This is a genomic window from Acetitomaculum ruminis DSM 5522, from assembly GCF_900112085.1.
GTDB classification, from domain to species: domain Bacteria; phylum Bacillota; class Clostridia; order Lachnospirales; family Lachnospiraceae; genus Acetitomaculum; species Acetitomaculum ruminis.
The window spans coordinates 57672-173014 of sequence record NZ_FOJY01000003.1 but is presented as its reverse complement, the minus strand read 5'-3'; the positions used below and the strand labels follow the sequence as shown (position 1 = coordinate 173014).

Sequence of the window (115343 nt, the reverse complement as noted above, 5' to 3'; positions counted from 1 at the left end):
ATTTGTCCTTTACCTCATCGGAAAGTTGAATCTGTTTTCCGTTTGCATCAATATAACCTTTGTTAATCGCACTGTAGACATAGGCGGTATTTTTGAAACGAATGTTATATTGCTGGTCATTTTTTGTAATGAGTATTCCCTTACATGTATATCTTATTCCCTCGGATACCTTGGAAAAATCATCGTTTTCCGAAGGAAGATTATTAGGAGAAACTGTTTTTTTGGCTTGCTTATCAGTCGATTTAAATAAATTTTGTAAACTATTTGTAAATCCCGAAATTTTCATTAAAAAAATCTCCTTAATATATTGAATATAAACACGTACGATTCCATTATCGGCAGATACCTTTTAAAAATTAAGACTAGTGTGATGTAAAAGTATATTAAATTTAAATTATATGGATGAAAAAATAGATTTTATTATAGATAAATAACCAAAGTTTAGTTAATTGATAATAATAAAGTAAAGCGGACATTCTTAAATCCGCTTCGCTACTTCCTCATGAACGCAGTGGCACAAAGTGCCACTGCGTTCAAATAGCTAAAATCCCTAATTTTGCAGGACAAAAAAGCGGATTAAAAGCATCCGCTTATAAAAAAGAAATAAATTTTAAATCAGACCGATTTTTTCGGCCATTTCTCTAATAGACTTACTGGATACCAACTTTCCGTGATAATCAATAAGATCTTCCGTGCGTCCTGTAAAAATATCTCCTGGAGCAAATTTTTGAAGAACAATCTTATCACCGTCAACATAGATGGAAACAGAGTCTTTTTCGTTAAGACTTAACTTGCTTCTTAATTCCTTGGGTATTGTAACCCTGCCAAGTTCATCCAGCTTTCTGACAATTCCGATATCTTTCATATTTTTTTCCTGCCTGTGAATAGTTTTTTTAATTATAGCATTATGCACAATAAAAAACAATGTAAACAAATGGGGAAAATAGTAGTTTTGGTAGAAAAGTTTCTTACAAAGTGATGAATATTTAGGTAAAATGCCCTTTTATAATAAAAAAAGTTGCAAATTATACTCTTTTTATAAGTATAAAAAATAAAAAAAGCATTTATTTTTAATCCATATTTTTTAAAATATAACTGAAAAAAGTTACTTAAAACGATAGATAAAATGTTTACTTTTTGTTGACTTACAAAGAAAAAGGGACTACTATTAGTATAGGTAATTAGGATAGGTTCATTGTACAGAAAGGAGAAAAAGTGAAAAAACTAAGGAATGATGTTAAAAGGATAGTGGCAATGGTGCTCTGTCTTATTATGTTGGCAGAATATTTTCCAATAATGGAGGGTAGCATTGTTCACGCAGAAGCATGGGACGGTAAAACAATTGTCTCAAGTATGACAAATCTTAAATTTTATAATGATGAGGTACCGGGAGAACGCTTTTATATCAATGCGGCCATCAGGTACATGTTTGAAAAAAATCCTGAAGCCGGAACGGGAAGTATCGATGGTGAATGGAGAACCATGGATATTTTAAGGGCTTTATACACCGCAGATGATTTTATTAATTATATTCCGGAAAAGTATTTTGAGGATTATAAAGAAGCTGTTAAAGAATTTGTTACCTCTAAAGACGGTTTTCTGGATAAAAACAAGTCTACCGAATACTCAAGACTTATAGTTGCTTTGGCATCCCTGGGACAGGATTTTACGGATGTATATGGCTATGATTTTATAGATATGTTATCCCAATCATTTACATATTCCTGTAGACAGGGTATAAACGGACCGATTTGGGAGCTTATTGCGCTTTATGCCAGTGGAAACGAATTAAAAGAGCCATCAGTTTCAGTTGATAAGTCGAAATTTTCGGCAAGTAAGCCGGATTATTCAAATAATGAAGGTCGTATGTTGGGATATATTCTTGCAAGAACCAAGAACAAAGGCGGTTGGTCCTTAGCAACGGGAAATGAGACAGAACCGGATGTTGATATTACGGCAATGTGTATTACAGCTTTGGCACCTTATTATAAAGATAAAAATAAATTTGAAGCAATTAAGAAAAAATATGGAGTTTATTGGGAAACATCAAAGACAGGAAGAACGGATTATACTTATGAAAATCTTTGCTATGAAGTTGAAAGAGGTATATTATCTCTTAAAAATAAGGAAAGAGCCACAGGAAGCTTTTCAGCTTTTGGCTCATCCAATGGAAATTCAGAATCAACTGCATGGACTATAGTCGCTCTAACAGCTCTTGGACTTAATCCTAAAGCAAAAGAAATAAAACTTACAAGACTTAATAAAACCATTTCCTTTGTGACAAATGGTGCTGAAGAGGACGGAGTCTTTACCAATAACCCTGTAGATGCACTTATTTCTTTCTGGGCTTACGGAAGCGGTTCTTCAGAAGCAGTAGGAGGATTTAAGCATGTTTGCTCTGGTGATGACGGAGGAAGTGGCTCCGGATATACAGCAAATACCATGGCTACAGAGCAGTCAACCTATGCTCTTATTGCTTATGACAGACTTATTAATAAAGAAAATTCTTTGTTTGATATGTCCGATATGACCTCGGGAAGTGTTAAAGATTATGTTACACAGGATTATTCCATCACCTTTGATGCCAATGGAGTAATGGATGCCACAAAGGCAGCGGGACTTGGAAACAGTTATGCGGCTTTTGCGGAGGTTACTATTCCAAAGGGGGATTGTATTGTTGATAAAAGTGTCTTTGCAGGTTGGAATACCAAAGCGGACGGTAGTGGAAAAACCTACTATCCGGGGGATGTATTATCAATGCCTGAAAAGGATATCACTCTTTATGCAATCAAGGCAGATACTACAGAGTACAAGATAACATTTGTTACTGATGGAGGAGAATTTGCAAAAGACCTTGAGCTTCCTACAGTATACACACCTGCTTCAGATGAGATAATTCTTCCTACGGCAGATGTTATTTCAAAAGCAGGATGCAGCTTTGGCGGATGGTATCTTGAAGGAGACACCAGAAAGAATATTGTAACAAGCATACCGTCAGGCAGCTACGGTGACAGAACCTATGTTGCAAAGTGGAATATTGACTGGACTGAACTTAACCAGTTCTATTTGCTCATAAACCCTAAGAAAGTTGCAGCTCAGACAACAGATGAGGAAATGTTGGTTTACAGAGAGGATATAGAACAGGCAAGAGTGATTTATGACAGCCTGGCTGATATTCAAAAAGAACAGATTGTAAAAATTATCAAAAACAAATTTATAAATCTTGAGAAGAAATTAAAAGAAGTTTTGAAAAATGCTACACCTGTTAAGATTGTAACAGCCCTGATAAACAATATTGGAGATGTTACCTTAAGCAGACAAAAAGCTATAGAAAAAGCAAGGACGGCATATGATGCTCTTAGTGAAGCAGAACAAAAAGAAGTTGAAAATTATTCAACTCTGGTTTTGGCAGAGGAAAAATATAATACTCTTAAAGTAAACCAGGAAGCTGTTGATGAAGTTAAAAATCTGATTGATGGAATCAGAAAAATTGAAAATACACCGGAGTATCAAGAAAAGATAAAAGCAGCCAGAGAAGCTTACACAAACTTAACTCAGGAGCAGCAGGCATTACTTGATGATGATTACTTAAAGATTCTTACTGATGCAGAAGAAAAAATGGTAAAACTTATTGAAAGTGATGCAAGGGTAAGTGAAACTGTAGAGGCTATAAAGAATATTCCGGCAGTTTCAGCAATTACAGTAACAGAAGAAAATGTTGAAAAAATAAACAAGGCCATAAGTCTTTACTATGTATTAAGCGATGATGAAAAAGCAAAAGCTGATGCTCAAATCGGAAAAGAGACTACAGCTGCTAAAAAGAAGATAGATAATGCTCTGGCAAAACTTAATGACCTGGCAAAAAAAGATATGCCTGCAGAAGATTATGATAAAGTTTCAGAGTTTGAAATGGCTATTGTAGGAATCGGAGAAATAACTCTTGAGTCAGAAGAAAAACTTAATGAGCTGGAAAAAACCTATAATGGCTTTACTCTTTTACAAAAGGCTTCTCTTTCAAATTACTACTATTTAGTAATGAAAAAAGCAGAACTTGCCACATTAAAAACTGATATTGAGGTAGCTGCTAATGTAACAAATCTTATTTCTCAAATAGGAGAAGTAACAGTTTCTGATGAAGTTCATGAGAGAATAACCACAGCCAGAAAGGCTTATAACCGTCTGAATGCAAATCAAAGAAAAATGGTTACAAACCTTTCAGTATTGGCATTGGCAGAGACGAATTATGCTAATTTGAAATTCAACAGCGACAAGGCTGATGATGTAAGGGTATTTATAGAGGCAATAAGAGAAGTTGACCTTGACAGCTACGATGCCATTACCCTGGCAGAAAGTAAGTATGAAGCTTTAACTGATGAACAAAAAGCCTTTATTACAGATGAAGAAAGACAGATTATTATTGATGCAAGAAAGACCTATGAAGCTCTTTATGCACTGGTAATAAAAGAGGTTAAGTTATCACAATCTGTTATGGAATTAAGCGTAGGAGGAAGTAAGAAGCTTGTACTTTCAACTGAACCTGAAGAAACCTCCAGTGAATACACCATCAGCTGGAAATCTACAAACAGTGCTGCAGTTACAGTTGAGGCGGGAGAAAACAATGAAGCTATTGTAACAGCTAAAGCCCTAGGAGGTTCAGTAATTGTAGCCAGCGTAGAATTTATGGTTGGAAGCCAGAAAAGATGTATGGAGGTTGAGTGTTCTGTAAATGTAACTTCACATATGACAGGCATCAGCATAAGCAAGACCTCCCTTACCATGGTTCCGGGAACATTAGACCAGTTACAGATAGGATATCTTCCGGAGGATACAACTGATGATAAAACAGTTACCTGGACTTCATCAAATAAAAAGGTAGTTGTGGTTCAAAACGGTCTTGTAAAAGCTCTTAAGGCAGGAAGTGCAACTATTACCGCAAAGGTAGGCAAATTTAAAAAGACCTGTAAGGTTACGGTTAAGCCATATTCAATAACCTATTATATGGGAGGAGGAAAGAACAATTCCAAAAATCCGGATAGTTATGACTCTAACACTACCGTAAAACTTAAGAGTCCTAGTCTGGCAAATTATACTTTTGCAGGATGGTATACGGATTCTAAATTAAAACATAAAATTACAGTTATTAAAAAGGGTAGCAAAAAGAATTATGTTCTTTATGCAAAATGGATTAAGGTTAAAAAACCATCCAAACCTGTTATAAAAGAGGCGAAAAAAGCCAAAAAACAGGTAATAGCTGTCAATTTAAAAAATAAAGTAACAAATGCAAAGGCTTATGAGATAGAAGTATCGGCTAATAAGAACTTTAAAAAGATTATTAAAAAAATAGACACAAAGACCATAAAAACAAAAATTTCAAAGATTAAAGAAAAACAGGTATATGTAAGGGTTAGAGCCTATACAAAAGATTCTACCGGTAAAAAAATCTACTCAGCTTACAGCCTTGTAAAGAAAATAAAACTAAAATAAAAACAAAAGCTCTTTTGGCAGGGAGGCTTCTTTGCCAAAAGAGCCCTTAAACACAAAGAATATACATTTGGGGATGATATTAATGTATTGGAAGAATTTAATAAAAAAACATAAAAAGCTTTGGTCTGCCTTATTGTCTTTTGTGGCGTGTGTCTTGTGCGTGACGATTCTTGCCGGAGCAGTATTAAACTCCAGTATTGCTGTGCCTGATAATCCAATAGCAAGTATCGATGATTCTCATCTAGTCAAGCTTTCAGGAAAGACAGAGGTCATGACGGAAAATAATGAAGATTCCGTAAATTCTGACGACGAAAAGGAAGATGACAAGAAGGATGACCAGGATAAAGGGGCAGACGACAGCAAAGATAGTGAACAAACCACAGCAGCAGGAAATGGAAAAAGCAACAATAAGACTGCAGGGGAAGGAAAAGATGATAACGAATATTTTACGACAAGTATAGAAGATAAAACTATTGTTTATGAGGATGAATATGAGTTTACGGTTACACAGTTAAGGGAAGATGTGAAACTAAACAGTGTAATGGTAGTCTTAAATGGTGGAAAGAAAAGCGCATTTACGGGAAAAGTTACCTTGAAAAAAGGTGAAAATACCATACAGGTGATATGTAACTATACCGGAAGTGACCCAAAACCCTTTAATGTAAAAAGTAAGGTTTATACAGTAAACTATGAAAAACCGGAACATTATTTTAAAACGGATATAAACGATGGAGGCAATATATATAATCCTAAATTTGACTTCACAATAACACAGTTATATCCAAAAGTATTTAAGCTTAAAAAAATTACTGTAACCACTAATGATGGCGAAGGCAAAAAGTGGGAAGCTAAAGATAGGTCTAGTGGAAGTGTTGATTTAAAAAAAGGGGATAATACTATAAAGGTAGTCTGCGAATATGAAGATAAGCACGGGAAAACCTTTGAAGATTCTCAAGAGTATCATCAAGAATATGATGATACTAATAGTGGTGGTGATGACCCTGAAAATAATGGTATAAAAATATGGGGATTAGATAGTGGAGATTCTTATAAAAAGGATTTTGAATTTACAATACATGCCACAAAAGATAAAAAACCCATTAAAGCAAAAGCTTATGTAGTGGAAGGTAAATCAAAAAAGTTATTAGAAGGAAGCGGAAATAAGGTTGATGGGTATACTTATAAGATAAAGTTGGGCAATGCTAACGATACTACGAATATACTATTAATAGCCGGAGGGGAAACTAAAAACTGTGAGATAACATATAAACTACGACAAATCAACTGGAACACTGAAAATACAGAAGATAAAACTGTAACCGAATCAACGTATTCTTTTAAAGCAAGTGCTAACTGGAATGATCAAGCAGTGTCTTCCTTTACAGTGACTTTAAAAAAAGCAGATGGAAGCACTGTTGAGCTGGATAAAAATCAAAAAACCAGTAGCTATGTAGCTGAACTTGCTATGGGAGAGAATACAATAACCTGCACAGCTACTTTGGAAAAAAACGATGACTATGATTCAGTTACGGAAACTAAGGAGTTTAAAATTACTCGTGTGGAAGGCAATAACGATGTGCCAGAAGAAGGGGCGCCGACACTTAACTGTAACTTAAGTGATAGGCCAGTAGAAAATGGTGCAATTCAGGCCCAGCAGGAGAATCTGTCATTTATCGTTACTGCTAAGGATAGTAAGGAAGAATGGATAACAAATGCTGTTACCATACAGTCATCCTGCAATTATCAAAGAAAGTGGTTAAATGTAGATCAGGCGAGTTATGATTTGTACCTAAATGAAGGATATAATACAGTTACTATAACAGTAACGGATTCTTTAAATAGGTCAAGTTCTCTTTCATATAGCATAAACTACACCCCTTCAGATGCGGAAAAACCTCTTGGAAAAGCCACCATAAAAGCTGAGGCTACAACTATAGGCTTGGGATTAATTTTTTCCGAGAATGTAGAATATTATAAAGAGGATACGGTAGCTTCCAAGGTACATGAATTATTGCAGGAAAACGGCTATTCACCGATTGCCAATAATGCCGGTGGAGCGAATTATTATTTAAAGGGAATAAGCGGTACAAACGGGGCACCTCTTGGAACTCCGAATATTCCTAAAGATTTGGAAGCGAAAATGCTTGAATTAAATGAGTCGGACCCATCTATTTATCATCCGGATCCAAGTCCTGTATATTCACTTTCTGAATTTGATTTTTCTTCTGGTTCAGGATGGATGTATGAGATAAGTTATGATGGTGGAAAATCCTACTTTTACCCAAATTATTCCATGGGTGCGGCAGAACTTCAAAACGGATGCATAGTAAGGTTGAGATTTACCTTGTATTACGGATGTGATATTGGAGGAGCAGCAAGCCCTGCTAACGGAGGCAATCAAAAAGGCGGACTGACAAACTGGGAAAAGGAATGGTAAAAGCAGATGCAAATAATAAATAAAAAAATGAAGAGATTTATGGCACTTGTTTTATTTCTTGCAGTACTTTCTTCAAATATTTCTTCCTTAAGTGTTTATGGGGCAGAAAATGAGAAAAATCACAAGGAATATAGCAGTGAAGATGTTTTATCCGCTGCTAAAAAAGCTTTGGAGTACGAAAAAACAAGTATTGGTGATAAAAATAAATTAATTGATGATGATATTGTTATGTCTGTGACAGATTCCTTAACTGACTGGCTGTGTTTTGGAGCAGGAAGGTTTGGATATGAAACAGATAATTATGAAAAATACATTGATACCTTAAAGACCTATGTAAGTGGAAAATATAAAAAAGATGGAACTTTATCCGATAGCGAGGCTACTGCCTGGCATACAATTTCCCTTACAGCCTTGTCTTTAGGGTCAGATCCTACATCCTTTGGAGTAGATGAAAAGGGTGATGCTATTAATTTAATAGCTGACGGAGTATATAACAGGTCTAAGACAGTTTCCCTGGGAAACCAGGGAACCAATGCCTATAGCTGGGGACTTATTACTTTAGATTCCATGTGCTTTAAAGTGCCTGAGGATGCTTCCGATACCAGAGAAAGTATTATAACAAGTATCCTTTCAAGACAGGTTTTAAGTGATGGAGGCTTTGGGCTTTCTTCCATCAATGATTCATCAGATATTGATATTACTGCCATGGTTTGTCAGGCATTGGCACCTTATTATAATAGCGAAGAAGAATACAGCTATAAAAATTATAACGATCAAAAAGAATATAAAAAAAGCGTACGACAGGTTGTAGATGAGGCTTTGGAGTTTCTTTCAAAAAAACAGTTTGAAGACGGAGGATACGGATATGGTGACAGTGAGTCCTCAGAAAGTGCCGCTCAGGTTATAGTGGCTCTCACAAGCCTTGGTATTGATTTAAACAGTGATGAAAGATTCATTAAAAATGAATGTACGGTTTTAGATGCATTAATGAAATACCAACAAAAAGACGGTGGATTTGCCCATGCAAACAAGGAAGAAGACCAGTCTGGAAGTGGGGGAGAATCCAACTATCTTGCTACGGGACAGGCGGTTTATGCCTTAAACAGCTATTATCGTTTTTGTAATGGTTACAGAAGACTTTACGATTTCAGACAGGAAGAAAGCGAAGATTTAAAGGAAAAGATAAAAGAAGAAATAAGTCTTATAGATGGATTAGAGGATGATTCCTCAAAAGAAGATATTAAAAATGCTTTTGATAAGTATAAGGAAATAGAAGAATCAGAGCGTTCCTATGTGAATAATTATAAAAAGTTGGCAGATTTAATGGAAAAAAATGGAGTGAAAAATGACTCTGAATATTTATCCAAAGCTTATGAAATAAACCATAAGGCAGAGGGATATATTCCTGATTCTTATATTAAAGGCACGAATACACAATTTATAATAATTATTCTTGGAATTTTAATACTTCTTGCTATAGCAGCTTTCGTGGCAGTAAGAATAAGAAGTAAAAGAATTAGCGATTTAAACGCAGTGTAAGCAATCCCCAGCTTCAAAAGCGTAAGCTTTAAGCGGGGGTATAAGCTTACTAGTGTCAGAAGGGGTTAAAGCCCCTTCTGACAGGTGGCACAAAGTGCCACTGCGTTCATGAGGAAGTAGCGAAGCGGATTTAAGAATGTCCGCTTTACTAAAGAAGCTTAAAAAACAGGGTGATTTAAGATTTATTACATTGGTTTTACTAAGAAAGGATAGAAAGAAAAATGCAAAAGACGGATGAACTTATTAATGAGATAAAAAAAGTAGTCATTGGTAAAGAGCAGGTTATAAAAAAAGTTATTATGGCAATGCTTGCCGGAGGACATGTGTTATTAGAGGATATACCGGGAGTGGGAAAGACAACTATGGCTCTTTCTATAAGCCGTTGTCTAGGATTGGATTATAAGAGAATTCAGTTTACACCGGATGTAATACCTTCTGATGTGGTTGGTTTTACGGTATTAGATAGAAAAAGTGGTGAGTTTGTTTATAAACCGGGAGTTGTAATGACTAACTTGTTGTTGGCAGACGAGATTAACCGTACCTCTTCAAAAACTCAGGCGGCTCTTTTGGAGGTAATGGAGGAAGGCCATGTAACTGTAGACGGTCATACTTATGAAGTACCAAAACCATTTACAGTTATTTCCACCCAAAACCCATTTGGTTCTGCCGGAACACAAATGCTTCCACAGTCCCAGATGGACAGATTTATGGTAAGACTGGAAATGGGATATCCGGATTTTGAAAGCCAGATAAGCATTTTAAGGGACAGACAGACTGAAAAACCTCTGGAACTGGTAAAACAGGTTGTTGATAAAAATGAGCTGGAGGTAATGCAAAATGAAGTAAGATTCGTTACCGTAAAGGACGGAATCCTGGAATATATCACAAAATTAGTAGAAAACACCAGGGTGAATGAATATGTAAAACTGGGAGTAAGCCCAAGAGGTGCCTATGCTTTAAATAATATGGCAAAAGCCTGTGCTTATGTGGAAGGAAGAGATTATGTGACACCAGAGGATGTAATGGAGGTATTTCCTTATGTTACCAGTCACAGAGTTATTCTTCATCCAAAGGCCAAGGTGGCGGAATTAAGTGCAATTGAAATTATGAGTGATATTGTTAAAAATACAGAAGTTCCGGCAATTGTGTAAAAGGTGAAGCTATGTTAAAAAACAGGATAAGTTACGGTATCTATCTTGTGGTACTGATATTGATATATATATTTTCAGACTATTCATTGGCATTTTATCTTTTGTTGGTGTCGGTGTTAGTTGGAATTTTGGGTATAGTACAAGCATATCTTGTAAGAAAAAGCCTTAGCGCAGCCTTTGAATTTAAAGGAAATGTAAAGAAAAATACAAAAAGCAAGGGAAAAATTACTTTTAAAAATTCTTCCATACTTCCTGTATGCAAGGCTTGGATTAAGTTAGATTTTAAGAATGCCCTTACTTCTCAAAAAAGCAGCAAGGTTTTAATGGTCAGTATTAATTCTAAATCAAATACAGAAGTGGTACTGGATTTTAGCAGTATTTATTGCGGAAACATTGAATTATCCATAGATTATATAAAGACATTGGATATTTTGGGGCTTGTGGCATTTAAAAATACCTGTCAGATGAAAAAAAGAGTCAGTGTTATTCCAAACCTGGTGGAGGGAAGAGCTGATTTATTTGACAGAGGAACCTATGATGTTGAAAGTGTTGATTATTCCCCTTATCAAAAGGGTGATGACCCAGGAGAAGTTTTTGATATAAGAGAGTATGCTGAGGGTGATCCCATTAAAAATATTCATTGGAAGCTTACCGGTAAATATGATGAACTGTTTGTAAAAGAACTTAGTTTCCCGGTAGAAAACTCTTTGCTTTTGTTTTATGAAACCTCACTTTTAAATGGTCATAAAATAAAGGCGGAAGTTTTGGATAATATGATGGAGACACTGGTTGCCACTTCCTTGCAGCTAAGTGAAGAAGGAGTTGTCCATTTTATCGGATGGTATGACCAGGAAAGTTTTTCCTACAGACAGGAAAGAGTAGCTGACTCAGACTCTTTGGCAGAGTCATTAAACGCTCTTTTAAGCATATCACAACGAGATAATGATGAAAGTGGACTTGCATATTATCTTGAAAACTTTGGGGAGCATCCTTTTGCTAATGTACTTTACGTTACATCAGATCAAGAAGGAGATGTGGATTTTGGTGATGAAGAATTATGTAATATATCACCTATAATATGTAAAGGGGCATAACTGTGAAAAGTAAAAATATAACAAATAGCGATTCAATCGCTATCAATATAGATGATGAAATATTAAACAAAGATTATTTTGGGAATTTAATAATTGGAAGTTTGCTAATAGCAGGTTTTTTTATCAGTTTTTTTAATGTATTTGAAACAGGCCTAAACAACTTGGAAAATGCAACAATAATTGTTCTTTCAATACTTGTTTTTGGGATTACAACTTACGAAAATCGACTTTTTAAGTATGTTTCCTACGGGATTTTTGGAGTGTTTATCCTGCTTTTGGCGGGCTTGTTATTAAAAATGGATTTTATATATCAGGGATTTTTAATGACTTTAAATGATGTGTCAGATAAAATCGATGTAACTTTTTTAAAGAATCTAAACAGGTTAAAAGTTACGGCTTCTGATGTGTATTTAATGATTTTTATGGTGCTTTTTTCCATTGTTTGCGGATTTGCAGTCAGGGCAATGCTTAAAAAAGGACGCATTTTAATCCTGCTAATTGTAAATGTTTTTTTTGCCGGTCTTTTTTTGGACACAAGAATCATAGTGCCAAAGGATAGTGCTTTGACAGATTTTAACGGTAGCATCGCAACCTTTATTGGAATTACATTAATGGTATCGGCAGTTTTAATGTCAATCATTAAGCACAATATGGAAAAAGAAAACACAGGAAGTACAAATAAGGTGCTTTTTACTGTGGCAGCTACAGTATTTGGTATAAGTTTTCTGGGATTTCTGGCTTTTTATTACCTTTTTGGAAGTCAGGCAGATTTAGACAGTCCTGTAGCTAATCTCAAAGAGAGTATTTTGAATTATATTGATGATGCAAGATATGGAGGCGGTGTAACCGATTCCATGCCACAAGGAAATTTTATTGGACTTTCAAAGTTGGAACTATCTGAGGATATGGCTCTTAAGGTGACAATGAGCCAACCGGAATCCCTTTATCTTAAAGGATTTACGGGAAGTGTTTATACAGGAACCGGCTGGAAGGATCTTGACAGTAGTGTTTATTTTAAAAATCAGGATTTGTTTTACTGGCTTGCTAAAGATGGTTTTAGTTCAAAAACCCAGTTGGGAAGTCTTAATTCAAAATTGTTGCCTTTTATTGCTAAAGATGAGGAAATTTCTGATGATACAAAATCTGTTTTAAATGCGGCAGCATCAGAGCCTATATCAGTGGAGGTAGAAAATGTAAATGCCTATTCAGGATGCCTTTATCTGCCTTACGAATTAAACAGCGAAGTTTCAGACATAAGCGGAGCAAATAATTTTTCGGATGCACTTACATTGTCAAAGGGCATTACAGGCTGTAAAAAATACAGCTTTGCAACTTCAAAATATCTTATAAGCTCTTATCCATTTATTGCAGGGTCATATTATAAGGCATCAGAAAAAAAAGAGCTTAAGAAATATAAAAAAGACGAGGAAAACTACAATAAATTCGTATATGAAAATTATCTGGATGTTCCTAAAGAGGCAGATAAAGCTATAGAAAAAGTCTTAGGGGTTAAAAAGATAGATACTTCCAAGGGAAAACATTATCTTTACGAGGATGCAAGCGCCCTTATAACGGATTTCTTAAATAATTACATAACCTATAGCAGAAGAATTAATACCTATAAAGGTTCTACTGACTTTTTAGAAGATTTTCTTTTAAGCTCAGCCAAGGGATATTCTGTGCATTATGCGACAGCAGCTGCTTTAATGTACAGACATCTGGGAATACCATCCAGATATGTGGAGGGATATTTGATTACACCGGGTATGGAAAGAGATGCCACCCCGGGAGTAGCCTTTAAGGTTAAAGGTGCTTCAGCTCATGCCTGGGTTGAAATATATCAGGATGGAATAGGTTGGATTCCTATGGAATTTACTCCGCCTTATGTAAATATAATGGAGAGACCTTCAGCTACCATGACTTCAGGAAAAGGTGGAAAGGGTGAAGGTGCAGGCGAGGCCGAGGAAGAAGAAGTTACCCAGGAAGAAGAAGAAAAGGATCCGGAGAAAGAAAAACAGGAAAAACAAGAGCTGGCAGTTAAATGGACAGCTATAATCGGTGGAAGTGTTTTAGGTCTTTTGATTCTTTCTTATGTTGTTTTCTTCTGTCTTAAGAGAAGAGAGCTTAAAAAACGCCTTAATAGTTTTAAGGATGTAAATGTAAGTGTTGCCATTGGGCATATTTATGCATATATATTGGATTTGCTTAAGTACAATAAGATTATAGTTAAGGGAGGTAGTCATTTACTTATAAAAGACCAGCTTGAAGATACAACAGATTTTGATGAGGTATTTAAAATCGTAAATGAAGCTGTTTACTCTAATCACTCCCTGGAGGAAAACGCCAGAGAAAAACTGTTAGGATATCTGGATAAAACAAGAAAATATACTTTGAAAAAACAAAACATCTTTAAGAAATTTAAAATGAGGTTTGTAGACTTCATAATTTAGAATATTACCTGCAAAGGTAATTAATAAAAAGATGCAAAGATTTCGTAAAATGCCGGAGTATAAGAGATTATACATGGGGTAACCGGCATTTTGCGAAAAATAAAAAAAGGAGGTAAAAAATACGCATCGAAAAATCCCCATGTTGGAGTGACGATTGATATTGCAGGCGGTAGATACAGTAATCTGTATAAATATTTACCGTATAGCAGGGAGGTAAAGATGTTAAGGAAAAAGAATTTAAAAAAATTTGTTGCATTTTTGTTTATGGTAATCTTAATGGCTTCACAGATATTGTATACACATTCAATGGATGTGTTTGCAGATTCTGGCGATACGATTACAACAAATATTACGAGTGGTTTTATCCAAAAAGCCTATAGAAAGACCGTTGATGTTTGGGCAAGAAATGCAGCAGGAGAAAAAATTGAATCAAATGCATTTTTAGATGGAAATGAAGTAGATTATAACTGGAACGACTACGTAAAAACCAGCTACACATTTGATTTTTCTGATTGTGAAGATGGATTACATACTATCACAATTACCGCAGGAAGTGCTGTTGTTAATTATGAATTTACTTTACAAAAAGCAGCGGATGGGGAATTTATCGGTTATGCTACATTTTCATTAGAAGCATTTACTATTTGTAACGGATATTTGGTAAAACCAAAACTGGTTCCGATTTATCAAGGGGAAAATTCAGCCCAGGTTCTTCTTAGATACCTTGAAGAAGAAGGATTTGGTTATGGTTACACGGGGCAGGTTACAAATGGTTTTTATTTAGCTGAAATATTTGGAACAGAGTATTCAAGAGCTTCAAGATTAAATCCGGCTCCAAGAAGAAAAATTGGCTTAAACGATGTAAGGCTTGAAGAAAATGTGGAGAATGGATATGGTGACTATATTAACTTCGATGAAACAGACTGCGAAGATGGACGACTGGGAGAATTCGATTTTTGCTCAGGAAGTGGATGGATGTATTCTGTAAACAATAATTTTCCGAATGTAGGATTTGCAGATTATTATTTATCTCCTGATGATGTGGTTAGAATTCAGTTTACAGTTTGTATCGGTGTTGAACTTGGAGAGGTAGGATATAGTCCGGAAGAACCGGCTTATACAACGGCAGATAAAGGAGAGCTTACTGCATTAATGGCAAGTGTAAATTCATCAGAACAGCGAGAAGCACTTATAGAAAATGATGACGTGTTGGAGGCAATGAACAAAGCAGAAGCTGATTGTCAGAATCTTGCTTGTTCCCAGGAGGTTATTAATGCAGATGTAGCATCACTAAGAGATGCTTTAAATAGTATTAATTAATGGCACAACAAATAAGGAACACTTTGTAAGCATTCCCCCGCTTTAAAAGTGCAGTTTTAAAGTGGGGGATGTAATATGACAAAGGGTTCAAAAGCAAGTAGTAGAGGAAATTTTGGAAAAAAACTTTACTACTATGAGGAGAATAAGATGTTTAGGAATAAAAACATAAGAAATATTATTGCATTTTTTATGGCTATATTTATGGCTGTGCAGATTTTATACACGCCATACTTAGAAGTTCATGCACAGGATGTGTCTGGTTCTGCTTATGAAGGAGATACAATTACCACAAATGTACGAGATGGATTTGTACAAAAAGCCTTTAGGAGAACCATTGATGTATGGGCAAGAAATGCAGATGATGAAAAGATAGATTCTAAAGCATATTTAGATGACGATGAAGTGGCTTATAATTGGAATGATAATGTAAAAACCAGCTATACATTTGATTTTTCAAATTACGAAGATGGACAACATACTATTAGAATCGTAGCAGGAAATGCCAGTGTGACATATAAATTTACCTTGCAAAAGGCTAAAGAAGGTGAGTTTATTGGATATGCTGTGTTTTCACTGGAAGCATTTACAATAAGTAAGGGCTATCTGGTTGAGCCAAAACTAATTCCGATTTATCAGGGAGAAACTTCTGCTCAGGTTCTTCTTAGATATCTGGATGATGAAGGTTATGCATATGATTATACAGGAGATCCAACCAGCGGTTTTTACCTGGCTCAGATTTACGGTTCAAATCATAAAAATGCATCAAAATATAATCCGGCACCAAAAACAGTTTTGGATTTGACAGGTGCAAAGCTTGAGGAAAATGTTGAGAGTGGTTATGGAGAAAGCTGCGGATTTGATGAAGACGATTATGAAAATGGAAAACTGGGAGAATTTGATTTTTGCTCATTTAGTGGCTGGATGTACTCAGTAGATAACGATTTTCCAAATGTAGGATTTGCAGATTATTATCTCTCACCGGGAGAGGTAGTAAGAATTCAGTTTACGGTAAATCTCGGAGTGGAACTGGGTGAAAAGGGTTATAACGAGGATGAGCCGGCTTATGTTACTGCCGATAAGGGAGAACTTACAGCCCTTATGGCAAGTGTAAATTCCTCAGATTGCAAGGAAGCGCTTCTTAATGATGGTGACATAGCTACCGCAATGAAAAAAGCTGAGGCAAATTGTCAAAATATGGCTTGTTCTCAAAATGAGGTTGATAATACCTCTAAAGAATTAAAATCGGCTATAGAAAAGAAAGAAGCTGAAATAACAGGAATTACTTTGGATAAAGAGGAAGCTGTAGCTCAGGTGGGTAGCACATTTAAGCTTTCTGCAAGCACAATGCCTGCTGGTTCAGCTTATTCAGGAAAAATGACCTTTAACAGCTCAAACACAGATATTGCCACTGTAGACAAGGATGGAAATGTAACAGCTTTAGCATTAGGTTCTTGTGAAATCATTGCTACCTTTGGAAAATTTGAAAAAAGATGTAGCCTGGAAGTAACAGAAAAGAAGGTTGAATTACAATTAAATATAACTCCACAGGATGCTATCGTAAATATTACAGATAGCGCAGGAGAACCTGTTGAAGACATTACAAAAGGAACATATGAATTATTAAGTGATACGGATTATAGTTTAAAAGTTTCAAAATATGGCTATAAAACTTACACGGAAAAAATAAATTTAAACAAAAATGAATCAAAGAACATAAATCTTGAAAAAGCTGCTGATGATGAATTGGAGAAACTTTCCTCTGACTGGAGTGACTTAAGAAACAGTAGCTCCAATAATGGAATGATTCCCGGACAAACTGCTATCACAGCAAGTCAAAGCCTTGAAAAATGGAGCAAAAAACTTGATAAATCCACTCTTTCGGAAGCTATTATAGTTGCTGATGACGTAGTTCTTACTTCAGGAAATACTATTTATAAAATTAATAAAAATACAGGAGAAGTTTCAAAAACAGCAGCACTTTTAGGAACAGCGGTTTCTGATATTTCTCCGGTTTATGCCCAGGGAATGATATTTGTAGGTTTATCCGGTGGAAAAGTTGAGGCTTTAAATGCCAAAACTTTACAATCCTTGTGGATTTACAGCAGTGATTTATCAGGAGATACCACAAGTCTTAAATATAATGAAGGATATTTATATTTTGGAATCAAAGGAGAAAAATATCATAAAAAATTTGTATGTCTTTCAACTACTGATGAAGATGTTAATAAAACAGATGAAGTAAAGGCATCAAGTTGGGAACATAATCTTTGGGGATACAATATTACCGGTGCTTATGTAAATGAAAAAGGAGTTTATTTCCTGGTGGACGGTCAGGAAAAAGCCGGCCTTTATGCTATTGATAAGCAGGGCGTGGTTATGGATTTTCAGGATGAATATTTTAAAGGAAAAATTTCCTCAGATTTATCCTACGATAAAGACAGTAACAGGATTATTTTTGCAACGAAGGAGGGTTATATTTATTCTGTTAAATTAACAGATGACCCGGACTATGATTTTCAAAGTATTAAGTCATATCAAATAAGAGGCTACTCAAGCTCAATTCCATTGGTACATAATGGAAGGGTATATGTTGGAAGTAATAATGGAAATAATAAAGAAATAGTTGTATTAAATATATCTAAAGATGGAGAATTTACAGAAAGTTACAGATATTCAACAGATTTCACGATTTTGGCTTCAGGATTATTAACTACTGCTTATGAAGATACATATGTTTACTTTACAGAAAATAAGACATCAGGAGGAATTATTTGCTTAAAGGATAATGTCGGACAGACAGAAGCTGACGTTAGTGAGATTTATCTGCCAACAGAAAATACCGCAGGCAGTTCTAAGAGTCTTATAGCTGATAAAAATGGAAATATCTATTATATAAATGATGCCGGAACAGTTACGGCAGTTGAAAAAAATACAGCATTTTTAAATGGAATAGATGTTACGGGAATATCAGCAATAATAGATAGTGGAAAGGAATTTGACTCTTCAAAAAAAGAACACACCATAGCTGTAGATGAAGGGACAACGCAGTTTACATTAAGCCTTAATCTCCCTGAAAACGCCTTAGCTACCATAAATGGACAGGCAGGTAAAGAAGCAAAAATAAGTGTATCAGGTCAAAAGACAATTACGGTAGTAGTAACAAAAGATGGAAAAGAAAGAACCTATATATTAAATATAGTTGATAAATCTCATGATGCTACTTTGGCACAGTTAGAAATCAGCAATGCGGTTTCTCGTACTACATCAAGATTTACACTTTCACCGGAATTTAAAGCAGATGTTACAGATTATACAGCTACCATTGATAAGAAAGTTACTTCAGCTATTAATATATGGCCCCTTTTAAATGATTCAAAGGCCAGCCTTAAAGTATATCCTGTATCGGAAATTGGAAGTAACACTGTGATTTTAGATGATGGCAGCATAAAATTAAGCGGTGAAGTAAACAAAAGAGAAAAATATTCTGTGTTCCTGGCAGATAATTCTGATACTGCCAAAGTCAGAGTGGAAGTAACTGCTGAAGATGGAATAACTAAAGAAAGTTATAGCGTAATCCTAAAACAGCAGGAAACATATCCGCCTATAATTAAAAATTTAAATTGTTCGGATAAAGACAGAACACTAACAGGAACAAAAATAAGCTTTGAGTCCAATGAAGATGGAAAATTATATTATGTGGTAAAAGCTAAAGGAAGCGAAGCACCGGATAGTGTTGAAATAATAGAGACTCTGGGAAAAACAGTTGTATACGGAGCAAACGAAATAACTATTGACGAACTTCCTGATGAAGGCTGTGAAATTTATTTTGTAGTAAATGACGGCACAAATACATCATCGATACAACATGTAAGCGTGGCAGCAAATGAAAACTATGAAAATAAGGTGGCTGCTGATGCTGTAGTAGAAAAAATAAATGAGATTACAAAGATTGAAGTAACAGATGAATGCAAGGCTTTAATAGAGGAAGCAAGAAATGCCTATGACAGCCTTAGGGAAGGTGCAAAAAAATTTGTACCAGACGATTCTTTAAAGAAACTTACAGATGCAGAAAAAGAATATAAAGAGCTTACAACTGTTTCAGATATAAGCTTAAAATCCACAAGTGCAACTTTATATGTAGGTGGAAAAGTAACCATAGTATCTGAGATTTCACCAGCTACAGCATTAAACAAAGAAGTTACTTATAAAAGCTCAAATTCAAAAGTGGCAACAGTAAACGTTAAAGGCATTGTTACAGCTAAAAAAGCAGGAACTGCCACAATTACGGTAACAACAAAGGATCAGGAAAAGACTGCAAAATATGTTGTAAAAGTAATAAATAATACTATTACCTTAAACAGCAAAAAAGTAGTTCTTTATACAAAAACAAAAACTTCAGCTACATTAAAAGCAACTGTAAGAGGACTTAAAAATACTGTTACCTGGAAAAGTTCAAATCCAAAAGTAGCAACAGTAAATGCTAAAGGCCTTGTAAAGGCGAAAAAAGCCGGAAATACTACAATTACAGCCACTGCAAATGGGGTAAGTGTAACTTGTAGTGTTAAAGTTGCAAAAGCTACTTTGACCATTAAAAAATCACATATCTCAATAAAAAAAGGAAAGACAGCTTACATAGGGGCAAAAGCCACACCAAAGGCAAAAATTACTTATAAATCATCAAACAAAAAAATAGCCTCAGTAGACTCTAAGGGATATGTAAAGGGCAAAAAAACAGGTCGTGTGAAAATAACTATAACAGCAAACGGGATAACAAAGAAAGTCGAAGTTTTTGTTTCTTGATGACTAAAAAAAGAGGGAGTGGCCATGCATATTGGGAAAGAAAAAAGAATTATTTCGCTCTTACTTATATTGCTGATGCTTATAGGAAGTGTAGATTTTTCTACACTTCCGGTATCGGCAGAAGGTGTAGAAGCAAATGATAACAAAGAAAAGAATAATAATATAGATACAAACTGGACTGATTTTAGGGGAAGTGATAATAACATGGGAATCACTTCTGCTAAAACTCCCCTGGATTCAGATGAAACCTGTATAAAGTGGGGGATTAATTCCCAAAGAGGAAAAATGTGTGCTCCTCTTATAGTGGGAGATTATATTGTAACTTGCGATGCAGCAGATGATAGAGATGTAATATTATGTAAAATAGACAGAAAAACCGGTGAAGTTGTTGTAAAAAGAAAATTAAAGGAAGAGTATGTAAACCCTAATTACCAGCTGATATATGCTGAAGGCATGTATATCAGTATCGGATATAATGGATGGGTAAGAGCCTATGATGAAAACACTTTGGAAACATTATGGTATTGGTGTGACGTAGATTTTACCTACAGAAAGACAATACAGTATTCTACAATTAAATACAAAGACGGTTATCTGTACGTAATAATATCCTGCGGTTATAACGGAGGAGATTATTTAATCTGTATGGAAGCAAAAGATGAAGATCCCACAACTTATCAAAAGAAAAAACTACTATGGTCCAAACTCATAATGCTTGATAGTCGTGGTTCGGGAGCCTATATAAATGACAAAGTGGTAATTATAGGAGACAGGGGACGGAAAAAAACAGGTAAATCTTCCTTATTTTCATTGTCAAAAACTACTGGTGAAGAAGTTGACAGTATCAGTGAGGAGCTCACAGGTGCTATATGCAGCTATATAGTATATAACGAAAGTGATGGAAGGGTATATTTCACCAGTGAAAGTGGATATTTGTATTCGGTAAAGTTAAATGATGATGGGACTTTTGATAAGGAATCCCTAAAAAGCCTTAAGGTGGGTGAAATGACCACATCAACCCCGGTTATTTATAAAAATAGATGCTATCTGGGACTTGGAGTAGTTGATATAGCTAAAGATGGCAAGCTGAGTATTGCATATACCTATGATACCGACAGATTTTCAAAATCTTCTGGTTTACTAACTACCGGATATGAAGAAGAAAGCGGTTACGTTTATGTTTACTTTTGCGATAAGGAACTTCCTGGAGGTCTTTATTGTATAAAAGATAAAGTCGGGCAGACAAAAGCAGACATCAGGACAATATATGAACCAAAAGGGGATTATTCCGGTGAAAGCATATGTTCACCAATAGCAGATGCCGAGGGAAATATTTATTACAGAAATGATTCCGGATATTTAATGGCATTGGAGACTAATCCGGCATTTATATCGGATATAAAAATCGAAGGAGGAGAACTAAACAGGGGAAAGGGATTTAATCCTGAAAAACGAGACAATCTTGTTATATATAAAAAAGATACAAAAAATGTTAAGCTTGTGGTTACTCCCCAGGAAGGAACCAAAATAACCATAGATGGAAAAGAAACAACGTCTATGGATATTACTCCGGATAAGGAAAAAACACAGATTGTAAATGTTAAGGCAAGCAAAGGAGGATATGAAAAAACATATAAATTTGAAATAAGATGTCTATCTGATGATGCCAGATTGGCAAATCTGTATGCTGCATACGGCACCAGCATAACAGAACGACCGTGTACTGTGGTAAAAGGTACTTCGGAGGATATATATGATTTTAAAGCGTTTGGGAATAGGAAGAGTGACATTTGTTTGTGGCCTGTGGCGTCTGATTCCAACGCAAAAATAGAAGTATTTCCACTAGATAATGTAGATAAACAGGTAATTGATAAAGACGGAAAAATAATAGAAAAGTGGCAATACGATGAGGGCTGCTATGATATCTATCAGGCAAAGGATTCGGATACGGCTTTTGTTAAAGTTGTGATTACGGCAGAAGATGGCATTACAAGTAATGAATACAAAGTATTGTTGTGTAATGAAAACTTTTATGCACCAAAAATAATAGACGTAACCACATCAAATGATGATAGAACCGATAATTCTACAGTTATCAGATTTAACAGTAATGAAGAAGGAACTTTGCACTATCTTGTAGTTAAACAGGGTGAAAGTGTAAGCAAAGAAAAAGTTTCAGATTCAGAATATACAAAAAGGGTGCTTTATGGAGATAATGCCATTGAAATAAATGATATTTCAGATGAAGCAGTTGATATATATTTTGTGGTTTCAGACGGAAAATATGAATGCGATTTAAAAAAAGTTGAAGTAAGCAAAGCCCAATATTATAAAGAGGCTTATGAAGAAGTAACTAAAAAAATTAATGCAATAGGAGAAGTTAAGCTTACAGATGAATGCAAAGCTTTAATAGATGAGGCAAGGAAGGCTTATGATGCCCTTACAGCTCCTGCAAAGAATGGATTTAGTGCAGATACGCTTAAGGTTCTTACTGATGCGGAAGCAGAATATACAAGGTTAAAAGAAGAAAAAGAGGCAATGGAAAGAAAGATTGCCCAGGATAAAGAGGAAGCGTTAAAGGTAGATGAAAAAATCCAGGCAATAGGGACAGTAAGTCTTGATAAGGAAAGCCTAGAACTAATAGAGGAAGCGCGAAAAGCCTATGAAAGCTTGACAGAAGATCAAAAAACCTATGTAACAAAAGCAAAAATCTTAGAAGAAGCAAAAGCAGAATATGTAAGGCTAAAAGAAGAAAAAGAGGCATTGGAAAGAAAAATTGCCCAGGATAAAGAGGAAGCGTTAAAGGTAGATGAAAAAATCCAGGCAATAGGGACAGTAAGTCTTGATAATGAAAGCTTAGAATTAATAGAGGAAGCGCGAAAAGCCTATGAAAGCCTGACAGAAGATCAAAAAGCCTATGTAACAAAAGCAAAAATCTTAGAAGAAGCAAAAGCAGAATATGCAAGGCTAAAAGAAGAAAAAGAGGCATTGGAAAGAAAAATTGCCCAGGATAAAGAGGAAGCGTTAAAGGTAGATGAAAAAATCCAGGCAATAGGGACAGTAAGCCTTGATAAGGAAAGCCTAGAACTAATAGAGGAAGCGCGAAAAGCCTATGAAAGCTTGACAAATGAGCAAAAAGAATATGTAACAGAACTGAAAGTTTTAGAGGAAGCCGAAGCTGAATATGGTAAATTATTAGAGGATAAAGAATACTGGGAAAAGACAGTTTCAGATATAAGCTTAAAATTCACAAGTGCAACATTATATATAGGTGGAAAAGTAACCATAGTACCTGTGATTTTACCTGATACAGCATTAAATAAAGAAGTTACTTATAAAAGCTCAAATTCAAAAGTGGCAACAGTAAATGCTAAAGGACTTGTAACAGCTAAAAAAGCAGGAACTGCCACAATTACGGTAACAACAAAGGATCAGGAAAAGACTGCAAAATATGTTGTAAAAGTAATAAATAATACTATTACCTTAAACAGCAAAAAAGTAGTTCTTTATACAAAAACAAAAACTTCAGCTACATTAAAAGCAACTGTAAGAGGACTTAAAAATACTGTTACCTGGAAAAGTTCAAATCCAAAAGTAGCAACAGTAAATGCTAAAGGCCTTGTAAAGGCGAAAAAAGCCGGAAATACTACAATTACAGCCACTGCAAATGGGGTAAGTGTAACTTGTAGTGTTAAAGTTGCAAAAGCTACTTTGACCATTAAAAAATCACATATCTCAATAAAAAAAGGAAAGACAGCTAACATAGGGGCAAAAGCCACACCAAAGGCAAAAATTACATATAAATCATCAAACAAAAAAATAGCCTCAGTAGACTCTAAGGGATATGTAAAGGGCAAAAAAACAGGCCGTGTGAAAATAACTATAACAGCAAACGGGATTACAAAGAAAGTCGAAGTTTTTGTTTCTTGATGACTTAAAAAATAAAAGAATTATTTCGCTCTTACCAAGCTTGCTGATACCTACGGAAAGTGTAGATATTTCTACGCTTTCTGGTATCGGCACAAGGTGAGTTAGCGATTGATAATAAAGAAGGGAAAGGAGAGTGAGAATAGCTGTAACAAAATTAAAAGTAAAAAAGTTAAGGTAACTAAATTCAAATTATTTTTGAAAGGACGGAATAATGTTAATTAAGAAAAACTTTAAAAAACTGGGAGCATTGTTTTTAGCAGCAACCATGTTTGTGGGAAGTGTGAATTTATCTACACTTTCGGCATTGGCACAAGACGATGGCTCAAATGGAAACGGGTTAAAAATTTTAAGTTCAGAATGGCCTGATTTTAGAGGAAATGCCAACAATATGGGTATTACTTCTACAAAGACACCTATAGATGCTGGTGCTGCTTCTCTTAAATGGGCTCGCAGAGTAGGCCAGGGAGTTTCATCTTCAGCAGTGAGCTCACCAATTATAGTAGATGGGAAAATGGTGGCTTATGCAGGAACGAATTTATACAAATTTGATTTAGAGACAGGCGAAATACTTGCCTGCCAGGAGATGGCTGCTGCAAGTTCATTTGCTATTAACCCACCGGCATATGCTGATGGCATGATATTTGTTGGTTTATCCAGTGGAAGAGTACAGGCTTTTAATGCAGAAACATTAGAACCATTATGGCTTTTCCAGGATGACAAAAAAGGCCAGCCAAACTCAACCATAAAGTATAACAATGGTTATATTTATACAGGATTTTGGAATTCAGAAAGAAAAGAAGCAAACTTTTCCTGTGTTGATGTAAGAGATGAAGATCCTACAAACAAATATGAAACAAAAAAAGCTGTTTGGTCACATGCTGCACAGGGTGGCTATTACTGGGCAGGTGCTTATGTAAATGACAAAGTGGCAGTTGTAGGAACTGATGATGGAGAATCAGGATGGACCAGTACAACTTCATCACTTTTATCCCTTGATAAGAAAACCGGTGAAGTAGTAGACAGCTTAACAGGAGAATTTACAGGGGATATTCGTTGTGACATGGCTTATAACGAAAGTGATGGTAGAATATATTTCACCAGCAAGGGGGGATATCTCTATTCCATAAAACTTTTAGCTGATGGAAAATTTGAACATGATTCATTAAAAAGCTTAAAAATCGGAGGAATGTCCACCTCAACACCGATTGTTTACAATAACAGAGTTTATGTGGGAATCGGAAGTGAAGATGGAAACTTTGCAAAAACAGGACATTATCTTGGAGTAGTAAATGTAGCAGAAGATGGAAGTTTAAGTTTTGCTTATAAATATGAAACTAACGGATATCCTCAAACTTCAGGTCTTTTAACTACCGGATATGAAGCTGAAACAGGTTATGTATATGTATATTTCTGCTACAATAATCTTCCTGGCGGAGTTTATTGCATAAAAGATAAGGCAGGTCAGACAACTCCTGATGTTTATCCAATATTCGAGCCAACCGGGGATAAGCAGCAATATGCTATATGTTCACCAATAGCTGATTCAAATGGAGTATTATATTACAAAAATGATTCAGCCTACATGATGGCGATTGAGACAAATGCTGCAGAAATCGCTGATGTGAAAGTTGAAGGTGGAGTTTTAAACAAGGGAAATGGATTCATTCCTGAACAAAGAGATAATGATATTGTTTTGGAAGAAAATGCCCAAAATGTTAAAATTTCAGTCACTCCAAAAGATGGAACAGAGGTTACTATAGATGGCCAGAATACAAATACTTTAGATGTGGCTGTAGTTGATAATAGTGTAAAAACTATAGAAGTAGTAGCCAAAAAGGGTGAATACACAAAGACTTATACATTTAATATAAGAGGAAAGTCAAGTAATACTGCTTTAAAAAACCTAAGTGCCTATACAGGTGCAATAACAGATAACTTAGCACTTACTTTAAGTCCGGCACTTTCAGACGATGTTAGTGAGTATAAATTAGCAACAAGCAGCGAATTTGTTAAAAGTATTATCTTAAATGTTAATCTTTCAGATTCCAATGCAAGCCTTGCTTTATATCCTGTAAGTGGAGTTAATACAAGCTCTACATCAATGAACAAAACAACAGGTGAAATTAAAGCCGCAGCAAATACAAGTTATAAATATACAATTAAGACAGTATCTGGCGCTGATGAAGCTGTAGTTAAGGCTGTTGTTACAGCAGAAGACGGTAAAACAAGCAAGGAATATAATATAACATTAAAGCAAAAGGAAGAACTTCCAAAAACTATTGTAACAGTAAATGTTGCAGGTCAGATGGCAAATGCTTACCTGATGGCACCGGCAGACTTAGAGGTTTATTCCGGTTTGGCAAAAGAGTATGGATTTAGCTATGCTGAAAATGTTAAGGCAGATGAAGTTACTACTTTAGATGTATTGGTTGCATATCATGCAGCTGTGTTTGGAGATGCATTTACAAAAGAAAATGCAGATGAATATCTCAAGGTTTCTTCATCAGGCTTTATAACAAAAGCATTTGGAGAAGATAACATTCCATTTAGCTTTACAGTAAATGGATATATGCCAAATGACGGAAAATACGAGGGTCAGTATGGCGCTACAGGTTATAACATTAATCAGGCTGTAGTTAAAGAGTCAGATAAAGTTGAGTTTTTAGTTTATTCAGATACCACGGGATGGTCTGATAATTATACATACTTTACAAAGGACGGTAAGAGAACAGATGAAATTACTGTACCTGTAAATGAAGATGTAACATTAAACTTAAAAGGATTTAGTTTGGCATACTATGGAACCTGTGAACCTGAAAGTGAAAAACAGCATATTACAGACATTGAAGATGCTCAAATAGCTATAGTAAAAGATGGGGTTGCTAGTGCTGTTGAAGGTGCAATCACAAATGAAAAGGGAAATGCAAAAGTAAAATTTGATACTGTGGGAAGCGTAAATGTTACAGCGCTTAGCACAAAGGACATGACAGCTCCAATATTTATGCCAAGCCTTACAGTAAATGTAGTAAGCACAGCCGAGTATTATAAAGCTGCTTATGAAGAAGTAACCCAAAAAATTAATGCAATTGGAGAAGTTGAACTTTCAAAAGAGAGCAAGGCTCTTATAGATGATGCAAGAAAAGCTTATGATGCTCTTAGTGATTTAGCAAAGAAAGAATTTAGTGCAGATACACTTAAAGTTCTTACTGATGCAGAAGCAAAATATAACGAATTAAAAGAAGCCAAAGAAAAAGAGGATAAAGATGCAGCTAATAAGGTTGTAAAACTTATTGAAGAAATTGGCAATGTAGATGCAAGTGATGAATGCAAAGAAAGAATTAATAATGCAAGAAAAGCTTATGAAACTCTTACAGATGAGCAAAAAGCTTTAGTTACAAATCTTGAAACTCTTGAACAAAATGAGGCTACATTTAAAGAAGTCAGAGTCCAGGCAAAAGCCGTAACATTAAATGCAAAAGTACAAAAAGGATATGAATATTTAAGAGCGGATGCTTCTTACAAGGTAATTCCTGGTCTTGCTAAAAAATATGGATTTAGCTATGACAAAATGGTTACAGAAGATGATGTAACAGCTCTTGATGTATTAGTAGCATTACATGAAGCAGTTTATGGCGATGCATTTACAAAGGAAACTGTAGGAGATTACCTCATGGTATCTTCCTCCGGAGTAATCCAGAAAATGTTTAAGGAAAAAACCACTGCAGTGGGATTTGCCGTTAATGGTGAAATGCCAAATGACGGAAAATATGAAGGAACCTATGGTGCAATGGGTTACCTGATAAATCAGGCTATTGTTAAAGCCAATGATAAGGTTGAATTCTTCTTCTATCAGGATACTGATATGTGGATGGATAAATATACATATTTCACAAAAGATGGACAGATGACTGACAGTTTAACAGCTGTTGCAAATGAAGAAATCACCTTAAATCTTGTAGGTTACTATTATGCATTTTGTGGAACCTATAAACCGGGAAGCCCACAGCAGGGAGTAGATGTTATTGAAAATGCTCAGATTGTTATTGTGGACAAAGATGGTAAGGTTACCAAAGTTGATAATGCAATTACAGATAAAAATGGAAATGCAAAACTTACATTAAAAGAGGCAGGAGAGTACAATATTTCTGCAATTGGAGCAACAAGTACTGCAGATAAAATTATAATGCCTACTCTTAAACTTAATGTTCTTTCAGTTAAAGAGTACTATAAAGATGTAATCGATAATGTAAATAATAAGATTAATGCTATTGGAACAGTAGCTCTTACAGATGAGAGCAAGGCTCTTATTGACGATGCAAGAAAGGCTTATGATGCTCTTACAGATAACCAGAAAACAGCAATTAGTGCAGATACACTTAAAGTTCTTACAGATGCAGAGGCAGAATATACCAAATTAAAAGAAGCAAAAGAAGCTGAAGAAGCAAAGATTGCAAAAGACAAAGAGGAAGCAGCCAAAGCAGATGATGCAATCAAAGCAATCGGAAATGTAAGTCTTACAGATGAAAGCAAGGCACTTATAGATGCTGCAAGAAAAGCATATGACGCCTTAACTACAGACCAGAAGGCATATGTAAAAGAATTAAAGACCTTAGAGACAGCAGAGGCAGAATATGTCAAATTAAAAGAAGCAAAAGAAGCTGAAGAAGCAAAGATTGCAAAAGACAAAGAGGAAGCAGCCAAAGCAGATGATGCAATTAAGGCAATCGGTGAGGTAGCCGCTACAAAAGAAAGTGGAAATCTTATTGAAACAGCAAGAAGAGCATATAATAACCTTACAGAAGACCAGAAAGCTTATGTAACACAGCTTCCTGCTTTAGAGGCAGCAGAAAAAGCTTACATAGAACTTACAACTGTTTCAGGAATTTCTCTTGCAGCAAAATCAGCAACACTTTATGTTGGTCAGAATGTAAGCCTTAAACCGGTTGTAACACCTTCAACTGCTTTTAATAAGACAGTAGAATTTATAAGCTCTAATGAAAAAGTAGTAACTGTTACAAAACAGGGGCTTGTAAAGGCAGTAGCTGCTGGAAAAGCAGTAATTACTGTTAAGACTGTAGACCAGGGATTAACAGCTAAATTTAGCGTAACAGTAAAAGCCAATACAATTACCTTAAATAAAACAAAAGCAACTCTTTACACAAGAGGTGCCAAAAAACTTACATTAAAGGCAACTGTAAGAGGTTTAAAGAGTACAGTTAAATGGACATCTTCCAATACCAAGATAGCAACTGTTAAAAACGGTGTAGTAACAGCTATCAAAACAGGAAGAGTAACCATTACTGCAAAAGCTAACGGAAAGGTTGCTAAATGCACAATTACTGTACTTGCTCCAACTCTTAAAGTTAACAAACAAAAAGTAACCTTAAAAGTAAATGGCAAAGTTAAACTTACTGTAACAGCAACACCTGCTACAAAGATTACCTACAAATCTTCAAATAAGAATGTGGTAAAAGTAGATGCAAAAGGTAATATTACCGCAGTTAAAAAAGGAACTGCAACAATTACAGTAAAAGCAAACGGACTTACAAAGACTGTTAGAGTAACTGTAAAATAAAAATCTAAAAAAGATAAAAAACTTAGGGACAAGGGCCGGGTTTTCCGGAACCTGTCCCTTTTTTTGGGAAATTATGTGGATAAAAATAATTTCCACAGGAATAAATGTGGATTATTTGGCATTTTTACTGTTAATTTGTATATTGTGCAAAAAGGAATTTCTATATATAATGTAATAAATGTATATTTAATTATGCATTTATCTATAGTTATTTGTGGAAAAATAACATATTTCGGTCAAAAATTAAAATCTAATCACAATTGTCAAAAGAAAGGAAATTAATTATGGGGATTAATAAATATCCGCACTTATTCCAGCCTATAGTACTGGGAAACAGGATTTTTAGAAACAGAATTTTCGCTTCTCCTACAGGTTATCAAAATATCAATGGGGATGGTTTTTTGAATGAAGGAGCAGCAGCATATTACGGAAGAAAAGCCATGGGTGGTGTTGCAAGTGTAGCTACCTTTGAAGGTGTTGTAGATGGAGAATTCGGAAAAGGTGGTTCCGGACATATATGTCTTGATACTCCCCGTATCGAAATGAATCTTGGAAGAGTATCCTATGGAATCAGCCAATATGGAGCAGTTGCAACATTAGAACTTCAGCATTGTGGAATGTTTGCCAACAGAGATCTGGCAATGTTTGGAGGAGCTGGAAAAGGGATTGCTTATGGCCCGGTAGAATGTGAATATGGTGGAAGACATATTCAGGGAATGACAGAAGAAATCATTGAAAGAACCATAAACAAGTTTATTGATGCAGCAGTTTTAGCAAAGCGTTTAGGCTTTGGAATGGTTTTAATTCATGCAGGTCACGGCTGGGGCTTACACCAGTTTTTATCACCGATTACCAACACCCGTACGGACAAGTGGGGTGGAAAAGACATAGAAAACCGTTGTCGTATGCTTATTGCCATCATAGACGGAATCCATAAAAAATGCGGAAAGGGATTTCCTGTTGAGGTAAGAATCAGCGCTTCAGAATGTTATGAAGGCGGTTATGGAATAGAAAACGGAATTGCCATAGCATGTCAGCTTGAGGGACATGCAGACCTTATCCATGTTTCAGCAGGAAATCATGAAGTAGACGAGGTATTTACAATTACTCATCCAAGCATGTTCCAAAAGGATGGTTGTAATGTATATCTGGCAGAAGAAATTAAAAAACATGTAAAAACTCCGGTAGCAACCATTGGAGCTTTAAGCGACCCGGAACTAATGGAAGAAATTATCGCTACAGGAAAAGCAGATGTAGTTGAACTGGGAAGAGAGCTTATGGCAGATCCGGATTTTGTTAATAAAATCAGAACTGGAAATGAAGATAGTGTTAAAACCTGTATGAGATGTCTTTCCTGTTTCTCCAGCGAACTTACTCATGGTGAGCCATATTGTGCATTAAATCCGGAATCCGGTCGTGAACTGGAAGTAAAATATGCTATTCCGGCTCCAAATGTTAAGAAAAAAGTTCTTATTATCGGAGGAGGCTGTGCCGGTATGGAAGCTGCCATAACCTCCGTAAAGAGAGGCCATGAAGTAATATTATGCGAAAAATCAAGTCGTCTTGGAGGAGTTCTTCGTTGCGAAGAAAATGTTGATTTCAAGAAAAAACTTGAGAAATACTTAAATCAGCAGGAAACAATTATCGGAAAAATGGCAATAGATGTCAGATTAAATACAGAAGTTACCCCTTCCTATGCAAAAGAGGTGGGAGCAGATGTAATAATCGCAGCCTTAGGGGCAAAACAGCTTGTTCCAAACATTAAGGGAATTGATAATAAAAATGTCTACGGTGCAATAGATGCCTACAAAAAAACCGGTGAATTAGGAGAAAGTGTGGTTATTTTAGGAGCCGGACTTGTAGGAGTAGAACTGGGACTTCATTTAAGAGCCCTTGGCAAGAAAGTAACCATAGTAGAAATGACCGACCACATGAATGACGGTGGTAACTTCCTTCATATGTCCGGAGTTCGTGTGGAAGTGAAAAAACGCGGTCTTGAAATAAAATTTGAGACAATGGCAAAAGAAATCACAGAAAACGAAGTTATTTGCCAGCATGATGGTAATGAGGTTAAATTTGCAGCTGACAGCGTAATTTATGCAGTGGGAATGGTACCTCTTACAGATGAATTAATGAAACTTTATGATTGTGCAAATGAATTTTATCCAATAGGAGATTGCGTACTTCCTTCAAATATCACAAATGCCACTACAACAGCCTACATGACAGGTATGAATCTTGGCAGATGTTAGGATAAAGAAAAAACGACATAAAAAAATTTAGAGGCCTTAGTATTATACTAAAGCCTCTTTTATAATTAAAACATCTATATTAAGCTGCATCTTTCATCTTGTTTTCTTCTGGAGAAAATTCGTAATCATTTCCCGGAAGAATTGCATTTAAGATGATACCTGCAATAGCTGCAATGGCTAAGCTTGTAAGAGTAACTGTAGTCTGACCGATTGTGAAGGTGATTCCTGATGAAAAACCTAATCCGCAAACTAAAATTACGGCAGAGATAATAAGATTTCTGGATTTTGTAAGGTCTACATTATTTTCTACAACATTTCTGACACCAATGGATGAAATCATTCCATAAAGAATAAAGCTGACTCCACCTACGATAGAAGCAGGAATAGAACCGATAATTACTGAAACCTTAGGAATAAAACTTAAAACTATTGCAAAGCAGGCTGCAATACGGATAACTCTTGGGTCGTAAACACGGCTTAACTCTAAAACTCCGGTATTTTCACCATAGGTTGTGTTTGCAGGGCCGCCAAATAAAGCAGAGAAAGAAGTTGCAAGACCGTCACCTATAAGGGTTCTGTGAAGTCCCGGTTCAGCTAAAAAGTTCTTTCCAACAGTAGCTGAAATAGCAGACATATCACCGATATGCTCCATCATTGTTGCAATGGCAATAGGTGCCATAACTAAAATTGCGCTAATATCAAATTTGCAGATTTGAAAATCCGGTAAACCGATAATACTTGCACTTGCAACATTTGAAAAATCAAGAATTGCAGAGCCGTCTGGATTTGTCATACCTGCCTGATGCATTATAAAGGCTACCAAATATGAAACCAGAACTCCCAAAAGAATAGGGATTATTTTAAACATTCCTTTTCCCCAGATATTTAAAACAACTATAACAGCAAGAGCGATAAGAGCAATAAGCCAGTTTGTTGATGCGTTTAAAATAGCTGAAGGTGCAAGGGTAAGTCCTATACAAATAATAATAGGTCCGGTAACTACAGGGGGAAGAAAACGCATTACTTTTTTAATTCCCACTAATTTAACGATAAGAGCAAGCACCAGGTATAAAAGACCTGCCACCACGATACCGCCACAGGCATAAGGTAATTTCTCACCCATGGTCATATCCGCAAAAATGCCGGTATCTAATTGGGAAACTGTAAGAAATCCACCTAAAAAAGCAAATGAGGAACCAAGAAATGCTGGAACCTGAAGCTTTGAACATAAGTGGAAAAACAATGTTCCGATACCGGCAAAAAATAACGTAACCTGTATTGAAAGGCCTTCTCCGTTAAAATAACTGTTAACTGTAATAGGGACTAATATTGTTGCGCCAAACATGGCAAACATATGCTGTAATCCCAGTAGAAGCATCTTGGGAGTGCCAAGAGTGCGAGCATCAGTGATGCCCAATTTCTCCATATTTTCTTTCATTTTGAACTCCTTTTTGCATTTGATAGAAATTCCCAAAAGGGAACTGGACAAAAAAACACCTGTAATATATTAAGAAAGAAAAGATGAATTGTCAACAAAAATAATTATAAAAAATATAAGTATTCGGTATTAATACCATGAACACTCTTGAATACTAAGGCTAAAGAAGTTATAATTTAATGATGTGAGTTTAATCTCAGGTCGGATGTTTAAAATATTTTCTTATTTTAGACAAATTCATATCAGGAGGCGAAAAGATGTACAAAATATATAAAACTGATAATAGTATACTTGTAGAAAGACCGGATTTCGAGGATGAAATCTGGATAAACATGATAGCGCCCGATATGGATGAGTCCAGATTGATTGCTCAACATTACAATGTTGATTTACGGGATATCAGAGCTGCACTTGACGAAGAAGAAAGTTCCCGTGTGGAGTTAGAAGAAGAATATACTCTTATGCTGATGGATATTCCCTCAGAAGAGATTAGAAATAATCGTAATGCCTACACCACAATTCCCCTTGGTATTTTAATAGTAAAAAATGCCATAATTACAGTTTGCAATGAGGACAGTATTGTTCTTGCACCTTTCCTTAACAACAGCTTTAAAGGGGGATTTAGCACAAAAAAGAGGATGCGATTTATCTATCAGATATTATATAGAACTGCTGTGGTTTATCAGCTTTATCTTAGAGGCATTGATAAAAGAAGAACAGAAATAGAAGACCGTGCCAGCAGAAATGAAACAGAAGAAAGTGATCTTTTTGATTTACATGAACTGGAATCAAACCTGGTATATTTCGCTACCTCACTTAGTGCAAATAAAGTGGTATTAGAAAGAATGACCCGCTATGAACGCATAAAACAATACCCTGAAGATAAGGAATTACTGGGAGATGTTATAGTGGAAAACGGACAGGCTATGGAAATGACCAATATTTACAGGGATATTGTTCATGGTACCAGAGAGCTTATTTCCACCATTATAAATAACAAACTAAATGACATAATGAAAATCCTTACCTCGGTAACCCTAGTAATGGCTATACCTACGGTTATTTCAGGCCTTTACGGAATGAATGTAAACAGTGTGGGAATGCCTTTTGCAAATGAAGAAAGCGGTTTTGCCATTATCTCGGTTATTACCATTGTTATATGTATAATTACTTTGATATTACTTAGAAAAAAGAGAATGTTATAATTGAATTGACAGGATAATACAGAAAGGAGTCCGACTTGGAAAAGAAAAAAGTTGTAGTAGGCATGTCCGGAGGTGTGGATTCCTCAGTTGCAGCCTATTTGTTAAAAGAAGAAGGCTATGATGTAGTTGGAGTAACCATGCAAATCTGGCAGGACGAAGACGAATGTACCCTGGAAAAACAGGGGGGCTGTTGCGGACTTTCAGCAGTGGAGGATGCCAGAAGAGTTGCAAGGGTTATTGGAATTCCCTACTATGTCATGAATTTCAAAAAAGAATTTAAGGAAAATGTTATAGATTATTTTATAGATGAATATAAAAGAGGCAGGACACCAAATCCTTGTATAGCTTGTAATAGATATGTCAAGTGGGAAGCTTTATTGCAAAGGGCTTTGGAAATAGGTGCCGATTATATTGCCACCGGTCATTATGCAAAAATATGCAAAAGTGACAGTGGAAGGCTTACTGTTAAGACTTCCGTAACCTCAAAAAAAGACCAGTCCTATGCCCTTTATAATCTCACCCAGTTCCAGTTAGAACACACTTTAATGCCTGTGGGGGATTATTCAAAAGATGAAATCAGAGAAATTGCCCAAAAAGTCGGGATTCCTGTGGCCAATAAGCCTGACAGTCAGGAAATATGCTTTGTTTCGGATGATGATTATGCAGGATACATTGAAAGAGAAACCGGAGAGAAGTTTAAAGAAGGGGATTTTGTGGATGAAGAGGGAAATGTTATAGGAAGACATAAAGGAATCATTCACTACACCATAGGTCAAAGAAAAGGATTAAATTTAGCTATGGGGCATCCGGTTTTTGTAAATAAATTAGATGTTGAAAAAAATCAGGTGGTTATAGGAGATTCCCAATCGGTATTTAAAGATATTTTATATGCAGACAATGTAAATTATATGGCATGGGACAAATTCAATGAGCCTAAAAGACTTTATGGAAAGATAAGATATTCTGCAAAGCCTATGCCATGTACAGTGACTCCAATGGAAGATGGCAGGTTAAAAGCCCTTTTTGATGAGCCTCAAAGAGCTATAACTCCGGGGCAGGCCGTTGTATTTTATAATGACAATAATGAAATCGTCTGTGGAGGCACGATTTGTTAAATTTATTATATTTATGAATAATTTGAACGCAGGTGCACAAAGTGCCACTGCGTTCATGAGGAAGTAGCGAAGCGGATTCCGAATGTCCGCTTTACACAAAGAAGTTTCTTATCCATATAAAAATGGATGGGGAACTTTTTTTGTGATAAATGTCTTTTGTTACATTTTATTGACACAGTTGCGTTAATACTTTACACTAGTATAATGGTAAAGAATAGTAGTTTTAGCAAGAACTACTTTCTATGTTTTGAAAGGAGAAAAAATGGGAAATTTTGTAACAGAACTAGGAAAAGTGCTTGAAACCGTAGACAGCTTTGTCTGGGGACCGGTAATGCTTGTTTTGCTGGTTGGTACAGGTATTTTTCTGACCTTCAGGCTGAAGTTTTTACCCTGGAGGAATTTGGGTTATGCCTTAAAACTTACTCTTAGTAAGGAATCAAGAAAGAAAGGTAAGGGTACAGGGGATATTTCTCCATTTTCTGCCTTGACAACGGCATTGGCCGCCACAATTGGAACAGGTAATATTATAGGTGTTGCTACGGCATTGGCATCTGGTGGACCGGGAGCCATGGTATGGATGTGGATATCAGCCTGTTTTGGATTATCGTCAAAATTCAGCGAATGTATGCTGGCTTTAAAATATAGAGAAGTTAATGATCATGGTGAGATGACCGGCGGACCTATGTATACCATGAAAAACGGCTTTAAAAATAAAAAAATAGGCAGTTTATTAGGTTGGCTTTTTGCCTTATTTACAGTAATTGCCTCCTTTGGAATCGGAAATCTTACACAGTCAAATTCTATTGCAGATACATTAAAAACCACATTTAATGTTTCAACTGTCCTTACCGGTATAATAATAACCGTATTGGCACTAAGTATTATTTTAGGTGGAATTAAGATAATATCAAAAGTTTCACAGGTAGTAGTACCTTTTATGGCTATTTTTTATGTAGTATGTGGTCTTATTGCCATTGTTGGAAATTACAAAAATTTACCTGAAGGCATTTCAATGATGTTTTCAATGGCATTTAGTGTAAAGGCAGTAGGAGGCGGTCTTTGCGGTACAATTACAGCTTCTATGATGCAGGCTCTCAGATTCGGTGTTGCCAGAGGAGTATTCTCCAATGAGGCAGGACTTGGTTCAGCAGCAGTTACAGCGGCAGCCGCAAAAACTGACAACCATGTAAGACAGGGTTATATAAATATGACAGGTACATTCTGGGATACAATAGTTGTATGTACCATCACAGGTTTGCTTATTTGCAGTTCAGGAGTTTTAGGAACAATTAATCCTTCAACAGGGGAGCTTTATACAGGAGCTGCTCTTACCATAGCTGCTTTTAATACGGTATTCACCTTCGGGGGAGTAGAAGTAGGAGGCTGGCTTGTAACCCTTGGAATTTCACTTTTTGCCTTTTCCACTATTTTAGGATGGGAGTATCATGGGGAAAAAGCCTTTGAATATCTGTTCCAGTCACCAAAATACAATATAATTTACAGAATTATCTTTTCATTGGTGGTTTTCGTGGGAGCGACAACTTCACTGAAAATAGTATGGAGTTTTTCAGATATAGCCAATGCCCTTATGGCGATTCCAAATCTTATTTCAATGTTGGTATTAAGCAATGCACTGGCAAAAGATGTATTTGAGTTCCAGGAAATATTAAAGGCGGAAAAAAAGAGCGATAACAAAAAACAGATGGTTGCCTAGAATTCTCGCTTGTAAAGTGATACCTATGTTGAATAAATACTTGATTTCTAATCATAATCATGTATTTACAGACTATTTATAAATAATTAATCAATTATTAGACTTAGTTAATTGATTTAGGGGAAGAGCTAATGTATTATAAAAGCAAGTTCGAAGGAGCTTACTTAATTAGATTTTAAGTTATAATTTTCTCCCCTAAATACATACTATAAAAAACACAAGAAAAGAAGTTATCATATTTTTATGGTAACTTTTTTCTTGATTTACGGCTTGCTTGCGAAAGATGATGTTTTGATTTAAAATATTTCTTAGGTTTGTTGAAGGAAAACTATTGATATTTGAAAGAGAGGGTAATAAAAAATGATAAAAGGTGTATATCTTTCCGTAGAAGATGACATGAGTCAGGTAAAAAACATCAGGGAAAAGGTATTTAATGAAGAACTGAAAGTACCTAAGGAAGCCAATACAGACGGATTAGACAAAATGGCCATGTCTGTAATTCTTGACCACGAAGGAAAAAAAGTTGCAACAGGACGCATGAGATTTGACGGTGAAGAATTTATAATGGATCAGGTAGCTGTTCTTAAAGAGGAAAGAGGACAGGGATATGGAGATTTTGTTGTAAGAATGCTTCTTGACAAGGTATTTATGTCAAACGGTACAGATATAAATACAGATGTTGTAAAGGGAACAGAAGGTTTCTTTGAAACCATAGGCTTCTGGGTAACAGGGGAAGAATTTAAAGACGAAAAATCAGGTCTTACCCTTGTGCCAATGAAAGCACAAAAGGGTAAGATTAAGACTCAATGTCAGGGACATTGCTAATTTTAAAGTAAATGTTTAAAGTGATGCTTATTAATCTGATATCCTTTAAAAAGATTTTCCAAATGAAAAGTTTCAATAAGAGAGCATGCTTTGTCTGTCATACAGACCAGTATGCTTTCTTTGTATTTTGGAGGAAACGGTGTCAAAGGAAACATGTGCTTAACAATAATATCAGTTTCAATATCTGATAAATCATAATGCTTCCTTGCGTTATTTAAGGCACGATATGGATGAGTAAAGCCGTGAAGCCTGTGATACTTATTCTTTTCATGCCAGTCGTAAAGAAAATAGTCATGTAAAAGGGCTGCCTTAAGAAGATTTTCTTTGTTGATATTCAAATTAAAAAGAATGGCCCATAAGAGGCTATAATAAGCTACATTAATACTGTGCTCTAAAACCGTAACCCTCCCATGTTGTATATGCTTAATTGATTTTGAAAGGTCAGTTTCCTTAAGAATTGTTTTTATCATATCAGAAAACAATAAATTGCTTTCTTGGTCTATTATTTTCTTCATAAATATTTTTCAAGCCTGCAAATCTGATTTTTAAAGGCAGGCAACTCCTTTCCCTTTGCCGATTTATTCCTAAATCATTATAGTTAGAAGTTCTTGTAAAAGCAAATGATAATATTATTAAGAAATTATAAAAGTAAAACACCGAATTTTTTTAATAAATGGTTTTACATTTTTATATAAATGTGATATTATTATAAAGTTCAAGTGCATAAGCACTTTCGTTTTTTCGGGGTGTGGCTCAGCTTGGTAGAGCGCTTGGTTCGGGACTAAGAGGTCGTGGGTTCGAATCCCGTCACCCCGATTGCTTTTACAATTAAAAAACTTTTGGACAAAGTGCAAATTAAAGAACTGCTTTTTTAAGCGGTTCTTTTTCTTTTTATAAAACGCCTTCCACAAATGTTAAAATATCATCTACAATAGTTTTACAACATTAAAGCGTTAATTCAAAAAAGATTGCATTTAAAAAAATTTTGACTTAAAATATATACACTTGGCAGGGGCATCGAAAATCAGTCAGATTTTCGGGCAATTAATTATCCAAAACCCGGGATACAGGCCTTAGGGATTCGTGAAATAGTACATTATGTTAGATTTTAATACATTTTGGGAAATCTTACGGATTTACGGGTAAAGCAATAAAGCATTGCCCCGGGTTTATGGTAAAAAATAAAGTGGATTAAAAAATTTTTACTTAAGCGTAGTTGAAAGGAGAAAATGTAATGGAAAAGAGAATTATCAGTACAAGTAAGGCACCGGCTGCAGTTGGTCCATATGTGCAGGCAGTAGAAAAAGGCGGATTTTTATTTGCATCCGGTCAGATTGGACTTGTTCCTGAAAGCGGAGAGCTTAGGGAAGGCATAGAAGCACAGACAAAGCAGGTATTAGCTAACATTGAAGCTGTTTTAAATGAAGCAGGATATAAAAAATCAGATGTATTAAAAACCAGCGTATTTCTTAAGGACATTAACGACTTTGCCCTGGTGAATGAAATTTACGGTGACTTTTTTGGAGATGACAAACCAGCTCGTTCATGCGTTGAGGTTGCAAATCTTCCAAAAGGAGCACTTGTTGAAATAGAAATAATAGCAGGAAAGTAGTTCTAAAAAAGCCCTATTGCATAAAATTGCAGTAGGGTTTTATTTATACATATTTTTTGCAAAATTTAACTGTGATAAAAAATACTCCAAAACCAGCTATATCTTTTCTTTAAAATCCTTATGAATAAAATGAGATACTTCATTATAAAATTTTCCCGTACCCCTTCACAACATAAAAACTTCTTTTGTTGCTAAATTGCTACATAGACAGGGTCAAATATGTAAAAAAACTATTAGAAAACAATAAAAATGACGAAATACAAGGCGTATTGTTGTAGGAATTTTAAAAACAGTGCAGACTGCTAAGTACGGGAGAAGAGTTTATATGTATATTGTAAGCTATAGTGTATGTGGATTTATAATATATTTGGTGGCACTGTTTTGCACCATTGTCAAGAAGAAACTTGATAAGGTACAAAACAGAGTATTTGCTGCAAACCTGGCGATAGGTGTAAGTGACACCTTCTTTAATACCATGTCTGCCAATGTATTAAACTGGACGGATAAAAGTTTCCCCACTGCGCTGGCAGGCTTTTTCCATACAGGTTATTATGCCAGTCATGCAATGATGGAACTGGGATTTATCATATATGTTTTAATATGCTCCGGTTTAACATACAGGGATAACAAAAAAACCTATATCAGCTGCTTTGTTCCATGGATAATAACGGAAATCATTGTACTTTCAAATCCCGTGACTAACTTTATGTATTCCCTTGGAAAAGATGGCAGCTTCGATCGTGGAATGGGAGTTTATCTTCTTTATATTATTGCCATTTATTATTTTATTCTTTGTAATGTATATGTATTTAAATACAAGACAGCTCTTGGTGGAAAATTCAAAATGATAGTATTTTTCATCTTTTTTTCAGCTTTTGGTGCTGTGATACAGCTGGTATGGCCTAAATATCTTTTAGAGTTGTTTTTTGAATCATTGGCTTATGTAGGAGTGCTTCTTACCATAGAAAATGAAGATGAAGAAATTCATCCTATTACAAAGTGTTATAACAAAACCTCCTTTGTAAAAGATATGAATAAATATCTTGATAATAATATTAAATATTGCCTTGTGGAATTAGACCTGGAAAATATAGATTATTTATCAGCTACATTAGGTATTGATAAAATGAACAGGATACAAAGAGAAATAGCAGACTGGTTTAATTCCTTTGATAAAAGATTATCTGTATATGATTGTGATGAAGGGCGTTTCATAATAGCCGGATACGGACAGGATAAAGAAGAAAAAATCCTTGAAGTAAGGGACAAAATAAAAGAAGTCTTTAGTGAAGGATGGAAAAGTAATGATTTGCTAATTCCTTTAGAAACACAGCTGGTATTTTTCAGGGTACCGGAGGATATGGATTCCATTGAAGGTATAATGGCAGTTTTAGACAGAAGAAAAGACATTGTTCACGAAAGATTTCATGAAGTAAAGGACAAAGAGTTAAAAAGCATAAACAGGAAGTTTCTCGTGGAAAAGGCCATGGAGAAAGCCATAAACAATCATTCTTTTCAAGTATATTATCAGCCCATTTATAATGTTAAAAAAGACTGCTATGACTGTGCAGAGGCATTAACAAGGCTTTTCGATGACGAATTGGGACTTATTGTTCCGGATGAATTTATTCCTATTGCGGAAAAATCCGGCATGATATTTGAAATGGGAGAACAGATTTTCAGACAGGTGTGCCGTGACATGACAGAAAAAAGGTTTTTATCTTTAGGCATAGAATACATAGTGGTTAATTTATCTCCTGTACAATGCATGAAACCCACCCTGGTGCGAAATTACAAAAAGGTAATTAACGAATATGGCATGGATCCCATGTGCATTAATTTTGAAATTAATGAGTCTGCCATGAACAGTCTTGATAAAAAATTTTTAGAAGCAATGGGTGAATTTAAGAAAATGGGATTTAGATTTTCCATTGATGATTATGGAATGAGTCTGGTTAATCTTGAATATCTTTATACGATAGATTTTGATATAATAAAATTGGATAAGAGGTTGCTTTGGAGAAAAGACGACAACATTGTTGCCAATAATATTCTGGAAGGCACGATAGAATTTTTTAAAAAAATCGGAAAGAAAATTCTGATAAAAGGTGTAGAAACAGAAAGCCAAAAGGAATATCTTGTGGAAAAAGGATGTGATTTTATACAGGGATTCCTGTGTTCTAAGCCTCTTACCTGCAGAAATTTTGTGGATTTTTGCGAAAATTTTATTAAGCAAAGGAAAAAATAAAAATGAAAGATTTGGCAATTATTTTTGATATGGACGGAACCTTGTGGGATTCCTCCGAAAATGTGGCTTTATCCTGGAATGAAATTATTAAAAAAGAAACAAAGCTTAATTTAAAGCTTACGGCTTTGGATATTCAAAATGTAATGGGAAAAACCATGTTTGATATTGCAGATGCTTTGTTTCCTGCTCTTTCCTTAGAAGAAAGAAGAAAACTTATAGAAGTTTGTGGTATTTATGAAAATGAATATTTAAGAGAGCACGGAGCCGATATTTATGAGGGATTAGAGGAGGTTTTCATTAAACTTTCAAAAAATTATCCTCTTTATATAGTAAGTAACTGTCAATCAGGTTATATTGAAAGCTTTTTGGACCATTACGCTTTTAGAAAATATATAAAAGATATACAATGTTTTGGTAATAATAAAAAATTGAAAGCTGATAATATTAAACTTATCATGGAAAAAAATTCTATAAAAGATGCCTGCTATGTAGGAGATACCCAGACTGACTATGATTCGGCAATGGAAGCGGGGATAGATTTCATATATGCCGCTTATGGTTTTGGAAAAATAAATACAAAAGTTAAAACCATTAATTCCATCAAAGAATTGCCTGAACTTCTTGAAAAAATGTAAGTCAGTGCTTGAAGATATATTCTAAAAATTTTAAAATATTATTAGAGATTTTTTGATTGGGAGAAGAAAATGGCAGAATTTATTGAAAAGATGTTGAATTTTATTGATGAGAGCAAGTCGGCTTATCATGGAATTGAAAATATAAAAAACAGACTTGAATCTGAAGGCTTTCAAGGACTTTTGGAAAGTGAAAAATGGAATCTTGAAGAAGAGGGGAAATATTATGTTGAAAGAAACGGTTCCTCCATTATTGCCTTCAAAATTCCAAAGAAAAGCTTTTCGGGCTTTTCAATCGTGGCGTCCCATTCTGATTCACCGGGACTTAAGTTAAAATCAAACCCGGTTTTAGGGGTTGATGATAAATATCTTAGATTAAATATAGAAAAGTATGGCGGACTTATAATGTCTAGCTGGTTTGACAGACCCCTTTCCATTGCCGGAAGAGTTCTTCTTAAGGATGAAAAGGGATTTAGAGTTAAAAATGTGGACGTTGACAGGGATCTTTTGATTCTTCCTAATCTTGCCATACACATGAACAGGGATATAAATTCAGGTTATTCATATAATGTTCAAAAAGATCTTTTACCTCTTTTAGGGGATTATGAAGATAAAAAAGAGGGGATAATGGATATTATCTCAAGAGAATGTAATATTGATTCAGATTCGATTCTTTCAGGTGATCTTTTCGTTTATAACAGAGACAAGGGAAGAATCATTGGCAGAGAAAATGAATATTTTTGTTCGCCAAGAATTGATAATCTGGAGTGTGCCTATACTACCTTGATGGGATTTATTGAAGAAGACGATATAAAAAGTGTGGCTCTTTATTGTGTTTTTGACAATGAAGAAATCGGTAGCGGTACAAAACAGGGAGCGGCATCCACATTTTTATATGATACCTTAAGACGAATAAGTCATGGATTTTATAAGGATGAAGATGATTATTACCGGCTTATTGCATCGAGTTTTATGTTATCTGCGGATAATGCTCATGCCTGTCATCCAAATTATCCGGAAAAAGCAGATATTGCGGAAAAAACCTATATGAATAAGGGGCCGGTATTAAAATACAATGCCGAGGCGAAATACACTACAGATGCAATAGCAGCAGGATTTTTTAAATATATCTGCAAGGAAGCAGGGATACCTTATCAGGAGTATCATAACAGATCAGACATCCCGGGAGGTTCCACATTAGGACATATTTCTAATGAAAAAGTTTCCTTAAATACGGCAGATATAGGCCTGGCACAGCTTGCTATGCATTCCGCCAATGAAACGGCAGGATGTAAGGACGCCCTTTATATGACCAAACTGGTCAGAGGTTTTTATGCTTTCGGAATTAAAGAAAGCGGCCTGCAAAGCTATACGCTACTATAAGGGAAGTGCGTTTGGACAAAAGGAGTATGAGTTATGAAATTGAAAGAGCTGATAGATGTAATGGATGAAGACCAGGAAATTCTTATATTTTCAGGTTATGTGGTAAAGTTTGTTGGCATGGTAAAAGAATTTCATATGAAAACAATTTTTGGGGATACTGTAAAAAAACTGGAAAAAAATGGTGAAGCAATCACTATAAAATTAAATAACATTTAGGCAATGGAGGAACAGAGTGTGTTATTTGGGAGAAAAAAAAGCGAGGAGTATATTGAAAAATTAGAAATTACAAATAATCTTGTTAAAGCAGCAAGCGAAAGCTTTGAAGAAGTAATTGCCATTAATGAGGAACATTTGGAACAGTTAAGACAGGGTTATGAAAAAGTTGAAAAAATTCACGAGGAAAACAAAAAAGATCTTGAGTATTTAAATGCTTCCACAAGCCAGATGGAGGAAAAATCTCTGGATTTTGAAGATTTTTTAAGGAGAACTTATAAGAGTGCTTTGGAAGTAAGAGATGACTTTAATGTTTACTCGGAAGGTTCAAAACAAAAAGAAAAGAATGCCAAAAACATTATTTATGCATCAGAAAAAATTTCCAAGGAGCGAGTAGATATTAAATCAGGTCTTTCGGAGATTGACAGATGTTGCGATACCATGAAGGAGCTTTCTTCAAAAACCAGCGTCCTATCTTTACAGGCTGCCATTGAAGGAAGTAAACTGAAAGAATCTTCGGAATTTGTAGCCACAGCAACTGAAATTAAAAACATTGCTGTTCAGTACAGCAGCATAATAAACGATATTAAATTAAAGGTAGATAATATAAAAAGAAATCTTGAAAATATTGAAGAACGCTCCGGTGGAATAAAAAATTTCGCCAATGACAGCATTAAACTTGAAAGTAATGAGGCTGATGAAATTTCAAGAATAAAGGCTGGAGCAGATGCGAATATTGATAATATTGTAAAGGTGTCAGCCGATTACGAAAAAATAGACAAGGAAATTAAAAATCTTTCAAAAATATCTACTGAGACCGCCAACAGAGGAAATGATTTACTCCTTGGCGCACAGGATATTGATAGTGCATTACAGGGATTGGAACAGGATTGTCTTAATTACAAATCAAAAGTTGAATTTTTAAATACCCAACCCTGAGTTTGGTGTAAAAAGCACGAAACATTAACGATTTAGGAAATATATATTTGTCAGTTTATACATTGTGTACGAACGGGAAAAAGATTATATTAGATACATACAAAAGATTGATGTTGTCAGAGTAGTGGGAACTTTGGTAACCGGAAATCTTTGTCTCGGGGTAATTTTTATGTATGAATTGGGGGACCGATATGAGGGGTCGTGTCGGAATAATTCATATTGAACGCAAGGTTCAGTGGAGAGATAAGTGGATCGTTAATGCAAAATGCATGAATGGTCTGCTTTTTTCTTTGTTAAAAAAGCAGGATAGAATAATAAAACAAAATGAGAAGTGACACAGGCAACACAAGGAGGACGTAATGCTTGAGGAATTATTTGCAAAAATAGAGGATCCTAAACCCTATCTGGAAAGAATAGGTATAGATCCCAAAAGAATAATCAAGCCGGACAAGGAAACTTTAGACGAGCTTATTTATGCTCATCAATGTAGTGTTCCGTTTGAAAACCTTAACTCCTGGAAATTTAAGCAACCGGTGAGTCTTTATACAGATGCCTTACTAGAAAAAATTTTAGGAGAAGGCCGTGGAGGATATTGTTTTGAATTAAACGGAATATTTAATAAACTTTTGCAAAGTCTTGGATATGTTAGTTTCTGTGTCTATGTAAGAGTCGGTTATAATCCCACAGATCCAAGACCTGTATCCCACAGGGGAATATTTGTAAATATCGATGAGGAATTTTATTATGTGGATGTGGGCTTTGGAGGCCCTATGCCGGCAGGTGCGGTACACCTTGTTGAAAATGAAAGACAGGAATTTAAAGGGGAATATTTCTGGTTTGAAAAACTAAACCAGGTTGAATGGATTCTTTGGAGAGAAAATAATGAAGGAAAATTTGAAGCGAATTTAGTTGTATCCACCATTGCAAGGGATGAGCTTGATTTTTTGTCTTTAAATCTTGTTATGTCCACGGGTAAAGATTCCTTATTTACCAAGGTGCCGTATATTAGCATCAGGACAAAGGAAGGGCATAATTCCATTAAGGAAGGCAATAAGCTGATTATCGAAAAAAACTCTGTTATTGAGGAAAAAATTCTGGAAAATGATGACGAATTGTTCGATGCCCTTGAAAAATATTTCGGAATTAAGAAAATCCTAAGGAAAAAGTATTTATAAATAAAAAAAATAATTTTAAAATATATACAAATGATAATTCATTTGTATGGAAATGTTGTGCGGATTTTGTTCATGCAGATGATGAAATCCGCTATTGTTATGTAAAAAAAACACGGGTTATAGAAAGGAAGAAAAGGTATGGCAGAAACAATTTTAGTATGTGATGATGACAAAGAGATAGTTGAGGCAATTGACATTTATTTAAGTCAGGAGGGTTTTAATATTATTAAAGCCTATGACGGCATTGAGGCTTTGAATATGTTAGAAGAGCATGGAAACGAAATCTCTCTTTTAATAATAGATGTAATGATGCCAAAATTAGACGGGATACATACGATTTTAAAGGTTAGGGAGGAAAAGACACTTCCTATTATAATTATTTCAGCTAAAACAGAAGATACTGACAAGATTTTAGGATTAAATGTAGGAGCTGATGATTATCTTTCCAAGCCTTTTAATCCATTGGAATTAATAGCTAGGGTAAAATCCCAGATTAGAAGATATACAAAACTTGGAAATGCAGTAGAAAACTCCGGCCCACGAATTTACAGAAATGGCGGCTTAGAGATAAATGATGACCAGAAACAGGTTATTGTGGATGGTGAGGTAATAAAAGTAACCCCTATAGAATATAATATTCTTCTTTTACTTATGAAAAATCCGGGAAGAGTATATTCCATTGACCAGATTTATGAGAATATCTGGAACGAGGAAGCGGTAGGGGCTGATAATACCGTGGCTGTTCATATCAGACACATTAGAGAAAAAATTGAGATTGACCCGAAAGACCCTCGCTACTTAAAGGTAGTATGGGGCGTTGGTTATAAGATAGATAAAATGTAATTAGGAGTGGAGAGTATAGATGTCTTCTTTAAAAACTTATTCTTCAGAGAAAAAATTTATTGCAATCTGCTTTCAGGTGGTGGCTACCGTAGCAATATTTGTAAGTCTTTATATAATTTTGTCCTGCTTTGACAGGAAGCTTTTATCAGATGACATATTAAATGATGTAGACTATACCGAAACAGATTATTTTGAGGCAGATATAAAGGAACAGATTTCTGATCTTTTGGAGTATCTGCAATATTGCAGGGATTTTGAAACCAACGGTATTTACGATGTTTCAAAGCTTGTGGACTTAGAAAATTATATAGAAGATAATGTTATTACGGGAATCGAAACCAAAAGTGTAGGTTATACAATCAGCGATTTGCTGGAGTGGTCAAATAAATCTATTAGTTATAATACCTATTACTATAATCTGGAAGAGACGGATGCCGATACGGGACTTCCTCGTTTGTATTCTTCTGAGGAAATGTCAACTATGTCTGATGATGCCTGGGATACCTATGTCGATTCAATTGAGCTGATTGAAGATGAATATTATCCAGTTGAGGGTATGGGACTTATTGATTTGTATAACTCAGGTTATTTTAAATCAGTAGATGAATTGGTGAACATTACAAATTATCTTGTAAGGTCTATTAGAGCCTTGCCGCAGGATATAAATTTTTACAAAGAAAGAAAAACGGCCTACAAAGAAGAAAATAGCAATCTGGTTTATTACATTAAAAACAATATAACCGGTGTTCTTTATACCAACATGGACAATGCCACTGAACCGGAAAAGCAGATTTCGGCAATGGGAAAATATGTCTGCATAGATTCAAAAAATGTTTCATTTACCGGAAATTTAAATGATATAGAAAAAGACCTTTATTCCAAATTTGATAATGCTGAATTTTTATCAGGTTATGATTATACGATTTATATCGGAATAGATACGGCCTTGTTAAAACAGGATGCACTTTATGAAGCAAAACAGGAATATACATTTTTAAAACCTGCCTTTTTAACCTGCGTAATTATTTTAATTATCAGTGTAGTTATTGAATTTTCTACAATGGGATATATTATTCTTACAGCCGGTTATAAGGATTCTAACAAAGTTCCTTATACAAAAAGCTTTGACCATTTAACAACGGAAATAAGTGCCGGACTGATTATTACAGGTGCCCTGATTGTTGTATATTTTGCTTTTAAATTAGTGGAAAATATTAGATTACAGGAGTCCTCAAATGTTGTTTCCGTTCTGGCTATAATAGTAATTTCAGTAGCAGTGTTTATTATAGACCTTCTTTTTGTAGTAGGAATAATGAGTCTTATCAGAAGATATAGAAGTCATATATTGTGGAAAAACAGTATCTGTTATAGACTGACGATAATTTTTAGAAAAACGGCAGAAAGAGTGGCTATAAATGTGAGAACCATGGTATCTTACATATTATTTGTGCTGGTGGGAATATTTTTGGCAGTCCAGGTAGCCACAGAGTATGATTTGATAGCAGTGGTTTTAATGGTGATTTTATATGTATATGTGGGTATAGGATTACTAAGAGTTGCCATTCAAAAGCAGGAAATCATAGATGGTCTTAAAAAAATTAAAGACGGTGATATTAATTTTAAGATAAACAATGAAAATATGAACATTGATAATACGGAAATCTGTAACCTGATAAATGGAATCGGTGAAGGTTTTGCGGCAGCAGTAGAAGACAGCGTAAAAAATGAACGATTAAAAAGTGAGCTTATTACTAATGTTTCTCATGATATTAAAACACCCCTTACTTCCATTATCAATTATGTAAATCTGCTTAAAAGAGAGAATATAGAAGATGAAAAAATAAAGGGTTATATTGATGTTCTAGACAAGAAATCTATGAGATTAAAACATTTAACAGATGATTTGGTAGAAGCATCAAAAATCAGCGCGGGAAAAATTGATATAAACATTGCAAAGCTTGATTTTAGGGAATTTATCAATCAAACAGCTGGAGAATTTTCAGAGCGATTTGAAGAAAAAAAATTAAGTCTTGTTATGAATCTTATTGAAGGCCCTGTATATATCATGGCTGATGGAAGAAGGCTTTGGAGAGTTATAGAAAACCTATATAACAACATTGCAAAATATGCTTTGGAAAATACCAGAGTTTATGCGGATTTAATTGTGGATGATGACGGATATGCCAGATTTTCCATAAAAAACATTTCAAGCCAGCAGTTAAATATCAAAGCAGATGAACTTACGGAACGCTTCATTAGAGGCGATGTATCAAGAGGAAGCGAAGGAAGCGGTCTTGGCCTTTCCATAGCAAAAAACCTTACAAAACTTCAGGATGGAGAATTTGAGATATACTTAGACGGGGATTTGTTTAAAGCAACTGTAGGTTTTAAAGAAGTAAAAGAAGAGAAAAAGCCTGTAGAAATTCCTGATACAAAAGAAGTTACCGATACAAAAGAAAATCCGGATGAAAACTTAAAAGAAGAGGATTTTCAGGATGAATTTAAGAAAGAATCCAAAATCAAAAGGAAACTTAAATTATGCATAAAAAAACAAGTATAATTATTTCAGGAATTATTGCATAAAAAAACATTAAGCTTTATAATAATAAAAAATTGCTGAATGTTTAACTGTACTATATAGACAATAGTACATTTGTGCTAAGGAGGAAATGTTTTGATTAAATTATACGATGGTGGTGTATATTTATTAAATGGTAGTGAGTTAGTGGTAGATGATAATCAGGCCTTTGCCGCTATTAAGCAAAAGACGGGAAAAGAAATAGATAAGTCTGAAGCCAAAAAAGGAACTATTGCCTATGGGATATTAAAGTCCCATAATACTTCCGATAATATGGAAAAGCTTCAGATAAAATTTGATAAACTTACTTCTCATGATATTACATATGTGGGAATTATTCAGACAGCCAGAGCATCAGGTTTAGAGAAATTCCCTATACCTTATGTTCTTACAAATTGTCACAACAGTCTTTGTGCAGTAGGGGGAACAATAAATGAAGATGATCATGTATTTGGACTTTCCTGTGCAAAACGCTACGGTGGAATATATGTACCACCGCATCAGGCTGTTATCCATCAGTTTGCCAGAGAAATGCTTGCCGGTGGAGGAAAGATGATTTTAGGTTCAGACTCTCATACCAGATATGGTGCTTTAGGATGCATGGCAATGGGAGAAGGCGGTCCTGAACTTGTTAAACAGCTTCTTTCCCAGACCTATGATATAAATATGCCAAAGGTTATTGGAATATATCTTAAAGGAGAACTTAGAAAGGGAGTCGGAGCCCAGGATGTGGCTTTGGCAATTATTGGAAAAGTATTTGCAAACGGCTATGTAAACAATAAGGTAATGGAGTTTGTAGGGCCGGGAGTAGCATCTTTAAGTGCTGATACAAGAATCGGTATTGATGTAATGACCACAGAGACAACCTGCCTTTCATCAATCTGGAAAACAGATGAAAAGATTAAAGAATTCTACGAAATACACAAACGAGAAGAAGACTATAAAGAGCTTAATCCTGCCGATATTACATATTATGACGGAATGGTAGAAATCGACCTTAGTGAGATTTCACCTATGATTGCAATGCCTTTTCATCCTTCAAATACCTATACCATAGACGAGGTAAATGCCAATGCTTATGATATTTTAAAGGATTGCGAAGAAAAGGCAAAGATAAGCTTTGGAGAAAATATTGATTTCTCCCTTACAGATAAAATAAGAGACGGTAAAGTCTATGTTGAGCAGGGAATCATTGCCGGCTGTGCCGGAGGTGGCTATGAAAACATTTGTGATGCGGCAGATATACTTGATGGAGCAGATATTGGAGCTGATGAATTTACCCTTAGTGTATATCCTGCAAGTATGCCAATATATATGGAACTTGTGAAAAACGGGGCAGCAGCCAAGATTATGGCAGCAGGTGGCGTTATGAAAACCGCTTTTTGTGGACCTTGCTTTGGTGCTGGGGATACACCTGCAAATAATGCTTTGTCTATTCGTCATTCCACCAGAAACTTCCCTAACAGAGAAGGTTCCAAGGTTCAAAACGGACAGATAGCATCAGTGGCACTTATGGATGCTCGTTCAATCGCTGCAACAGCTGCAAATAAAGGATTTCTTACCTCAGCTCTTGATATTGATACAAATTTTACAAAGCCAAAATATTTCTTTGACAGTACAATTTACGAAAAGAGAGTATTTGACAGTAAATCAGTTGCTGATAAAAATACTCAGGTTAAATTTGGCCCGAATATAAAAGACTGGCCTGAAATGGTAGCTTTGACAGATAATCTTTTAATCAAGATTGTTTCTGAAATTCATGATCCGGTTACCACAACAGATGAACTTATTCCTTCAGGAGAAACCTCCTCTTATCGTTCAAATCCTTTAGGACTTGCTGAATTTGCCCTTTCCAGAAAGGATCCTTTATATGTAGGCAGGGCAAAAGAGGTTCAAAAGGCAGAAAAAGCCAGAGAAAAAGGAGAAAGTCCTGAAGAAGCTTATGGCGAAATTAAGGAAATTATGGAAAATGTTACAAAATCCTTTAAAGATGCCAACTGGACCAATACCGGTATCGGAAGCAGTATTTTTGCCGTAAAACCAGGGGATGGTTCCGCCAGAGAACAGGCTGCTTCATGCCAGAAAGTATTGGGAGGCTGGGCTAATATTGCCAATGAATATGCCACCAAGAGATACCGTTCAAATCTCATAAACTGGGGAATGCTTCCTTTTGTTATTGAAAAAGGTGATTTACCTTTCAAAAACGGTGATTATATCTTTATACCGTCAGTTAAGGAGTCAATTCAAAAGAAAAACCAGGATATAAAAGCTTATGTTGTAGGAAAAGAGCTTAAAGAATTTTATCTTACTCTGGGAGAACTTACAGATGATGAAAGAGATATTATTCTTAAGGGATGTCTTATTAACTATAATAGAGTATAATTATAAAATAAGATTATTAAGGTATGTTAATCTTTAGCATACCTTTTTTTCTTTCGATAGATATATTGACGGTAAAAACCGGGAGAAATGGAGACTAATTATGGAAGAAAAAAACGAAAACAGAAACTTCTGGAAAATTTGGATTAGGTATGCCCTACTGGCTTTTATGGTCGTGGCAGGAAGTATACTTTTGTTTTTTATGATTTTTCGTATAGATTCTTTAAAATCAGCCATTGGAGGGTTTCTTACAATCTTACAGCCCATAATTATAGGTGTATCATTGGCATATCTGTTAAATCCTGTTATGAACTATTTTGAAGAATTATTTTTGAAATTTTTTCAGCCGAGAATGAAAAAAAATCCGGGAAAATTATGCAGGGCATTATCAATGTTTGTAGTGTATATATTACTTTTTACAGGCTTTTTCATTCTGGGAAATATGATTATTCCTGAGCTTTATAAAAACATTGTAAATCTTGCCAATACTCTTCCGGGGCAGTTGACAGACCTTAGTGATAAAATAATTTCCATGATGAATGAAAATTCAAACCTTAGTAATGTTATAAATACATTACTTGAAAAAGGTACGGATTATTTTAATACCTGGTTAAAAACAGATCTTTTATCTCAGGCAAATAAAATGATGTCCTCAGTGACCATAGGTGTAATTGGGGTTTTCAAGTTATTGTTAAATGTATTTATCGGACTTATTATTTCCATATATCTGCTTATGGGAAAAGAGACCTTTGTAGGCCAGCTTAAAAAGGCAACCTATGCAGTCTTACCGGCAAAGAAAGCCAATGTTTTTTTAGAAGTAATGAGAAAAAGCAATGAAATATTTATAGGTTTTCTATCAGGAAAAATCGTTGATTCTATTATTATAGGCATAATCTGCTTTATAGTAATGAGCATAATGAAACTTCCTTATATAGTACTTGTAAGTGTAATAGTGGGAATAACCAACATTATCCCGTTTTTTGGACCTTATATCGGAGCTGTTCCATCAATAATTCTTATTACTTTGGTTAATCCTATACAGGGACTTAGTTTTCTGATAATGATAATAGTTTTACAACAGATAGATGGAAACATAATCGGACCTCACATTTTAGGGGATTCTACTGGGCTTTCTCCATTCTGGATTGTATTTTCCATCTTAGTAGGTGGAGGAATTTTTGGATTTTTGGGAATGCTTTTGGGAGTTCCGGCTTTTGCGGTAATTTATTATCTTATTCAGAGAATATTGGCATATTTTCTCAAGAAAAAGGAGCTTCCCGTTCCTTCCATGGACTATTTAAAAGTGGAATATATTGACGAAGATACAAAAAAAGCAACCTATCTGAAAAAAGAAAATCCGGAAAATGATGAGGCTTTAAAAGATAAAAAAGAATAAATATCAATAATAAAAAGAGCTGCTAAATGAGGAATTTCCTGACCAAATCTTGCCAGGGAACACTTCAAATGGCGGCTCTTTTTGGGGATTGCTATTCGCACTCTTTTGAATCTGATATAAAAGAGCCGATGGCGCTGTAAATATTTGAGAATTTTTTTTCTTCTTTGTAATTGTCACGAATGGAAAGTGTGTTTTCAAATGCACCATTTTCCTGAAAGTGAAGGGCTGAATGTATGTCTTTATCAAGTATCAAAAACTTATCGGTCATGGAAGAAATGGCTTTAATAGCTGGTTCATAGCCTTTGTCCCTTGAAATTATGATGTAATATTCATAATTATCTCTTCCAATGTAATAGCCCATGTAAGTAGATATTACGAAATCGATGGCATTTTTTCTGGTGATATTATTTATATATATATCAACCTTCACTGCGGAATTGTATATACGGTCGGCATCCTCTAAGGAAAGCTTTGGAGATTTTTGTCCTGAAAAAATAATAACATAATCGTCAGAGCTAAGCTCATCTATTCCGCTTAAACCTGCTAATCCTACATTTTCAAAATCAATAAAAAAAATCTTCCCCATTACTGCCTCCTTGTAAAACTCTTAACTCATACGAGAAAACTGTTCAACAGCTTTTGTGAAATTTGCAATGGTTTTATCGGCATCCCCGTGCTCGATACCATCCTTCACACAGTGATGAATGTGCCCTTCTAAAACAATTTGACCAACCTTATGCGTAGCTTTTTTTACGGCATTTATTTGAATCAATATTTCTTCACAGGGAACATCTTCATCTATCATTCTGTCAATAGCGTTTAACTGTCCCTTAATTTTATTTAATCTTCGATGAAGATTTTCGCTATCCATACATTGACGCATTTACGTAATCCTCCATATAGTAAATCAAAAGCGCAAAAAACACTTATTCTATAATATTATATGATAAAACAAAAGATTTAGCAAGATTGAATAATATATTAAGAATAATTATTTATTATGTCAATTTAACTTTATAGCAGATATTGATAAACTAAAAGGGCTTGAAATAAAAAAAAGAAGTGTTAGAATGGTTAGTGATAACTAACGACCTTCTTAAGGGGTAAAAAAGCATTTATATATATTTTAAAGGAGTAATAAGAAATGTTTTTAGAGTTAAAAAACATCAAAAAATCTTTTGGTGATGGAGACAGTCATGTGGAGGTTTTAAAGGATATAAGCCTTCAGGTTCAAAAGGGAGAATTTTGTGTTTTGTTAGGACCTTCAGGTTCGGGAAAATCCACCCTTTTAAACATAATTGGCGGGATAGATAATGCAGATTCCGGAGAAATTTCCATAATGGGAGAATCCATGTCGAATCTTAAGGAAAAACAATTGACAAATTACAGAAGAAAACATTTGGGATATGTTTTTCAAATGTATAATCTTATCCCAAATCTTACAGTTAGAGAAAATATAGAAGTTGGGGCATATTTAAGCGATAAGCCCTTAAATGTGGATGAACTTTTAAAGGTTCTTGGACTATATGAGCATCAGGAAAAAATTCCAAATCAGTTGTCAGGAGGACAGCAACAGCGTTGTTCCATTGGAAGAGCAATTGTTAAAAATCCTGATATACTTTTGTGCGACGAGCCAACGGGAGCTTTGGATTACTCCACTTCAAAAGAGATTTTAAAACTCATAGAAACCGTAAATAATACCTACAATAACACCATAGTTATGGTTACCCACAATGATGCCATAAAAAACATGGCAGACAGGGTGGTTTTACTTAGGGATGGAAAAATAAGAAAAAATTATTTGAATGAAGAAAAGATTGCGGCCATGGATCTGGAATGGTAAACAGCTTTAGTGGCTGCAAAAGGAGTTGATGAAATGAAAAATCCTTTAAATAAAAGAATTCTAAGAGAAATAAAAGAAGACATAGGAAAATATCTGGTTATTTTTATCCTCTTAGTGGCTTCAATTGCCTTTGTATCAGGCTTTCTGGTGGCAGATGGAAGTATGGTAAAGGCTTATGATGAAAGTTTTGAAAAATATAATATAGAGGATGGGAATTTTACCAGTAAAAATAAAATTAACAGGGCACAAAAAAAGAATATTGAAGTCTTTGGACTTACTCTTTATGATAATTTTTTTGCAGAGGTAAAACTTAATAATAACGATACTTTGCGTATTTTTAAAAACAGAAAAGAAATAGACAAAGTTTGTCTAATGAAGGGGGAATTCCCTAAAAAAGCAGATGAAATAGCCATTGACAGGATGTTCGCCGATAATAACAACTTAAAGGTGGGAGATGAAATCTGGGACTCACACCATAAATGGAAAATCACAGGCCTTGTTTCCTTATCTGACTACAGTTGCTTATTTTCAGATAATAACGATACCATGTTTGATTCTTTGGCATTTGGAGTAGCAGTGGTATCAGAGGAGGGATTTGATTTTAAAGAAGAGGAATTAAATTACAGATATTCCTTTATTTACAATGAAAAACCAAAGGATGAGACTGAAGAATATAATCGCTCCAAAGATTTAATAGAAGTGTTAAATAACGAAATAGCCTTAAAGGATTTTATACCCCGTTATGCAAACCAGGCCATTATTTATGCCGGGGAAGATATGAGTGGTGACAAGCAGGCCATAGTAGTATTTTTATACATAATCATAGTAATAATTGCCTTTGTATTTGGGGTTACCGGTGCCAATACCATTGTAAAAGAGTCAGCTGTAATTGGAACCTTAAGGGCTATGGGCTACGAAAAAAAGGAGCTGATTAAACATTATCTCATGCCTCCTTTGATAGTTACCTTGATAAGTGCCATTACGGGAAATATACTAGGCTACAGCCTTATGAAGGATTATTGTGCCGGAATGTATTACGGAAGCTATTCCCTTACAACTTTTGTAACTATATGGAATGGCGAAGCATTTGTAATGACAACGGTAATTCCTTTTATAATTATGCTTTTGATAAATTATCTGGTTTTGTCAAATAAGCTTTCCTTAAAGCCTTTGAATTTTATCAGGAGAGATTTAAGGAAAAATAAGAAAAAAAAGACCATGAAATTAAGCCATAAACTTCCTGTTTTTACCCGTTTTAGAATAAGGGTAATTATACAAAACCTGAGTAATTATCTTGTTTTGTTTGTGGGAATATTCTTTGCAAATATGATTTTGGTTTATGGACTTATTTTTCCAAGTCTGATAAACCATTATCAGTCAAATGTTAAGGAAAACATGCTTTGTAATTATCAGTATATTCTGGAAGTTCCTTCAGATGTATTTGATAAAAATCATAAGTTAGAAAGCATGGTAAATCTTTTAATGTATTTTAATGAGGTGGAAACAGAAAATGAGGATGCCGAGAAATTTACGGCATATTCTTTAAAAACCATTCCGGGAAAACTTTCTTCTGTAGAAGAAAATGTGGCTATTTACGGGGTTAAGGATAAAAGTAGATATATCAATATTGATTTTAAAGAAAATGATGTATACATTACCAAAGCCTATGCGGACAAATATCTTTTAAAAACAGGAGATACCATACAGCTAAAGGAAGCCTACAAAAATAATAAATATGATTTTAAAATCACGGGAATCATTAATGATGAGGCGACTTTAAGTATATATATGCCAATAAAAGATGCAAATAAAATGTTTGATTTGGGAGATTCCTATTTTTCAGGTTATTTTTCCGATACGAAAATTACGGATATAGATGAAGAATATATAGGCTCTGTGATTGATATTACTGCCCTTACAAAAATAAGCAGACAGCTGGATAAATCTATGGGAAGTATAATGAATTTATTGAATTATTTTGCAATGCTGATATTTTTTGTTTTGGTATATCTTCTTTCAAAAGTAATTATAGAAAAAAATGCCCAATCCATTTCAATGGTGAAAATACTGGGATTTAGGGACCTTGAAGTAAGCAGACTGTATATTCTTGCCACTTCCATAATGGTGGTTTTATTTATAATAATAACCATACCTGTGGAAATCTGGCTGGTAAAAATAATTGTAGAGGTAATATTAAGAACCAGTATAAGTGGCTGGATAGCCTTTTATCTTGACCCGTTTTTACCTCTTGAAATGTTTGCATTAGGGGTAGCCACCTACGCAATTGTGGTAATATTTGAATATATTAAAATCCGAAAAGTACCTAAGGATATAGCCTTAAAAAATGTGGAATAAAAATAAATATAATCAGGAGGGAAAATTATGAAAAGACACATGGCATTTTTGATGGCAATCAGTCTGCTTTTTACAGCCTGCGCCTCATCAAAGGATGCAATTTCAGATAAAGGCAATGATATAGCTAAAGAAGAAACGACAACCTTTAAGGAAGATGAAGCTTCTTTTTCCTATGCAAAAAGTAAATCAGAAACAGTAACAATAAGTGCAGATGAATATGGAAATCCCGGAAAAATATCCGTAAAAGCAAGCCTTTTAGATATAGAAGAAGGAAGCGATTATGTAAAAGATTATTCCACTTTATCAAACATAAAAAATTCCAAAGGGGACGAGGAATATTATCCCGGAAAAGATAATGGTCTTTATTGGGAAAATAAGGGAACTGACATTACTTATTCAGGAGAAAGTAAAGAGAAAAATCTTCCGGTTAATGTAAAGGTAAGCTATTACCTAAATGACAAAGAGGTAACTGCAAAAGAAATAGCAGGTGCCAGTGGTAATATAAAAATTCGTTTTGACTATGAAAATAAAACAAAGGAAAAAGTAAATGTTGATGGCAAAGAAATTGAGGCAGAAGTTCCTTTTTTAGTAATATCAACTGCAGTTCTTGATTCAGAGGTATTTTCAGATGTAGAAGTAAAAAATGGAAAATTAATGGATGCTGACGGAAACAAAGTTGCAGTGGGAATGTGCATACCTGGTATAAATGAATCCTTGAAACTAGCGGGTTTTGAGGCATCTAAAGATATTAAAATGGATGATTTCGTGGAAATTTCCGCCTATGCCAAGGATTTTTCACTGGATCTTACTGCTACTATAATTACCAATGGTTTATTTGAAGATTTTGATACGGAAAAACTTAATAGCATAGAAGAACTTTCAGATGGAATAGGTAAACTTCAGGATGCCTCTAAAGAACTGGTGGATGCCTCTGCAAAGATTTATTCCGGTGCCGGAGAGTTTCAAAACTATTTAAATCAGTATATAGATGGGGTGGGACAGTTAGAAAGTGGTATTTCAGCCTTTAATGATGCAATAGGAAAATACGACTTATCATCTTTATCTGCTACAGATATGGCAAAGGAAATAAACTCATTAATAAAAGATACTAAGGCTTTGGCTAAAGGCTATAAAGAAATAGTTACCTATATGGCTACTTTAAAACAGGCACTTTCCGTAATAGGAGCCATAAACTGGGACAATGTAGCCAAAGATGCCGAAAATCAGGCTATTGTAGCCCTTGAAAATAATGATACCTACAAGACTCTTTCAAAAGAAGAACAAAAGTCTTTAAAATCTTCAATTTCCGGTAGTGTAAATCTTGATTACTACAAGACAACCATTGAAAATCAATTAACTGCCATAAATAAGGCAACACCTGATTTTGATAGTATAAATAGTGCCATGGAGGATCTTACAGAAGTATTTGAAGATAATCCTGACATAAAAGATTCAGACTTGGAAATTGATGCTGCAGCCATAAGCCAGTTGATTGAACAGGCAAAAGCCATACAGGAAAATGTTGCAAAATTAGATCAGGGTGGAAAGGCGTTGGTAGCCGGTGGAGAAAGCTTAAAATCAGGCTATTCAACCCTTTTGGCAGGCCTTTTATCCTACAAGGAGGGCATGAGCAGGTTTGATAGCGAAGGAATGAGTCAGCTTTCCAAATTATCAGGGGAGGGTCTTATTAATATAGTAAGAGGCTTAAAGGCGATAAAATTAAGAGATAAAAGTTATGAAAGTTTTAGTGGAAAAACAAAAAATTGCAAAGGAAGCGTCAGATTTATTGTGGAAACTGACGAAATTAGTTAGTGGTTGACAAGGCTTATTCATAAAATTTATAATATAAATGCTGAGGTTATAAGGTATAAGGGCTCTTTCCCCTATACCGGAATATTTCTTGTATATAGGGAAATAAAAACGTATTTAAAAGGTAAGGTAATAATTATTATTACAAAGGAGTGTTAAAAAATGAGTGAAGAATGTACACCACAGGCTTGTTCCACCTGCAAAGAGACTTGTTCAGATAGAAAAGCTGATCCAAAGAGTTTTTTAAAGGACCCACACCCAAAGAGCAGAGTAAATAAGGTAATTGCAATTGTAAGTGGTAAGGGTGGAGTTGGTAAATCCCTTGTTACTTCAATGATGGCAGTTAATTTCCAGAGACTTGGAAAAAGGGTAGCTGTTTTAGATGCAGATATTACAGGCCCTTCTATTCCTAAAATGTTTGGTATCAAAAAGCAAGCTGAAGGAAGCGAAGAGGGATTACTTCCTGTAAAATCCTCCATGGGAACACAGGTTATGTCAGTAAATCTTTTACTTGAAGATGAGACAAAACCGGTTATCTGGAGAGGCCCTGTTATAGCAGGAACAGTTACACAATTCTGGACAGATGTTATCTGGGAAGATGTTGATTATATGTTTGTAGATATGCCACCTGGAACAGGTGATGTTCCTCTTACAGTATTCCAGTCGTTACCTGTAGATGGAATTATCATAGTTACATCACCACAGGATCTGGTATCAATGGTTGTTCAAAAGGCTGTAAACATGGCTGAGATGATGAATATTCCTATTTTGGGAATTGTAGAAAACATGTCTTACATAGAATGTCCGGATTGTCACAAGAAAATCAATGTATTCGGTGAAAGTCACATTGATGAGGCTGCTAAAGAGCATGGTTTAACTGTTCTTGACAGATTACCTCTTAATCCTAAGATTGCATCTGCATGCGATAAGGGTATGATTGAATTGGCTGACATTGAGATAATTGACAATGCTGTAAAGGCTGTAGAAGATCTTAAATAAAAAATCAGGCGCAGGGACTTTTAGGGTTCCTGCGTTTATGAAAAAGCGGGGCGGATTTGTGAATTTTCGCTTTACCATGTGAGTATCAGGTTTCTTTCCCGGGAGAGAAGCCTGTTTTAATGTAGGGAGGATTTATGCAGGATATTAAGCTGAAAGCCAGAGCAAAGATTAATTTAAGCCTTGATGTTATGGGAGTAAGACAAGACGGTTATCATCTGGTATCAATGGTTATGCAAAATATTGACCTTTATGATGAAATTACCATGGAAAAAACCCGTGAAGATATAATCAGGATAAATACTAATATGAGCATTTTGCCTAATGACGAAAATAATTTGTGTTATAAGGCGGCAGCTCTTATGAGAGAAAAATATCATATTAAAGATGGAATTTTTATAAATCTTTCCAAAAAAATCCCTATTGCAGCAGGAATGGCAGGAGGAAGTTCTGATGCAGCTGCAGTTATGAAGGGCATTAATGAAATGTTTGATTTAGGAATAAAAGAAGAAGAATTAAGGGAAGATGCCGTAAAAATAGGAGCTGATGTACCTTATTGTATAATGGGTGGAACAGCTTTATCAGAGGGAATAGGAGAAATCCTTACCAGACTGCCTTTTGTGGGAGAATTAGATATATTAATAGCAAAACCGGATATAAGCGTTTCCACAAAAAGCGTTTATGAAAGCCTTGTATTAGATGAAAATACAAAACATCCGGACACACTGGCAATGATAAATGCCATTAAGAACAAAGATTACAAAAAAATGTATGAAAACATGAGTAATGTGTTGGAAAGTGTTACAATAACCATGCATCCAGTCATTGCAAAAATAAAGGAAATGATGGAAAATCATGGGGCTGACAAAGCCTTAATGAGTGGCAGCGGTCCAACAGTATTTGGGATTTTTGAAGACAGTAAAAAGGCAATGAAAGCTGCAGAATTTATTAAAGAAAGCTCTATTGCAAAAGAGGTTTTTCTTACTAAGACCTGGGGGATGTTACCATGTCAGATAATGTAAATATCTATATAAAAAGCATACATAAAAATTCCGGCCAGGAAGAAATAATAGAAACGAAAACCACCGGCAAATTTCGGATTATTGATGGTATAAAATATATTTATTATAAAGAATCAGATGAAAACGGTCAGGTCAGTATTAGAAATATTATAAAGATTAGTAAAGACAGGGTTGAAATTACCAAAAAAGGCATGACCGAAACCAATATGCTTTTTGTGGAAGGAGAAAAGCACGAAAGTCTTTATTCCCTTCCCTATGGGAAATTTTTAACCAGGATAGATACAAAAAGCGTAATTGTTGAAGAAAAAGAGACATTGCTAAAAGTTAAATTAAACTATATTATTGAATTAGAAGGCGATTTTCTATCGGACTGTCAGTTGACGATGGAAATTAATGACATAAAATTTGAATGATTCAGGAGGATTTGAAAAATGAAAGTTAGAAAAGCGATTATACCGGCAGCAGGACTTGGAACAAGATTTCTTCCCGTAACCAAAGCTCAGGCAAAGGAGATGCTTCCTATAGTGGATAAACCTACTATCCAGTATATTGTGGAGGAGGCTGTAGAAGCGGGTATTCAGGATATTATTATAGTTACAGGTAGAAGCAAGCGTTCAATAGAAGACCATTTTGACCGTTCAATCGAGCTTGAAATGGAACTTGAAAGACATCATAAAGACGGAATGCTTGAAATTGTAAGAGAAATTCCTGAAATGGCAAATATTCATTACATAAGACAAAAAGAGCCAAGAGGACTGGGACATGCCATTCTTACAGCCAGTCATTTTATCGGAGATGAGCCTTTTGCAGTAATGCTTGGTGATGATATTGTTATTTCTCATACTCCTTGCTTAAAGCAGATGTTGAATATCTATGAAAATACCCATGGAAATGTTCTTGGAGTTCAGACTGTTGCACATAAAGATGTAAACAAATACGGTATCATTGAAGGAGAAAAGAAAGGAGACCGCCTTTACAAGGTTACAGATATGGTGGAAAAACCGGATGTTGACAAGGCTCCATCAGATGTTGCTGTATTGGGACGCTACATCATAAACCCATCAATTTTTGGTTATCTTTCAACTCAGGAAGAAGGAACCGGAGGAGAGATTCAGCTTACAGACGCTCTTAAGAGAATGGTATATGACGGAGTTGATACATATGCTTATGATTTCAAGGGACATCGTTATGATGTAGGTAGCAAAATCGGATTTTTACAGGCGAATATCGAATGTGCCTTAAGAGATGAAAAGCTTAAAGATGAGCTTAAAGAGTATCTTAAAGAGCTTAATGAAAATATGGATGAAATGATTAGGTATGAATAATGACATTTTCATACTGGCTTTATTTGGGAAAAGATGTTAAAATGGTGGACAGGCTTGTTTTAAGGAGGTGAATTTATGTCAGTATTTACAATAGTAATGATAGTTATTTTAGTTGTTCTTATTGCGATTTTAGGAGCTTTATATTATTTTGGAAAGAAAGCTGAGAAAAAGCAGGCGGAACAGCAGGTTCAGATAGATGCAGCAGCCCAGAGCGTGCATATGCTTGTTATAGACAAGAAGCATATGAAACTTACTGAGGCAGGGCTTCCGGATATTGTTTTGGAAAAAACTCCATGGTATCTTAAGCGTTCTAAGGTTCCAGTTGTAAAAGCAAAGATTGGACCAAAGATTATGACCCTTATTGCAGATGAGAAAGTATTTGAAGTTATACCTGTAAAAAAAGAGGTTAAAGCTACAGTAAGTGGTATTTACATAACAGGAGTTAAGGGTGTTAGAGCACCTTTGGAAACACCGGTTAAGAAGAAAGGATTTTTCAAAAGACTTACTTCTAGAGACAAATAATGATAAAAGATAAAGAGTTCCTTATTTCGGGGGCTCTTTTTTTTATATTATACTCAAATTAATGTATTATTAAGAAATAATTAGTTTATTAAAGCTTTAAAAGTAATGAAAAATATGATATTCTAATATAAATGGTGTTTTATAATTGATATAAACCGATTTATAAAAATAGAAGAAGTAAAAATTATTTAATGGAGGAAATAAGTAATGAAAAAGAAAATCGCGATAATTGTATTATCATGCGCTTTGGCAGCAGGAGCATTAAGTGGGTGTTCCGGAAATGGGGCGAACTCTTCAGACTCTAAAACAGTAACAGTAAAAAAAGATTATAATGTGGATGACTATGTAAAATTAGGTGAATATAAAGGAATAGAAGTTACTTATGACCTTCAGACCGTTACAGATGAAGAAGTTGATGCTCAGATTCAGTCAAACCTTGAGTCTGCCGTGACCTATTCTGATGTAGACAGAACAACGGTACAAAATGGGGACAAGGTAAACATTGACTATGAAGGATTTATAGACGGAGAATCAAGAGATGAGACTACTGCTAAAGGTAGCGATCTTGTTATAGGTTCTAATACATTCATATCAGGATTTGAAACTGGACTTATTGGACATAATGTAGGTGAAATGGTAACTCTTGATCTTACTTTCCCTGAAGATTATAATGCAGATACTTCTCTTTCAGGAAAACCTGTACAATTCAAGGTTACTATCAATTCTCTTCAGGAGCCAAGCAAGGTAGAACTTAATGATGATTTCGTTAAAGAAAATTCTAAAACTTCAAAAACAGTTGAAGAATATAAAGAAGAAATCAGAAAGTCTCTTCAGGAATCCTATGATTCACAGGCTTCAAGCTATATCCAGTACATGGTACAAAGCCAGGCAGTATCAAATGCCACAGTAAAGAAACTTCCTGACGGAATGCTTGAAGATGCTATTAAATCTTTCAAGGAGCAGATTAAATCAGCAGCAAAAAGTGCCGGAGTAGAATATAAAGAATATATTTCAAGTTATTATGGAATGAGCGAAGGAACTTTTGAAACACAGGTAGAATCCTATGAGCAAAGCTATTGTGAGCAAAAACTTGTTATGGAAGCTATCTGCAAGGCTGAAAAACTTGATCTTACCCAGGGAGAACTTAAAGAAGCCGAAGAAAAATATGTAAAAGATAATGGATATGAGTCAGTTGATGCATTAGAAGAATCTTATGATGCTGATACTCTTACAGAGTATTTCCAACAGCAAAAAGTTCTTAAATTCCTTGAGGATAATGCGACTGTTGTTCCTTCATCTCAAAGCTCAAACTAAGAGCTTTTAGTGATGAAAAACTAAAATTTTAAAACATACTCCCTGCTGTCATTATTAGACATTTGTATCATGATAAATGCCGGCAGGGTATATTTTTTGTCAATATATTGCTTAATGATAAAGTATCAGCTTTAAATGGAGGTTTAATAATGGACTTAGTTAGTATCAGTGATATTTTCAGAAACAGAGAAAAATATCTGGAAAAAGAAATCAGTGTAGGTGGCTGGGTAAGAAGCGTCAGAGCTTCAAAAAACTTTGGTTTTCTTGTGATAAGTGATGGTACTTATTTTGAAACTCTACAGATTGTATATAATGATTCAATGGCGAATTTTTCAGAAATTTCAAAATTAAATGTCAGCGCCTGTGTAATAGTAAAAGGAGTGCTTACTGCTACTCCACAGGCGAAACAGCCTTTTGAAATTCAGGCTACGGATATAGTTATTGAGGGAGAATCTACTTCCGATTATCCTCTTCAAAAAAAGAGACATACTTTGGAGTATCTTCGTACAATGACTCATTTGCGTCCTAGAACAAACACATTTCAGGCCGTATTCAGAGTCAGATCTATTATAGCCTATGCAATCCATAAATTCTTTCAGGAGAGAGATTTTGTATATGTTCATACACCGATTATTACTTCTTCTGATGCTGAAGGAGCAGGAGAGATGTTTCAGGTTACCACATTAGACCTGGAAAATCTACCAAAGGATAAAGATGGAAAAGTGGATTATTCAAAAGACTTCTTTGGCAAAAAAACTTCCCTTACCGTTAGCGGTCAGCTTAATGTGGAAACCTATGCTATGGCATTTAATAATGTTTACACCTTTGGACCTACCTTCAGAGCAGAAAATTCAAATACCACAAGACATGCAGCAGAATTCTGGATGGTTGAGCCGGAGGTTGCTTTTGCCGACCTTACAGACCTTATGAATCTTACAGAAAGCATGTTAAAATACATCATAAATTATGTATTGGAAAATGCACCAAAAGAGATGGAATTTTTCAATCAGTTTATAGATAAGGGACTTCTTGAAAGATTAAAACATGTTGCAAGCTCAGAATTTGCAAGGGTTACTTATACAGAGGCAGTAGAAGAATTGATTAAACACAATGACAAATTTGATTATAAGGTATCTTGGGGTTGTGATTTACAGACAGAGCATGAAAGATACCTTACAGAAGAAATTTACAAACGCCCTGTTTTTGTAACCAATTATCCAAAAGAGATAAAAGCATTTTATATGAAACTTAATGACGACAAGAAAACAGTTGCTGCTATGGACTGTCTGGTTCCAGGAATCGGAGAAATCGTGGGTGGAAGCCAGAGAGAGGACAGCTATGAAATTCTCACAAATAGAATGAAAGAGCTGGGATTAAAGGCAGAAGATTACGAATTTTATACCGACCTTAGAAAATATGGAACAGTTACCCACTCGGGTTATGGACTGGGATTTGAAAGATGCGTTATGTATCTTACAGGTATATCAAATATTCGTGATGTACTTCCATTCCCTAGAACAGTTAAAAACTGCGAATTATAATTAAGAAACAAAGGATTTAGATTCTTTCGGGGACTAAATCCTTTTAATTTACGAGTTTTTTATGGTATAACCCAAGCCTCTAACAGTATGGATTAGGGGCTTGTATTTTTTAATATCAATTTTCTTTCTTAAATAATTTATATAAACATCCACTACATTATCGCCTCCTTCATAATTATATCCCCATACCTGACTAAGAATTGTGTCTCTTGAAATAATCCGATTGGTGTTTCTTACTAGAAATTCCAAAAGCTGATATTCTTTTTTGGCTAAATTAATCTCCTGGCCGGCTCTTTTAACAATATGGGAACAGCAGTCAAGCTCTAAGTCCGATACGGTATATATCTCAGAGCAGGCACTGTTGGCAGTTCTTATAACACTTTTAATTCTTGCAATTAATTCATCAAAAGAAAATAGTTTTACTAAATAATCATTGGCTCCCACATTAAGACCATTTACTCTGTCAGATGTTTCTCCTTTAGCGCTTAAAAAAATTACCGGAGTAAGATTATTGTTTTGTCTTAAAGTTTTTACAGCACTTATTCCATCCATTACCGGCTTCATTATATCCATAAAAACTACATCATAGCTTATAAAACGAAGATACTCCAAGGCTTCATCTCCGTTGTAGCAGGAATCTATTGTGAAATCCCTTTTTGATTTTTGGGTGTATAAAAGAAATTGAGGAAAAGATATGCAGGATAAGACCAAAAATAAAGACCTGAGCGTTTGCCCAGGCCTTTGATTTTGACAGTTTTAAACAAAAAATTTCTATTTTATCGATACTAAAAGGATAATTAGAACATAATCTGAAGATCAAGACGTCCAGCCTCGATTTCTGCACGATCACATCCGAATTTTTCAACATTGTAATCATCGATAGCTTTAACTAAAGCATCGTATACTCCCTTGTAAACTGAACCAGGACCACCCTGAGCGATACAAGGAATAAATCCTTTTGTAGTTCCAACTTCATCAAGAACTTTGTAAGTTGTTTCTTTAATTTTTTCTGGTGACCAGTCTGGTGTATCAACCATAGCTCCGTCGAATCCACCCATGAATGTAATCTTGTCACCGTATTTCTTAACCATTTCAGGAATGTCGTTAGATGCCATACATCCTTGCCATACATTGATTCCCATTTCAATCATATCTGGAACAAGTGTAGCTCCATAGCTGTCTGAATGATGGAAGATAACCTTGCATCCATGATCATGATAGTATCCGTAAAGCTCTTTGTAAGCATCTACGAAGAATTCTTCAAACATTGCAGGGCTCATGAATGTAGATGTCATGCTTCCCCAGTCATCATGATGGAAAAGTGAATCAGGTTTAATGTTTTCGCAAATATGTTCAGCGATTTTCATTTCCCAATCTAAGATATATTTAATCATGTCATGACACTCATCTGGATACATAGCAAGTGCCATACATACTTCGTCGATTTTACCGCAATGATGCATTCTTTCGAAGATACCTGGTGCTACGAAAGGTGCAACGTATGATTTTGATCTGTCCATTGCATTATATTGATCAACAAAGATTTTCCACTCTTCAGCAGGCCATTCTGTTGAAGGAGCTTTAAGATATTTATCCCATTCTTCAAAATCTTTGATTACAACCTTATCAGGTGTATGTACAGGAAAGGCTCCTGGTGTACCTTCCGGCCAGCTGTTTGTAACACCCCATGCGTCTACAACATTTTCTTCACCATATTTTGGTGTTGCATTGTGCATGTAGAATGGGTAAAAAGTTAACTGAACAGCTTCGTAGTTATTACTGAAACGATCCGGTTCTTTTTCCTGAAAAATTACTGCGTCTAAATTTTCTCTTGCGTTCATCATAATTTTTTTAACTCCTTTTTGAAAAATTAAAATTTACTAGTCTATAACTTATTTCGGTCATATCTAATTATAAATTGATATTTTATGTAAGTAAATCCGTGATGTGATGATAGTTATTTTAAAGCTACACTACATTGTGTAGCTTTGGAAAAAATTTAAGGCTTTTTGTTGAGAATAAACAGTAAAAAAATTAGGAAGATAAAAATAAAGAATGAATAATACAAATTTAATAAAAGAAAGAGGGATAAATTATATTTTTTTATAAGTTTGTAATAGCAAACCAAAATTTGTTTTTGTTTAAAATGTAATGAGTGATATTACAATTTTTGGAGGATGCTACATTTAGTAGGGTTAATGAACAAAATGTAAGATAAGATAAAAATAGAATAATTATAAATATTTTAAGGGGCAAAGAAGGGACTGTTTTACCCTTATTTTTCTAGAATTTATAGTATATTGACGGGCTTTGTGACAGCAATATACTAACTTTACAGGAATTTGGCCGTTTTGCGTGAAAATGTTTAATTAATATAAAAAATACCGATATATATTGTGAATATTATTAATAAAATGTAAAATGAATTTAACGGTAATGGATTTGTTAAAGGAAGGTTAAAAATACTTGAGAGGGGAAAGGTTATGATACACATTTTTATTGTAAATCCATATGCCGGCCGTAAGACATTTGCAGAAGATTTAAGAAATAAGCTGTCCCATATAAAGGGAATTGAATATTTCATCTTTAACACAACTTCAAGTAACAATGAAGAAGTGTTGGTTAAAAAAATACTCCATACTTTTGAAGGAAAAAAACTAAGGTTTTATTGTTGTGGCGGTTCTGGAACCATGAGAAATGTATTAAATGGATTTGAGGATTTGTCCAAAGTTGAAATCGGATTTTTTCCCTGTGGTTTTACCAACGATTTTTTGAAGGTTTTTGGGGAAAAAGCAAAGGAATTTAAAAATATAGAAAAACTTATAAAGGGTAAGCCTGTAAAAGTTGACTACATTAAAACAAATCATGGCGTTGCATTAAACAGCTTTTCTATAGGAATTGATGCATTAATGGCCATGAAAATTGAAAATTTCAGGTTTATAAGTATATTTGGGGTCTTCTTACCTTATTTTATGTCTTTTATGACTAGTGTTTTTCTTACAAAACCTTTGGAAGTGGAAATTACTATGGATGGTGGAGAATGTTTTGATACCAATGTTACGGAACTGGTAATGCTTAATGGAAGTACAGTTGCAGGAAATGTAGTGATAAATCCTGGTGCAGACATATTAAACGGAGAAGGGGTTTATCTTTATACAAAAAATCTTAGGGGATATAAATTTTTATCCACACTAAAAACAGCAGTAGAAAAAAGAAAAAAGGTAACCGGAGTAACCATTGAAAAGGGAATATGTAAAAGAATTTCCCTTAGAAGAAAAGACGGAAAATTTATAGAGGCAAGCCTTGACGGGGAGGTCATAACCGGAAAAAAAGAGTGGAATATAGAAATTGTTCAGGAAGGACTTTCACTTATTTTGCCGGAGGGGGTGAGTGTGTATGGATGATTTACTTTACTTTGGAAGAGTAATGACGAAAATTATATATGCAATTGAAGGAGTATGTCTTGTGGCAGTGGGGGCATTATTGCCTAATGTACAGTCAACTCAAAGCGTTGCCCTGTTTGTGCTTTTTATTTTAAGCTGTTTAAGTCTTAGATTGGCGAGAAGGAAAAATGTACCTTTTTTGCTGGTTACCCTGATGGAAATTATTTATTTTGATATTTTTGGTATAATAACCAGTCTGATGCTGGGGAATCTGTATCTGATATTTTTATTGATAATGATTCAATGGATGGAAAGTGTTTTATACGGTTCAACAAAAGTTTGCAACTGCATGGTCATAATACATACGATTATTATTTTGGCCTTCTCATTTTGGAATCTTGATAAGTTTGAGCAGGAATATTGGAGTATTGCCTGCTTTATAGCATTTTCCACAGTGGTTTTAGCAGCCTGGATATCCGGTAATGTGGTAAAAATTATTAATTTTAACACAAAAAAATATACTGAACAGGAAACCGGGCTAAATGACATAATAAATGTACTGGAAGCAAAATGCGATGATGCAAAAGAAAGCATTAACTCTAAATCTAGATTTTTATCAAATATGTCCCATGAAATGAGAACTCTTATTAATACCATTATGGGTATGAATGAAATGATACTCAGAGAAAATGAGGATTTGCAAATTACAGAATATGCCCAGAATATTGAAAATTCCGGGGAAATAATGCTATCTCTTATTAATGATGTTTTAGACTATTCAAAAATAGAATCTGGAGAGATGGAAATAAATTCTTCCCAATATACAATGACTTCCATGCTGAATAAAATATTATCTATAATTTTGCCAAAGACCAAAGAGGTGGATTTGGATTTTAACCTGGAAGTAACGGCAGACATGCCGGATTGTCTTATGGGAGATGAAGCAAGACTGACTCAGATATTAATAAATATACTTAATATTTCCGTAAGGTGGACAGAAATGGGAAGTATAAGTCTGAAGGTGGGCTATGAGAGAACTGATCAGGAAAATCTTATGCTTGAAATAAGGATAAGTGATACCGGAAAAGGAATAAAACCGGAGGATTTGGAATATTTATTTGATTCATTTATAAAGCTTGATAAAGAAAAAAATAATGTTATGGAGGGAAGTGGACTTGGACTTACCATAACAAAATGTCTGGTTGAGGCAATGGATGGAAAAATAGAGGTAAACAGCCAGTATCAAAAAGGAACTGAATTCATAATCACTATACCTCAGGGAATAACTGATATTAAGCCTATAGGGGATATAAAAAAAATTCTGGATAATAATTTTGCTAAAAGAGAGGAATACGCAGAAAGCTTTAGAGCTCCGGATGTTAAGGTTTTAGTTGTGGATGACAGCAAGGTAAATCTAAAGGTTGTTTCCCTATTGTTAAAGAACACGGAAGTGAAAATAACAGAGGCTTTAAGCGGTGAGGAGGCAATACAAAAGCTTAAGGAAGATGAATTTGACCTTGTTCTTTTGGATCACATGATGCCGGAAATGGACGGAGTGGAAACCCTTAAAATCATCAGAGACAATAATATAGCTGATAAGACACCGGTTATTGCCCTTACGGCTAATGCGGTTGCCAGAGCGAGAGAAATATATATTGCCAAGGGATTTTGTGATTATCTTTCAAAACCTGTTGGCGGAAAAGATTTGGAAAGTGCTCTTATTAAATGGCTTCCTGAGGATAAGGTTTATCTTGTAAAGGAAGAAGAAGCAGAAGTTATCAAAGAAAAAACCAGTAAATATAAGGAGTTTGTAAGAAAAGAAAAACAAAGAGAAGAGAAGGCATCTATTGAAAGTGTAGGAGAAAAAATCGAAAAATACCAGAAACTATACAATAGCCTTAACAGGTTAAAGGAATGCCTTTCTGACTGGGATTATGATAAAGCTGAGGAGGTGCTGGAAGATATTTTAAAACACAGTTACGAGGAAAACATTCAACAAAGGTTAAATATTGCCTATATGCTCTTGGAAAATATGCAGCCTGAGGATGCCTTAAATGAAATAGAAGAGATAATACTTGAAAATTCCTAAAAAACAATTCTTTCAATGAAAAATAATATGGAGATAGTATATTTGCTATCTCCATATTATTACCCAAATATCAAAAAATCCACAATAGTTTGTTATAAACCTATAAGCGAGTTGTGGTTATAAGTATTTTGGAAAGGAAGTGGATAAATAAAGAAAATAAAAAAGAGTCAAAGGACTCTTTTTTAGCAGTTCGTACGGGAATCGAACCCGTGATTCCGCCGTGAGAGGGCGGCGTCTTAACCTCTTGACCAACGAACCGTTAATAACTATATCACGAAATAGAATTAAATGCAAGAAAAAAATACAAAAACATCAAAAAGACTGTATATATCATAAACGCTGTGATATTATTCTATTATTGTAGGTAAAGCATTGAAAAGAAAGAGGAAAAAATGGATAAATTTGAATTGATAGCTCCCTGCCACTTTGGCCTGGAGGCAGTATTAAAAAGAGAAATATATGATTTGGGATATGATATAAGTAAAGTTGAAGACGGTCGAGTGACTTTTAAGGGAGATGCCGAGGCTGTTTGCAGGGCAAATATTAATCTGCGCACCACAGAGAGAATTTTAATTAAAATAGGAGAATTTAAGGCAGAGAGTTTTGAGGAACTGTTTGAAAATACCAAAGCTCTTTTGTGGGATGAATATCTGCCTGTTGATGCAAAGATATATGTAAAGAAAGTTTCTTCCATAAAAAGTAAACTCTTTAGCACATCTGATATTCAGTCCATTGTTAAAAAAGCAATTATTGAAAAAATGAAATACAAATATAAGATTGACTGGTTTAGCGAAGACGGGGCAGAATATCCTATCAGAGTATTTTTAATGAAAGATATTGTTACAATAGGCCTTGATACCTCAGGGGCATCTCTTCACAAAAGAGGCTATCGTTTAAAATCGAATCTTGCACCTATTTCAGAGACGTTAGCAGCATCTCTAATAAAACTTACTCCCTGGCATAAAGACAGGATTTTAGTGGATCCTTTTTGCGGAAGCGGAACATTTCCTATTGAAGCTGCCATGATGGCGGCTAATATAGCACCCGGGGTAAACAGGGATTTTGCTGCACAAAGCTGGGATAATATAATAGAAAAAAATCTCTGGAAAGAAGCCAGAGATGAGGCATTGGAAATGGGAAATCCTGCCGTAAAAACAGATATTCAAGGTTATGATATTGATGGTGAAACCATAAAAATCGCCAGAGAAAATGCAGTCAGGGCAGGAGTAGACCACCTTATTCATTTTCAGACAAGAGACATGAGAGATTTGAATCACAGGAAAAAATACGGTTTTGTTATTACAAATCCACCTTATGGTGAAAGATTGGAAGATAAAGAAAGCATAAAAACTCTTTACAGGGATTTTGGACAGGCACTGAAAAATCTGGATTCCTGGTCGGTTTATGTTATTACTTCCTATGATGGTTTAGAAAGGGATTTTGGAAGGAAGGCCGATAAAAATCGAAAAATTTATAATGGTATGCTCAAAACCTATTTTTATCAGTTTATGGGGCCAAAGCCTCCTAAAAGAAAATAATTATATTTTATAAAGAGGGGAAAAATTGAGAGATAAAAAAGTGACTTTTTTAAGTCTGATTTTGATATTTACCTGTTTAAGCTTGTCTTTTGCCGCTTTTATATTTGATAACAACAATAAGAGCCGGCAAAAGAAAATTGACCTAATGAATGGCGTGGATAAAATCGCATATTATAATAATCTTGATGATATAAGCCGGGATGAAATGGAAAAGGGACTTTTGATACCTCTTCCAAAGGGGGAGGAATCAGACTATGAAATTGAATACTCAAAAGTTTACAGACAAATGAAAATTACAATTTCAGACACAAATAAGGAATTTTTTAATAAAAACCATATAGAAGGACTTACAAATGGCCTTACGGATTTGAAAACGGATTTTAAAAAAGAAGGAAAGAAAGAAAAAACTATTGTCACCGTAAGCCTTGATAATATTTACGATTATAAAAGCATTATTGAAGATGGAAATTTATACATAAAATATTATAGTATGTGGGATAAATATGATAAAATCGTTGTTATAGATCCCGGACATGGCGCTGACAATAAAGGAATTGTACTAAATGATGGAGTGGAGGCAGATATAGATTTTGCGGTGGCTTCATATATAGAGAAGTATCTTAAAGACGCAGGCATAGGAGTTTGCCTTACAAGAGATGAAAATCAAGACCCTTCCATTGAAAAAAGGGTAGATATGGCTAATCAGCTTAATGCTGATATGTTTATAAGTATTCATGTAAACGAGTCAGATGATAAGTCAGAAAGCTATAATGGTGTCCTTGTAATGTATAATGAAAAAGATGATACATTAAAAAGCAAGCTTTTAGGTGATTATGTCCTGAAAAATTATATAAAAAACACTCAGGCAAAAAATCTTCAATGTATTGAAGGCAGCAGTCTTAAATTAATAGGAGATTCTAAGGTACCAGTTGCTTTAGTGGAACTTGGCTTTTTGACCAATAAGCCAGAGGCGCAAAAACTGATTTCCAAAGATTATCAACAACAGGCGGCTTTGGGTATATTTAACGGTATTTTGGAAGCTTATAATAATGCAGAGTTTTTAAAGGAGAAAAAATGATTAATCTGGTTTTAGCAACTACAAATAAAAATAAGGTTAGAGAAATAAATGAAATATTAAAAGGAATGGATGTTGTGGCCGTTTCTATGAAGGAAGCAGGAGTAGATATTGACATAGAAGAAAACGGAAATACTTTTGAAGAAAATGCCATAATAAAGGCAAAAGCAGTCAGTGAACGCGTGGATACTTTTGTTTTGGCAGACGATTCCGGACTGGAAATAGACTATTTAAATAAAGAACCAGGCATATATTCTTCAAGATACATGGGAGAAGATACTTCCTATGATATAAAAAACAAGGCTATTTTAGAACGCTTAGAAGGAGTAGCTGACGAAAAAAGAACCGCAAGATTTGTCTGCGCCATGGCAGTGGTTACACCTGAGAAAAAGGTTATTTCCCTGGTTGAAACCATGGAGGGACGAATCGGATATGAAATAAAGGGAGAAAACGGTTTTGGATATGATCCGATATTTTTTTTACCGGAAAAAAATCTTTACAGCGCCCAGCTTAGTCCTGAGGAAAAAAACAGCATAAGCCACAGAGGAAAAGCACTTAGAAAGATAAGCGAAGTAATTAGAAACGAAATCAATCAGAAAGGTTAAAGATGAAGATACTTGTGGTAAGTGATACGCATGGTTACAATGACAATTTAAAAAGAGTTTTAGAAATTGAAGGAACAATTGACGCATTATTTCACCTGGGGGATCTGGAAATGGATGCCGGAGTCATTGAAAATATGGCACAATGTCCATGCGAGCTTATAGCAGGAAACAATGACCTGTTTTCGGTTTATCCCAGGGAAAAAATGGTAAATATATCTTCCTGTAATATTTTTATGACCCATGGGCACAAATATTATGTCAATACGGAAACGGATTTTATAAAAAAGAAGGGCATATCCATGGGAGCGGATATAGTCATGTTTGGTCATACCCATGTGCCGGTTGTTGATACGGATTATAATATAACCCTGATTAATCCCGGAAGTTTGACCTATCCTCGCCAAAAAAACAGGCTGCCTTCTTATATTGTTATGAACTTATCCCCAAAGGGACAAACAGAATTTGAAATTAAATATCTAAACGAAAAAAAACGAAAATTTTTCTTTTTTTAATACAACAAAAGTAAAGCGGGTACATATCACATTGATGTCCGCTTTTTTTCTTATGACAATAAACAGAAGTCTGATAATAGCCGATTAAACATTAAAGATAATTACTTTATTGCTTTTTAGGAGAAGAAGGCTATGAAAAAAAAGAATGAATATAAATATACCGAAAAAGCCATTACTGATGAAGGCGTTGTGGAGAAAAAAGATTATATAGGTATTGTGGTATCTGTGGTATCTTATCTGCTGGTAGTGGTTCTGGCGATTTTAGGAGCATTGGCCTTACTTGCTTGAACAGGTGGCACAAAGTGCCACTGCGTTCATGAGGAAGTAGCGAAGCGGATTTAAGAATGTCCGCTTTACATTTACTAAGGAGAAGGAAAAATGGGTGGAAAAGATTTAGAAGTATTTAAAAGAAGAATCTATGAAATTTTGGAAGCATCTCATGATGGGGATGTGGTCAGCAAAAGGTACGATGTGTTGATGCTTACTGCCGTTATTGTAGGTCTTATTCCCCTTACAATGAAAGAAGGAAACAGGTATAGTCTGATAATAGATGTTATTACAGTGTCAATATTTATTTTTGATTACATTATGCGATTTTATACCTCTGATTATAAAATGGGAATAAAAAGCTATAAAGCCTATGTTGCCTATGTATTTACACCAATGGCGATAATTGACCTGCTTTCAATCGTACCGGTTTTGACATTTTTCTTTCCGGCATCAGTTACCTTACAGCTTTTTAGAATATTCAGGGTATTGAGGATTTTAAAACTTGTAAGATACTCAAAGACAATGGTAGTTATTGAAAATGTAATCAGGAAGGTAAGGGCTCAGCTTTTTGCCATGCTTATGATTGCTTGTGCATATATTTTTGCGATAGCAATGATTATATTCCAGGTTGAGCCGGATTTGTTCGAAGATTTTTTTGATGCTTTATACTGGGCAACAATATCAATAACCACAATAGGTTATGGAGATATTGCCCCTGCCACCAACATAGGAAGGTTTATAACAATGCTGTCTGCCCTTGTGGGAGTCGCCGTGGTTGCCCTTCCCTCTGGTATGATAACAGCAGCATATATGGACGAAATAAGCAGGAAAAAAAGTAAGCTGGAGATATAATGTATATAGCCCCAAGCCCCATTATTTGGGGAAATACCCCAGGTAAAAAATTTTTTTAAAAAAAATAAAAAAAGTTGTTGACATTTATTTTGTTAGGTAATATAATACTACTTGTGTCGCGGATGAGACACGAAGAAATAAGCACTAACGGGGTGTGGCTCAGCTTGGCTAGAGCGCCTGGTTTGGGACCAGGAGGCCGCAGGTTCGAATCCTGTCACCCCGATGCTATGCGGGTGTAGTTCAATGGTAGAACACTAGCCTTCCAAGCTAGATACGTGGGTTCGATTCCCATCACCCGCTTTTGTAAGCTTTATGACTTACTTATGTGTCCGTAGCTCAGCTGGATAGAGCAACGGCCTTCTAAGCCGTGGGTCGGGGGTTCGAATCCCTTCGGGCACATTTTCTTATAGGTAGTTATTAGAAAGGACAGTTATATAAGAATTCAGTTAACTGTCGTTTTTTTTACAACTATAGGAATTACATTTGAAATTATATATGGTGGGTATAGCGCAGTTGGTTAGCGCGCCAGATTGTGGCTCTGGAGGCCCAGGGTTCGAATCCCTGTATCCACCCTTTTTATTTAGGTTGTTACTCGCTAATTGCATCTCTTTTGTTTGTCTATGAGATGCTTTTTCTTATAAAAACGAAAGTTATTGGGCTATCGCCAAGCGGTAAGGCACAGGACTTTGACTCCTGCATTCACCAGTTCGAATCTGGTTAGCCCAGTTTATATAGATATTTTACCATTAGGGCAAGATTCTCAAAATTTTTTATGAGAAGACGGCCCTTTTTTGTTATAATATAAAACAAAAATCGGGAGGTATAGATTTGGAAGAAATAAAAATAACTGAAATAGACGGCATAAAAATAGGACAGGTAGAAGATGAAAAAGCTGCCACAGGTGTAAGCGTAATACTGTGTGAAAAGGGAATGGCGGCTGGACTTGATGTAAGAGGGGGAGGACCTGCTTCAAGAGAATCGGAATTAATGAACCCTTTGGCCGCAGCCCAAGAGATACATGCAGTAGTTTTATCCGGAGGAAGTGCTTTCGGACTTGATGCAGCCGGGGGAGTAATGGAATTTTTGGAAGAAAAAAATATAGGCTTTGATGTGGGGGTAACGAAAGTTCCTTTGGTATGCCAGGCTGATATTTTTGACCTTACAGTTGGAGATAGTCATATTCGCCCTGACAAAAATATGGGATATGAAGCTGCAAAGAAAGCTTTTGAAGGGGGAAATTATAAAGACGGGAATTTTGGTGCAGGATGTGGTGCCAGTGTTGGAAAAATAATGGGAATGGATTTTGCAATGAAATCAGGCATAGGAAGTTATGCTATTTCTATAGGTGATTTTAAAATTGGTGCCATAGTATGCCTAAATGCCCTGGGAGATATCTTTGATTATGAAAAGGGTGAAAAAATCGCAGGACTTTTAAGAGAAGATAAAAAATCCTTTAGAAGCACCTTGGATATAATGTGTTCTTCATTAGAGGTTAAAGAAAATAAATTTGTGGGAAATACTACCATAGCCTGTGTTATTACCAATGGAAAATTTGATAAAACAAAGCTGTGTAAAATTGCAGGAATGGCTCATAACGGTTACGCAAGAAGTATAAACCCTGTTCATACCTCCTGTGATGGAGACAGCATTTATGCGGTATCTGTAGGTGATATAGATGTAGATCAGGATCTTGCAGGAAGTCTTGCAGCCCTGGTAATAAGCAAAGCAATAGAAAAAGCCGTAAAATGCGCAAAAAGTGCTTACGGATTATTAGCTTATGATGATATTAATATGGAGGGGTAAAAATGTCAGAGAAAAATCTGGATTTTGATACAGTTATTGATAGAAAAAATACAAGAAGCATAAAGTTTGATTCAGCAATAAAACACGGACTTCCGGAGGATGTATTACCTTTATGGGTGGCAGATATGGATTTTCGCACCTCCTCATATATAGAAGAAGCTTTAGCAAAAAGAGCCTTAGTTGGGATTTACGGTTACAGTGACATTGATGAGGCTTACTTTGATGCAGTTAAGGGCTGGATGAAAAAATATCATAATTGGGATGTTAAGAAAGGCTGGCTTTTAAAAACTCCGGGAGTGGTGTGCGCCATTGCCATGGCGATTAAGGCCTATACCAATAAAGGGGACAATGTAATGCTACAGTTGCCGGTTTATTATCCTTTTTCTGAAGTAATAAAGGATAACGGAAGAAATGTTATAAGTAGTGACCTTGTTCTGAAGGATGACGGTAAATATGTTATGGATTATGAAGATATTGAAGAAAAAATAGTTAAATACAATATAAAACTATTTTTGCTTTGTAATCCACATAATCCTGTGGGAAGAGTGTGGTCTGCAGAAGAACTGGAAAAATTAGGGGATATCTGTGTGAAACATCAGGTGTATGTGGTAAGCGACGAGATTCATAGTGACTTGATATTTAAAGGTCATCACACAGTTTTTGCCAATATAAAAAAGGAATTTGAAGATATTTCCATAACCTGCACTTCTCCTAGCAAAACCTTTAATCTGGCAAGTCTTATGCTGTCTAATATCTTTATTCCAAATCGTATACTAAGGAAGGCTTTTGCAGATGAACTTAAGGCATCATCCATAAATCAGGTGAGTATATTTGGAATAATAGCTTGTGAAACAGCTTACACAAAAGGACATGAGTGGTATGAGGCTTTACTTTCCTATATAAAGAAAAATATAGAATTCGCAAAAGATTATGTTAATAAGAACTTAAAAGGCGTAAAAGTAATAGAATTAGAGGGGACCTATCTTTTATGGCTTGATTTTAGGGACTTAAATTTTTCGGTGGGCGAATTGGAAAATTTAATAATAAATGAAGCAAAATTATGGTTAGACAGTGGAAAAATGTTTGGTAAACCAGGGGAAGGCTTCCAGAGAATTAATCTTGCCTGCCCGAGAAAAACACTTACCGAGGCTTTGACAAGATTAAAAAAAGCTCTTGATAATTATTAAAAAACGCAGGGAGAAGTCCCTGCGCCTTTTTTACGAAAGGTATTTTAAAACAATATCATCTATTATTTCAGGATTAATAGGTTTTTCTATATAGTCATTAAAACCTGCTTCATGGTAAATTGAATCCATATTTTCAAATGAAGTGGCGGTTATGGAAATAATAGGAACCTTCTTAAAATAACTGCCCTTTAAATCTCTGATAACCCTGACGGTTTCTAATCCGTCTAGTAGCGGCATGAGGTGGTCTATGAATATTAAATCATAGCGGGAATCATTTTCCAAAAGCCTGATAGCGTCTTTTCCGTTGGTGACGCTGTCTATTTTAATAAGATAACCATCTAAAAGTCCTGCCATAATCTCAATATTGACACGGCTGTCATCCACAATAAGAACTCGTTTGTCACTGGCAGTAAAGGTAATGTTACCGTTATTTTTCTTATCGTTAATGGAGTGCAGCATATCATAAATATTCAGACAATTTATAGGCGTTGATAACACAGGCAGAGTGTTGTTTTGAATTTCCTTAACACTTTCGTCCGTGATTAAAACAATGGTAATAGTCTGGTTAAGGGCGCTTATCCTGTCTTTTATTTTTTCATATTCGATATAATCAATAAAGAGATAATCTGCGTTGGAAACAGACATACTGGTAAATACATTTTCAATATTTTTACAAATGCCATAAGGAATGCCTAACATTGAAAAAGAAGTAACAAGGGAAGCTTCCGTAAGTTTATCTTTAACATGAAATAAAACAAAGGAAACCTTAAGTCTTTTTGGGTTGATTATAGGCTCACCATTGGCAATAATCTGAGGAAGGGTAGCACTGATATTGATCTGATTGGATTCATTGCTTTTTATTCTTAATTGTCCTCCCATTAAATCCACCATTCCCTTTATAATGGAAGTTTGAATATTGGGATTATCATCATAAAGTCCTTGACTTGTATAGTACTTTGCGAAGGAATTAACGGAGTCTTTTTCGGCCTTGATGGATTTATAGGTTGTGGAAAAAATAAGATTGATACGGTTATCAATGTCAGTATTTTCCGTTGTAACCCTGAATTCAATAACATTATCCTTGCTACTTATTGTGGCTGCATCAATAAGATTATAGATAATCTGACTTATTTTTTTTCTATCTCCGGTCAGTTCAGAGGGAATAAATGGATTTATTTCAAGTATCAATCTGGTGCATTTTTGATCCGTGTTGTTTCTTAAGGAACGGAAAATATTTTTGAAAAAATCAAAAGTGGTATAGGTATGATTTTCCAGAGTAATTTTTCCTGCTCTGATTTTTGATAAATCTATAATATTATTAAAAATCTTCAACAAATTTGATGCAGAATCAATAATGCTTGAGGCATAATTTTTTGATGAAACGTTTTCACTATCTCTTATAATAAGCTCTGCCATTCCGATTATGGAATTTACAGGGGTTCTTACTTCATGGGACATATTTGAAATAATTATTGAATTAAAAAAGTTTTGCGCCATAGGACCGCTGGAAACGGAAGGTACTTTATAAGCGTTTTCTTCCACTGTTTCAAAGGAATTACTTAATATATCTCTGTAATTTTGCACCTTGGATGGAAAAGTTTCTCTTGATTCAAGAAAAATGGTTATAGTTTTTGAAACATAAAAAGTATCCAGGGCAGCCTTAATGTCAGCAGGATATGAAGCTATTGCAATATGAATATTTACAAAAAGCTCCTCATCCTTGATATATAATGGCTTATTGAAACGCAAAGTAATATTTTTCACAAAATTATCATAGCTTTGGGTGCTTGGAAAAACAACGCAAAGCTGGCGTCCTTCCATTCTGTAGACACTTTTATTTTCGCAAAGTCTGATAGTAATTGATGCAACATCCTGAAAAATTGCTTCAGAATACTGGAAACCGTGTTTTTTAAAAATATCTCTGAAATTCGTGATATTAATAAAAAGTATATTAAAAGGAATATTGTTTTCTATATACCTGGTTACAAAAGAGTTTAAGGAAGCGGCACTTTCTAATGAAATTGTCTTGTCGAAACTGCTGTAATCCTTGTTGAAAAAGGAAAAGCCCAAAGCAAACACCGTAATAAAATTGGTAATAAGCTGTGACGGGAAAAACAGCTGTATGGCCAAACCAAAAATAATAAAGAACAATGAATTAATAAAATATGGCTTTATGGCATTTGAAAAATAACTTCTAAGAATAAAAATAACCAGCAAAGACATTACAAGATAAAGGAAGGAAATTGCATAAAGAATGTAAGTTCCAAAATGTCTTATGTATTCGCCGTTATTTCCCAGAGAATAAATCACATGGGAAATAGGATTTGAAAGTATTAATGCAACACTTATAAGAGACGGCAAAATAGAAATCAGAATAAAAAGTTTTTTCTTGTATTCCACAGCATCGATAACTCTTGATAAGGACATATAAAACAAAAACAAAGAAATTGGCATAAGATTGGTTATAATAGTATAAGCTGTTAGCAAAACCTCCAAAGCCTGAGGTGCTATTAAAAAAAGCTTATCAGAAAAAACAACATAAACCACATCTAATAAACTGGAAGTTCCTGTTAATAACAAAGCTGTAATAAAATAATAATTAATTGAATAATTCACTCTTGTTCTAGTTGTATATACAATAAAAAAAATTGCTGCCAGACAAGAAGCACAAACTTCGAAATCTATATTATAATACATGTGCAATCTACCTCCGATATATATTACGTATGTCACAACAGATTGTAGAATTTGCTTAAAAACATATGCAAATTTGTTATCTCTATTATGTTTCGGCTTAATAAAAAGTATTGATACACCTTTTTGGGAGAGAAAAAACTAAAATATTTACAAATTTGTTAAAAATTTATGTCGTACGTATTGAGTTTTTTTCAAATCTGTTGTATGATATAAGAGCAGATGAAATATTTATCTTATTTTAATATTTTCTTAATTATAATTTTATCTGTTTATGATGGTAGAATAGTTTTTAGTGTATATGATATGAGAAGGCAGTAAGGAGAGGCTGTCTAGTGACTTGGAGGAAAGATGAATAACAAAAATATTATCAAAAGAACAGTGGCATGTGCATTATCTGTGTGCATGGCAGCATCACTTGCAGTAATGAATACAAACGCAACAGAACTTAGCGACGCAAAGAATTCTCTTGCGGCAGCAAATAACAATATCAATTCTTTGACCAACCAGATTTCAGAGACTGAATCTGAAGTTGAATCTCTTAATTCAGAATTAGTTACATTGATGGTAAATATTAATGTTATCGAAGAAGAAATCACAAGCAAGGAAGCAGAAATTGACTCGGCTGAAAAAGATTTAGAAGAAGCCAAGGAAACAAAGGATGAACAGTACAAAGCCATGAAAGCTCGTATTAAATATGTTTACGAAAATGGTGGAAGTGCAGGAATTATTGATAAGATTCTTTCAGCAGACAGTATAGCTGATATCGTAAATAGAGTAGATTATGCATCTACAGTTTCGGATTATGACAATAACCTTCTTGCAAGCTATGAAGAAGCAGTTGAAAAAGTTGAAACTCTTGAAAAGAAGCTTGAAACTGAAAAATCAGAGCTTGTAGAGATGCAGGATGAAAATAACCAACAGAAAGCAGATTTAGAAAATCTCATAAATGAAAAGAAAACTCAGGTTGATAATTTTGATGCTCAGTTAGCAGAAGCTAAAAAACAGGCAGCAGCAGCTCAGGCTACTATTGATAAAGAAAATGCCAAGATTGCAGCGGCAGAAGCAGCAGCTCGTGCAGCAGCAGCTAGGACACAGGCTCCAGCACAGACAACAAATAACTCACAGCCTGCAAATAATACTACACCAAGTGATCCAACACCGGCTCCGGCACCGACACCAGCTTCAGGTGTAGGTGCAGCAGCAGCATCCTACGGACTTCAGTTTGTTGGAAATCCATATGTATGGGGTGGAGAGTCCCTTACAAATGGATGTGACTGTTCAGGATTTGTAAAAGCTGTATATGCTAACTTTGGTGTAGCGCTTCCACATTATTCTGGAGCACTTCAAAGCGTAGGAGGTGCAGTTTCTTATGAGAACGCTCAGGCAGGAGATATTGTTTGCTATAGTGGACATGTAGCTTTATACATTGGCGGTGGAAAGATTGTTCATGCTGCTGATGAGTCTACAGGTATCATAGTAAGTAATGCAACTTTCAGACCAATCATCACAATCAGAAGAGTTGCTTAATCTATTGATAAAAATCTTTTGAATATTTAGGAAGTTCCATTTGGGGCTTCCTATTTTTGTTTAGGCAAAGTAAATTAAGCGTTGGGGAAGGAAAAATAAATGAAATTACTAAGACGCATTGTTGCTGTAGCAGCTGTAATATTGACAACTCTTGTTTTATTTGTATATTTTGATAATTATAACAATTTGGGAAAAGAAGACAGTTCTGATGAAAAGCTTTTGGGAAAAGACATTGAGAAAGAAAAAATAGAAAAATATACTGAAGGATTTATGGAGTGTGTATCAAAATTTGACATAGAATTGTTAGTGGCAAATCTGGACGAGGTATCGGATTATGATTTTGAAGAACTCTCAAGAATTGAAAAAATGAAGGAATATTTTGAAAATCAGTGTTCGAAAATGACCTATGAAATAAAAAGTCTTGATGTAAACACAAAAACTGTAGTTTTAGAGGTTAAATATATAGATATGACAGATTTTGTGGCAAGCCTTCTGGTTAATCAAATGACTTATACCATAAAACCGGATTCTCAGGCTGAAGAAATAATCAAAGCGGAAAACAAGCTGGTGGAGGAGTCTGTTAAAGATACAAAAGACAGCTACGATGAAAAGGAAATAACTTTGGAATTGATTAGTACTGAAAAATTATATATAGTAAAGTCTACAAAAGAAATCAGGGATATGATAACTTGCGACTATTTAAAGGCAATAGACAGCCTAAATATGAAACCGGTTATTATGACCCAGTAGCGGGCTTTACAAGAAAAAAGCCCATGGTTTATAATATATAGTGGCTTTACGATATTAAAAAGCGATATTAGGAGAAAAAAATGAAAGAATATGATTATTTAATAGTTGGTGCCGGAATATTTGGAGCAGTATTTGCCTACGAAGCCGGCTTAAAGGGTAAAAAATGCCTTTGTATTGACAAAAGAGACCACATAGGTGGAAATATTTATACAAAAAATATGGAAGGAATAAATGTGCATGCCTACGGTGCACATATTTTTCATACAAGTAACAAAGAAATTTGGGATTATGTTAATACTTTTGCAAAATTTAACAGGTATACTAATTCACCGATTGCAAGATATCATGATGAATTATACAATATGCCTTTTAACATGAATACATTTCATGCCATGTGGGGAGTAATCACACCAAAAGAAGCAAGAGAAAAAATTGAAGAGCAAAAGAAAGAATCAGGTATTAAAGAGCCTAAAAATTTAGAAGAGCAGGCCATAAGCCTTGTGGGAAAAGATATTTATGAGAAACTTGTAAAAGGATATACAATGAAGCAATGGGGCAGGGATCCTAAGGAACTACCTTCATTTATTATTAAAAGACTTCCTGTAAGATATACCTACGACAATAATTATTTTAATGATAAATATCAGGGGATTCCAGAAGGTGGTTATACACAAATTGTTGAAAAAATGCTGGAAAAATGTGAAGTTCGCTTAAATACAGATTTCTTTGAAAACAAAGAATATTACATGAATCTGGCGGATAAAGTCCTTTTTACAGGTATGATAGACGAATTTTATGATTATTGCTACGGATATTTGGAATACAGAACTCTTCGTTTTGAAACGGAAGTTTTGGATGAGGAAAATTATCAGGGAAATGCCGTTGTAAATTACACTGACTATCAGACACCTTACACAAGGATAATAGAACATAAGCATTTTGAATTTATGTGTCAAAATGAAAATCCTCTGTCAAAAACGGTTATTACAAGAGAATTTCCTGCAACTTGGAAGCCGGGGGATGAACCTTATTATCCAATGAATGATGAAAAAAACAATGAAATATACCAAAAATATAAAGCATTGGCAGATAAAGAAGAAAATGTGATTTTTGGAGGAAGACTTGGGCTTTATAAATATATGGACATGCACAATGTTATTGAAGAAGCCCTAAAGCTTACAGAAAAAGTTTTATAGATATTGATGATTTAAGACTAGATACAGGAGAAAAACTATGGGTAAATATTTTGGTACAGATGGATTTAGAGGAGAAGCAAATGTAGTTCTTACAGTTGAACATGCTTATCAAATCGGCAGATTTATCGGCTGGTATTATGGAAAAAGAGAAAATAAAAAATGTACAGTATGTATCGGAAAAGATACCAGAAGATCCAGCTATATGTACGAATACTCCCTGGCAGCAGGACTTACAGCTTCCGGAGCTGATGCAAATTTATTACATGTAACCACAACACCTAGTGTTGCCTATGTTACAAAAACTGAGGATTTTGATTGTGGAATAATGATTTCAGCAAGCCATAATCCTTACTATGACAACGGAATCAAACTTATTAATTCCAAAGGGGAAAAGATGGACGAGGAAACCATCTTAAAAATCGAAGATTATATTGATGGAAAAATCGAACCTATTCCTTACGCAAAGGGAGAAGAAATAGGCTGTACAGTAGATTATGCCGCAGGACGAAACAGATATGTGGGCTATCTTATTTCTCTTGCCACAAGGTCTTACAAGGGAATGAAGGTGGGACTTGACTGTGCCAACGGAAGCGCCTGGATGATTGCAAAAAATGTATTTGATGCCTTAGGAGCAAAAACTTATGTTATAAATAATAATCCTGATGGAGTAAATATCAATACAAATTGCGGTTCCACACATATTGAAGGCCTTTGTCAGTTTGTTAAAGAAAACCAGTTGGATATAGGCTTTGCCTTTGACGGAGACAGCGACAGATGCCTTGCAGTAGACGAAAACGGAAATGTGGTGGACGGAGATTTAATTTTATATATCTGTGGTCGCTATATGAAAGAAATCGGCGAATTAAGCAATAATACGGTTGTAACCACTGTAATGTCAAATTTTGGCTTGTACAAGGCTTTTGACGAAGCAGGTATTGAGTATGAAAAAACAGCCGTTGGTGATAAATATGTATACGAAAATATGTCAAACAATGGACATAAAATCGGAGGAGAGCAGTCAGGACACATTATCTTTAGCAAATATGCCACAACTGGAGATGGAATACTTACAGCCATTAAATTAATGGAAGTGGTTTTAGAAAAGAAAATGTCTCTTGCAAAACTGGCATCACCGGTTAAGATTTATCCTCAGGTTTTAATCAATGTAAAGGTAAAAGACAAAAAAGCTGTAAAAGAAGATGAACAGGTAAAAGCTGCCATTAAAGCTGTAGAAGAAGAATTGGGAGACAGCGGAAGAATACTTGTAAGAGAAAGCGGAACTGAACCTCTAATCAGGGTAATGGTTGAAGCAAAGGAAGCGGATATCTGTGAGCTTCTTACCAGAAAAGTAGTAGATACAATTAAAAGCAGGGGCTATGAAGCCTAATGGGAGACTATTATGAAAATAATACATTGCTCTGATCTGCATTTGGACTCTCGTATGGAAACCAACTTAAGCAGGGAACAGGCGGTAGAAAGGAAGAAAGAGTTTTTTCTAGCCTTTGAAAAAATGATTTTTTATGCAAAAGTCAACGAAGTAAAGGTTATTATCATTGCCGGAGACTTCTTTGACAATTCCCATGCCGGTCTTTCCTTGAAAAAGAAGGTGCTTTCCTTAATAGTGGATAATCCCGATATTGATTTTTTATATTTAAAGGGAAGACATGACAGTAAAAATGTATTTGATGACCTGGAAATCGAAATCAGTAATTTAAAGTTTTTCTCGGAAGAATGGACAAAATATTCCTATCTTGAGGAGAATCTTATAATTTCAGGCATAGAAGTATCCAAAGAAAACAATATGAGTCTTTACGATTCGCTGATTTTAGATAAAGACAAGGTAAATATAGTGGTAATGCACGGACCTGAAGCAAATACCTATTCATCAGATACAGAAGATTTCATAAATATCAGGGAACTTCAAAATAAATATATAGATTATCTGGCATTGGGATATCTTCATGATTTTAAGTTGGAAAAACTTGATAACAGGGGAGTTTTTTGCTATAGTGGCTCTTTAAGCGGGCGTGGTTTTGACGAGTGTGGCTTAAAGGGATTTGTTGTGGTGGACATTAACAATGGAAATGTAGAAGTGGAGTTTGCCCCTATCAGACAAAGAGACTTTTATAAGGTGGAAGTGGATATTTCAGGGCTTTTAACAGCAAAAGAAATCCTTGAAAGAATTAAAGATGCCACAAAAAATATTGACAGTAAAGACCTTGTAAGAGTGAGCCTTGTAGGGGATGTTAGCATGGATTGCGATATGGATTTAGGATATTTTTACAGGCAATGTAAAGATGATTTTTATTTCATAAAGATAGTTGACAGAACAAAACTTGCAATAGATTACGAAGATTATAAATACGATGCTTCATTAAAGGGAGAGTTTATCCGTACCATTTTAGAACTGGATATGGATAATGAAGAAAAAGACAAGATAATAATAACCGGCATAAAAGCTCTGTCGGGAGAGGATATAGAGCTATGAAACTTAAAAACTGTCATATTGAAAATTTTGGCAAATTGCATGAATTTTCATATAAGTTTAATGATGAATTAAACATAATTAAAGAAAACAACGGCTGGGGCAAAACCACTTTTGCCGTATTTATCAAGGCTATGTTTTACGGGCTGGATTACTCCCCGAAAAAAGGTATTTCAGGTAGCGAAAGAAAGAAATACTTACCATGGAACGGGGGAAGATTTGGCGGTAGCCTTGATTTTTGTGTCCATAATTTAAACTACAGGGTAGAGCGTTTCTTTGGTGAAAATGTAAATGATGACAGCTTTAAACTCTATAATCTTGATACCGGGCTTGAAAGCACAGATTTTAGTGAAAATATAGGTGAAGAAATTTTTCTCATTGATAAAGAATCCTTTGAAAGAAGCAATTATATTCCCCAAAGTGACATAGAGATAAATGTTACCGATAGTATAAATGCCAAAATCAGCAATCTTGCTGAAAATGTAAATGACATTAGTAATTCTGATGCTGCCCTTGAAACTTTGGAGGCAAGAAAAAAGGAATATAAGAGAAACAACAAAAAAGGCAGGATATATGAGCTTGAAGAAAGAATAAATGAGCTTAATCAAAAACTGGAAAACTGCATTAACAAAGAAAAGCGTATAGACGAGCTTTCAGAAAAAATATTTGAACAGCGTCTTATTAAAAATAAATATCAATTGGCAAAGGCTGAACTAAAGGAAAAAATTCGTAAAAAAAGTTCCTTTATGGAAAAACAGGCCAAGTTTGAACATTATGCCATGCTTGAAAGACAGCTTGAAGAGGCAAAGACTATTCAAAAAGAACTGGAAGAATTCTTTACAAGGCATTATCCTCAGGATGATGAATTTATGATTATTACCGAGGAAATTCGTAAAATCAGTGAATATAGGCTTATTTTAAATGAAAATCCCAAAAATAACGGTGACGAAGACAGGTTAATGTTTTTACAGGAATTTTTTGATGAGGGAGTACCGTCAGAAGAAGAGTTGTCAAAATGCAGAGACTTGGTAGAACAAAAGAAAATCCTTGATTCTCAACTGGAAAACGAAAAGTTTGGAAACGAAGATATAGACAGACTTGAAAATCTTAAAAGTTTTTTTGAAAACGGCAAGCCTGATTTAGAGGTCATAAACGGCTTTATGGAAGATTACACCATGGCAGAGGAACTGGAAAAAGAAATTGTCAGTAAAAAAGCCAAGGTGGAGGTTCTTAGAAATGTTGAAACCCCTGAGGTAAACGAAAGAATAAGCGGCTACATACAAAGAGAAAGAATTGCCTTTGGAATAGGTATAATTTTTATTCTGGTAGGCTCCATAGCAATGTTTATGAAAATGTCTAATGCTTTTTTGCCGATGATTGGCGGAATTGTTTTAATTATTTATTCAATGGTGACAGATGCCTCAAAAAGGGGAAGAATAAAACTTCAAAATGAGCTGGATTACAGTAATGCCGAAAAAGAACTGATGACACTTTTAGACAAAAAGCAGACGTTGGAACTGCCTTATATAGAATTTGTTGAAAGGTATCCAATAGTTGATGCCACTGCAAATATTCCCCATTCCCTTAGCGAAATCAAGACAAAGCTTGCGGAATATGAGAATTTAACCGAGCGTTTTTTAGAAAGCGAAGAAAAGCGTAAAGAGGTTATAAAAAATCAGGCCAATGTTATTATGGACATTGAAAGCGTCCTTAGATATTATGCAGAAAAGTCAAATATGAGTGACTATGGAGCAGTTTTAAACCAGGTTGTGGATTATCGTAAGGAATTTTTTGAATTAGGAGAAAGACTTAAGAAAAACAAAGAGGCTACCCAGGCAGTAACCGGCTTAAAAGATGATGTAGAAAATTTCTTTCATTTATATTTTGAAGAAATTGGAGAAGAACGCTATGAAGAGCTTCTGGCAAAGGTAAGAGATAATAAAAACAGACTTGATCTGGCAAGAAATGATGTAGAGCGCTGGGAAATGGAAAAGGCTGATTTTGAGCTGGAAAATAATGTTTTAGACGGAAGTGAAATCCTTAGTGAAGAAGAAGAGGATTTTTCAGAATCTTTGGAACATTTACAGGTGCTGGAATTGGAAAAAGACCACCAGATAGCAGAAGTAGACGACATCATTAGTTCCTACAGAAAAGATGTGGATGAATTAAGTGTTATTGCTGAAGAAAAAAATGACATAGAAGAAGAATTGTCATTTGTCAGGGAAGAGAAAAAAGAATGTGAATATAATTATGCCATTTTGGATAAGACCATAAAATATCTTACTTATGCCAAGGAGCAATTTACCTCAAGATATTTAAGCCCTATGAAAAAGGGCTTCGAAAAATACATATCTATTATTGAAAATGACAATAATTATTCCAATAAATTTTTAATGGATGTCAATTTAGATATTTCAATAAATGACGACGGGGTCATAAAAAACAGGGACTATATGAGTACTGGAATGAGGGATTTTGTCAGTATATGTATACGATTTGCACTGATTGATGCTTTGTATAAAGGAGAAAAACCCTTTGCCATATTAGACGATCCTTTTGTAAATTTTGATGAAAACAAAATGGCAAATGTAAAAAATCTGCTTACAAAAATAAGTAAGGATTATCAGATTATTTATTTCACCTGCCATGACAGTAGGAGTTTATAAGAGCCTGAAAACAGGGACTATTGATGTAGAAATAAAAAGGTCAAGAGTTTTGCTAAAAAATGAAAACTAAAAATTGCACCCTGTTTTGCAAATAACTTTGTGCAATATTGACCCTTTTATTTCTGAAAAGAATTTGCTAAGATATAGTAAGAAAAACACAATATCTTGTATCTGTAGAATTATATAGATACAAGATATATTCATGTAATGGCAAAAAATAACGAACAGGATGTTTTTTAATTAATTAATTATGGGAGAGAATAAGCGTGAAGATTATTAAAAGAAGCGGAATTGAAGTAGAATATAACGGTGAAAAAATTATATCAGCAGTTAGCAGAGCAAACAAAGAAGTTTCTGAAGCAGACAGACTTTCGCAAAAACAAATCGAGATGATAGAAGATAATGTTCATAAGATTTGCGATTCCATGAACAGAGCTTTAAACGTGGAAGAAATTCAAGACCTTGTTGAAAATGAGATAATGTCTCTTAGAATGTTTAAAGTTGCCAGAAAATATATTACTTACAGATACAGTAGAGCTCTTGTAAGAAAATCCAATTCTACAGACAAGCAGATAATGAGCCTCATAGAAAGAGATAATGAAGAGGTTAAACAGGAAAATTCCAATAAAAATCCTTATGTAAACAGTGTTCAAAGAGATTACATGGCTGGAGAGGTAAGTAAGGACATCACAAGAAGATTCCTTCTTCCTTATGACATTGTAAGGGCTAATGATGATGGTATCATCCATTTTCATGATGCAGATTACTTTGCCCAGCATATGCACAATTGCTGCCTTGTAAATCTTGAGGATATGTTACAAAACGGAACAGTTATCAGTGAAACCATGATAGAGACTCCAAAGAGCTTTTCCACAGCCTGCAATATTGCTACACAGATTATTGCCCAGGTAGCAAGCTCACAATATGGCGGTCAGAGTATTTCCCTTTCCCACCTGGCTCCTTTTGTAGATGTCAGCAGAAGGAAATATATCCGTGAAGTCAGAAAAGAATTCGAACTGGCAGGTTTGGAGTTAAATCTGGCGCAGATAAATTCAGTCGCAGAGCAAAGAGTAAAAGAAGAAATAAGGCGTGGAGTTCAGACAATACAATATCAGGTAATTACCCTTATGACCACCAATGGACAGGCACCTTTTGTAACTGTATTTATGTATCTTGATGAAGTGGAAGCAGGAAGAACAAGGGACGACCTTGCCTTAATTATAGAAGAAATGCTTAAACAAAGGATTTTAGGCGTAAAAAATGAAAAAGGTGTATACATTACTCCTGCCTTTCCAAAGCTTATATATGTATTGGAAGAGGATAATATTTCAGAAGACAGCGAATACTGGGAGCTTACAAAGCTTGCGGCAGAATGCACAGCCAAAAGAATGGTGCCGGACTTTATCTCCGAAAAAGTAATGAAAGAATTAAAAGAGGAAAACTGCTATCCTTGCATGGGATGCCGTTCATTCCTTACAGTATATAAAGATGAGTCTGATAAATATAAATTCTATGGAAGATTTAATCAGGGTGTCGTAACCATCAATCTTGTGGATGCGGCTTGTTCTTCCAATAGGGATATGGATGAATTCTGGAAAATTCTTGACGAAAGACTTGAACTTTGTAAAAAGGCTCTTATGTGCCGTCATGACAGACTTAAGGGAACACCTTCTGATGTTGCACCGATTCTTTGGCAATATGGTGCTCTTGCCAGATTAAAAAAAGGTGAGACAATAGATAAACTTCTTTATAACGGTTATTCCACATTGTCATTGGGATATGCCGGACTTTGTGAATGTACAAAATACATGACAGGAAACAGTCATACAAATCCTGAGTCCACACCGTTTGCCCTTGAAGTTATGAAGCATTTAAATGACAAATGCCAGGAGTGGGCTAAAGAGACAAATATCGCATTTTCTCTTTATGGAACACCTTTAGAGTCCACTACTTACAAATTTGCAAAGAAACTTCAGAAAAGATTTGGAATTATCGAAGGAGTTACAGATAGAAATTATATAACAAACAGTTACCATGTACATGTTACCGAAAAAATAGATGCATTTGAAAAGCTTAAATTTGAATCACAATTTCAAATGCTTAGCCCTGGTGGTGCAATAAGCTATGTTGAAGTACCTAATATGACAAACAACATAGATGCAGTGCTTACACTTATGAAATATATTTATGATAATATCATGTATGCAGAATTAAACACCAAGAGCGATTTTTGCCAGGTTTGCGGCTATGATGGAGAGATTCAAATAGTAAATGATGAAGACGGAAAACTTGTCTGGGAGTGCCCAAATTGTGGAAACAAAGACCAGGATAAGATGAATGTTGCCCGTCGTACCTGCGGATATATTGGTACACAGTTCTGGAATCAGGGAAGAACCCAGGAAATTAAAGAAAGAGTTATGCATTTATAAAATAATCAGAGGCTTTACATAAGTTGTAAAGCCTTTTTCCAAGTAAAGCGGACATTCGGAATCCGCTTCGCTACTTCCTCATGAACGCAGTGGCACTTTGTGCCACCTGTCAGAATGGGCTTTACCCCCTTCTGACACTAGTAAGCTTATACCCCCGCTTAAAGCTTACGCTTTTGAAGCGGGGGATTGCTTACACTGCGTTAAAAAAATCGAAAAAAAGAAAGAAAACAGGTATCAGATATGAAAAAACCGGAATTAAAAGCAGAAAATACAAAGGAAATACTTCATACAAAATATGTCAAGGTATATGATTTTTCATATGGTGAGGATTTTCATTATTACAATGCCTCAAGACGGGAAAAAAGAGAGCTTTGTGCTTTAGCTTCAGAACAAGAACAAAAAAACATGTTAGCTGATGCAGTCAGTTGTTTTCTGATTCTTCAAAAAGAAAACGAAGAGGCGAAGCTTGTTTTGTTGTATGAATTCAGATATCCTGTGGGACATTTTGTATTAGGTGTGCCGGCAGGACTTATTGATAAAAAAGACAGGGAAGAAGAATCTCCTCTTATAGAGGCGGCAGTTCGAGAAATACGGGAAGAAACCGGGCTTGATGTAAAAAAAGAAGATGCCCATATTGTAAATTCCTTATTATATATGACACCAGGCTTTAGTGATGAAAGCAACGGCGTGGTATGTGTGGTTGCACATCCTGAAAAAACTGATATACTTAATCAGACAGGGGCTGAAATAACAGAATGTTTTGACGGATTTGAGCTGGTGGATAAAAAACAGGCAATAGAATTATTAAAAAACGGACATGACAAAAATGGATTTCATTATCCCTTAATAACCTGGGCGGCTCTTTCATATTTTGCCGGTGATTTTTGGAAGGAATTTTAAGAAAAAAGACTGTAATTGATGGTTTATTGGCTTTAAAACCCCTAAAACGACAAAAACAATCAATTTAATGGATAAATTTAAAAAAAATTCACTTCAAATTTATAAAAAAAACTTATATTTATGGTAATATAATTACAAAATAGCACCGAGGTGAATGTTATGAATTACGGAGAAATTAAAAAAACTGATATAGCAAATGGTAATGGAGTAAGGGTAAGTCTTTTTGTATCCGGCTGCACTCACCATTGTAAAGGTTGTTTTAATTCGGAAACCTGGGATTTTAACTATGGTAAACCATACACAAAAGAAACTGAAGAAGAAATTTTAGAGGCCTTGTCAAAACCCTTTATCAAGGGCTTGACTCTCCTTGGGGGAGAACCATTTGAAATAGAAAATCAAAGAGAGCTGGTAGGCCTTTTAAAAAAAATAAAAAAAATGTATCCCAAAAAAGACATATGGTGTTATACAGGATATCTGATGGATGATGATCTGTTGGATGGTGGATCTGCCTATTGTGAAGTCACCAAAGATATGCTTGCCATGATAGACATATTGGTAGACGGTGAATTTAAAGAGGAACTTAAAGACATAAGTCTTGTGTTTCGGGGCTCATCGAATCAACGAATCATTGATGTGAAAGCATCGGTGAAAAATAATAAGGTTGTCCTTGCATCAATTGCGTCATAAGAGTGATAAAAGGAGAAAATAATGATTTACACAAAGCTTACAATGATAGCTTTAAACATTGCATATGCAGCACATGCCGGAGCCTATGATAAGGGGCATGTTCCATATGTATTCCACCCGCTTCATGTAGCGGAAGAAATGGATGATGAATACAGCACTGCAGCAGCACTTTTGCATGATGTTGTGGAAGATTCATCATGGACACTCGATGACTTAAGAAGAGAAGGAATACCCGAAGAGGTTATAGAAGTGGTTGATCTTCTTACTCACACAGAAGGGGTTACCTATCATGATTACATTATGAATCTGACCATAAATCCTATAGCCGTAAAAGTCAAAATGGCAGACTTAAGGCATAATATGGATGAAAGCCGGATTTTGGAAGAAGACAGAAAACCCGACTTTAAATTACGCATTGCAAAGTATAGAAAAGAATATGAATACCTGAAAGCTTTTAGGAATATGCATCAGCAATATCCGCCGTCAAAAGTAATGATCTGACCTGTCAGATATGGGTTGCGGATTGCCAGATCAAAAAGAAATTCCCCGGCTTCTAAAGCAGTAGCAAAGCGACCTAAGGCTATTTCATCTTTAATTGCTTCCCTTTCTTCTGCTGAAAAACAGGAATTCATTTCTGTATCAATAACACCTAAAGCGGCTGCATTTACTTTGATATTAGAAGGTGCAACCTCTTTTGCCAGAGCCTTTGTAAAAGCGTTCATACCACCTTTAGAGGCAGAATATGCTACTTCGCAGGAAGCACCGTATATGCCCCAAACTGAAGAAACATTGACAATGCTTCCCGATTGTCGTCGTATCATTGATGGAAGCACTAATTTTGTACAGTTAAAAACCGAATTCAGATTTGAAGAAATCACATTATTCCATTCTTTAGGGCTCATATCCTGAAGAAGGCCGATATGAGAGATACCGGCATTATTAATTAAAACATCTATTTTTTTAAAATGCTTAAAACTTTCTTCAAATACCATTTCCATTTCGTCAAAATTTCCAGAATCAGCTTTAAAAATCAAAACATCAACATTGTATTCTTTAATAAGTTTGTCTTTGAGATTTTCTAATTTATCAATGGAATTTTTGCAATTTAAAGAAAGATTATAACCATTTTTGGCAAAAACTTCGGCTGTGGCAGCACCTATTCCCCTTGAAGCGCCGGAAATAAATACATTTTTTTGACTCAAAATATCACACTCCTTTTAGAGGAAAGAATAGCATATTGTCCTAAAAAATGCAAAATAATATGTCAGAAAATTCTGCAAATAAATAAAAAATTGTATGAGGAATTTTGGCATCTAGGTTGAAATTATGGGAAGATATGATATAATTATTGTAAGATGTCTGCAAAGACAAAATAAAATGCAAAGGGGTTGAATACTATGCGTTATATTATAAGCGGAAAGAACATTGACGTAACAGAGGGATTGAGAGATGCTATCGAGGGAAAGATGAATAAACTCGAAAAGTATTTTACTCCAGAAACAGAAGTAATTGTAACTTTAAGTGTCGAAAAAGAAAGGCAGAAGATTGAAGTTACCATACCGGTAAAAGGAAACATAATAAGATCCGAGCAGGTAAGCAATGATATGTATGTTTCAATAGATCTTGTAGAGGAGGTTATTGAAAGACAGCTAAAGAAATATAGAAAAAAAATAGTAACCAAAAAACAGGCAGCAGCCAGCTTTAAGAAAGAATTCATCGAAGATGATTTTGATGATTATGACGAGAATGAGGTACGAATTGTCAGGGAAAAAAGGTTTAGCATAAAGCCTATGTACCCGGAAGATGCATGCGTACAAATGGAACTTTTAGGGCATAACTTCTTTGTATTTTTAAATGCTGAAACAGATCAGGTAAATGTAGTTTATAAGAGAAAGGGAAACACTTACGGAATAATAGAACCTGAATAATAAAATTAAATAGGAAAATCAGCCCGGGCTCTAGAAATTTTGGAGTCTGGGCTTTTATAAATTATCAGGAATATCAAATTATCTTTAATCGCTGACATATAATTTCTTCTTTTACACAAAAGTATTAATGAGTACATTTTCCCCAATTATAATAAAAACGGAAATTGCAATAAATACAGCAATGTAATCCGAAGAATAAATACAGTTTGCAAATTCCCCAAAGGTCATCCCCAGTAAGACTTCATAGAAAATAAGCTTAAAATAGTAGGAAACTAAAAAACCAATAACCGATGAAGATAAAAATATAAAAAAATAAAAAAGAATAACAGTCAAAAATCATAAAAAAGGAGAGTCCGAGCCTATAGGACAGATCGATTCCGATGTCGTCGGACAACAAAAAACATATAAGAATGATTAACGGCATGTACTTTTGGTTTCTTGTTGATACTAGAAAAATAAATGATTAAGTAGTAGCATATAGTATAGATATTGTCATGATGTTTTCAGGTAAGACAAGGTAAATGTTTGAAGTGATAATGGCTATGTTGATAAAATAATTTATTAGGAGGAACTACAGTTGCTGAAAAAACCAAAGAGTATTAATTCATTGATGAAGTATATGCGTGATGAGAAGAAAATTGATATTAATGGAAGTACTGAGAAGAAAAAGTTAAGATATATGGGGTATTATCACGGATATAAAGGATATAGATATCATTTTAGTCCTTCTAATTTATATAATTTTTCATCATTCACTGAAATACAGGCTGTATATGATTACGATATGGCATTAAAAACAATGTTTTATCCTGAAATTATGTTTCTGGAAACTGCACTTAAAAACTATGTTCTTGAAGAAGTATTAGAAACAGTAAATAGTAAAAGATTTGCAGATGTTTATGCACAGGTTTTGACTAGCTATAAGAAATTTCATATTGGAACTGATGGATACAAAAAGGAAATAAAGAAACGTATGAATGTTAGAAATAATATATATAAGCTTATTTCTAGGGATTATGAAAAGAGAAATGTTGTAAAACATTATTATGATAAAGATCAGCCTATACCTATCTGGGCGATATTTGAATTGATGAGTTTAGGTGATTTTGGAAGTTTTATAAGTTGTACTGATGAAAATATTAAGCATAAAATAGCCAGTAGTATTGGAATAAAAAAATCTTTTGATACTGATGGTATGATGACTCAAAGAATAGTGTATGCACTTAAAGACCTCAGAAATTCTGTCGCTCATAATAATACAATTTTTGATACAAGATTTAAAACTGGCAATATACACAATAATATTTCTAAATATATAAGTTCAGAGACGGGTATCAATAATATTAAATTTGATTCGATAATAGATTACGTGGTATTGATATGCTTTATTATGAATTTATTAGAATGTCCAAAGACCAGGATGAATAATATCCTTAGAGCTTTTGAAAATATAAATGAGACATTGCGGAAGCAAGTGCCTATATCAATTTATAATACGATTGTTCATACAGATGCTAGAAATAAGATTGAAAAAATGAAGGAATACATAAAACAATAATTTGTTGTTGTACTTTTTAGGAAAATGTGAGATAATATTGAGTAGAATTGCGGCGGACGTCTGAGGACTACGCTTAAGAGGGTTGGATGCGTCCGGCTCTCTTTTTGTTTTGGTAATTATGATGCGGCGAAGGGGTATCTACAGAATTTTGAATAGTTATAAAAAAATACAATAGCTTCGTCGCCAAAATTTCTACAAAAAATCCTAAAAAAACTCAAAACAACCTAAAATCCCTAGACCACACATGCTAAATATACATCATATAGAATTAACAGACACAAATATAGTTGGAATAATAGAACCTGAATAATAAAACTAAATAGGAAAATCAGCCAGGGCTCTAGAAATTTTGGAGTCCGGGCTTTTATAAATTATCAGGAATATCAAATTATCTTTAATCGCTGACATATAATTTCTTCTTTTCCACAAAAGTATTAATGAGTACATTTTCCCCAATTATAATAAAAACAGAAATTGCAATAAATACAGCAATGTAATCCGAAGAATAAATACAGTTTGCAAATTCCCCAAAGGTCACCCCCAGTAAGACTTCATAGAAAATAAGTTTAAAATATTTTGAATACTTATCCTTAAAATTATCCTTCCAGATAGCATTTTTGTACATAAGTAAGGATAATATAATTAATGAAAAGAAAGCCAGGGCATAGCAAAAATATACCGGAACATTAAAAATAAATAGCTCATTATTAATATAATAATTTAAGGGGAATATTTCTAAGTCGTATTTTCTTGCCACATCTTCTATTGTATTTATAATATTCTTATATTCTAAAGTACTGCTAAAGGAAATATCACTTTCAATACGGTCTGTTAGTATTATTTTTTTCTCTAAATCTGAAAAGAAAGTATTATTTATAACATCTTCAAATAAGGGCATTACAATATATTCTGTTAAATCGTATTTATTATCATTATACTCTAAAACAGAATCCTTTTGATTATACAGTTTGTAGATAGAGGAAGTGTCTAGGTCATAGTAATCTGAAATATATAAATAGTTATTATCTTTTGAAAAATAATTTTCATAGGAAACTAAAAACCCTATAACACAAGAAGATAATAATAAAAAAAACGAAAAAAATAAAATGTATATCTCTCTTTTAGAAAAAGAAAAAAATTTAAATTTGTCAAGAATCAGATAAGTTAAAATACCTAGGAGTGCTCCCAAAGTATTCATTATCAAATCATCTATTTCCATCAATCTGCCATTAAAGCCTTGAGATATCTCTATTGTAAAAGAAAATAAAAAAGAAATAATAAGGGAAAACATCAAGTTTTTTCTTATAATAAATCTGCCCTTCCAAAAAGGAAAGGCAAAAATAACATCATTCTTTTTTCTGAAAACAATACATAAAAGGCATCCCAAAGGTAAAAACAACAAAAGATTTAACAAAAGCATGCCGGGATGGGCTGACTTAAAAGGAATAGTCAGATTTTCAAGGGATGAAAGAAATTGACTGTAACTGTAGGTTTTTTGTCCATAAAAGCCTACAATATCCAAAATACCATTCACATAAGTACAAAATACAATTAGCAATAAGCATTCTTTTTTAAATACTGTTTTATAATTAATAAGAGATAGCAGGATAGCAACAATTAAACCTACCGGAAAAGCACGAAACATATATGAAAATCCCTGGGATATATAACTAAAAATCATAATAAACCTTTCCTTCGTAGTTATTACATTCTAATAAAGTTTTTTTACACAGACTACACTAACTCCAGAGGCAGTTATAGTTTTTTTGGCAAGGGAAGAAGTAGGGGATAAAAAACTTAAAGCAAAAACTACAACAATAATTGATAAAAATTTTTCTTCATAAATAAACTCACCTTAAGAATATTTTAGCTTGACTAGACCACAGTAACATAATAGCAAAATTGAATCAATATACAGATTTGATAAAATAATTATAGAAATAATTCCCGCAAATTATATAAATAATACTATCGATGAGATATTTTATACAAATAGTTTTTTACATTAAAAAAATCTTCAAAAATAGTAAAAGTAAAAAGAAAGGCAATAAGCAGATTTTTACATTTCCTATTCCCTTACTATTGATAAATTTAGGGTTTTACCAGGTAATAATACTTGTATAGCTTTTATATAAGTGATAAAATAAGACGAACTATGTCTTTATTTATACATATTAGAATATAAAATAAACACAGGAAGATAAATTGTTCGTGTGTTCATTAGAAAACAGAGTAGCGGATTTATGAAAATTTGCTTTACTCTAATTTATTTAATAGGAGAAAATTAATGGGAATAATTGAGAAGATTTTTGGAACCCATAGCGAAAGAGAACTTAAAAGAATCGAAAAGACTGTTGAAAAGATTGAAAGTTTCAAAGATGAAATGGGAAAACTTTCCGATGAGGAATTAAAAGAAAAAACCTCAGAATTTAAAGATAGACTTTCTAAAGGAGAAACTTTAGATGATATTTTGCCTGAGGCATTTGCTGTTGTAAGAGAAGCCGGAAAAAGAGTTCTAGGGATGGAGCACTTTAGAGTACAGCTTATAGGTGGAATTATTCTTCATCAGGGACGTATTGCTGAGATGAAAACCGGTGAAGGTAAAACCCTTGTTTCCACATTGCCGGCTTACCTAAATGCCCTTGAAGGAAAGGGAGTACACATAGTAACGGTTAATGATTACCTTGCAAAGCGTGATGCTGAATGGATGGGAAAACTTCACGAGTTTTTAGGTCTTAAAGTGGGCGTTGTTTTAAATGAAATGGAGCATGATGATAGACAAAAAGCTTATCAATGCGACATTACCTATGTAACAAACAATGAACTGGGATTTGATTACCTTAGAGATAACATGGTTATTTATAAGGAGCAGTTAGTTCAAAGAGGACTTCACTACGCCATCATTGACGAGGTTGACTCCGTACTTATTGACGAAGCCAGAACACCTCTTATTATTTCAGGACAAAGCGGAAAGTCTACAAGCCTTTACGAAGCCTGTGATGTTTTTGTAAAAACTCTTGAAAAAGGTGAAGCCAGCGGTGAATTTACCAAGATGAATGCCATCATGGGAGAAGAAATAATTGAAACCGGTGATTTCATTGTAAATGAAAAGGATAAAATCGTTAACCTTACAGAGCAAGGTGTTGCAAAAGCAGAAAAATTTTTTAATATTGAAAACTATGCTGACCCTGAAAACCTTGAAATACAGCATAATGTAGAGCTTGCTTTAAGGGCTCATAATCTTATGTTTAAGGATCAGGATTATGTGGTACAGGATGATCAGATTCTTATTGTAGATGAATTTACCGGACGTATTATGCCAGGTAGACGCTATTCAGACGGTCTTCATCAGGCCATTGAAGCAAAAGAGCATGTAAAAATCAAAAGAGAAAGCAAGACTCTTGCTACCATTACTTTCCAGAACTTCTTTAATAAATATGAGAAGAAATCCGGTATGACAGGTACAGCTCTTACAGAGGAAAAAGAATTCAGGGATATTTATGGAATGGATGTTGTAGAGATTCCTACAAACAAGCCTATTGCAAGAATTGACCAGCAGGATTCCGTATACAAGACCAAAAAAGAAAAACTTCATGCGGTTTGCGAGGCAGTTTCAAAGGCTCATGCCAAGGGACAGCCGGTACTTGTAGGTACCATTACCATTGAAGCATCAGAAGAAGTAAGTGCTCTTCTTAAGAAAAAAGGAATTCCTCACAAGGTCTTAAATGCCAAATTTAATGAGCAGGAAGCAGATATTGTTGCTTTAGCAGGTGTTCATGGTGCAGTTACCATTGCCACAAACATGGCAGGTCGTGGTACCGATATTAAGCTTGACGAAGAAGCAAAAGCAGCAGGTGGATTAAAAATAATCGGTACAGAAAGACATGAATCAAGGCGTATCGATAATCAGCTTAGAGGTCGTTCCGGTCGTCAGGGAGACCCGGGAGAATCCAAATTCTATATTTCTCTTGAAGATGATTTAATGAGACTCTTTGGTTCTGAGAGATTAATGGAAATCTTTAACAGACTTGGAGTTCCTGAAAATGAAGAAATCGAGCACAAGATGCTTACCAATGCCATCGAAAAAGCTCAGATGAAAATAGAGGGAAATAACTTTGGAGTAAGAAAGAATCTTCTTGATTATGACCAGGTTATGAATGAGCAAAGAGAGATTATTTACGAAGAAAGACGCCGTGTATTAGACGGAGAAAGTATGCATGATTCTATTCTTAAGATGATTAGGGATATAGTTGAGCACTTTGTGGATATGAGTATTCCTGATGATATTGACCCGGATGAAGAGTTTGATATTACAGAAATCAACACCCTTCTACAGCCGGTTATTCCTGTAAAAACCATTACACAGGAATTTATAAAAGAAAACAAGAAAGCTGATATTAAAGAGGCTCTTATAAAAGAAGCCAATGAGCTTTATGTTAAAAAAGAGGAAGAAATGCCGGAAGAAGAAATGATGAGAGAATTAGAGCGAGTTATTCTTCTTAAGGTAATTGACAGAAAATGGATGCAGCATATTGATGATATGGAACAGCTTCGTCAGGGTATTGGATTACAGGCTTTCGGTCAAAGAGATCCTCTTGTTGAATACAGATTAAACGGTTTTGATATGTTTGATGAAATGAGTGCCGGCATAGAGCAGGATACTGTTAAGCTTCTCTTTAATGTAAGAATTGAGAAAAAACCTGAGGATAATGCCAGAGTTCTCAAAAGAGAAGAGGTTATCAAACCAACCGGAACCAATAAAGATACAACAGCTCAAAAACAGCCGAAAAGAAGGGAAAAAGCTAAGGTTTATCCAAATGATCCTTGTCCATGTGGAAGCGGTAAAAAATATAAAAACTGTTGTGGAAGAAACTAAATAAGTTTACAAAACATATAAATTAATATTAAAATGATAATTGATAGGGGCAAAAATATTATTGCCCCTTTTTCTTTAAATAATTTAGAAAAGAAATATTTAAAGTTTAAATACCGGACTTTTTAAGTCTGGCTAAATATATAACGAAAGAAGGTGCCATTGTGGTTGAATTTGATCAATTTAAAGCCGAATTAAACGGCTTTACAAAACCTTTAATGGAAGTGAGGGATTCACTTTAACTTAGCAGCTAAGGAAGAAAGAATACAGGAACTTGAAATGAAAATGCAGGAACCTGATTTTTGGGACAATCCTCAAAAATCTCAGGAGACTTCAAAAGAGTTAAGCAGCTTAAAAGAGGATGTAGCTGTATATGATTCCCTAAAGCAATTATATGATGATATTGAAACCTATATTGAAATGGGATTAGAGGAGGAGGATGCCTCCCTTATTCCGGAAATAGAAGAAAGCATAAATAAATACAAGGACTTATATGAAAAGATTCGTATAAAGACCCTGCTTTCAGGAGAATACGATGCCAATGATGCCATTGTGACTTTACATGCAGGAGCAGGTGGAACAGAGTCTTGTGACTGGACAAGCATGCTTTACAGGATGTACACCAGATGGGCAGAGAAAAAAGGCTTTTCTTTAGAAGTCCTTGATTATTTAGATGGTGAGGAAGCCGGAATAAAATCCGTTACCTTCCAGATTTCAGGTATAAATGCTTATGGATATTTAAAATCAGAAAAGGGTGTCCACAGACTTGTAAGAATTTCACCTTTTAATGCTGCTGGAAAAAGACAAACCTCGTTTGCCTCCTGTGATGTAATGCCGGATATTAAAGAAGACATTGACATAGAAATAAATGATGATGAAATAAGGGTAGATACCTATCGTTCAAGTGGAGCCGGCGGACAGCATATTAATAAAACCTCATCTGCCATAAGAATTACACATTTACCTACCAATATTGTTGTAACCTGCCAGAATGAGCGTTCACAGCATATGAATAAAGAAAAAGCCATGCAGATGTTAAAGGCGAAACTTTATTTATTAAAACAGGAGGAAAATACCGCAAAAGAAGCGGACATCCGTGGAGAAGTAACGGAAATCGGCTGGGGAAACCAGATAAGATCCTATGTTATGCAACCATATACCATGGTTAAAGACCATAGAACTAATATCTCCGTAAGCAATGTTTCAGCTGTACTTGACGGTGATATTGATACATTCATTAACGAATATCTAAAATGGGTCAATAGCTAAATTGCTATTGCAAAGTCTAAAGAAGTGTGATAATATATCTTTCACGTAAACACAAATGTGTTTCTATTGCGAACATCATGCAGGATTTCTGCATGATGTCCTTTAGAGATACTGACTTATTTAAAAGAGTGGAGAAATATGGAAGATAAATATCAATACTATGTCTTAAAAAAGAAAGCTGTACCGGAAGTGCTTTTAAAGGTAGTCGAAGCAAAAAGACTTTTAGAAGCAGGTAAAGCTGAGTCTGTACAACAAGCCACCGAAATGACAGGAATAAGCAGAAGTTCCTTTTATAAGTATCATGACGATATTTTTCCTTTTCATGATGATGCCAGAGGCAAGACTCTTACATTACTTATGCAAATGGATGATGAAGCAGGAATATTATCTGAGGTTCTTCGTGTAATTGCATTTTATAGTGCAAATATTTTGACTATTCATCAAAGTATTCCTATTAATGGAATTGCATCTTTGACCTTTACGGTAGAAGTGCCGGATCAGGCAGAAGATATTACGAAGATGCTTACTGAAATCGAAGCTTTAAAAGGTATACATTATATAAAAATATTAGGCAGGGAGTAAAAAATATGATTAATATAGCAATATTAGGTTATGGAACCATAGGTTCAGGAGTAGCAGAGGTATTAAATACCAACAAAGACAGCATTGCTGCAAGAGCAGGACAGGAAGTTAATGTTAAGCATGTGCTAGATCTCAGGGAGTTTTTAGGCGACCCGATTCAGGATAAAATAGTACATGATATAAATGTGATTTTAGATGATCCTGAAATAGATGTTGTAGTAGAGACAATGGGAGGAACCACTCCTGCCTATGAATATGTTAAAAGCGCACTTTTAAAGGGTAAAAGCGTTGCCACTTCCAATAAAAATCTGGTGGCTGCTCATGGTGCAGAGCTTATTGAAATCGCAAAGAAAAACAATATTAATTTCCTTTTCGAAGCCAGCGTAGGTGGTGGAATACCTATTATAAGGCCTCTTAATTCATCTCTTACAGCAGATGAAATAGAAGAAATTACAGGTATTCTTAACGGAACAACTAATTACATTCTTTCAAAAATGACAAAAGACGGCTCGGAATTTGAGGATGTATTAAAAGAAGCACAGGAAAAGGGCTATGCGGAAAGAGATCCAAAGGCAGATGTGGAAGGTCTGGATGCCGGAAGAAAAATTGCTATTCTTACATCTTTGGTATGCGGACAGCAGGTTGATTTTGAAGAAATTTATATAGAAGGAATTACTAAAATTACGGCAAAAGATATTAAATATGCAAAAGCCTTAAGCAGAGCCATAAAACTTTTTGCCACCAGCAAAAAACATGGAGACAGTTTTTATGTAATGGTTGCTCCGGTTATGATTTCTCCGGAACATCCTTTATATAGTGTTAATGATGTATTTAATGGAATATTTGTACATGGAAATGTATTGGGAGATGCCATGTTTTATGGTAGCGGAGCAGGAAAACTTCCTACTGCCAGCGCTGTAGTTGCAGATGTTGTAGATATAATAAAACATCTTCATAAAAATATATTTATTGATTGGAGTAGCACAAAGAAAGAACTTATTGATATTTCCAATACTTCAAAAAGATTCTTCTTTAGAGTGCATAAAGATACTTCCAGAGATGAAATTTTAAAAGTTTTTGAAGGGGCTCAGATTATTGATCTGGAGGGACTTTCAGATGAATATGGCGTAATTACACAGAGCATGACAGAAAAAGAATATAATGAGAAAACATCAAACTTTGATGTAATCAACATGATTAGGGTAGAGGATTAGTTTTAAATAAATAGTAGTATGGAGGAAAGAAATGCTAATTGTAAAGAAATTTGGTGGTACTTCGGTAGCTAACAAAGAAAGAATTTTCAATGTTGCAAAAAGATGTATCGAAGACTACAAAGAGGGTCATGATGTAATTGTTGTATTATCTGCCATGGGTGACAGCACGGATGAGCTTATTGAAAAGGCTAAGGACATTAATCCGAATCCTTCCAAAAGAGAGCTGGATATGCTTTTGACAACAGGTGAGCAGATATCGGTTTCCTTAATGGCAATGGCCATGGGAGCCCTTGGGGTACCTGCAATTTCTCTTAATGCAGCTCAGGTAGCCATGCATACAACATCCTCTTATGGAAACGCCAGACTTAAAAGGATTGATTCTGAGAGAATTAGAAATGAATTAGATGCCAGAAAGATTGTAATTGTTACAGGATTTCAGGGCGTAAACAAATTTGAAGATCTTACCACCTTGGGACGCGGGGGTTCTGATACAACAGCAGTTGCTTTGGCAGCAGCATTGCATGCAGATAAATGTGAGATTTTCACAGATGTGGAAGGGGTATATACAGCAGACCCTAGAAAAATTGAAAAAGCCAAAAAATTAAATGAGATTACTTATGATGAAATGCTGGAACTTGCAACTTTAGGAGCGCAGGTTTTGCATAATCGTTCTGTGGAAATGGCAAAAAAATATGGTGTAACATTAGTTGTAAGATCAAGTCTTAATTCTAACGAAGGTACAATTGTTAAGGAGGAAGTTGACGTGGAAAGCATGTTAATCAGTGGAGTAGCAGCAGATAAAAATACAGCAAGAATTTCGGTTATCGGAGTATCCAATGAACCGGGTATCGCTTTTAAGATATTTAATTCCCTTGCAAAACATAATATAAATGTAGATATAATACTTCAATCAGTAGGTCGTGACGGCACAAAAGATATTTCCTTTACAGTAGAAAAGGAAAATCTTAAAGAAGCAGTTGATGTATTAGAAAGTGGAAAAGCTGTTAAATGTCAAAAAATTGAAACAGACGAAAAAGTAGCTAAGGTATCCATCGTAGGAGCCGGAATGAACAGCAATGCCGGTATCGCAGCAAAAATGTTTGAAGCTTTATATAATGTAGGGGTAAACATCCACATGATTTCAACTTCTGAAATCAGAGTAACAGTACTTATCGATCAGGATAATGTGGATATTGCCACAAAGGCAGTTCATGCTGCATTTTTAGAGGACTAATTTCCTATATAACACTTGCTTTATATGGGAGAGCTATTGTATTATATCTATATAGATGTAAATCAGAAAAGTTCAAATTAATAATTTCTACCATAAAAATACCACTGTATCTGCCTGGCAGGATATAGTGGTATTTTGTATGTATTACTATCTGACATTTTGAACGCAGTGTAAGCAATCCCCCGCTTCAAAAGCGTAAGCTTTAAGCGGGGGTATAAGCTTACTAGTGTCAGAAGGGGTTAAAGCCCCTTCTGACAGGTGGCACAAAGTGCCACTGCGTTCATGAGGAAGTAGCGAAGCGGATTCCGAATGTCCGTTTTACAAAAAGAATAAATATTAAAAAATATAAAAAAAGATTGAATTGTGTTTTTTTGATATAATCAGCAAATAAAAGAAGGAGGGTTTTATATGGAAAAATTAAAAAAACCAATAAGTATTTTTATTTTATGTATTTCTTTATCGTTAATTATAGTTGTACCTACTAGTGCAAAGAGTTTGGCTGATTCTTTTTCTGCAGGCTCGTCTGTTGATGGGGTTGCTACGGATACTATTAAAGGTACAAAGTACAAAAAAACGGCTTGGGCAAAAACAGAAGGTTATAAAAAGAAACATTATGTTAGAGCGTACATTGGAGGAACTAGAAATAGTGCAAAGGATGCATGGGCGGATTCAGGAAGAAAATGGTCTAAAGGAGATGTTAAAGCTAAATGTTCTAAAACTGCATGGGATTATCATTCAGCATGTGGTACAATTGGGTTATTCCCAACAGCATACGGTAAATATGGAAAATAAAAATTGATGTAAAATAAAAAAGAGAGTATCATATTTATCAATAAGAGGTACTCTCTTAATTTATCTTTGTAAAGGGGAAAAAATGAAAAAAATAATTAGTATCCTTTTGGCCGCCTTGGTTTGTATACTGCCTATAATGTGTATTTTGATGGTGCATCATATTACGCTTTGCAATACAATGCAGCAGATGGAAGAAGGAATATTCGGTAAAAATTCATATCTTTTTTTAATGTCTAAAAATATCCGATCTAGTAGAAAAGAATTAATGAATGCTATCAAAAAGCAAAACGTGGCAGCAGCAGTTTACTTAGATGATACTAATGATTCTTCATATACAATTCGTTATATGGCTTATAATAAAAGTTATATTACATTACCTATGGTAAAGGGACGTTTTTTTTATGAAAATGAATTTAAGGAAGGTAATAATCTGGCGGTTGTAGGGAAAAATATAAAAAATATATACGAAAAATCCGGTGAAAGATATATAAAAGTGGATGACCATGAGTATAAAGTCATAGGTATAGTCGGCTATGAAGAGGATACTGCATTTGATAATTATATTATCTTAAATCTGCTTTCAGGTGAAAGAGACGATTTGAGTATTTATACATTGGATGTTTTTCAAGAAGACGAAGATGCTTATCTACTGACACATTGCAAAAAGGCTTTAAAAAATAAGGATTGTGAAATTGAAATATTAAGTGAATCAGAACAGTTTATTGATACATTGAAAATTGATTTTAACACTGTATCTTATTTTTTTGCCTTGTTGTTATCTTATATTTTATGCGTAATAGTAATTTCTTATCAATGGGTAATTATACAAAGAAAAGAAATAGGAATAAAACGTTTATTAGGTGCTTCAAAAAAAGGAACCGTATTTAGCATACTGGGAAGATATTTAATGTATATGGCATTATCATTATGGGTAGGATTAATATATTGTTATTTCTTTTATCCATCGTATATGGTTTCATTTTCAAAAGGGTATTTAATTACTGGTATTGTCTTGCTGCTTTTTATGATTCTTATGATTATACGAATTAAAAACGATTCCATAGAGGAGGCAATAAAATTATGAAAATGATTCATTGGGAGCATATTATTGAAATAGGTTTAAAAAATGCAGTTATGTTTTCCATGCTTCTAATTCTAATTACAATAAACTTTTCTTTAACAGGAAATATTGCCAAAAAGAATGAAGAAAGTCAAAAGGTTGAAAATAATTATAAAAGTACATATGGAGAAACTACATTTTACTGGATGACTGAAGCCTTAAAAGACCAGGAATATTATAATTACATGGAGGGGGACTCTAATGGTAGCAGTTATAAAAAAATGACGGATTTATTAAATGAACTTTGGAATGAGAAATCCTTTCAATTTTATACTTGTAACAATCAGACACTTATCCTTAAGGGGAAAATGAAAGATATTTTTTTAGAGGGATATGAAGATGGTGATTTTTCAGATGCTGTAAAAACTGAAAATGGAAAAGATATAAGTATGGTTAAATCTGTTCAAGTAAGTTCCGGCTTTTTTGATTGTAATAATATACAAATTAACTCAGGAAGAGCCTTTTCCAAAGAGGATTATTTATACACGGAGGGTAAAACTATTCCGGTAATTATGGGAAAAGCCTATAAGGATTATTACAAAATCGGGGATATATTAGATGCGAATTTTATAATGGAGGATATGAAAATGGAAGTTGTAGGCTTTTTAGAAGACAAATCATTTTTCTTGTCCTATTTTGAAAATGATTTTGTATCTTTGGAAAGATATATCCTTATTCCTGCCTGGAATTTTTCAGATAAATCAGAATTTTCAAAAATGGCAACCCTCACACAATTAAATGGAAATATAAAAGCTAATCAAGGCTATGAAGAGCTAAGTGAACAAATAAATAATATTGTAAAAAAATATAATTCAAAATGGCAAATGAACATCGAGGACCCTAACAGCGATTCAGGAACTAATGTAGTTAAAAAGTATCAAAAGATGACAAGCCAGGTATCAAATCAGTTTAATATATTGGTAATTCTTATAATGATATTTATTGTAATTTCCCTGGTAATTAATATATTTAGCATTTTGGAAAAATATAAATACAATTTCAGTGTTGAACTTTTATGTGGAGCAGGCTTTTGGGATATTTACAAGGAAAGCATGGGCTTTACAATAAGCCTGATATTGTTAGGAAATTTAGGAAGTACCCTATATCTTTTTATAAATGATAGCGGTAAAAACAGTATTATATTGGTTGATATTTTATCTATAGTGATTGTGGCAATAATGGCAGTAGCAAGCTATATACACATAAAAAGAATGAACCTGGGAGATATAATTGGAGGAGAAGAATAATGTTTTTAACTTTAGAGGAAATAAATGTAATATATGGAAAAAAAGAAGGAAGGGTTCATGCTTTAAAAGATCTTTGTCTGGGGATAGAAGAAGGAGAATTTGTCACAATCATGGGTAAAAGCGGTTGTGGAAAATCAACATTACTAAACGTTTTGGGGGCAATAAGAAAACCTACAAAGGGTATATACAAATTTAAAGGAAAAGATATTGGAGAAATGAGAGATGCCGGATTAGCAAAATTCAGAAATAAAAATTTGGGATTTGTGTTGCAAAATTTTGCCTTGCTAAATGACAGGAGTGTATATGATAACGTTTCCCTGCCTTTAAAATACATGAAAACCGGAGCAAAAGAACAAAGAAAAAGAGTAGGTGCTATCCTAAAAGAAATGGATTTACTTAATAAAATTAGTAAGTACCCTTCCGAACTTTCCGGTGGGCAAAAACAAAGAGTCGCCCTGGCAAGGGCTTTGGTAACTAAACCCAAATTGCTTCTTGCAGATGAACCCACAGGTTCCTTAGACGAAGAAACAGGTATACAAATAATGGAACTTTTGCGAGAAATAAATGAGGAGGGTACCACCATAGTGATGGTAACCCATGATAAAGAATTTGCAAATTATGGAAATCATCTAATAACCATGAAAGACGGTCGTATCATTAAAGAAGAATGATGCTTATACATAATACTCCTTATATGTTTCGCTTTCCGGAATCTGATTTGTAATGTAGTAGTAATAATAAATGACTGAAGTAAAAAAGTAAGGAGTAACCCATAAAAACGCAAAGCCAAAGGAAATGATACCTAAAAGAAGCCAGCCAAAGAAACTCATTACTAAAAGAAAGAGATTTTTTCTGTGTCCTTTCATAAGGAAAAAGGATTTTTTTACAGCCTCCATTCCCTTAATCTCCTGGTTATCAATCATTAAAAGATAAACAGGCATAAATAAAAGGAAAATAATCAATCTGATTATCATATGTAAAAAAAGGATTATAATATGGGAAAAATCATTATTCATAAAGGAGATTTTATTGGAAAAATAATCCAGTATGTCTAATGGAAGTCCCACTACTATACCTATCAATAAAAGAAAAATTATCGCTTTGATAAATCTGTCAGGCTTATGGGTAAAGGCATAAAGCAGATTGGCAAAGGATGTTTTTTCATGTCGTGTGATTTGCATAAGTATGTATAAAATTCCAATAAAGAAAAGTCTGGAAATTATATTTATCATAAATGTAGCCACATAAAAAATAACAATAGAAGCAACATTATTTACATTGTATACGGTAAAATAAAATGGTGAACTTAGGCAGCATACAAACAAAGCCATAGACAAAACGGAAAATGAAGGAATTAAATAATTTCCCAGTAATTCCTCTCTTGCCATATTTCTAAAATCAGATATTTTTCTTTTCATAATTTTTCCTCATTAATACATCTTAAATTTGAATTTTTTATTTATAACACTGAATCAAAAGAAACTGCGGACATAAGAGCCTGTGTAGAATTAATATTTACATTTTTTTCCAGTTCCTCTATATATTGTTTATAGAAGTTTTGAAAACTTCCGTATTTATTAGAGTAATAAATAATGCTTGATACAATGCTTACAACTATAATCAAATAGCAGATAACACATAAGGCAAATCCGATTTTAGCCCGAAGTGAAAGGGGCTGATTGCGCCTTTTTGATAAAAGGGCAAACATTACTCCCAAGGGAGCAGATACTAAAGCCGGTGTAACAAGGGCTAACGAAAAAAGCGAAAATGCACCAAAAACAACAGATGCATTTGCAAAATTGTGGGAAGCCCTGTCTTTTTTTGATAAAGGTTTAAATTCAGGTTGTTTAAAATTATAATCCATAAAATTCCCTGCTTTCTTAAATCTATAATCGAAATGAAATAATTGTTTGAACGCAGTGTAAGCAATCCCCCGCTTCAAAAGCGTAAGCTTTAAGTGGGGGTATAAGCTTACTAGTGTCAGAAGGGGTTAAAGCCCCTTCTGACAGGAAAACCAGTGCATATAATAATTATCTTAACATTTAGAAAAAAGTTTTACAAACATAAATTTATATGGGTAAAAATAGATTAATTACTGCAATGAAAAAATTGGGGATTGGAATCTTGTGTTAGTGATATCCAGATTCAAAAGCATAAGCTTAAAAATTGCAATTAAAAATGCTTAAAACTAAAACAAATAATGGGCGAAATTTGATATAATGAAATGATTAAGCGAAATAGGAAATCACTATATTCATAAGTAAGTAAACAGGTGGAGTCCATTGTAGAATATTGTGGGGTGAAATGCCTATCTTTATGAAATGTACAAAAAATAAACATATTATAGATGGAAAAATCATTATAAATTTTAATAAAATTCAGAAAACTTAGACAATAACAGAAAGGACAAAATATGGATATTATAAATGTAATTGCAAAGGAAATTTCAGTAAAAACAAGCCAGGTAAAAGCTGCTGTGACTTTGATGGATGAAGGAAATACAGTACCTTTTATTTCAAGATACAGAAAAGAGGTAACAGGCTCATTAAATGATGAACAGTTAAGAACAATAGAGGAAAGACTAGTTTATCTAAGAAATCTTGAAGAAAAAAAAGAAACTGTTATAAAAACCATTACAGAGCAGGAAAAAATGACAGAAGAATTAAAAACTGCCATTGATAATGCCATGACTTTGGTTGAGTTAGAGGATATTTACAGACCTTACAAACCTAAAAAACGCACCAGAGCCATGATTGCAAAGGAAAAAGGATTAGAGGGTCTTGCAAATATTATTATATTGCAAATGACTCAAATTCCCATAGAAGAGGAAGCAAAAAAATACATTTCCACTGAAAAAGAGGTGGAGGACGAAAAAGCCGCCATTGAAGGGGCAAAGGATATTATCGCTGAAAGCATTGCAGATAATACCCGGTATCGTCAATATATCAGGGATTATATTCAAAAAAACGGAACAATTAATTCTCAGGCAAAAAACAAAGAGGAAGAATCCGTATACGAAATGTATTACGAATTTGAAGAGAAAATCTCTAAAATCCCGGGTTATAGAGTTCTTGCTATAAATCGTGGGGAAAAGGAAAAAATTCTTCAGGTAAAAATTGTCATTGACGAAGAAAGAATCACATCTTATCTGGAAAAACAGATTATTACAAGAAAAAATGAATATACCGGTCCGATTCTTGAAGATGCCATAAAGGACAGCTATAAAAGATTGATTTTCCCGGCAGTGGAAAGGGAAATAAGAAGTCAACTGACTCAAAATGCAGAAAGCAAAGCTGTAAAAGTATTTGGAGAAAACTTAAAACAGCTTTTGTTACAGCCACCTATTGCCGGAAGAGTGGTAATGGGCTGGGATCCTGCATTTAGAACCGGCTGTAAACTGGCTGTAGTTGATGAAACCGGAAAGGTACTTTATACAAAGGTAATCTTTCCAACACAACCTCAGAATAAAATAGCAGAATCAGAAAAGATTTTGGAGCAGATTATTAAAAAATATAATGTTAGCCTTATTTCTATTGGAAACGGAACTGCTTCAAGGGAATCTGAACAGGTGGTTTCAGACTTTATAAAAAAATCCGGTTTAAAGGTTGAATATGTAATAGTAAATGAGGCCGGGGCGTCAGTATATTCTGCAAGTAAATTAGCTACGGAGGAATTTCCGGAATTTGATGTGGGACAAAGAAGTGCTGTTTCCATAGCAAGACGATTGCAAGATCCTTTGGCAGAACTTGTTAAAATACCGCCGGAATCCATAGGTGTGGGACAATATCAGCATGATATAAACCAGAAACACCTGGCAGAAGCTTTAGAAAAAGTAGTAGAAGATAATGTAAATAAGGTTGGGGTTGATTTAAATACGGCATCGGCATCCTTACTTATGTATGTTTCCGGAATTTCAAAATCCTTAGCCAACAATATTGTCATATATAGAGAAGAAAACGGAAAATTCAAAAACAGAAAAGAGTTGTTAAAGGTTTCAAAATTAGGACCGAAGGCCTTTTTACAGTCAGCGGGATTTATGAGAATAAGTGACGGAACAAATCTTTTAGACATGACAAGTGTACATCCTGAAAGTTATGAAATCGCTGAAAAGATAATTAAAAAAGCCGGACTTGAGATAGAAGACTTAAAAAAAGGAGGAATAAAAAATATTTCCTCAAAGCTTCCTAAGGTTAAAGAGCTTTCAAAAGAATTAGAAATCGGGGAAGAAACCTTAACAGATATTATAAAAGAGTTGGAAAAACCCGCCAGAGACCCTAGGGATGAAATGCCAAAACCGATTTTAAGAACCGATGTATTATCCATTGAGGACTTAAAAGAGGGGATGATTTTAAAAGGAACAGTAAGAAATGTAATGGATTTCGGGGCATTTGTAGATATAGGAGTCCATCAGGATGGACTTG

Annotated in this window: 81 protein-coding genes and 7 tRNA genes (2 of these 88 cut by a window edge); 74 read left to right on the top strand and 14 right to left on the bottom strand. The window is 34.6% G+C overall.

What is annotated here, in order from left to right:
- Together BM153_RS02975 and BM153_RS02970 are read right to left on the bottom strand one after the other, a co-directional pair.
- Positions 1–286 carry the beginning of a hypothetical protein gene (locus tag BM153_RS02975; RefSeq protein ID WP_092870608.1) on the bottom strand. It extends 359 nt beyond the left edge of the window, so 286 of the gene's 645 nt are visible here — the first part of the coding sequence; it begins with the start codon at positions 284–286; its stop codon lies beyond the left edge, outside the window.
- A gap of 324 nt (positions 287–610) precedes the next feature.
- A complete protein-coding gene (locus tag BM153_RS02970; protein ID WP_092870606.1) occupies positions 611–865 on the bottom strand; it encodes an AbrB/MazE/SpoVT family DNA-binding domain-containing protein in 255 nt (84 codons plus the stop codon).
- Between the two features lie 350 nt (positions 866–1215).
- Between BM153_RS02970 and BM153_RS02965 the strand changes: the two genes are divergently transcribed.
- From BM153_RS02965 to BM153_RS02915, 11 genes are all read left to right on the top strand, one after another.
- Complete coding sequence (locus BM153_RS02965) at positions 1216–5484, top strand: InlB B-repeat-containing protein (protein ID WP_092870604.1); 4269 nt, start codon at positions 1216–1218, stop codon at positions 5482–5484.
- Positions 5485–5566: 82 nt separating this feature from the next.
- Positions 5567–7921 carry a hypothetical protein gene (locus BM153_RS02960; protein ID WP_143088259.1) on the top strand — a complete coding sequence of 785 codons (2355 nt, stop codon included), beginning with the start codon at positions 5567–5569 and terminating at the stop codon, positions 7919–7921.
- 39 nt (positions 7922–7960) lie between these two features.
- Positions 7961–9460, top strand: a complete 1500-nt coding sequence (locus BM153_RS02955) for a prenyltransferase/squalene oxidase repeat-containing protein (RefSeq protein WP_143088258.1) — start codon at positions 7961–7963, stop codon at positions 9458–9460.
- Positions 9461–9681: 221 nt separating this feature from the next.
- Positions 9682–10611, top strand: a complete 930-nt coding sequence (locus BM153_RS02950; protein WP_092870598.1) for an AAA family ATPase — start codon at positions 9682–9684, stop codon at positions 10609–10611.
- A gap of 11 nt (positions 10612–10622) precedes the next feature.
- Positions 10623–11705: a DUF58 domain-containing protein gene (locus BM153_RS02945; RefSeq protein WP_092870596.1), complete on the top strand. Its 1083-nt coding sequence runs from the start codon at positions 10623–10625 to the stop codon at positions 11703–11705.
- Positions 11706–11707: 2 nt separating this feature from the next.
- Entirely contained in the window at positions 11708–14155 is a 2448-nt protein-coding gene (locus tag BM153_RS02940) for a transglutaminase-like domain-containing protein (protein ID WP_092870594.1), read from the top strand.
- A gap of 219 nt (positions 14156–14374) precedes the next feature.
- Positions 14375–15475: a DUF4430 domain-containing protein gene (locus tag BM153_RS02935; protein ID WP_092870592.1), complete on the top strand. Its 1101-nt coding sequence runs from the start codon at positions 14375–14377 to the stop codon at positions 15473–15475.
- A 75-nt stretch (positions 15476–15550) separates the two neighbouring features.
- A complete protein-coding gene (locus tag BM153_RS02930) occupies positions 15551–20275 on the top strand; it encodes an Ig-like domain-containing protein (RefSeq protein ID WP_092870590.1) in 4725 nt (1574 codons plus the stop codon).
- A gap of 24 nt (positions 20276–20299) precedes the next feature.
- Complete coding sequence (locus tag BM153_RS02925; RefSeq protein WP_092870588.1) at positions 20300–24205, top strand: Ig-like domain-containing protein; 3906 nt, start codon at positions 20300–20302, stop codon at positions 24203–24205.
- 211 nt (positions 24206–24416) lie between these two features.
- A complete protein-coding gene (locus tag BM153_RS02920) occupies positions 24417–29780 on the top strand; it encodes an Ig-like domain-containing protein (protein ID WP_092870586.1) in 5364 nt (1787 codons plus the stop codon).
- Positions 29781–30064: 284 nt separating this feature from the next.
- Positions 30065–32032 (top strand): NAD(P)/FAD-dependent oxidoreductase, encoded by a 1968-nt coding sequence (locus tag BM153_RS02915; protein ID WP_092870584.1) that lies wholly within the window; start codon positions 30065–30067, stop codon positions 32030–32032.
- 79 nt (positions 32033–32111) lie between these two features.
- Here BM153_RS02915 and BM153_RS02910 read toward each other — a convergent pair whose 3' ends face one another.
- Positions 32112–33470, bottom strand: a complete 1359-nt coding sequence (locus BM153_RS02910; protein ID WP_092870582.1) for a uracil-xanthine permease family protein — start codon at positions 33468–33470, stop codon at positions 32112–32114.
- Between the two features lie 257 nt (positions 33471–33727).
- On the opposite strand from BM153_RS02910, the gene BM153_RS02905 reads away from it, so the two are divergent.
- The 4 genes from BM153_RS02905 to BM153_RS02890 all read left to right on the top strand — a co-directional run bounded on the left by BM153_RS02905 (position 33728) and on the right by BM153_RS02890 (position 38329).
- Positions 33728–34675: a magnesium transporter CorA family protein gene (locus tag BM153_RS02905; protein ID WP_092870580.1), complete on the top strand. Its 948-nt coding sequence runs from the start codon at positions 33728–33730 to the stop codon at positions 34673–34675.
- 35 nt (positions 34676–34710) lie between these two features.
- The gene (mnmA, locus tag BM153_RS02900) at positions 34711–35790 is read left to right on the top strand and encodes a tRNA 2-thiouridine(34) synthase MnmA (protein WP_092870578.1); all 1080 of its coding nucleotides are present in this window, start codon (positions 34711–34713) and stop codon (positions 35788–35790) included.
- Between the two features lie 262 nt (positions 35791–36052).
- Complete coding sequence (locus tag BM153_RS02895; protein WP_092870576.1) at positions 36053–37504, top strand: alanine/glycine:cation symporter family protein; 1452 nt, start codon at positions 36053–36055, stop codon at positions 37502–37504.
- A gap of 360 nt (positions 37505–37864) precedes the next feature.
- A complete protein-coding gene (locus tag BM153_RS02890) occupies positions 37865–38329 on the top strand; it encodes a GNAT family N-acetyltransferase (protein ID WP_092870574.1) in 465 nt (154 codons plus the stop codon).
- 2 nt (positions 38330–38331) lie between these two features.
- Here BM153_RS02890 and BM153_RS02885 read toward each other — a convergent pair whose 3' ends face one another.
- Positions 38332–38844, bottom strand: a complete 513-nt coding sequence (locus BM153_RS02885) for an HD domain-containing protein (RefSeq protein ID WP_092870572.1) — start codon at positions 38842–38844, stop codon at positions 38332–38334.
- A 227-nt stretch (positions 38845–39071) separates the two neighbouring features.
- On the opposite strand from BM153_RS02885, the gene BM153_RS02880 reads away from it, so the two are divergent.
- The 12 genes from BM153_RS02880 (at position 39072) to BM153_RS02825 (ending at position 53727) form a co-directional block, all read left to right on the top strand.
- Positions 39072–39145, top strand: a tRNA-Pro gene (locus BM153_RS02880).
- Between the two features lie 418 nt (positions 39146–39563).
- Positions 39564–39941 carry a RidA family protein gene (locus tag BM153_RS02875; RefSeq protein ID WP_092870570.1) on the top strand — a complete coding sequence of 126 codons (378 nt, stop codon included), beginning with the start codon at positions 39564–39566 and terminating at the stop codon, positions 39939–39941.
- A 325-nt stretch (positions 39942–40266) separates the two neighbouring features.
- On the top strand, positions 40267–42189 hold the full coding sequence (locus tag BM153_RS02870) for an EAL domain-containing protein (RefSeq protein ID WP_092870568.1): 1923 nt from the start codon (positions 40267–40269) through the stop codon (positions 42187–42189).
- 2 nt (positions 42190–42191) lie between these two features.
- Positions 42192–42824 carry an HAD family hydrolase gene (locus BM153_RS02865; RefSeq protein ID WP_092870566.1) on the top strand — a complete coding sequence of 211 codons (633 nt, stop codon included), beginning with the start codon at positions 42192–42194 and terminating at the stop codon, positions 42822–42824.
- Positions 42825–42893: 69 nt separating this feature from the next.
- Positions 42894–44204, top strand: coding sequence for a M18 family aminopeptidase (locus tag BM153_RS02860; RefSeq protein WP_092870564.1), 1311 nt, complete (start codon positions 42894–42896; stop codon positions 44202–44204).
- Between the two features lie 33 nt (positions 44205–44237).
- On the top strand, positions 44238–44420 hold the full coding sequence (locus tag BM153_RS02855; RefSeq protein WP_092870562.1) for a hypothetical protein: 183 nt from the start codon (positions 44238–44240) through the stop codon (positions 44418–44420).
- Positions 44421–44438: 18 nt separating this feature from the next.
- Positions 44439–45356, top strand: a complete 918-nt coding sequence (locus BM153_RS02850; protein ID WP_092870560.1) for a synaptonemal complex protein 1 — start codon at positions 44439–44441, stop codon at positions 45354–45356.
- Between the two features lie 359 nt (positions 45357–45715).
- Positions 45716–46531, top strand: a complete 816-nt coding sequence (locus BM153_RS02845; RefSeq protein ID WP_092870558.1) for an arylamine N-acetyltransferase family protein — start codon at positions 45716–45718, stop codon at positions 46529–46531.
- 138 nt (positions 46532–46669) lie between these two features.
- Entirely contained in the window at positions 46670–47374 is a 705-nt protein-coding gene (locus BM153_RS02840; RefSeq protein WP_092870556.1) for a response regulator transcription factor, read from the top strand.
- Between the two features lie 19 nt (positions 47375–47393).
- Positions 47394–49934 (top strand): sensor histidine kinase, encoded by a 2541-nt coding sequence (locus BM153_RS02835; RefSeq protein WP_092870554.1) that lies wholly within the window; start codon positions 47394–47396, stop codon positions 49932–49934.
- 114 nt (positions 49935–50048) lie between these two features.
- On the top strand, positions 50049–52334 hold the full coding sequence (locus tag BM153_RS02830; RefSeq protein WP_177205544.1) for a hydratase: 2286 nt from the start codon (positions 50049–50051) through the stop codon (positions 52332–52334).
- A 100-nt stretch (positions 52335–52434) separates the two neighbouring features.
- On the top strand, positions 52435–53727 hold the full coding sequence (locus BM153_RS02825) for an AI-2E family transporter (RefSeq protein ID WP_092870552.1): 1293 nt from the start codon (positions 52435–52437) through the stop codon (positions 53725–53727).
- Positions 53728–53818: 91 nt separating this feature from the next.
- Here BM153_RS02825 and BM153_RS02820 read toward each other — a convergent pair whose 3' ends face one another.
- Positions 53819–54313, bottom strand: coding sequence for a PIN domain-containing protein (locus BM153_RS02820; protein ID WP_092870551.1), 495 nt, complete (start codon positions 54311–54313; stop codon positions 53819–53821).
- Positions 54314–54334: 21 nt separating this feature from the next.
- Positions 54335–54610, bottom strand: coding sequence for a metal-sensing transcriptional repressor (locus tag BM153_RS02815; protein WP_092870549.1), 276 nt, complete (start codon positions 54608–54610; stop codon positions 54335–54337).
- Between the two features lie 261 nt (positions 54611–54871).
- Between BM153_RS02815 and BM153_RS02810 the strand changes: the two genes are divergently transcribed.
- The 10 genes from BM153_RS02810 (at position 54872) to asnS (ending at position 66454) form a co-directional block, all read left to right on the top strand.
- Complete coding sequence (locus BM153_RS02810; protein WP_092870547.1) at positions 54872–55570, top strand: ABC transporter ATP-binding protein; 699 nt, start codon at positions 54872–54874, stop codon at positions 55568–55570.
- Between the two features lie 33 nt (positions 55571–55603).
- Positions 55604–57925, top strand: coding sequence for an ABC transporter permease (locus BM153_RS02805; RefSeq protein ID WP_092870545.1), 2322 nt, complete (start codon positions 55604–55606; stop codon positions 57923–57925).
- Between the two features lie 27 nt (positions 57926–57952).
- Complete coding sequence (locus tag BM153_RS02800; protein ID WP_092870543.1) at positions 57953–59737, top strand: hypothetical protein; 1785 nt, start codon at positions 57953–57955, stop codon at positions 59735–59737.
- A 159-nt stretch (positions 59738–59896) separates the two neighbouring features.
- Positions 59897–60733 carry an Mrp/NBP35 family ATP-binding protein gene (locus BM153_RS02795; protein ID WP_092870541.1) on the top strand — a complete coding sequence of 279 codons (837 nt, stop codon included), beginning with the start codon at positions 59897–59899 and terminating at the stop codon, positions 60731–60733.
- Positions 60734–60867: 134 nt separating this feature from the next.
- The gene (gene ispE / locus BM153_RS02790; RefSeq protein ID WP_092870539.1) at positions 60868–61752 is read left to right on the top strand and encodes a 4-(cytidine 5'-diphospho)-2-C-methyl-D-erythritol kinase; all 885 of its coding nucleotides are present in this window, start codon (positions 60868–60870) and stop codon (positions 61750–61752) included.
- Positions 61737–62165 carry a YwiB family protein gene (locus tag BM153_RS02785; RefSeq protein WP_092870537.1) on the top strand — a complete coding sequence of 143 codons (429 nt, stop codon included), beginning with the start codon at positions 61737–61739 and terminating at the stop codon, positions 62163–62165. The genes ispE and BM153_RS02785 overlap by 16 nt, the downstream gene beginning before the upstream one ends.
- An 18-nt stretch (positions 62166–62183) precedes the next feature.
- Entirely contained in the window at positions 62184–63077 is an 894-nt protein-coding gene (galU, locus tag BM153_RS02780; RefSeq protein WP_092870535.1) for a UTP--glucose-1-phosphate uridylyltransferase GalU, read from the top strand.
- Positions 63078–63152: 75 nt separating this feature from the next.
- Positions 63153–63599, top strand: a complete 447-nt coding sequence (locus tag BM153_RS02775) for a hypothetical protein (protein WP_092870533.1) — start codon at positions 63153–63155, stop codon at positions 63597–63599.
- A gap of 207 nt (positions 63600–63806) precedes the next feature.
- Positions 63807–64913 carry a trigger factor gene (gene tig / locus BM153_RS02770; RefSeq protein WP_092870531.1) on the top strand — a complete coding sequence of 369 codons (1107 nt, stop codon included), beginning with the start codon at positions 63807–63809 and terminating at the stop codon, positions 64911–64913.
- 149 nt (positions 64914–65062) lie between these two features.
- Positions 65063–66454 carry an asparagine--tRNA ligase gene (gene asnS, locus BM153_RS02765; RefSeq protein WP_092870529.1) on the top strand — a complete coding sequence of 464 codons (1392 nt, stop codon included), beginning with the start codon at positions 65063–65065 and terminating at the stop codon, positions 66452–66454.
- 48 nt (positions 66455–66502) lie between these two features.
- Here the strand turns inward: asnS and BM153_RS02760 are convergent, their stop codons facing one another.
- Both BM153_RS02760 and BM153_RS02755 read right to left on the bottom strand, forming a co-directional pair.
- Positions 66503–67165, bottom strand: a complete 663-nt coding sequence (locus tag BM153_RS02760) for a response regulator transcription factor (RefSeq protein ID WP_092870527.1) — start codon at positions 67163–67165, stop codon at positions 66503–66505.
- Positions 67166–67251: 86 nt separating this feature from the next.
- Entirely contained in the window at positions 67252–68298 is a 1047-nt protein-coding gene (locus BM153_RS02755) for a uroporphyrinogen decarboxylase family protein (RefSeq protein WP_092870525.1), read from the bottom strand.
- A 639-nt stretch (positions 68299–68937) separates the two neighbouring features.
- On the opposite strand from BM153_RS02755, the gene BM153_RS02750 reads away from it, so the two are divergent.
- Positions 68938–69858: a diacylglycerol/lipid kinase family protein gene (locus BM153_RS02750; RefSeq protein WP_092870523.1), complete on the top strand. Its 921-nt coding sequence runs from the start codon at positions 68938–68940 to the stop codon at positions 69856–69858.
- Entirely contained in the window at positions 69851–71926 is a 2076-nt protein-coding gene (locus BM153_RS02745; RefSeq protein WP_092870521.1) for a response regulator, read from the top strand. The genes BM153_RS02750 and BM153_RS02745 overlap by 8 nt, the downstream gene beginning before the upstream one ends.
- A gap of 186 nt (positions 71927–72112) precedes the next feature.
- Here BM153_RS02745 and BM153_RS02740 read toward each other — a convergent pair.
- A tRNA-Glu gene (locus BM153_RS02740) sits at positions 72113–72184 on the bottom strand.
- Positions 72185–72318: 134 nt separating this feature from the next.
- Between BM153_RS02740 and BM153_RS02735 the strand changes: the two genes are divergently transcribed.
- The 13 genes from BM153_RS02735 (at position 72319) to BM153_RS02680 (ending at position 79768) form a co-directional block, all read left to right on the top strand.
- Entirely contained in the window at positions 72319–73464 is a 1146-nt protein-coding gene (locus BM153_RS02735; protein WP_092870519.1) for a THUMP domain-containing class I SAM-dependent RNA methyltransferase, read from the top strand.
- Positions 73465–73489: 25 nt separating this feature from the next.
- Positions 73490–74542, top strand: a complete 1053-nt coding sequence (locus tag BM153_RS02730) for an N-acetylmuramoyl-L-alanine amidase family protein (RefSeq protein WP_092870517.1) — start codon at positions 73490–73492, stop codon at positions 74540–74542.
- On the top strand, positions 74539–75144 hold the full coding sequence (locus tag BM153_RS02725; protein WP_092870515.1) for an XTP/dITP diphosphatase: 606 nt from the start codon (positions 74539–74541) through the stop codon (positions 75142–75144). The genes BM153_RS02730 and BM153_RS02725 overlap by 4 nt, the downstream gene beginning before the upstream one ends.
- 2 nt (positions 75145–75146) lie before the next feature.
- Entirely contained in the window at positions 75147–75656 is a 510-nt protein-coding gene (locus BM153_RS02720) for a metallophosphoesterase family protein (RefSeq protein ID WP_092870513.1), read from the top strand.
- A gap of 132 nt (positions 75657–75788) precedes the next feature.
- Positions 75789–75944 carry a hypothetical protein gene (locus BM153_RS13595; protein ID WP_177205543.1) on the top strand — a complete coding sequence of 52 codons (156 nt, stop codon included), beginning with the start codon at positions 75789–75791 and terminating at the stop codon, positions 75942–75944.
- A gap of 90 nt (positions 75945–76034) precedes the next feature.
- On the top strand, positions 76035–76778 hold the full coding sequence (locus BM153_RS02715) for an ion transporter (RefSeq protein WP_092870511.1): 744 nt from the start codon (positions 76035–76037) through the stop codon (positions 76776–76778).
- 148 nt (positions 76779–76926) lie between these two features.
- Positions 76927–77001 (top strand) — tRNA-Pro (locus BM153_RS02710).
- Positions 77002–77007: 6 nt separating this feature from the next.
- A tRNA-Gly gene (locus tag BM153_RS02705) sits at positions 77008–77078 on the top strand.
- A 25-nt stretch (positions 77079–77103) separates the two neighbouring features.
- Positions 77104–77177, top strand: a tRNA-Arg gene (locus tag BM153_RS02700).
- A 99-nt stretch (positions 77178–77276) separates the two neighbouring features.
- Positions 77277–77350 (top strand) — tRNA-His (locus BM153_RS02695).
- Between the two features lie 82 nt (positions 77351–77432).
- Positions 77433–77504 (top strand) — tRNA-Gln (locus tag BM153_RS02690).
- A 102-nt stretch (positions 77505–77606) separates the two neighbouring features.
- Positions 77607–78581, top strand: coding sequence for a P1 family peptidase (locus BM153_RS02685; RefSeq protein WP_092870509.1), 975 nt, complete (start codon positions 77607–77609; stop codon positions 78579–78581).
- Between the two features lie 2 nt (positions 78582–78583).
- The gene (locus BM153_RS02680) at positions 78584–79768 is read left to right on the top strand and encodes a MalY/PatB family protein (protein WP_092870507.1); all 1185 of its coding nucleotides are present in this window, start codon (positions 78584–78586) and stop codon (positions 79766–79768) included.
- Positions 79769–79798: 30 nt separating this feature from the next.
- Here the strand turns inward: BM153_RS02680 and BM153_RS02675 are convergent, their stop codons facing one another.
- Positions 79799–82465, bottom strand: coding sequence for a response regulator (locus BM153_RS02675; RefSeq protein ID WP_092870505.1), 2667 nt, complete (start codon positions 82463–82465; stop codon positions 79799–79801).
- Between the two features lie 348 nt (positions 82466–82813).
- Between BM153_RS02675 and BM153_RS02670 the strand changes: the two genes are divergently transcribed.
- The 10 genes from BM153_RS02670 (at position 82814) to BM153_RS02625 (ending at position 95606) form a co-directional block, all read left to right on the top strand.
- A complete protein-coding gene (locus BM153_RS02670) occupies positions 82814–83992 on the top strand; it encodes a coiled-coil domain-containing protein (protein WP_092870503.1) in 1179 nt (392 codons plus the stop codon).
- Between the two features lie 99 nt (positions 83993–84091).
- Entirely contained in the window at positions 84092–84742 is a 651-nt protein-coding gene (locus BM153_RS02665; protein ID WP_092870501.1) for a hypothetical protein, read from the top strand.
- 80 nt (positions 84743–84822) lie between these two features.
- Positions 84823–85938: a UDP-galactopyranose mutase gene (gene glf, locus BM153_RS02660; RefSeq protein ID WP_092870499.1), complete on the top strand. Its 1116-nt coding sequence runs from the start codon at positions 84823–84825 to the stop codon at positions 85936–85938.
- A 37-nt stretch (positions 85939–85975) separates the two neighbouring features.
- The gene (gene glmM / locus BM153_RS02655) at positions 85976–87325 is read left to right on the top strand and encodes a phosphoglucosamine mutase (RefSeq protein ID WP_092870497.1); all 1350 of its coding nucleotides are present in this window, start codon (positions 85976–85978) and stop codon (positions 87323–87325) included.
- A gap of 12 nt (positions 87326–87337) precedes the next feature.
- Positions 87338–88426 (top strand): metallophosphoesterase family protein, encoded by a 1089-nt coding sequence (locus tag BM153_RS02650; RefSeq protein WP_092870495.1) that lies wholly within the window; start codon positions 87338–87340, stop codon positions 88424–88426.
- Positions 88423–91089: an AAA family ATPase gene (locus BM153_RS02645; protein ID WP_092870493.1), complete on the top strand. Its 2667-nt coding sequence runs from the start codon at positions 88423–88425 to the stop codon at positions 91087–91089. The genes BM153_RS02650 and BM153_RS02645 overlap by 4 nt, the downstream gene beginning before the upstream one ends.
- A gap of 266 nt (positions 91090–91355) precedes the next feature.
- Complete coding sequence (gene nrdD, locus BM153_RS02640) at positions 91356–93518, top strand: anaerobic ribonucleoside-triphosphate reductase (RefSeq protein WP_092870491.1); 2163 nt, start codon at positions 91356–91358, stop codon at positions 93516–93518.
- A 240-nt stretch (positions 93519–93758) separates the two neighbouring features.
- Positions 93759–94418, top strand: coding sequence for an NUDIX hydrolase (locus BM153_RS02635; RefSeq protein WP_092870489.1), 660 nt, complete (start codon positions 93759–93761; stop codon positions 94416–94418).
- 159 nt (positions 94419–94577) lie between these two features.
- Entirely contained in the window at positions 94578–95105 is a 528-nt protein-coding gene (gene nrdG / locus BM153_RS02630) for an anaerobic ribonucleoside-triphosphate reductase activating protein (RefSeq protein WP_092870487.1), read from the top strand.
- Positions 95106–95126: 21 nt separating this feature from the next.
- Complete coding sequence (locus BM153_RS02625) at positions 95127–95606, top strand: HD domain-containing protein (RefSeq protein WP_092870485.1); 480 nt, start codon at positions 95127–95129, stop codon at positions 95604–95606.
- On the opposite strand, the gene BM153_RS02620 is transcribed toward BM153_RS02625, so the two are convergent.
- A complete protein-coding gene (locus BM153_RS02620; protein WP_092870483.1) occupies positions 95573–96307 on the bottom strand; it encodes an SDR family NAD(P)-dependent oxidoreductase in 735 nt (244 codons plus the stop codon). The genes BM153_RS02625 and BM153_RS02620 overlap by 34 nt on opposite strands.
- A gap of 195 nt (positions 96308–96502) precedes the next feature.
- Here BM153_RS02620 and hpf point away from each other — a divergent pair, with 195 nt between their 5' ends.
- Together hpf and BM153_RS02610 are read left to right on the top strand one after the other, a co-directional pair.
- Entirely contained in the window at positions 96503–97033 is a 531-nt protein-coding gene (gene hpf, locus BM153_RS02615; protein WP_092870481.1) for a ribosome hibernation-promoting factor, HPF/YfiA family, read from the top strand.
- Positions 97034–97610: 577 nt separating this feature from the next.
- Positions 97611–98591, top strand: a complete 981-nt coding sequence (locus tag BM153_RS02610; RefSeq protein WP_242949055.1) for an Abi family protein — start codon at positions 97611–97613, stop codon at positions 98589–98591.
- Between the two features lie 394 nt (positions 98592–98985).
- Here the strand turns inward: BM153_RS02610 and BM153_RS02605 are convergent, their stop codons facing one another.
- Positions 98986–100272 (bottom strand): VanZ family protein, encoded by a 1287-nt coding sequence (locus BM153_RS02605; RefSeq protein WP_092870479.1) that lies wholly within the window; start codon positions 100270–100272, stop codon positions 98986–98988.
- 606 nt (positions 100273–100878) lie between these two features.
- Between BM153_RS02605 and secA the strand changes: the two genes are divergently transcribed.
- The 9 genes from secA to BM153_RS02560 all read left to right on the top strand — a co-directional run bounded on the left by secA (position 100879) and on the right by BM153_RS02560 (position 111593).
- Positions 100879–103467 carry a preprotein translocase subunit SecA gene (gene secA, locus BM153_RS02600; protein ID WP_092870477.1) on the top strand — a complete coding sequence of 863 codons (2589 nt, stop codon included), beginning with the start codon at positions 100879–100881 and terminating at the stop codon, positions 103465–103467.
- Between the two features lie 161 nt (positions 103468–103628).
- A protein-coding gene (gene prfB, locus BM153_RS02595) for a peptide chain release factor 2 (RefSeq protein ID WP_143088257.1) occupies positions 103629–104733 on the top strand; the annotation gives its coding sequence in 2 pieces (ribosomal slippage) (positions 103629–103703 and positions 103705–104733; 1104 coding nt in all).
- Between the two features lie 138 nt (positions 104734–104871).
- Positions 104872–105315 carry an ACT domain-containing protein gene (locus BM153_RS02590; protein ID WP_092870473.1) on the top strand — a complete coding sequence of 148 codons (444 nt, stop codon included), beginning with the start codon at positions 104872–104874 and terminating at the stop codon, positions 105313–105315.
- Between the two features lie 5 nt (positions 105316–105320).
- Positions 105321–106529, top strand: coding sequence for a homoserine dehydrogenase (locus tag BM153_RS02585; RefSeq protein WP_092870471.1), 1209 nt, complete (start codon positions 105321–105323; stop codon positions 106527–106529).
- A gap of 31 nt (positions 106530–106560) precedes the next feature.
- On the top strand, positions 106561–107763 hold the full coding sequence (locus tag BM153_RS02580; RefSeq protein WP_092870469.1) for an aspartate kinase: 1203 nt from the start codon (positions 106561–106563) through the stop codon (positions 107761–107763).
- 408 nt (positions 107764–108171) lie between these two features.
- Complete coding sequence (locus BM153_RS02575) at positions 108172–108555, top strand: hypothetical protein (protein ID WP_092870467.1); 384 nt, start codon at positions 108172–108174, stop codon at positions 108553–108555.
- Between the two features lie 82 nt (positions 108556–108637).
- Positions 108638–109639 (top strand): ABC transporter permease, encoded by a 1002-nt coding sequence (locus BM153_RS02570; RefSeq protein ID WP_092870465.1) that lies wholly within the window; start codon positions 108638–108640, stop codon positions 109637–109639.
- Positions 109636–110922 carry an ABC transporter permease gene (locus BM153_RS02565; RefSeq protein ID WP_092870463.1) on the top strand — a complete coding sequence of 429 codons (1287 nt, stop codon included), beginning with the start codon at positions 109636–109638 and terminating at the stop codon, positions 110920–110922. Before BM153_RS02570 ends, BM153_RS02565 begins: the two co-directional genes overlap by 4 nt.
- On the top strand, positions 110922–111593 hold the full coding sequence (locus BM153_RS02560; protein WP_092870461.1) for an ABC transporter ATP-binding protein: 672 nt from the start codon (positions 110922–110924) through the stop codon (positions 111591–111593). Before BM153_RS02565 ends, BM153_RS02560 begins: the two co-directional genes overlap by 1 nt.
- Before the next feature lie 3 nt (positions 111594–111596).
- On the opposite strand, the gene BM153_RS02555 is transcribed toward BM153_RS02560, so the two are convergent.
- A complete protein-coding gene (locus tag BM153_RS02555; protein ID WP_092870459.1) occupies positions 111597–112340 on the bottom strand; it encodes a DUF975 family protein in 744 nt (247 codons plus the stop codon).
- Positions 112341–112381: 41 nt separating this feature from the next.
- Complete coding sequence (locus BM153_RS02550) at positions 112382–112786, bottom strand: hypothetical protein (protein WP_092870457.1); 405 nt, start codon at positions 112784–112786, stop codon at positions 112382–112384.
- Positions 112787–113335: 549 nt separating this feature from the next.
- On the opposite strand from BM153_RS02550, the gene BM153_RS02545 reads away from it, so the two are divergent.
- Positions 113336–115343, top strand: partial view of a Tex family protein gene (locus tag BM153_RS02545; RefSeq protein ID WP_092870455.1) — the 5' portion only. Its footprint extends 134 nt past the window's final position; only the first 2008 of its 2142 coding nucleotides appear in the window; the start codon lies at positions 113336–113338; its stop codon lies beyond the right edge, outside the window.

Bases quoted from the DNA above. Each gene is read 5' to 3' on its own strand.
- BM153_RS02970 (WP_092870606.1), bottom strand. From the start codon at position 865: ATGAAAGATATCGGAATTGTCAGAAAGCTGGATGAACTTGGCAGGGTT.
- BM153_RS02960 (WP_143088259.1), top strand. From the start codon at position 5,567: ATGTATTGGAAGAATTTAATAAAAAAACATAAAAAGCTTTGGTCTGCC.
- BM153_RS02955 (WP_143088258.1), top strand. From the start codon at position 7,961: ATGGCACTTGTTTTATTTCTTGCAGTACTTTCTTCAAATATTTCTTCC.
- BM153_RS02950 (WP_092870598.1), top strand. From the start codon at position 9,682: ATGCAAAAGACGGATGAACTTATTAATGAGATAAAAAAAGTAGTCATT.
- BM153_RS02945 (WP_092870596.1), top strand. From the start codon at position 10,623: ATGTTAAAAAACAGGATAAGTTACGGTATCTATCTTGTGGTACTGATA.
- BM153_RS02935 (WP_092870592.1), top strand. From the start codon at position 14,375: ATGTTAAGGAAAAAGAATTTAAAAAAATTTGTTGCATTTTTGTTTATG.
- BM153_RS02930 (WP_092870590.1), top strand. From the start codon at position 15,551: ATGACAAAGGGTTCAAAAGCAAGTAGTAGAGGAAATTTTGGAAAAAAA.
- BM153_RS02925 (WP_092870588.1), top strand. From the start codon at position 20,300: ATGCATATTGGGAAAGAAAAAAGAATTATTTCGCTCTTACTTATATTG.
- BM153_RS02920 (WP_092870586.1), top strand. From the start codon at position 24,417: ATGTTAATTAAGAAAAACTTTAAAAAACTGGGAGCATTGTTTTTAGCA.
- BM153_RS02915 (WP_092870584.1), top strand. From the start codon at position 30,065: ATGGGGATTAATAAATATCCGCACTTATTCCAGCCTATAGTACTGGGA.
- BM153_RS02910 (WP_092870582.1), bottom strand. From the start codon at position 33,470: ATGAAAGAAAATATGGAGAAATTGGGCATCACTGATGCTCGCACTCTT.
- BM153_RS02905 (WP_092870580.1), top strand. From the start codon at position 33,728: ATGTACAAAATATATAAAACTGATAATAGTATACTTGTAGAAAGACCG.
- BM153_RS02895 (WP_092870576.1), top strand. From the start codon at position 36,053: ATGGGAAATTTTGTAACAGAACTAGGAAAAGTGCTTGAAACCGTAGAC.
- BM153_RS02890 (WP_092870574.1), top strand. From the start codon at position 37,865: ATGATAAAAGGTGTATATCTTTCCGTAGAAGATGACATGAGTCAGGTA.
- BM153_RS02885 (WP_092870572.1), bottom strand. From the start codon at position 38,844: ATGAAGAAAATAATAGACCAAGAAAGCAATTTATTGTTTTCTGATATG.
- BM153_RS02875 (WP_092870570.1), top strand. From the start codon at position 39,564: ATGGAAAAGAGAATTATCAGTACAAGTAAGGCACCGGCTGCAGTTGGT.
- BM153_RS02870 (WP_092870568.1), top strand. From the start codon at position 40,267: ATGTATATTGTAAGCTATAGTGTATGTGGATTTATAATATATTTGGTG.
- BM153_RS02865 (WP_092870566.1), top strand. From the start codon at position 42,192: ATGAAAGATTTGGCAATTATTTTTGATATGGACGGAACCTTGTGGGAT.
- BM153_RS02860 (WP_092870564.1), top strand. From the start codon at position 42,894: ATGGCAGAATTTATTGAAAAGATGTTGAATTTTATTGATGAGAGCAAG.
- BM153_RS02855 (WP_092870562.1), top strand. From the start codon at position 44,238: ATGAAATTGAAAGAGCTGATAGATGTAATGGATGAAGACCAGGAAATT.
- BM153_RS02845 (WP_092870558.1), top strand. From the start codon at position 45,716: ATGCTTGAGGAATTATTTGCAAAAATAGAGGATCCTAAACCCTATCTG.
- BM153_RS02840 (WP_092870556.1), top strand. From the start codon at position 46,670: ATGGCAGAAACAATTTTAGTATGTGATGATGACAAAGAGATAGTTGAG.
- BM153_RS02835 (WP_092870554.1), top strand. From the start codon at position 47,394: ATGTCTTCTTTAAAAACTTATTCTTCAGAGAAAAAATTTATTGCAATC.
- BM153_RS02825 (WP_092870552.1), top strand. From the start codon at position 52,435: ATGGAAGAAAAAAACGAAAACAGAAACTTCTGGAAAATTTGGATTAGG.
- BM153_RS02820 (WP_092870551.1), bottom strand. From the start codon at position 54,313: ATGGGGAAGATTTTTTTTATTGATTTTGAAAATGTAGGATTAGCAGGT.
- BM153_RS02815 (WP_092870549.1), bottom strand. From the start codon at position 54,610: ATGCGTCAATGTATGGATAGCGAAAATCTTCATCGAAGATTAAATAAA.
- BM153_RS02810 (WP_092870547.1), top strand. From the start codon at position 54,872: ATGTTTTTAGAGTTAAAAAACATCAAAAAATCTTTTGGTGATGGAGAC.
- BM153_RS02805 (WP_092870545.1), top strand. From the start codon at position 55,604: ATGAAAAATCCTTTAAATAAAAGAATTCTAAGAGAAATAAAAGAAGAC.
- BM153_RS02800 (WP_092870543.1), top strand. From the start codon at position 57,953: ATGAAAAGACACATGGCATTTTTGATGGCAATCAGTCTGCTTTTTACA.
- BM153_RS02795 (WP_092870541.1), top strand. From the start codon at position 59,897: ATGAGTGAAGAATGTACACCACAGGCTTGTTCCACCTGCAAAGAGACT.
- ispE (WP_092870539.1), top strand. From the start codon at position 60,868: ATGCAGGATATTAAGCTGAAAGCCAGAGCAAAGATTAATTTAAGCCTT.
- BM153_RS02785 (WP_092870537.1), top strand. From the start codon at position 61,737: ATGTCAGATAATGTAAATATCTATATAAAAAGCATACATAAAAATTCC.
- galU (WP_092870535.1), top strand. From the start codon at position 62,184: ATGAAAGTTAGAAAAGCGATTATACCGGCAGCAGGACTTGGAACAAGA.
- BM153_RS02775 (WP_092870533.1), top strand. From the start codon at position 63,153: ATGTCAGTATTTACAATAGTAATGATAGTTATTTTAGTTGTTCTTATT.
- tig (WP_092870531.1), top strand. From the start codon at position 63,807: ATGAAAAAGAAAATCGCGATAATTGTATTATCATGCGCTTTGGCAGCA.
- asnS (WP_092870529.1), top strand. From the start codon at position 65,063: ATGGACTTAGTTAGTATCAGTGATATTTTCAGAAACAGAGAAAAATAT.
- BM153_RS02755 (WP_092870525.1), bottom strand. From the start codon at position 68,298: ATGATGAACGCAAGAGAAAATTTAGACGCAGTAATTTTTCAGGAAAAA.
- BM153_RS02750 (WP_092870523.1), top strand. From the start codon at position 68,938: ATGATACACATTTTTATTGTAAATCCATATGCCGGCCGTAAGACATTT.
- BM153_RS02745 (WP_092870521.1), top strand. From the start codon at position 69,851: ATGGATGATTTACTTTACTTTGGAAGAGTAATGACGAAAATTATATAT.
- BM153_RS02735 (WP_092870519.1), top strand. From the start codon at position 72,319: ATGGATAAATTTGAATTGATAGCTCCCTGCCACTTTGGCCTGGAGGCA.
- BM153_RS02725 (WP_092870515.1), top strand. From the start codon at position 74,539: ATGATTAATCTGGTTTTAGCAACTACAAATAAAAATAAGGTTAGAGAA.
- BM153_RS02720 (WP_092870513.1), top strand. From the start codon at position 75,147: ATGAAGATACTTGTGGTAAGTGATACGCATGGTTACAATGACAATTTA.
- BM153_RS13595 (WP_177205543.1), top strand. From the start codon at position 75,789: ATGAAAAAAAAGAATGAATATAAATATACCGAAAAAGCCATTACTGAT.
- BM153_RS02715 (WP_092870511.1), top strand. From the start codon at position 76,035: ATGGGTGGAAAAGATTTAGAAGTATTTAAAAGAAGAATCTATGAAATT.
- BM153_RS02680 (WP_092870507.1), top strand. From the start codon at position 78,584: ATGTCAGAGAAAAATCTGGATTTTGATACAGTTATTGATAGAAAAAAT.
- BM153_RS02675 (WP_092870505.1), bottom strand. From the start codon at position 82,465: ATGTATTATAATATAGATTTCGAAGTTTGTGCTTCTTGTCTGGCAGCA.
- BM153_RS02670 (WP_092870503.1), top strand. From the start codon at position 82,814: ATGAATAACAAAAATATTATCAAAAGAACAGTGGCATGTGCATTATCT.
- BM153_RS02665 (WP_092870501.1), top strand. From the start codon at position 84,092: ATGAAATTACTAAGACGCATTGTTGCTGTAGCAGCTGTAATATTGACA.
- glf (WP_092870499.1), top strand. From the start codon at position 84,823: ATGAAAGAATATGATTATTTAATAGTTGGTGCCGGAATATTTGGAGCA.
- glmM (WP_092870497.1), top strand. From the start codon at position 85,976: ATGGGTAAATATTTTGGTACAGATGGATTTAGAGGAGAAGCAAATGTA.
- BM153_RS02650 (WP_092870495.1), top strand. From the start codon at position 87,338: ATGAAAATAATACATTGCTCTGATCTGCATTTGGACTCTCGTATGGAA.
- BM153_RS02645 (WP_092870493.1), top strand. From the start codon at position 88,423: ATGAAACTTAAAAACTGTCATATTGAAAATTTTGGCAAATTGCATGAA.
- BM153_RS02635 (WP_092870489.1), top strand. From the start codon at position 93,759: ATGAAAAAACCGGAATTAAAAGCAGAAAATACAAAGGAAATACTTCAT.
- nrdG (WP_092870487.1), top strand. From the start codon at position 94,578: ATGAATTACGGAGAAATTAAAAAAACTGATATAGCAAATGGTAATGGA.
- BM153_RS02625 (WP_092870485.1), top strand. From the start codon at position 95,127: ATGATTTACACAAAGCTTACAATGATAGCTTTAAACATTGCATATGCA.
- hpf (WP_092870481.1), top strand. From the start codon at position 96,503: ATGCGTTATATTATAAGCGGAAAGAACATTGACGTAACAGAGGGATTG.
- BM153_RS02605 (WP_092870479.1), bottom strand. From the start codon at position 100,272: ATGATTTTTAGTTATATATCCCAGGGATTTTCATATATGTTTCGTGCT.
- secA (WP_092870477.1), top strand. From the start codon at position 100,879: ATGGGAATAATTGAGAAGATTTTTGGAACCCATAGCGAAAGAGAACTT.
- BM153_RS02590 (WP_092870473.1), top strand. From the start codon at position 104,872: ATGGAAGATAAATATCAATACTATGTCTTAAAAAAGAAAGCTGTACCG.
- BM153_RS02585 (WP_092870471.1), top strand. From the start codon at position 105,321: ATGATTAATATAGCAATATTAGGTTATGGAACCATAGGTTCAGGAGTA.
- BM153_RS02580 (WP_092870469.1), top strand. From the start codon at position 106,561: ATGCTAATTGTAAAGAAATTTGGTGGTACTTCGGTAGCTAACAAAGAA.
- BM153_RS02575 (WP_092870467.1), top strand. From the start codon at position 108,172: ATGGAAAAATTAAAAAAACCAATAAGTATTTTTATTTTATGTATTTCT.
- BM153_RS02570 (WP_092870465.1), top strand. From the start codon at position 108,638: ATGAAAAAAATAATTAGTATCCTTTTGGCCGCCTTGGTTTGTATACTG.
- BM153_RS02565 (WP_092870463.1), top strand. From the start codon at position 109,636: ATGAAAATGATTCATTGGGAGCATATTATTGAAATAGGTTTAAAAAAT.
- BM153_RS02560 (WP_092870461.1), top strand. From the start codon at position 110,922: ATGTTTTTAACTTTAGAGGAAATAAATGTAATATATGGAAAAAAAGAA.
- BM153_RS02555 (WP_092870459.1), bottom strand. From the start codon at position 112,340: ATGAAAAGAAAAATATCTGATTTTAGAAATATGGCAAGAGAGGAATTA.
- BM153_RS02550 (WP_092870457.1), bottom strand. From the start codon at position 112,786: ATGGATTATAATTTTAAACAACCTGAATTTAAACCTTTATCAAAAAAA.